97 protein-coding genes (2 of these 97 cut by a window edge) are annotated in these 115,343 nt (G+C 65.3%); 39 read left to right on the top strand and 58 right to left on the bottom strand.

Features of this window, described 5'->3' with window-relative positions:
- A protein-coding gene (gene murA, locus ATE70_RS04255) for a UDP-N-acetylglucosamine 1-carboxyvinyltransferase (protein ID WP_058536705.1) crosses the window boundary here: on the bottom strand, window positions 1-876 show its 5' portion. It extends 411 nt beyond the left edge of the window; only the first 876 of its 1,287 coding nucleotides appear in the window; the start codon lies at window positions 874-876; its stop codon lies off the left edge, out of view.
- A gap of 284 nt (window positions 877-1,160) precedes the next feature.
- Here murA and ATE70_RS04250 point away from each other — a divergent pair, with 284 nt between their 5' ends.
- Window positions 1,161-2,222, top strand: coding sequence for a DUF3011 domain-containing protein (locus ATE70_RS04250; protein ID WP_058536704.1), 1,062 nt, complete (start codon window positions 1,161-1,163; stop codon window positions 2,220-2,222).
- A gap of 140 nt (window positions 2,223-2,362) precedes the next feature.
- Window positions 2,363-3,232 (top strand): DMT family transporter, encoded by an 870-nt coding sequence (locus tag ATE70_RS04245; protein WP_197411385.1) that lies wholly within the window; start codon window positions 2,363-2,365, stop codon window positions 3,230-3,232.
- On the opposite strand, the gene ATE70_RS04240 is transcribed toward ATE70_RS04245, so the two are convergent.
- Together ATE70_RS04240 and ATE70_RS04235 are read right to left on the bottom strand one after the other, a co-directional pair.
- Entirely contained in the window at window positions 3,229-3,831 is a 603-nt protein-coding gene (locus ATE70_RS04240; RefSeq protein ID WP_058536702.1) for a 2-hydroxychromene-2-carboxylate isomerase, read from the bottom strand. The two genes, ATE70_RS04245 and ATE70_RS04240, sit on opposite strands and share 4 nt — an antisense overlap.
- Window positions 3,825-4,556, bottom strand: coding sequence for an SDR family oxidoreductase (locus ATE70_RS04235; RefSeq protein ID WP_058536701.1), 732 nt, complete (start codon window positions 4,554-4,556; stop codon window positions 3,825-3,827). The genes ATE70_RS04240 and ATE70_RS04235 overlap by 7 nt, the downstream gene beginning before the upstream one ends.
- Window positions 4,557-4,739: 183 nt before the next feature.
- Here ATE70_RS04235 and ATE70_RS04230 point away from each other — a divergent pair, with 183 nt between their 5' ends.
- Complete coding sequence (locus ATE70_RS04230; RefSeq protein ID WP_231732736.1) at window positions 4,740-5,231, top strand: winged helix-turn-helix transcriptional regulator; 492 nt, start codon at window positions 4,740-4,742, stop codon at window positions 5,229-5,231.
- A gap of 1 nt (window position 5,232) precedes the next feature.
- Here ATE70_RS04230 and clpS read toward each other — a convergent pair whose 3' ends face one another.
- The 3 genes from clpS to ATE70_RS04215 form a co-directional block, all read right to left on the bottom strand.
- Window positions 5,233-5,595: an ATP-dependent Clp protease adapter ClpS gene (clpS, locus tag ATE70_RS04225; protein WP_405053443.1), complete on the bottom strand. Its 363-nt coding sequence runs from the start codon at window positions 5,593-5,595 to the stop codon at window positions 5,233-5,235.
- A gap of 201 nt (window positions 5,596-5,796) precedes the next feature.
- The gene (locus ATE70_RS04220) at window positions 5,797-6,549 is read right to left on the bottom strand and encodes a phasin family protein (protein WP_058536698.1); all 753 of its coding nucleotides are present in this window, start codon (window positions 6,547-6,549) and stop codon (window positions 5,797-5,799) included.
- Between the two features lie 123 nt (window positions 6,550-6,672).
- Window positions 6,673-8,451, bottom strand: coding sequence for a PHA/PHB synthase family protein (locus tag ATE70_RS04215; RefSeq protein WP_058536697.1), 1,779 nt, complete (start codon window positions 8,449-8,451; stop codon window positions 6,673-6,675).
- A gap of 114 nt (window positions 8,452-8,565) precedes the next feature.
- Here ATE70_RS04215 and ATE70_RS04210 point away from each other — a divergent pair, with 114 nt between their 5' ends.
- Complete coding sequence (locus ATE70_RS04210; RefSeq protein WP_058536696.1) at window positions 8,566-9,780, top strand: LL-diaminopimelate aminotransferase; 1,215 nt, start codon at window positions 8,566-8,568, stop codon at window positions 9,778-9,780.
- Window positions 9,777-10,262, top strand: coding sequence for a DUF2721 domain-containing protein (locus tag ATE70_RS04205; RefSeq protein WP_058536695.1), 486 nt, complete (start codon window positions 9,777-9,779; stop codon window positions 10,260-10,262). The genes ATE70_RS04210 and ATE70_RS04205 overlap by 4 nt, the downstream gene beginning before the upstream one ends.
- A gap of 17 nt (window positions 10,263-10,279) precedes the next feature.
- Here ATE70_RS04205 and ATE70_RS04200 read toward each other — a convergent pair whose 3' ends face one another.
- Window positions 10,280-11,872: an amidase gene (locus tag ATE70_RS04200; RefSeq protein ID WP_058536694.1), complete on the bottom strand. Its 1,593-nt coding sequence runs from the start codon at window positions 11,870-11,872 to the stop codon at window positions 10,280-10,282.
- Between the two features lie 111 nt (window positions 11,873-11,983).
- On the opposite strand from ATE70_RS04200, the gene ATE70_RS04195 reads away from it, so the two are divergent.
- Window positions 11,984-13,297 carry a spinster family MFS transporter gene (locus ATE70_RS04195; protein WP_082639634.1) on the top strand — a complete coding sequence of 438 codons (1,314 nt, stop codon included), beginning with the start codon at window positions 11,984-11,986 and terminating at the stop codon, window positions 13,295-13,297.
- On the opposite strand, the gene ATE70_RS04190 is transcribed toward ATE70_RS04195, so the two are convergent.
- On the bottom strand, window positions 13,294-13,884 hold the full coding sequence (locus ATE70_RS04190; protein ID WP_058536693.1) for an NADPH-dependent FMN reductase: 591 nt from the start codon (window positions 13,882-13,884) through the stop codon (window positions 13,294-13,296). The genes ATE70_RS04195 and ATE70_RS04190 overlap by 4 nt on opposite strands.
- A 9-nt stretch (window positions 13,885-13,893) precedes the next feature.
- Window positions 13,894-14,394, bottom strand: a complete 501-nt coding sequence (locus ATE70_RS04185) for a L,D-transpeptidase family protein (RefSeq protein WP_058536692.1) — start codon at window positions 14,392-14,394, stop codon at window positions 13,894-13,896.
- An 89-nt stretch (window positions 14,395-14,483) separates the two neighbouring features.
- On the opposite strand from ATE70_RS04185, the gene ATE70_RS04180 reads away from it, so the two are divergent.
- The gene (locus ATE70_RS04180) at window positions 14,484-15,377 is read left to right on the top strand and encodes a haloalkane dehalogenase (protein ID WP_058536691.1); all 894 of its coding nucleotides are present in this window, start codon (window positions 14,484-14,486) and stop codon (window positions 15,375-15,377) included.
- Here ATE70_RS04180 and ATE70_RS04175 read toward each other — a convergent pair.
- Window positions 15,367-16,656 (bottom strand): adenylosuccinate synthase, encoded by a 1,290-nt coding sequence (locus ATE70_RS04175; protein ID WP_058536690.1) that lies wholly within the window; start codon window positions 16,654-16,656, stop codon window positions 15,367-15,369. The two genes, ATE70_RS04180 and ATE70_RS04175, sit on opposite strands and share 11 nt — an antisense overlap.
- A gap of 133 nt (window positions 16,657-16,789) precedes the next feature.
- Between ATE70_RS04175 and ATE70_RS04170 the strand changes: the two genes are divergently transcribed.
- Window positions 16,790-17,167, top strand: a complete 378-nt coding sequence (locus tag ATE70_RS04170; protein WP_058536985.1) for a DOPA 4,5-dioxygenase family protein — start codon at window positions 16,790-16,792, stop codon at window positions 17,165-17,167.
- Here the strand turns inward: ATE70_RS04170 and ATE70_RS04165 are convergent.
- From ATE70_RS04165 to ATE70_RS04155, 3 genes are all read right to left on the bottom strand, one after another.
- Window positions 17,164-18,276: an ATP phosphoribosyltransferase regulatory subunit gene (locus ATE70_RS04165; protein ID WP_058536689.1), complete on the bottom strand. Its 1,113-nt coding sequence runs from the start codon at window positions 18,274-18,276 to the stop codon at window positions 17,164-17,166. The two genes, ATE70_RS04170 and ATE70_RS04165, sit on opposite strands and share 4 nt — an antisense overlap.
- Window positions 18,277-18,418: 142 nt before the next feature.
- Complete coding sequence (gene serA / locus ATE70_RS04160) at window positions 18,419-20,005, bottom strand: phosphoglycerate dehydrogenase (RefSeq protein WP_058536688.1); 1,587 nt, start codon at window positions 20,003-20,005, stop codon at window positions 18,419-18,421.
- Between the two features lie 86 nt (window positions 20,006-20,091).
- On the bottom strand, window positions 20,092-21,219 hold the full coding sequence (locus ATE70_RS04155) for a phosphoserine transaminase (protein ID WP_058536687.1): 1,128 nt from the start codon (window positions 21,217-21,219) through the stop codon (window positions 20,092-20,094).
- A gap of 171 nt (window positions 21,220-21,390) precedes the next feature.
- Between ATE70_RS04155 and ATE70_RS04150 the strand changes: the two genes are divergently transcribed.
- Both ATE70_RS04150 and ATE70_RS04145 read left to right on the top strand, forming a co-directional pair.
- The gene (locus ATE70_RS04150) at window positions 21,391-22,092 is read left to right on the top strand and encodes an extensin family protein (RefSeq protein ID WP_058536686.1); all 702 of its coding nucleotides are present in this window, start codon (window positions 21,391-21,393) and stop codon (window positions 22,090-22,092) included.
- 38 nt (window positions 22,093-22,130) lie between these two features.
- Window positions 22,131-23,006 carry an LOG family protein gene (locus ATE70_RS04145; RefSeq protein ID WP_058536685.1) on the top strand — a complete coding sequence of 292 codons (876 nt, stop codon included), beginning with the start codon at window positions 22,131-22,133 and terminating at the stop codon, window positions 23,004-23,006.
- A 184-nt stretch (window positions 23,007-23,190) separates the two neighbouring features.
- Here ATE70_RS04145 and ATE70_RS04140 read toward each other — a convergent pair whose 3' ends face one another.
- Together ATE70_RS04140 and ATE70_RS04135 are read right to left on the bottom strand one after the other, a co-directional pair.
- Window positions 23,191-23,625, bottom strand: coding sequence for a c-type cytochrome (locus ATE70_RS04140; RefSeq protein ID WP_058536684.1), 435 nt, complete (start codon window positions 23,623-23,625; stop codon window positions 23,191-23,193).
- Complete coding sequence (locus ATE70_RS04135) at window positions 23,625-24,278, bottom strand: c-type cytochrome (RefSeq protein WP_058536683.1); 654 nt, start codon at window positions 24,276-24,278, stop codon at window positions 23,625-23,627. The genes ATE70_RS04140 and ATE70_RS04135 overlap by 1 nt, the downstream gene beginning before the upstream one ends.
- A gap of 272 nt (window positions 24,279-24,550) precedes the next feature.
- On the opposite strand from ATE70_RS04135, the gene ATE70_RS04130 reads away from it, so the two are divergent.
- Window positions 24,551-25,444, top strand: a complete 894-nt coding sequence (locus ATE70_RS04130) for a prephenate dehydratase (RefSeq protein ID WP_058536682.1) — start codon at window positions 24,551-24,553, stop codon at window positions 25,442-25,444.
- Between the two features lie 6 nt (window positions 25,445-25,450).
- Here ATE70_RS04130 and ATE70_RS04125 read toward each other — a convergent pair whose 3' ends face one another.
- The 5 genes from ATE70_RS04125 to purT all read right to left on the bottom strand — a co-directional run bounded on the left by ATE70_RS04125 (window position 25,451) and on the right by purT (window position 31,466).
- Window positions 25,451-26,125 (bottom strand): CDP-alcohol phosphatidyltransferase family protein, encoded by a 675-nt coding sequence (locus tag ATE70_RS04125; protein ID WP_056371728.1) that lies wholly within the window; start codon window positions 26,123-26,125, stop codon window positions 25,451-25,453.
- A gap of 119 nt (window positions 26,126-26,244) precedes the next feature.
- The gene (locus ATE70_RS04120; protein WP_058536681.1) at window positions 26,245-26,748 is read right to left on the bottom strand and encodes a hypothetical protein; all 504 of its coding nucleotides are present in this window, start codon (window positions 26,746-26,748) and stop codon (window positions 26,245-26,247) included.
- On the bottom strand, window positions 26,745-29,555 hold the full coding sequence (gene polA, locus ATE70_RS04115; protein WP_058536680.1) for a DNA polymerase I: 2,811 nt from the start codon (window positions 29,553-29,555) through the stop codon (window positions 26,745-26,747). Before polA ends, ATE70_RS04120 begins: the two co-directional genes overlap by 4 nt.
- A gap of 32 nt (window positions 29,556-29,587) precedes the next feature.
- Complete coding sequence (locus ATE70_RS04110; protein WP_058536679.1) at window positions 29,588-30,268, bottom strand: TVP38/TMEM64 family protein; 681 nt, start codon at window positions 30,266-30,268, stop codon at window positions 29,588-29,590.
- A 16-nt stretch (window positions 30,269-30,284) separates the two neighbouring features.
- A complete protein-coding gene (gene purT / locus ATE70_RS04105) occupies window positions 30,285-31,466 on the bottom strand; it encodes a formate-dependent phosphoribosylglycinamide formyltransferase (RefSeq protein ID WP_058536678.1) in 1,182 nt (393 codons plus the stop codon).
- A 116-nt stretch (window positions 31,467-31,582) separates the two neighbouring features.
- On the opposite strand from purT, the gene ATE70_RS04100 reads away from it, so the two are divergent.
- Window positions 31,583-32,065, top strand: coding sequence for a methylated-DNA--[protein]-cysteine S-methyltransferase (locus ATE70_RS04100; RefSeq protein ID WP_058536677.1), 483 nt, complete (start codon window positions 31,583-31,585; stop codon window positions 32,063-32,065).
- On the opposite strand, the gene ATE70_RS04095 is transcribed toward ATE70_RS04100, so the two are convergent.
- A complete protein-coding gene (locus ATE70_RS04095; protein WP_058536676.1) occupies window positions 32,062-33,297 on the bottom strand; it encodes an MFS transporter in 1,236 nt (411 codons plus the stop codon). The genes ATE70_RS04100 and ATE70_RS04095 overlap by 4 nt on opposite strands.
- Window positions 33,298-33,431: 134 nt before the next feature.
- Between ATE70_RS04095 and ATE70_RS04090 the strand changes: the two genes are divergently transcribed.
- Entirely contained in the window at window positions 33,432-33,863 is a 432-nt protein-coding gene (locus tag ATE70_RS04090) for a nuclear transport factor 2 family protein (RefSeq protein WP_058536675.1), read from the top strand.
- Window positions 33,864-33,908: 45 nt separating this feature from the next.
- Window positions 33,909-34,589 (top strand): helix-turn-helix transcriptional regulator, encoded by a 681-nt coding sequence (locus ATE70_RS04085; protein WP_058536674.1) that lies wholly within the window; start codon window positions 33,909-33,911, stop codon window positions 34,587-34,589.
- 5 nt (window positions 34,590-34,594) lie between these two features.
- Here ATE70_RS04085 and ATE70_RS04080 read toward each other — a convergent pair whose 3' ends face one another.
- Both ATE70_RS04080 and ATE70_RS04075 read right to left on the bottom strand, forming a co-directional pair.
- Complete coding sequence (locus tag ATE70_RS04080; protein WP_058536673.1) at window positions 34,595-35,077, bottom strand: GFA family protein; 483 nt, start codon at window positions 35,075-35,077, stop codon at window positions 34,595-34,597.
- An 88-nt stretch (window positions 35,078-35,165) separates the two neighbouring features.
- Window positions 35,166-35,870: a glutathione S-transferase family protein gene (locus tag ATE70_RS04075; protein ID WP_058536672.1), complete on the bottom strand. Its 705-nt coding sequence runs from the start codon at window positions 35,868-35,870 to the stop codon at window positions 35,166-35,168.
- 103 nt (window positions 35,871-35,973) lie between these two features.
- Between ATE70_RS04075 and ATE70_RS04070 the strand changes: the two genes are divergently transcribed.
- Window positions 35,974-36,327 (top strand): winged helix-turn-helix transcriptional regulator, encoded by a 354-nt coding sequence (locus ATE70_RS04070; RefSeq protein ID WP_058536671.1) that lies wholly within the window; start codon window positions 35,974-35,976, stop codon window positions 36,325-36,327.
- A gap of 18 nt (window positions 36,328-36,345) precedes the next feature.
- Here the strand turns inward: ATE70_RS04070 and ATE70_RS25355 are convergent, their stop codons facing one another.
- From ATE70_RS25355 to ATE70_RS04045, 5 genes are all read right to left on the bottom strand, one after another.
- Window positions 36,346-36,942 (bottom strand): YdeI/OmpD-associated family protein, encoded by a 597-nt coding sequence (locus tag ATE70_RS25355; RefSeq protein WP_058536670.1) that lies wholly within the window; start codon window positions 36,940-36,942, stop codon window positions 36,346-36,348.
- A gap of 192 nt (window positions 36,943-37,134) precedes the next feature.
- A complete protein-coding gene (locus ATE70_RS04060; RefSeq protein WP_058536984.1) occupies window positions 37,135-37,515 on the bottom strand; it encodes a RidA family protein in 381 nt (126 codons plus the stop codon).
- A 34-nt stretch (window positions 37,516-37,549) separates the two neighbouring features.
- A complete protein-coding gene (locus tag ATE70_RS04055; RefSeq protein ID WP_058536669.1) occupies window positions 37,550-38,701 on the bottom strand; it encodes an alanine racemase in 1,152 nt (383 codons plus the stop codon).
- Window positions 38,698-39,330: an HAD family hydrolase gene (locus tag ATE70_RS04050; RefSeq protein ID WP_058536668.1), complete on the bottom strand. Its 633-nt coding sequence runs from the start codon at window positions 39,328-39,330 to the stop codon at window positions 38,698-38,700. The genes ATE70_RS04055 and ATE70_RS04050 overlap by 4 nt, the downstream gene beginning before the upstream one ends.
- A gap of 178 nt (window positions 39,331-39,508) precedes the next feature.
- Window positions 39,509-40,408: a LysR family transcriptional regulator gene (locus ATE70_RS04045; protein WP_058536667.1), complete on the bottom strand. Its 900-nt coding sequence runs from the start codon at window positions 40,406-40,408 to the stop codon at window positions 39,509-39,511.
- 160 nt (window positions 40,409-40,568) lie between these two features.
- Between ATE70_RS04045 and ATE70_RS04040 the strand changes: the two genes are divergently transcribed.
- Complete coding sequence (locus ATE70_RS04040; protein ID WP_058536666.1) at window positions 40,569-42,644, top strand: S9 family peptidase; 2,076 nt, start codon at window positions 40,569-40,571, stop codon at window positions 42,642-42,644.
- Window positions 42,645-42,650: 6 nt separating this feature from the next.
- Here ATE70_RS04040 and ATE70_RS04035 read toward each other — a convergent pair whose 3' ends face one another.
- From ATE70_RS04035 to ATE70_RS04010, 6 genes are all read right to left on the bottom strand, one after another.
- Complete coding sequence (locus ATE70_RS04035) at window positions 42,651-44,045, bottom strand: NAD(P)/FAD-dependent oxidoreductase (RefSeq protein WP_058536665.1); 1,395 nt, start codon at window positions 44,043-44,045, stop codon at window positions 42,651-42,653.
- An 18-nt stretch (window positions 44,046-44,063) separates the two neighbouring features.
- On the bottom strand, window positions 44,064-46,493 hold the full coding sequence (locus tag ATE70_RS04030; RefSeq protein WP_058536664.1) for a penicillin acylase family protein: 2,430 nt from the start codon (window positions 46,491-46,493) through the stop codon (window positions 44,064-44,066).
- A 21-nt stretch (window positions 46,494-46,514) separates the two neighbouring features.
- Window positions 46,515-47,711: a M20 aminoacylase family protein gene (locus ATE70_RS04025; protein WP_058536663.1), complete on the bottom strand. Its 1,197-nt coding sequence runs from the start codon at window positions 47,709-47,711 to the stop codon at window positions 46,515-46,517.
- A gap of 114 nt (window positions 47,712-47,825) precedes the next feature.
- Window positions 47,826-49,433, bottom strand: a complete 1,608-nt coding sequence (locus ATE70_RS04020) for an AbgT family transporter (RefSeq protein WP_058536662.1) — start codon at window positions 49,431-49,433, stop codon at window positions 47,826-47,828.
- Window positions 49,434-49,527: 94 nt separating this feature from the next.
- Window positions 49,528-52,542, bottom strand: a complete 3,015-nt coding sequence (locus ATE70_RS04015) for a TonB-dependent receptor domain-containing protein (RefSeq protein ID WP_058536661.1) — start codon at window positions 52,540-52,542, stop codon at window positions 49,528-49,530.
- Window positions 52,543-52,973: 431 nt separating this feature from the next.
- Entirely contained in the window at window positions 52,974-53,891 is a 918-nt protein-coding gene (locus ATE70_RS04010; protein ID WP_058536660.1) for a LysR family transcriptional regulator, read from the bottom strand.
- Between the two features lie 101 nt (window positions 53,892-53,992).
- Between ATE70_RS04010 and leuC the strand changes: the two genes are divergently transcribed.
- Genes leuC through ATE70_RS03995 form a run of 3 tightly spaced genes read left to right on the top strand, consistent with a single transcriptional unit; the run spans window position 53,993 to window position 56,936 of the window.
- Window positions 53,993-55,429 carry a 3-isopropylmalate dehydratase large subunit gene (leuC, locus tag ATE70_RS04005; RefSeq protein WP_058536659.1) on the top strand — a complete coding sequence of 479 codons (1,437 nt, stop codon included), beginning with the start codon at window positions 53,993-53,995 and terminating at the stop codon, window positions 55,427-55,429.
- Window positions 55,429-56,043, top strand: coding sequence for a 3-isopropylmalate dehydratase small subunit (gene leuD, locus ATE70_RS04000; protein ID WP_058536658.1), 615 nt, complete (start codon window positions 55,429-55,431; stop codon window positions 56,041-56,043). Before leuC ends, leuD begins: the two co-directional genes overlap by 1 nt.
- Window positions 56,040-56,936 (top strand): alpha/beta fold hydrolase, encoded by an 897-nt coding sequence (locus ATE70_RS03995; protein WP_058536657.1) that lies wholly within the window; start codon window positions 56,040-56,042, stop codon window positions 56,934-56,936. The genes leuD and ATE70_RS03995 overlap by 4 nt, the downstream gene beginning before the upstream one ends.
- Before the next feature lie 14 nt (window positions 56,937-56,950).
- Here the strand turns inward: ATE70_RS03995 and fahA are convergent, their stop codons facing one another.
- Together fahA and ATE70_RS03985 are read right to left on the bottom strand one after the other, a co-directional pair.
- On the bottom strand, window positions 56,951-58,252 hold the full coding sequence (gene fahA, locus ATE70_RS03990; protein ID WP_058536656.1) for a fumarylacetoacetase: 1,302 nt from the start codon (window positions 58,250-58,252) through the stop codon (window positions 56,951-56,953).
- The gene (locus ATE70_RS03985) at window positions 58,249-59,478 is read right to left on the bottom strand and encodes an amino acid aminotransferase (RefSeq protein WP_058536655.1); all 1,230 of its coding nucleotides are present in this window, start codon (window positions 59,476-59,478) and stop codon (window positions 58,249-58,251) included. Before ATE70_RS03985 ends, fahA begins: the two co-directional genes overlap by 4 nt.
- 94 nt (window positions 59,479-59,572) lie before the next feature.
- Between ATE70_RS03985 and ATE70_RS03980 the strand changes: the two genes are divergently transcribed.
- A complete protein-coding gene (locus tag ATE70_RS03980; protein ID WP_058536654.1) occupies window positions 59,573-60,052 on the top strand; it encodes an Lrp/AsnC family transcriptional regulator in 480 nt (159 codons plus the stop codon).
- A gap of 100 nt (window positions 60,053-60,152) precedes the next feature.
- On the opposite strand, the gene ATE70_RS03975 is transcribed toward ATE70_RS03980, so the two are convergent.
- Window positions 60,153-61,313, bottom strand: a complete 1,161-nt coding sequence (locus ATE70_RS03975) for an aminotransferase class I/II-fold pyridoxal phosphate-dependent enzyme (RefSeq protein ID WP_058536983.1) — start codon at window positions 61,311-61,313, stop codon at window positions 60,153-60,155.
- A gap of 473 nt (window positions 61,314-61,786) precedes the next feature.
- Here ATE70_RS03975 and ATE70_RS03970 point away from each other — a divergent pair, with 473 nt between their 5' ends.
- Window positions 61,787-63,331 carry a serine hydrolase gene (locus ATE70_RS03970; protein WP_197411384.1) on the top strand — a complete coding sequence of 515 codons (1,545 nt, stop codon included), beginning with the start codon at window positions 61,787-61,789 and terminating at the stop codon, window positions 63,329-63,331.
- 145 nt (window positions 63,332-63,476) lie between these two features.
- On the opposite strand, the gene ATE70_RS03965 is transcribed toward ATE70_RS03970, so the two are convergent.
- The 6 genes from ATE70_RS03965 to ATE70_RS03940 all read right to left on the bottom strand — a co-directional run bounded on the left by ATE70_RS03965 (window position 63,477) and on the right by ATE70_RS03940 (window position 75,323).
- Window positions 63,477-65,117, bottom strand: coding sequence for a hypothetical protein (locus tag ATE70_RS03965; protein ID WP_058536652.1), 1,641 nt, complete (start codon window positions 65,115-65,117; stop codon window positions 63,477-63,479).
- Between the two features lie 735 nt (window positions 65,118-65,852).
- A complete protein-coding gene (locus tag ATE70_RS03960; protein WP_058799876.1) occupies window positions 65,853-67,463 on the bottom strand; it encodes a carboxylesterase/lipase family protein in 1,611 nt (536 codons plus the stop codon).
- An 18-nt stretch (window positions 67,464-67,481) separates the two neighbouring features.
- On the bottom strand, window positions 67,482-69,035 hold the full coding sequence (locus tag ATE70_RS03955; protein WP_058536650.1) for a carboxylesterase/lipase family protein: 1,554 nt from the start codon (window positions 69,033-69,035) through the stop codon (window positions 67,482-67,484).
- A 16-nt stretch (window positions 69,036-69,051) separates the two neighbouring features.
- The gene (locus ATE70_RS03950; RefSeq protein WP_058536649.1) at window positions 69,052-70,761 is read right to left on the bottom strand and encodes an alkaline phosphatase family protein; all 1,710 of its coding nucleotides are present in this window, start codon (window positions 70,759-70,761) and stop codon (window positions 69,052-69,054) included.
- Between the two features lie 62 nt (window positions 70,762-70,823).
- Window positions 70,824-73,088, bottom strand: a complete 2,265-nt coding sequence (locus tag ATE70_RS03945; protein ID WP_058536648.1) for a TonB-dependent receptor — start codon at window positions 73,086-73,088, stop codon at window positions 70,824-70,826.
- Between the two features lie 24 nt (window positions 73,089-73,112).
- Window positions 73,113-75,323: a beta-glucosidase family protein gene (locus ATE70_RS03940; protein ID WP_058536647.1), complete on the bottom strand. Its 2,211-nt coding sequence runs from the start codon at window positions 75,321-75,323 to the stop codon at window positions 73,113-73,115.
- A gap of 147 nt (window positions 75,324-75,470) precedes the next feature.
- On the opposite strand from ATE70_RS03940, the gene ATE70_RS03935 reads away from it, so the two are divergent.
- Window positions 75,471-76,478, top strand: coding sequence for a LacI family DNA-binding transcriptional regulator (locus ATE70_RS03935; RefSeq protein ID WP_197411383.1), 1,008 nt, complete (start codon window positions 75,471-75,473; stop codon window positions 76,476-76,478).
- Window positions 76,479-76,545: 67 nt separating this feature from the next.
- Here the strand turns inward: ATE70_RS03935 and ATE70_RS03930 are convergent, their stop codons facing one another.
- Together ATE70_RS03930 and ATE70_RS03925 are read right to left on the bottom strand one after the other, a co-directional pair.
- Complete coding sequence (locus ATE70_RS03930; protein ID WP_058536645.1) at window positions 76,546-77,568, bottom strand: sugar phosphate isomerase/epimerase family protein; 1,023 nt, start codon at window positions 77,566-77,568, stop codon at window positions 76,546-76,548.
- Between the two features lie 40 nt (window positions 77,569-77,608).
- A complete protein-coding gene (locus tag ATE70_RS03925) occupies window positions 77,609-78,010 on the bottom strand; it encodes a c-type cytochrome (protein ID WP_058536644.1) in 402 nt (133 codons plus the stop codon).
- A gap of 158 nt (window positions 78,011-78,168) precedes the next feature.
- On the opposite strand from ATE70_RS03925, the gene ATE70_RS03920 reads away from it, so the two are divergent.
- Both ATE70_RS03920 and ATE70_RS03915 read left to right on the top strand, forming a co-directional pair.
- The gene (locus ATE70_RS03920) at window positions 78,169-78,786 is read left to right on the top strand and encodes a gluconate 2-dehydrogenase subunit 3 family protein (protein ID WP_058536643.1); all 618 of its coding nucleotides are present in this window, start codon (window positions 78,169-78,171) and stop codon (window positions 78,784-78,786) included.
- A gap of 14 nt (window positions 78,787-78,800) precedes the next feature.
- On the top strand, window positions 78,801-80,489 hold the full coding sequence (locus ATE70_RS03915; RefSeq protein ID WP_058536642.1) for a GMC oxidoreductase: 1,689 nt from the start codon (window positions 78,801-78,803) through the stop codon (window positions 80,487-80,489).
- Window positions 80,490-80,506: 17 nt separating this feature from the next.
- On the opposite strand, the gene ATE70_RS03910 is transcribed toward ATE70_RS03915, so the two are convergent.
- Window positions 80,507-81,517, bottom strand: coding sequence for a LacI family DNA-binding transcriptional regulator (locus ATE70_RS03910; protein WP_058536641.1), 1,011 nt, complete (start codon window positions 81,515-81,517; stop codon window positions 80,507-80,509).
- 115 nt (window positions 81,518-81,632) lie between these two features.
- Here ATE70_RS03910 and ATE70_RS03905 point away from each other — a divergent pair, with 115 nt between their 5' ends.
- The 6 genes from ATE70_RS03905 (at window position 81,633) to ATE70_RS03885 (ending at window position 89,310) form a co-directional block, all read left to right on the top strand.
- Window positions 81,633-83,150, top strand: coding sequence for an MFS transporter (locus tag ATE70_RS03905; protein ID WP_197411382.1), 1,518 nt, complete (start codon window positions 81,633-81,635; stop codon window positions 83,148-83,150).
- Window positions 83,147-84,307: a Gfo/Idh/MocA family protein gene (locus ATE70_RS03900; protein ID WP_058536640.1), complete on the top strand. Its 1,161-nt coding sequence runs from the start codon at window positions 83,147-83,149 to the stop codon at window positions 84,305-84,307. Before ATE70_RS03905 ends, ATE70_RS03900 begins: the two co-directional genes overlap by 4 nt.
- Before the next feature lie 23 nt (window positions 84,308-84,330).
- Complete coding sequence (locus tag ATE70_RS03895) at window positions 84,331-85,353, top strand: sugar phosphate isomerase/epimerase family protein (protein ID WP_058536639.1); 1,023 nt, start codon at window positions 84,331-84,333, stop codon at window positions 85,351-85,353.
- A gap of 179 nt (window positions 85,354-85,532) precedes the next feature.
- A complete protein-coding gene (locus ATE70_RS03890) occupies window positions 85,533-87,713 on the top strand; it encodes a TonB-dependent receptor (RefSeq protein ID WP_058536638.1) in 2,181 nt (726 codons plus the stop codon).
- A 38-nt stretch (window positions 87,714-87,751) separates the two neighbouring features.
- Window positions 87,752-88,051: a carboxylesterase family protein gene (locus ATE70_RS25735; protein WP_331458528.1), complete on the top strand. Its 300-nt coding sequence runs from the start codon at window positions 87,752-87,754 to the stop codon at window positions 88,049-88,051.
- On the top strand, window positions 87,946-89,310 hold the full coding sequence (locus ATE70_RS03885) for a carboxylesterase/lipase family protein (RefSeq protein ID WP_331458702.1): 1,365 nt from the start codon (window positions 87,946-87,948) through the stop codon (window positions 89,308-89,310). The genes ATE70_RS25735 and ATE70_RS03885 overlap by 106 nt, the downstream gene beginning before the upstream one ends.
- Window positions 89,311-89,335: 25 nt before the next feature.
- Here ATE70_RS03885 and ATE70_RS03880 read toward each other — a convergent pair whose 3' ends face one another.
- Both ATE70_RS03880 and ATE70_RS03875 read right to left on the bottom strand, forming a co-directional pair.
- On the bottom strand, window positions 89,336-90,289 hold the full coding sequence (locus ATE70_RS03880; RefSeq protein ID WP_058536637.1) for a winged helix-turn-helix transcriptional regulator: 954 nt from the start codon (window positions 90,287-90,289) through the stop codon (window positions 89,336-89,338).
- A 105-nt stretch (window positions 90,290-90,394) separates the two neighbouring features.
- A complete protein-coding gene (locus ATE70_RS03875) occupies window positions 90,395-92,695 on the bottom strand; it encodes a TonB-dependent receptor (protein WP_058536636.1) in 2,301 nt (766 codons plus the stop codon).
- A gap of 119 nt (window positions 92,696-92,814) precedes the next feature.
- Between ATE70_RS03875 and ATE70_RS03870 the strand changes: the two genes are divergently transcribed.
- From ATE70_RS03870 to ATE70_RS03850, 5 genes are read left to right on the top strand one after another with little or no spacing between them, the layout of a single operon-like run.
- Window positions 92,815-93,783: an NAD(P)H-dependent flavin oxidoreductase gene (locus tag ATE70_RS03870; protein WP_082639932.1), complete on the top strand. Its 969-nt coding sequence runs from the start codon at window positions 92,815-92,817 to the stop codon at window positions 93,781-93,783.
- On the top strand, window positions 93,780-95,276 hold the full coding sequence (locus ATE70_RS03865) for a carotenoid oxygenase family protein (RefSeq protein WP_058536635.1): 1,497 nt from the start codon (window positions 93,780-93,782) through the stop codon (window positions 95,274-95,276). Before ATE70_RS03870 ends, ATE70_RS03865 begins: the two co-directional genes overlap by 4 nt.
- Before the next feature lies 1 nt (window position 95,277).
- Window positions 95,278-96,969, top strand: a complete 1,692-nt coding sequence (locus ATE70_RS03860) for a class I adenylate-forming enzyme family protein (protein ID WP_058536634.1) — start codon at window positions 95,278-95,280, stop codon at window positions 96,967-96,969.
- Window position 96,970: 1 nt separating this feature from the next.
- Window positions 96,971-98,200, top strand: coding sequence for an acetyl-CoA acetyltransferase (locus ATE70_RS03855; RefSeq protein ID WP_058536633.1), 1,230 nt, complete (start codon window positions 96,971-96,973; stop codon window positions 98,198-98,200).
- Window positions 98,201-98,203: 3 nt separating this feature from the next.
- Window positions 98,204-99,382 (top strand): acetyl-CoA C-acyltransferase, encoded by a 1,179-nt coding sequence (locus tag ATE70_RS03850; protein WP_058536632.1) that lies wholly within the window; start codon window positions 98,204-98,206, stop codon window positions 99,380-99,382.
- A gap of 112 nt (window positions 99,383-99,494) precedes the next feature.
- Here the strand turns inward: ATE70_RS03850 and guaA are convergent, their stop codons facing one another.
- Window positions 99,495-101,081: a glutamine-hydrolyzing GMP synthase gene (gene guaA / locus ATE70_RS03845; RefSeq protein ID WP_058536631.1), complete on the bottom strand. Its 1,587-nt coding sequence runs from the start codon at window positions 101,079-101,081 to the stop codon at window positions 99,495-99,497.
- Between the two features lie 200 nt (window positions 101,082-101,281).
- Here guaA and ATE70_RS03840 point away from each other — a divergent pair, with 200 nt between their 5' ends.
- Entirely contained in the window at window positions 101,282-103,738 is a 2,457-nt protein-coding gene (locus tag ATE70_RS03840) for a TonB-dependent receptor plug domain-containing protein (RefSeq protein WP_058536630.1), read from the top strand.
- Here ATE70_RS03840 and ATE70_RS03835 read toward each other — a convergent pair.
- The 6 genes from ATE70_RS03835 to ATE70_RS03810 form a co-directional block, all read right to left on the bottom strand.
- Window positions 103,735-104,781 carry a glycosyltransferase family 4 protein gene (locus ATE70_RS03835; protein ID WP_058536629.1) on the bottom strand — a complete coding sequence of 349 codons (1,047 nt, stop codon included), beginning with the start codon at window positions 104,779-104,781 and terminating at the stop codon, window positions 103,735-103,737. The two genes, ATE70_RS03840 and ATE70_RS03835, sit on opposite strands and share 4 nt — an antisense overlap.
- Window positions 104,778-105,659 (bottom strand): UDP-2,3-diacylglucosamine diphosphatase, encoded by an 882-nt coding sequence (locus ATE70_RS03830; protein ID WP_056370961.1) that lies wholly within the window; start codon window positions 105,657-105,659, stop codon window positions 104,778-104,780. Before ATE70_RS03830 ends, ATE70_RS03835 begins: the two co-directional genes overlap by 4 nt.
- A gap of 151 nt (window positions 105,660-105,810) precedes the next feature.
- On the bottom strand, window positions 105,811-107,244 hold the full coding sequence (locus ATE70_RS03825) for an aldehyde dehydrogenase family protein (protein ID WP_058536628.1): 1,434 nt from the start codon (window positions 107,242-107,244) through the stop codon (window positions 105,811-105,813).
- Between the two features lie 136 nt (window positions 107,245-107,380).
- Complete coding sequence (locus ATE70_RS03820) at window positions 107,381-109,027, bottom strand: acetolactate synthase large subunit (protein ID WP_058536627.1); 1,647 nt, start codon at window positions 109,025-109,027, stop codon at window positions 107,381-107,383.
- Window positions 109,028-109,220: 193 nt separating this feature from the next.
- On the bottom strand, window positions 109,221-109,745 hold the full coding sequence (locus tag ATE70_RS03815; RefSeq protein WP_058536626.1) for a hypothetical protein: 525 nt from the start codon (window positions 109,743-109,745) through the stop codon (window positions 109,221-109,223).
- Window positions 109,742-110,302: a hypothetical protein gene (locus ATE70_RS03810; RefSeq protein ID WP_058799875.1), complete on the bottom strand. Its 561-nt coding sequence runs from the start codon at window positions 110,300-110,302 to the stop codon at window positions 109,742-109,744. The genes ATE70_RS03815 and ATE70_RS03810 overlap by 4 nt, the downstream gene beginning before the upstream one ends.
- Before the next feature lie 132 nt (window positions 110,303-110,434).
- On the opposite strand from ATE70_RS03810, the gene ATE70_RS03805 reads away from it, so the two are divergent.
- Window positions 110,435-110,878 (top strand): hypothetical protein, encoded by a 444-nt coding sequence (locus ATE70_RS03805; protein WP_231732734.1) that lies wholly within the window; start codon window positions 110,435-110,437, stop codon window positions 110,876-110,878.
- A gap of 101 nt (window positions 110,879-110,979) precedes the next feature.
- On the opposite strand, the gene ATE70_RS03800 is transcribed toward ATE70_RS03805, so the two are convergent.
- Window positions 110,980-111,477, bottom strand: a complete 498-nt coding sequence (locus ATE70_RS03800) for a cupin domain-containing protein (protein WP_058536624.1) — start codon at window positions 111,475-111,477, stop codon at window positions 110,980-110,982.
- A gap of 83 nt (window positions 111,478-111,560) precedes the next feature.
- Between ATE70_RS03800 and ATE70_RS03795 the strand changes: the two genes are divergently transcribed.
- Entirely contained in the window at window positions 111,561-112,469 is a 909-nt protein-coding gene (locus ATE70_RS03795; protein ID WP_058536623.1) for a LysR family transcriptional regulator, read from the top strand.
- Here ATE70_RS03795 and cobT read toward each other — a convergent pair.
- Together cobT and ATE70_RS03785 are read right to left on the bottom strand one after the other, a co-directional pair.
- Window positions 112,466-114,289: a cobaltochelatase subunit CobT gene (gene cobT / locus ATE70_RS03790; protein WP_058536622.1), complete on the bottom strand. Its 1,824-nt coding sequence runs from the start codon at window positions 114,287-114,289 to the stop codon at window positions 112,466-112,468. The genes ATE70_RS03795 and cobT overlap by 4 nt on opposite strands.
- Complete coding sequence (locus ATE70_RS03785) at window positions 114,286-114,690, bottom strand: endonuclease domain-containing protein (protein WP_058536621.1); 405 nt, start codon at window positions 114,688-114,690, stop codon at window positions 114,286-114,288. Before ATE70_RS03785 ends, cobT begins: the two co-directional genes overlap by 4 nt.
- 186 nt (window positions 114,691-114,876) lie before the next feature.
- Between ATE70_RS03785 and ATE70_RS03780 the strand changes: the two genes are divergently transcribed.
- A protein-coding gene (locus ATE70_RS03780) for an MFS transporter (protein ID WP_197411381.1) crosses the window boundary here: on the top strand, window positions 114,877-115,343 show its 5' end (the start). Its footprint extends 727 nt past the window's final position; 467 of the gene's 1,194 nt are visible here — the first part of the coding sequence; the start codon lies at window positions 114,877-114,879; its stop codon lies beyond the right edge, outside the window.

Raw genomic sequence — 115,343 nt, 5'->3', positions numbered from 1 at the left:
GACGCGGATGCCGCCCTTGGTTTCCTCGACTGTCGCGCCGGCCTGGCGAAGCGCGGCGAGCGTCGCTTCCATCTCGTCGGCCTTCGCGCCGACCAGTTCGACATCGCCCTCGGTAATCACCGCGGCGCAGGCATAGCTGCCCGCCTCGATGCGGTCGGCCATCACGCGATAGGTCGCGCCGTGCAGCCGGTCGACGCCTTCGATCACCAGCGTTTCGGTGCCGATGCCGTCGATATGCGCGCCCATTGCGACGAGGCAGTTGCAGAGGTCGACGATCTCGGGCTCGCGCGCCGCATTTTCGAGGACGCAAGTGCCCTTCGCGAGCACCGCGGCCATCAGCGCATTTTCGGTCGCGCCGACCGAGACGACGGGGAAGGTGAATTTGCCGCCGGGCAGGCGTCCGCGGCCCGGCGCGCTCGCCTTCACATAGCCCGAGGCGAGCTCGATCTCGGCGCCAAAGGCTTCCAATGCTTTCAGGTGGAGGTCGATCGGGCGATTGCCGATCGCGCAGCCGCCGGGCAGCGACACCGTCGCCTCGCCCGCGCGCGCTAGCAGCGGGCCGAGTACGAGGATCGACGCGCGCATCTTGCGCACGATGTCATAGGGCGCGACGGTCGAGGTCAGCGTCGTCGTGCGCGCGGTCATCACGCGGCCGAAATCCTCGGGGCGCGATCCCTCGATCGTCGTCGAGCAGCCGAGCTGGTTGAGCAGGTGCCCGAACCCGTCGACATCGGCGAGCCGCGGCAGGTTGCGCAGCGTCAGCGGCTCGTCGGTAAGCAGCGCGCAAGGCAGCAAAGTGAGCGCCGCATTCTTCGCGCCGGAGATGGGGATTCGGCCCTTGAGTCGCTGGCCGCCGCGAATGACGATTTGATCCATCGGCTGTCTTTAGCGCATGCGCGATGCCGCGCAAGCGGGCTGGGCAGGTGACTGTGGAAGATAAGCCGCTTTGCCCTTGGCTCTCCTGTTGCGGTGGCGCGATCCGGCGCGAAAGCCAATAGATCCGGCGGAACAATCGAAGTCGCACCATGGTTAAGTCGTCCCCGATGACAACGGGCTTTCGCCGTGGCTTTCCGGTCCGAAATATGAAACTATTCAGGTCAATATTTCGTCGAACCAGGGCAAGCGTAAGCGGAAACGACTTTTCACAGGGGAGTAAGGTCATGCGGAATAATGTCGTCACGATCATCACTACGGCCACGTTGATCGCCAGCCAGCTTGCCGTCCCGGCGATGCCGCAAGCGACGACGCTGCCCTATCCGCCGCCGGGCGGCCCCCAGATCCAGCCACCGCGTCCGGTGCCGCCTTATCCGGGCGGGCCGCAAATCCAGCCGCCGCGTCCCGGAAATGGTTATGGGTATCAGGGAACGATCCGCTGCGAATCGCGGAACAACCAGATGCAGCGCTGCAATGTCCGCACCGGCAATCGCGTCGACCTGCAGCGCGTGATCGGCGGGCGCTGTTCGAAGGGGCGCGACTGGGGCTTCACTGCCAACCAGATCTGGGTGTCGGGCGGCTGCCGCGCCGAATTCGCGTATGGCTATGCCAATGATGGCGGCTATCCGACTCCGCTGCCGCAGCCGGTCGACGATTATGCGGGGACGCTGCGCTGCGAGTCGCGTAGCAATCGCTACGAACAGTGCAACGTTCGGACCAACGACCGGGTCGAGTTGCTGAACAGGTTCGGCGGCAAGTGCAACGCCGGGCGCCAATGGGGTTACACCAGCGATTATATCTGGGTGGACAAGGGCTGCCGCGCCGAGTTCGGCTATGGCTACCGGAACGTCCGTCCGCCCGAAAAGGACAAGGACAAGGGGCCGAGCACCGGACTCATCATCGGCGGCATCGTCGTCGCGGGCGGCCTGATCGCCTTGCTGGCGAGCCAGAAGAAAAAGAAGGCGGCGACCGAGCAGACGACGACGCCCGTGGATACGGCAACGCCGACCTATCCAGCCGGTCCGCCGGCAACGCTGAGCGCCAACCTGTCGGCGCTACCGAGCGCTTCACGGCCGTCGGTGCAGAATTGCATGACCGATGCGGCGCGGCAGATCGGCGTTACGGGCGGCACCCGGCTGTCCTATGACAAGCTGATTTCGCTCGAACAGGGCAATGGCGGCTGGCGCATCCGCGCGACGATGACCGCGACCTATCCCGACGGCGCCAAGCAGATCGAAATGTATTGCCGCGCGACGCCGAGCGACATCATCCAGCTCGACTTCAGCTAGACAGGAAGCGGGCGTCCGATATCTTCTGCCGCCCCGGGTGAAAGCCGGGGCGGCTAATTTTTGACGAAGACAGGGTCGGAAACGCGATGCGAAGGGATGGTGGGCCGGCTGCGGCGCTTTGGTCGCGGGCCTATCCGCTGTTGACCGTAACCGCTCTGTTCTGGGCGGGGAATTCGATTGTCGGGCGCGCGGCGCGCGACCTGGTGCCGCCCGCCGCCTTGTCTTTCTGGCGCTGGACTTTTGCGCTTTTACTGTTGTTGCCGCTCGCCTGGCCGCATCTGAAACGCGACTGGCCGGTGCTGCGCGCGAACTGGTCGATCGTCGCGCTGCTCGGCGCATTGGCGATCGGGTCGTTCAACATCCTGCTCTACACCGGCCTGCAGAGCACCACCGCGCTCAATTCGATGCTGATCCAGTCGGCGCTGCCGGCGCTGGTTCTCATCGTGGGCGCGTTGGTGATGGGCGACCGCACCACCCTGCGCCAGATTGCGGGCGTGCTGATCTCGCTCACCGGCGTGCTGGCGATCATCGCGCGCGGCGACCCGGCGATGCTGTGGGGATTGCAGCTCAACATCGGCGACGCGATCATCGGCGGCGCGGTTCTGCTTTGGGCGCTTTACTCGGTGCTGCTCCGCCGCCGGCCCGCGGTGCATCCGCTGAGCTTCCTCGCGGCGTCGATGGTGGTCGGCATCGCGGTCATTGTGCCCTTTTACGCGCACGAGCTGTGGTCGGGGCGGCTGATCGTTCCTGCGACGGGTAGCGCGCTCGCCATCGCCTATGTCTCGATCTTTCCGTCGTTCCTCGCCTATCTCTTCTTCAATCGCGGGGTCGAACTGATCGGCTCGGCGGCGACGGGGCAATATATGAATGTGATGCCGCTGATGGGGGCGGGCCTCGCGATGCTGTTCCTCGGCGAAGTGCTGCACCTGTTCCACATCATCGGGCTGGCGCTGATCGTCGCCGGCATATTGGTCGCCGGGCGACCGTCACAGCCCGCAGCCCAGGCTTAAGCCAACGCCTCTTCGACCTGTGCGAGACGGTCCTTGCCGAAGAACATCTCGCCCCCGACGAAGAAAGTCGGAATGCCAAACACGCCGCGTGCGACCGCGGCCTCGGTGTTCTGGGCCAGCTTCGCCTTGATCTCGGGTTCCTGCGTGCGCGCGAGCAGCGTGGGGGCGTCGAAGCCGTTCGCCGACAGGAAGGTCGCGATGACCTCGGGATCGTCCATCTTCAGGCCATCCTCCCACATCGCGCGGTTCACCGCGTCGACATAATCGTCGAGCACGCCTTCGTCCTCGGCGACAACCGCGCCGCGCATGATCGTGAGTGTATTGACCGGGAAGTGCGGGTTAATACGAAATTTCGTGAGGCCGTGCCTTTCGATGAAGCGCCGCATTTCGAGGTTCTCGTAGGCGAGCTTTGCGGGGGCGTCGGCATATTGCACCATCGGCGCCTTGTTGCCCGTCGCCTTGAAGATGCCGCCCAAAAGACAGGGGGTTATGATCAGGTCGGCGCCGGTGCGGTCGAGCAGTTCGGGGAGCGCCTTCATGCACAGATAGGCGTTGGGGCTACCGAAATCGAAGATGAGTTCGAGGCTTTTCGTCACCATTTTTCTCCCCAAGGACGGAGGTCGAGTTCGTGGGTCCACGCGCTTTTGGGTTGCTTGTGGAGCATCACATAGTTGGCGGCGATGGCGGCCGGATTGAGGATCAGATCCTGCGCTTTCGCATTGTCGAAATCGGGGTGGCGGCCCTTGATGAAGTCGGTGTCGATCGCGCCATCGATGATCGTGTGCGCGACATGTACGCCCTGCGGCCCGAGCTCGCGTGCCATCGACTGCGCGAGCATGCGGAGTGCGCCCTTCGCACCCGAAAAGGCGGAAAAGCCCGATCCGCCGCGCAAGGATGCGGTTGCGCCGGTGAAGATGATCGTGCCGCGGCCGCGCGGGCTCATGTGTTTCGCCGCTTCGCGCCCCATCAGGAAACCGCCGAGGCACGCCATTTCCCAGACCTTGGTGTAGACGCGCACGGTCGTTTCGGCGATCGGGAAATTGACGTTCGCGCCGATGTTGAACACCGCGACTTCGACGGGGCCGACCTCGGCCTCGACCCGATCGAACAGCGCGATCATCGCCTCCTCTTCGCGGGCGTCACCGGCGAAGGCGCGCGCCTGATGCCCTTCGTCGCGGATCGACTGCGCGAGCGCTTCGAGCGCGTCGGCATTGCGTTCGCGGCGGTTGACGCAGGCGGTGAGCCCCTCGGCGGCAAAGGCACGGGCGATGGCGCCGCCGGTGGCGTCTCCGGCCCCGATGATGACGGCTGCGGGATTGGGCATGAGCGACTCTCCTCTTGTGTTCGATAGTAACTATGATAATCATAGTGACAAGCTGTTTCTTCTCTCGTCATTTCCGCGGGGCCGCAGGCGGCGCGAAGCGCCAACGCGGGAATCCCGCTTGGGCCGCGAGCGATAAATTAGCGGGACCCCCGCCTTCGCGGGGGTGACGAAATGGAGGATGGCTTGCCCAAACGCGCGGACCTGTCGGACACATTATGCCCCGTCGGCCGATCGGCCGAACTGCTCGGCGACCGCGCGGTGCTGTTGATCCTGCGCGAATTGCTCTTCGGTCGGCGGCGTTTCGAACTGATCGCGGCGAACACCGGGCTGGGGCCGCAACTGGTATCGGCACGGCTCAAGATGCTCGTGGCGGAGGGGGTCGCCGAGCGCCGCGCCTATAGCGAACGGCCGCTACGCCACGATTATTGGCTGACCGATAAGGGCAAGGCGCTGTTCGATGTGCTGTACGCGATGCGCAACTGGTCCGAACGCTGGGCTTACGAACCCGGTGAAACGGGCGACGGGCCCGCGATCCGTTATGTGCATCGGACGTGCGGGGCCGATGTCGGGACCGCGAAAATCTGTCCGGGGTGCGGCGCCGAACTCGGTTATGGGGATTTGAAAGGCGAACCGTCGCTGGCGCTCAAGGCCGAGCAGGTAGCGCGAACGGCCTGACTTACGCCTTCTCCAGCGTGCATTGCAGCGGGTGCTGATTCTGCCGCGCGGCATCCATCACCTGGTTCACCTTGGTCTCGGCGACCTCATAGCTGAACACGCCGCACACGCCGACGCCCTGCTGGTGGACGTGCAGCATCACCTGCGTCGCCTGTTCGATATCCATGTTGAAGAAACGCTGGAGCACCATCACGACGAATTCCATCGGCGTGTAATCGTCGTTGAGCAGCAGCACCTTGTACATCGAGGGCTTTTTCGCCTTCGCGCGCGTACGCGTCGCGATGCCGACGCCGGGGGTGCCGGGCGAGCCATCGTCCTTGTCCGCCATGGCGCGGGGCGGCTGGTTTGTTGCAACAGGAAACATCATGGGCAGGAATATCGCAAGCCGCGGGCGAAGCGCAAGAGGCGCGGTCGCGGATTTTAACCTCTCGTTCGCCAGCCGGGTCGGGTGGCCGCAAACAAGAACCGCCCGCTTCCCGGGGGAAGCGAGCGGCCTTGGGATGTCGGCGCAGGCGGGGAGGGGAGGGGGAGGGTGCCCGCGCCAACGGTGGAAGGTGAAAGCGCCTTAGGCGGCCTTCATCTTCGAAGTGATGACCGAAACGCGGTTCGAGATCGGCGCAAAGCTGTCGTTCGTCAGCTTGACGACGAGTTCGCTGGTCTTCGAGGTCTGCGCAACAGCGGCGTCGAACGCCTTCTTGCTGTTTTCGGCATAGAGCTTGAAGAAGTCGGCCGGGGTCTTGACGGCGGTGTAGCCCTTCAGCGCGGCGGTCGTGTCTTCAAAGCTCTTGCGAGCATAGGTCACGCCTTCCTGGCCGAGCGTTTCGATGCCCTTGGCAGCGATCTTGCCGGCTTCGACGAGCGCTTCGACGTTCGCCTTGTTGAATTCGACGGCATCTTCAGCCAGCTTGCTGGTCTTGCTCATCGCTTCCTTGGCCTTCTCGTTGAAGTCGGCGGTCAGGGCTTCGGCGCGGGTCTTCGCTTCGTCGGCGAACTTCTTGACGGTGTCGTTCATGGTCTTGAATCCTTTGGTGGCGGCTGCGACCGGCTTCGGCGCGGCGTTAAGGGGCTTGGATGCAATTTTCACGGTCGCCTTCTTGGGAGCGACCTTCTTGGCAACCGCCTTGGGGGCAGCGGCCTTCTTCGCGGCCGGCTTGGCTTTTGCCTTCACCGTCTTGATCTTTACGGGGGCCGGTTCGGCCTTCGCTACGGCCGGAGCAGCAGCGGGGGCCGGCGCGGCGGGGGTTGCCACCGGCTTGGCCGGGGTTTCCAGCGTCGCGGCTTCGAAAGCCTTTTCGGCACTATCCATCTTGGTAGCCATCGGTGGTACTCCTCTATGTTGCAGTGCACAATATAGGAGCGGCGCGGCGATTTCAAGGATATTTTTTGTGCACTGCACAAAATTCTTGTCGCTGCGCCCCGAAGACAGGATATTCGCTAGATATTACCGCTGTTTGACATAGCGGCCGGGGGCGTCCTCGATGGCCTTTTTGGCGCCTTTTCCGGGGATGCGCGCGCCCTTCGCCGGGATTTTTGCGCTATCCCGCTGCGAAATCCACCCGATCCAGTGCGGCCACCAGCTGCCCTTGGTCTCGCTCGCGCTCGCAACAAAATCGTCGAGCGTCGCGGCGCTGCTGTCACCGGTCCAATATTGATATTTGCCTGCGGCGGGCGGGTTGACCACCCCCGCGATATGGCCCGAGCCCGCGAGTAGGAAGGTCTTCGGCCCCGACAGATGATCCATCAGCCGCCAGACGCTGGCGAGCGGCGCGATATGATCCTCGCGCCCTGCCTGGATATAGGCCGGGGTCATGATCTTCTTGAGGTCGATCGGCGTCCCCATCACCGACAGGCTGTTCGGAATCACCATGCGATTGTCGCGGTACAGGTCGACCAGATATTGCCGGTGCCACTTCGCGGGCAGGTTCGTCGTATCGCCATTCCAATAGAGAAGGTCGAAGGGCGGATAGTCGTTGCCGAGCAGATAATTGCTGACGACATAATTCCAGATCAGGTCGCGCCCGCGCAAGCTGTTGAAGGTCGCTGCCATATAGCGTCCGTCGAGAAAGCCCGGCGCTGAGAGTTGCTGGAGCAGCGCGAGATAGCTGTCGTCGACGAACATCTTGAGGTCGCCGGCATGTTCGAAATCGACCTGCGCGGTGAAGAACGTCACCGACTTCACCTTGTCGGCCTCGCCGCGCGCCGACAGCATCGCGAGCGTCGCCGCAAGCGTGGTGCCCGCAACGCAATAGCCGATCGTGTGAACCGCGGGGACGTCGAGCGTCTCGCGCACCGTATCGATCGCATCGACCTGCGCCGCGATATAATCGTCCCACACAATCTCGCTCATCGACGCATCGGCCGATTTCCACGACACCATGAAGACGCTGAGCCCCTGTTCGACCGCCCACGCGACGAAGCTTTTCGCGGGGTTGAGGTCGAGGATATAGAAGCGGTTGATCCAAGGCGGGAAGATGAGGAGCGGGACGGCGAACACCTCCTTCGTCGTCGGCGTGTACTGGATCAGCTGGTAGAGATCGGTCTCGTGGATCACCTTGCCCGGCGTCGTCGCGATATTGACCCCGACCTCGAACGCATCGGGATCGACATGGCTCAATTGCCCGCGCGCCAGGTCGGTGAGCATATGCTTCAGACCCTTGAGCAGGCTTTCGCCGCGCGTTTCGACCGCGCGCTTGATCACTTCGGGATTGGTGAGCGCAAGATTGGTCGGCGCCATCGCGTCGGCCATCGCCTTTGCGGCGAATTCCATTTTGGCGCGCGCGGCAGGGTCGGGGCCGTCGAGCTGGCGCGTCGTCGCGAGCATCTGTTCGGCGAGCAGGCCATAGGTCTGGCGGATCATCGCGAACACCGGATTGGTCGTCCATTCGGCATCGGTGAAACGGCGGTCTTTTGCGCCCTCGACCGGCGCGTCGGGCGCGATCGGCTGGCCGATGCTGGCGAGCGAGGTCCAGAAGGCGACGCCCTGGTCCCACATCTTCGACGATTGCTCGGTCCACAGCTTCGTCGCGGGATTGTCGAGCCATTTGGCGGGGTCGAACAGCGCCGCGGCACTCGCATTGCCGTCGTTCGCCTGACCCAGCGCATATTCGAGCATCATCTGCTGCGCCCGGCCGATCACGCTCGCCCAATGTTGCATGTCGTCGGGGGATGGCATGAAGGGATTCGGCGTTTCGATCGTATCGTCCTTGCCCGTGTCGTTCATGCTCGTTCCTGCTGGTCAGTGCGGATAATATGCCTATAACAAGCCGCGATGCGGCTGGCGAGGCTGCCGCTCGCGTCAATCACACCTAATGCAAAGGAGTTGTTCTAGTTTCCCATGTCCGAAGATGAATTCTATCGCATCAAGCGCCTGCCGCCCTATGTCATCGCTGAAGTCAATGCGATGCGTGCGGCCGCCCGCGCCGCGGGAGAAGACATCATCGACCTGGGGATGGGCAACCCCGACCTGCCGCCGCCCGCGCATGTGATCGAAAAGCTCTGCGAAGTCGCGATGAAGCCCGACGCGCACGGCTATTCGCAGTCGAAGGGCATTCCGGGCCTCCGCCGCGCGCAGGCCAATTATTACGGCCGCCGCTTCAACGTAGATCTCGACCCCGAAACCGAAGTCGTGGTCACGATGGGGTCGAAGGAAGGGCTCGCGAGCCTCGCGACCGCGATCACCGGCCCCGGCGACGTCGTGCTCGCGCCGAACCCGAGCTATCCGATCCATACCTTCGGCTTCATCATCGCCGGCGCGACGATCCGCAGCGTGCCGACGACGCCCGACGAGAATTACTGGCGCGCGCTCGACCGCGCGATGGCGTTCACTGTGCCGCGTCCGTCGATCCTCGTCGTCAACTATCCGTCGAACCCGACTGCCGAAGCCGTCGATCTTGCCTTCTACGAACGGCTTGTCGCCTGGGCGAAGGAGAACAAGGTTTGGGTCCTGTCGGATCTCGCCTATTCGGAACTTTATTACGACGGCAACCCGACGCCCTCGATCCTGCAGGTGCCGGGCGCGAAAGATGTCGCGATCGAATTCACCTCGATGTCGAAAACCTATTCGATGGCGGGCTGGCGCATGGGCTTTGCGGTCGGCAACAAGCGGCTGATCGCGGCGATGACGCGCGTCAAATCCTACCTCGACTATGGCGCGTTCACGCCGATTCAGGCTGCGGCCTGCGCCGCGCTCAATGGCCCGCAGGATATCGTGCAGAAGAACCGCGACCTCTACCAGAAGCGCCGCGACGTGATGGTCGAAAGCTTCGGCCGCGCGGGCTGGGACATCCCGAGCCCAAAGGCGTCGATGTTCGCGTGGGCGCCGCTGCCCCCCGCGCTCAAGGAGATGGGCAGCCTCGAATTCTCGAAGCAATTGCTCACCCACGCCAAGGTCGCGGTCGCGCCGGGGGTCGGCTATGGCGAGGACGGCGAAGGCTATGTCCGCATCGCGATGGTCGAAAATGAACAGCGCATCCGTCAGGCCGCGCGCAACGTCCGCAAATTCCTCGCAATGCATGGCGTGAACACGCCCTCGGTTGCCGCCGGGGGATGACGGGACTCGACGCGGGCGCGATTGCGCAGACGATCCAGCTGTCGGTCACGCCGGTATTCCTGCTGGTGGCGACCGGCAGCCTGCTCAACGTCATCGCGGGCCGCCTCGCGCGCGTCGTTGACCGCTCGCGCAACCTGATGGAGCGCTGGTCCGAGACCGAGGGCGTCGAGCATGAGCGCATCGTCGCCGAACTGCGCATCGCCGACCGCAGGATGGGGATCATCAACAATTCGATCCTCTCCGCCGTGGCGTGCGGGATCGTCGTCTGCCTGCTCGTCGCGCTGCTCTTTGCGCAGGAGGTCGCGGGATTCAACCTCGGGCGCGCGTCGGCGTGGGCATTCACGGTCGCGATGCTGCTGCTGCTGATCTCGCTGATCCTGTTCCTCGTCGAGGTGCGGCTGGCCGTGCGCGCGATCCATGTGCCGATGGAATTGCTCGAGCTCGAGGAAATGGGCTGGAAGAAGCGGCGCGACCGGCGCTGACGGCGTGAGGACGATGGCTAGGGCGTCACGCTGGCCCGATAAGTCGGCGCCACGCGCTTCCGGCTCGCCTGCTCATAGGCATAGCCCGCAGCCAATATGTCGGCGTCGCTCCATTTGGCGCCGATGAACGAGAGGCCGATCGGCAGCCCTTCCACCGCGCCCATCGGCACCGTCAGATGCGGATAGCCGGCGACCGCGGGAAGCTGGCTGGTGCCGGGACTCGTGTAACTGTCACCGTTGACCAGGTCGCTGACCCACGCGGGGCCGTTGGTGACCCCGACGAGCAGATCGACGTCATGGGTTTTCAGCAACCGGTCGATACCCTCGGGCCCGGCAAGGCGAACCGCCTTTTCGCGCGCGGCGCGATAGGCTGGACTGTCGAGGCCGCCCTTCGTCTCGGCGAGTTCGAAAATGTCCTGGCCGAACCACTTCAACTCGTCGGGGTTCGCCTTGTTGAACGCGAGGACATCGGCGAGCGACCGCGGCGCATTCGCGTTCGGCAAGCTGCCTAGATAGGTCGCCATGTCGGCCTTAAGTTCGGTGAGCAATATTTCGAATTCGGCAGCGCCAAGCCCCTCATTGCCCTTCCGGCTGTCGGCGATCTCGACCAGCGTCGCGCCGAGCCCTTCCATCTGCTTCAGCGCCGCATCGAACAGCGCGGCGACGTCGGCGCGGTCGCCGACACGGTCGCGCATCACCCCGATGCGCTTGCCCTTCAGCGCGTCGGGCGACAGCGCGGCGACATAGTCGGCTTTCCGCGCGTCGGCTTCGGCGGTCGCGGGATCGGCGGGGTCGCTGCCCGCGATCACGCTCATCACCGCGGCGGCATCGCGCACCGTCAGCGTCATCGGTCCGGCGGTGTCCTGGCTATGGCTGATCGGGACGATATGCGTGCGGCTGACGAGGCCGACGCTCGGTTTGAAGCCGACGATGCCATTGACCCCGGCGGGGCAGGTGATCGATCCGTCGGTTTCGGTGCCGATCGCGAGCGGCGCGAGGCTCGCGGCGACCGCGGCGGCGCTGCCCGACGACGAGCCGCAGCTGTTGCGATCGAGCGCGTGCGGATTCTTCGTCAGGCCGCCGACCGCGCTCCACCCGCTCGTCGAATTGTCCGACCGGATGTTCGCCCATTCGCTGAGGTTCGTCTTGCCGAGGATGATCGCCCCCGCATCGCGCAGCCGCGCGACGAGCGGCGCATCGCGGTTCGTCACATTGTCCTTGAGTGCGAGCGAGCCCGCCGTTGTGGGCAGCGGCCCCGCCGCCTCGATATTGTCCTTGAGCAGGATGGGGATGCCGTGCAGCGGGCCGCGCGCCTTGCCCGCGATGCGCTCGTCATGGAGCCGCTTCCCCTCGGCATTGAGGTCGGCTTGCGGCATCGTCGCGATCACGGCATCGAGCTTGGGTCCATGATCGTCGATCCGTCCGATCCGGTCGAGATAGACGAGCGCGGTCAGCCCTTCGTAAATCCGCCCGCTCTCCATTTCGGCGCGCAGCGTCGCGGCGTCCTTGCCTTCGACCTCGGGAAGCGGCGGCGGCATGGCGGAGACCGGTGAGGTGGCAGGAGCGATCGCGAGAAGGGCGGCGGCGCCGAGCAGCGAAATTTTTTGCATGGGCTGCAGGCTGGCAGCCGTAGCGGCAATTGCAAGCGGGCAATTTCGGTTCGCCCCAACGGCGTTGACACCACTCCCCCCGGTCTGCTCCCTTGGCGGCGGGAGATCATAATGACGGATAAAGCTGCCTCGTCGCAGGGCATCGCCTCACCGGCCACCGGCGTTTCCGCAGAGACGCGGACGATGCTGTGGATCCTGCTGATCGTCTATATCTTCAACTTCCTCGACCGGCAGATCGTCAACATCCTCGCCGAACCGATCAAGGCCGACCTCGGCTTGTCCGACACGCAGCTCGGCTTGCTTGCCGGCCCCGCCTTCGCGGTCTTTTACGCGCTGCTCGGCATCCCGATCGCGCGCTATGCCGACAAGGACGGCACCAACCGGGTGCGGCTGATCGCGCTGTCGCTCGCGATCTGGTCGGCGATGACCGCGGTATGCGGACTTGCGCAGAATTTCGTGCAATTGCTTTTCGCGCGTATCGGCGTCGGCGTCGGCGAGGCGGGGTGTACGCCCGCCGCGCACTCGCTGATTTCGGACAGCGTCGCGCCCGAGAAACGCTCGTCGGCGATCGCTTTCTATGGCCTGGGTGTGCCGATCGGATCGCTGCTCGGGCTGATCATCGGCGGGATCGTCAACGATCTCTACGGCTGGCGCATCGCGCTGATGCTCGTCGGCGCGCCGGGCCTGCTGCTCGCGCTCGTCGTGCTGTTCGTGATGCGCGAGCCGCGGCACAGCCGCACCGCCGAAGCCGCCGCGACCGCCGCCGCGGTGACCCGGCTTTCGACCAGCGAGGCGATGCGCGAAATCTTCGCCTCGCGCGCCTTCATCTACATATTGATCGCTTCGTCGGTCGTGGCCTTCCTCGGTTATGGCAAGGCACTGTGGACGATCAGCTTCTTCATCCGCAGCCATGGCCTGTCGACGACCGAAGCCGGGCTGTCGATGGCGGTCGTGCTGGGGCTGGCGGGTGTGTTCGGCACCTGGCTCGGCGGCAAGATGGCGGACAAGTTCGGCCCGCGCGACAAGAAGCATCTGTTGACCTTCCCTGCCTATGGTATGGCGGTTGCGGCGCCGATCCTGTTCCTCGGCTACTTCATGGAGGACTGGCGCATTGCCGTCGCGCTGCTCATCATTCCGACGATCCTGAACTCGGCCTATTACGGCCCCGCATACGGTTGTGTGCAGGGGCTAGTGCGCCCGCAGGCGCGCGCGGTCGCGGCATCGATCATGTTGTTCGGGCAGAACCTCATCGGGCTCGGGCTCGGGCCTTTCCTGTTCGGCGTGCTGTCCGACGCGCTGCAGCCGCTTGCGGGGCAGGAAAGCGTACGCTGGGTGCTCTACGGCGCAGCATGGTTGGGCCTGATCCCGGCCTTCTTCTTCTGGCGCGCAAGCCTGCGGCTGAAGGCCGAGCTGAAATCGGGTTAGTAAGGTGGATCCTGCCGCGCGCGCTGCGCCTTGGCGGCATCGATCCACCAATTGAGGTCGTCGGCAAAGCGCGGGAAGCCCTTGACCAGCCGCGCGCCGTCCTCGCCCGCGGGTTCGCCATTGGCGTCGAACGCGCCGCCGATCCGTCCGACGGGCAGGATCGAGGAGGTGACTGCCATTCCCATCTCGCCCAGCGTGTCGCGCCAGCCCATCATCGCGCGCACGCCCGACCACGGTCCCGCCGAGTAACAGGCGATCGCCGCGGGCCGCCAGAACCATTCCTCGAGATAATGGTCGGTCAGGTTCTTGAGCCCCGGCTGCGGCCCCCAATTATATTCGCCGGTCACGAACAGGAAACCGTCGGCGGCGCGGATCTTTTCCGCGAGCTCCTCCATCGCGGCTGGCGCCTCGCCCTTCGGATATTCCTTGTACATCCGGTCGAGCATTGGGAGACCCACCGCCTTGGCGTCGATCAGCTCGGCGCTGTCGCCGCGCGCCGCGATCGCATCGACGATCCACTGCGCGAGCTTGATGCCCTGCCGGTCGCGGCGATAGCTGCCATAAAGGACGAGGATTTGGCGGGGCATGGTGGGTTCCTAGGGTCGGATGGTGATCGGGATGCCGTCGGGCACGATATCCCACAGCTGTTTTATCTCGGCGTTCGACAGCGCGATACAGCCGTCGGTCCAGTCGCGCGCGATCAGTGGTCCCGGCCATGCGTTGGGCTGGCCGTGGATGAAGATATCGCCGCCGGGCGAGCGCCCCTTCGCCTCGGCAAAGGCGCGGTCGGCGGCGTTGGGGTAGGATATGCGCAGCGACAGATGGTAGGCGCTTTGCGGGTTGCGGCCGCTGATCGTGTAGCGCCCCTCGGGCGTGCGCTCGTCGCCCTCGAACTGCTTGTGCCCCGTCGGCGCGTCGCCGAAGCGGATGTTCGTATAGCGGACGATCTCGCGATTTCCGGCATAGGCGATCAGCACGCGATCGCTCTTGTCGACGAGCAGCCGGTCGGCCTTGGCGCCCGCGGGCAGTGACGGCTGCGAACTCGCGGCGCCGCACGCGGCGAGAAGCAGGCAGGCGAGGGACGAGGCGCGGCGCATCGTGCGACCCTACGCCTTTGGCGCGGCCCGGCAAGAGGTTGCCAGTGCGGCGCCGCGGGCTAAAGTGAGCATTTGGGGGGATCGACAACATGACCATTTATCGTACGCCCGACGCGCGCTTCGAGGGGCTGCCCGATTGGCCCTATGCGCCGAAATATCTCGAGATCGCGGGCGGCCTTCGCGTCCATTACGTCGACGAAGGCGTGGCCGACGCGCAGCCGGTGCTGATGCTGCATGGCGAGCCGACCTGGTCCTATCTCTGGCGCCATATGATCGGCCCCGCGACCGCGTCGGGTTTCCGCGTCGTCGCGCCCGACCTCATCGGTTTCGGCCGCTCGGACAAGCCGCTGGGCCGCGGCGCCTATAGCTATGCCGCGCAGGTCGTGTGGATGCGGCAATGGATCGAGGCGCTCGACCTCCAAAACATCGTCCTCGCCTGTCAGGACTGGGGTTCGCTGATCGGCCTGCGTCTCGTCGCCGAGACGCCCGAACGCTTCGCCGGGGTCGCCCTCTCGAACGGCGGCCTTCCCGAAGGCCAGCCGGCGCCGCGCGCCTTCGCGATCTGGCGCGCTTTTTCGCGCTACAGCCCGGTCTTCCCGATCGGCAAGATCGTCAAGGCGGGGGCGAAGCGCGAATTGAGTCCCGCCGAGATCGCCGCCTATGACGCACCCTTTCCGACCCGCGCGTCGAAGGTCGCGGCGCGCGTCTATCCCTCGTTCGTGCCGCTAGGCGACAATATTGCGGTCCCCGACCAGAAGCGCGCGTGGGCGGAGCTGGAGGCGTTCGACAAGCCGTTCCTCTGCTGCTTTTCCGACGGCGACCCGATCACGCGCGGCGGCGATGCGTTGTTCACGGCGCGCGTTCCGGGAACCCACGGCATGACGCACCGCACGCTGAAGGGCGGCCACTTCATTCAGGAGGACGATCCCGCCGGCTTCGTCGCGGCGATCCGCGACGTCGCCGCCGCCAGCGTCAATCGCTGAACGGATCGCGGATCAGGATCGTGTCCTCGCGCTCGGGGCTGGTCGACACCAATGCGATCGGGGTTTCGATCAATTCCTGCACGCGCTGGATATATTTGATCGCCTGCGCGGGCAGGTCGGCATAGCTGCGCGCGCCCGCGGTCGATTCGTGCCAGCCGTCCATTTCCTCGTAAATCGGCTCGACCTCGGCCTGGTCGGCCGAATGCGCGGGGAAATAGTCGAGGATCTTGCCGCGCAGCCGATAGCCGGTGCAGATGCGGATGGTGTCGAAGCCGTCGAGCACGTCGAGCTTGGTCAGCGCGATACCCGTGACGCCCGACACCGCGCAGCTCTGGCGCACAAGCACCGCGTCGAACCAGCCGCAGCGGCGCTTGCGCCCGGTGACGGTGCCGAATTCATGCCCGCGCTCGCCGAGCTTCTGGCCGATCTCGTCCTCGAGCTCGGTCGGGAAGGGGCCGCTACCCACGCGCGTCGTATAGGCCTTGGCGATCCCCAGCACGAAGCCGACCGCGCCGGGGCCGAGGCCCGAGCCGCTGGCTGCGGTGCCGCTGACGGTGTTCGAACTGGTAACGAAGGGATAGGTGCCGTGATCGACGTCGAGCAGCACGCCCTGCGCGCCCTCGAACAGGATGCGCGCGCCGGCCTTGCGGACCTTTTTCAGGCGCTTCCACACCGGCTGCGCATATTCGAGCACATAGTCGGCGATTTCGGTGAGGTCGGCGATCAGGCGTTCGCGGTCGATCGGCGGTTCACCGAAGCCGGCGCGCAGCGCGTCGTGGTGTGCGGTCAGGCGGTCGAGCTGCGGATCGAGCTTGTCGAGGTGCGCGAGGTCGCAGACGCGGATCGCGCGGCGGCCGACCTTGTCCTCATAGGCGGGGCCGATGCCGCGCCCGGTGGTGCCGATCTTGCCCGCGCCCGCGGCGGTCTCGCGCAGTGCGTCGAGGTCGCGGTGGAAGGGCAGGATCAGCGCGCAATTGTCGGCGATCGCGAAATTCTCGGGGTTGATCGCAACGCCCTGTTTGCGCAGCTTGGTGATCTCGTCGCGCAGCGCCCATGGGTCGAGCACGACGCCATTGCCGATGATCGACAACGTCCCGGTAACGATGCCCGAGGGAAGCAGTGACAGCTTGTAGACCTGCTCGCCGACGACGAGCGTATGGCCGGCATTATGACCGCCCTGGAAGCGGACCACGGCGTCGGCGCGGCTGGCGAGCCAGTCGACGATCTTGCCCTTGCCCTCGTCGCCCCATTGCGACCCGATGACGGTAACATTTGCCATGACAATGTCCTGCTGTGCGGGGCCATCCTGACCCGGCGCGGCCTTAGCGGATTTGGCCGCAGAGGCAAGGGCAGTGGCACGGTTGCGTCGCTCTTTTTGGCAGGGTAGCGAGGCGAAAAGAAGGATGCCCGCGATGATCGACCCCGACGCCCCTTATCACGCCCATATCTATTTCGACGATGCCGAGCGCGCCGCCGCCACCGAACTGCGCGACGGGTTCAGCCACGACGCAGCGATTCTATTCGTCGGCGATATGACTGACGGCGCCGCGGGGCCGCACCCGATTGCGCAATATGAGGTGCATTTTCTGGGTGCAGCGGTTCCGGCGGTGGTTGCGACGATCGAGGCGACAGGGCTGCGCGCGCTCGTGCACCCGCTGACCGACGACGACCTTGCCGATCATACGACGCTGGCGCACTGGATCGGCGAGCCCGTCGAGCTCGACGTCACCGTGCTCGATCCGCCGGGCGTGAATCAAGGCATTCCGCGCTTTGGGATTTCGGATTTTTAGGCCTCGACCGGCCCGTCGGGACCGAGAATAAACCCGCAGCCGAGCGCGCGCGCACTGTCGCTGTCGGACAGTGCCGCGACCGTCTGCCAATCGTCGGCGCGGAGACTCGCAGCCAGCACAGGATCGTGGCCGAGCGGCAGGAAGATGCGGCGGTCGGCATCGTCTTCGGCGCCGAGCCCGGCATCGATCAGCGGATCGGGATAGAGCGAAAAGCCCACGGCGGATTCTTCCTGTTCGCCGACGGGAATCGAATAGCCGCCGCCGCGGCCGACCGCATCTCCTTGTCCGGGAACGAAGATCTGGAAGCCGAACCAGCTTTGATAGGCGAAACCATGACGCTCGGTCGGGTCGAGGGTCAGTGTCACGCGGTCGCGGATCGGCGCGGCGATCGCTTCGAGCGCGTCGATGCGCGCGGTGAGGACGCCCGTGGTATCGAACGTGCGCAAATCGGCAATCGCCTGATCGAACGGGCCGGTCGCGCGCAGCAGCGGCAGATAGGCTTCGGCCCCGAGGCGGGTCAGCGCGCCCGCGTCCTTGGCGTCGAGTTCGTCGCGGAGCTGTTGGATGTCTACCGTGACGGGCAGCGGCCCGTTCGCGAGCAGGTCGACGACGTCGGGCAGGGTGAAATCGATCGTGACGGGGCCGATTCCCGCAGCTTCGAGCGCATCGATCGCGACGGTGACGATCTCGCGTGCCGCGGCGACACTGTCGCTGCCGATCAGCTCGGCGCCGACCTGCAGCATCTCGCGCGCCGGGCGTAGCTGGCTCGCACGCAATTTGACGACCTGCCCGGCGTAGCAGAGGCGCAGCGGGCGCGGTGCCTTGGCGAGCAGCGAGGTTGCGATACGGCCGACCTGCCGCGTGATGTCGGGGCGCAGCGCGAGCGTGCGCTGCGACACCGGATCGGTGAAGCGGAGCAGGTCGCGCGTCGAACGCTCATCCTCGCCGCCGAGCGTCTCGCGGAATTCGGCGAGCGGCGGCGCGACGCGTCCATAACCATGCGCGCGCATCGCATCGACGAGCGCGCGGGTGACGCGCGACGCGGCCTCCGCCTGTCGGGGGAGGCGGTCGCGCAAACCTTCGGGCAGCAGGGCAGGGGCCTTGGTCATGCGTGCGGCCTTAGAACGGCGGGGGCCGGAGTCAATGACTCCCCTCCCACTTGTGGGAGGGGTCGGGGGAGGGCCTGTTTGGTCAGGACTGTGCTGACATGCCCTCCCCTGACCCCTCCCGCAAGCGGGAGGGGGACTAAAGTCAGAACTTCAAACCCTTCACCGTCTTCACGCCGGGAAGCTGGCACAGCTGCCACAGCAAAGGCTCGGGCATCGGCGAGTCGAGGCTGAGCAGCAGCACCGCTTCGCCGCCCGCAGCGCGGCGGCCGAGGTGGAAGGTGCCGATGTTGAGCCCCGCCTCGCCAAGCGCGGTGCCGATGCGGCCAATGAAGCCCGGCGCGTCCTCGTTGACGATATAGAGCATATGGCCGTCGAGATCGGCCTCGACCTTGATGCCGAACATCTCGACGAGGCGCGGGTCGCCGTTGCTGAATAAGGTGCCCGCGACCGAACGATCGCCCTGCTCGGTCGCCACGGTGACGCGGACGAGCGTGTGGTAATCGCCGTCGCGGTCGTGGCGAACCTCACGAACGTCGAGCCCGCGCTCGCGTGCGAGGTGCGGGGCGTTGACCATGTTCACGCTGTCCGAATAGCGCCGCATCAGGCCGGTGAGCACCGCGGCGGTGATCGGCTTGAGGTTGAGTTCGGCGGCGGCGCCCTCGACCTCGACCGAGATCGTGGTGAGGTTATCGTGCGCGAGCTGGCCTACGAGGCTGCCGAGCTTTTCGGCGAGGCTCATATAGGGGCGCAGCTTCGGCGCTTCCTCGGCCGAGAGGCTGGGGACGTTGAGCGCGTTGGTGATCCCGCCGGTGAGCAGATAATCCGACAGCTGCTCGGCCACTTGAATGGCCACATTGACCTGCGCTTCGTCGGTCGACGCGCCGAGGTGCGGCGTGCAGATGAAGTTCGGCGCGCTGAACAGCGGGTGATCGGCCGCCGGCGGCTCCTGCGCGAACACATCGAGCGCGGCGCCCGCGACATGGCCGCTGTCGAGCGCGTCCTTGAGTGCGGCTTCGTCGATGAGCCCGCCGCGCGCGCAGTTGATGATCCGCACGCCCTTCTTCGCCTTCGCGATATTTTCGGCCGACAGGATGTTGCGCGTCTGGTCGGTCAGCGGCGTGTGCAGCGTGATGAAATCGGCTTTGGCGAGCAAGGTGTCGAGATCGGCCTTTTCGACGCCGAGCTCGATCGCGCGCTCAGGGGTCAGGAACGGATCGAAGGCGACGACCTTCATGCGGAGGCCCAGCGCGCGTTCGGCGACGATGCTGCCGATGTTGCCGCAGCCGATCAGGCCGAGCGTCTTCGAGGTCAGCTCGACGCCCATGAAGTCATTCTTCGGCCATTTGCCCGCTTGGGTTCCCGCGTTGGCTTCGGGGATCTGGCGCGCGAGCGCGAACATCATCGCGATCGCATGTTCGGCGGTGGTGATGCTGTTGCCGAAGGGGGTGTTCATCACGATGACGCCCTTCTTCGACGCCTCGGGAATGTCGACATTGTCGACACCGATCCCCGCGCGGCCGACGACCTTCAGGTTCGTCGCGGCGGCGAGGACGTCGGCGGTGACTTTGGTCGCCGAACGGATCGCGAGGCCGTCATAGTCGCCGATCATCGCGATCAGCTCGTCCTTGGTCTTGCCGGTGATGACATCGACATCGATGCCGCGTTCTTTGAAGATCGCGGCGGCTTTGGGGTCCATTTTATCGGAAATGAGAACTTTGGGAGCGGTCATGTCATTTTTCTCCGTCATCCCAGCGAAAGCTGGGATCGTTGGGAATGGGAATGATCGATAGCGGCCCAGCTTTCGCTGGGACGACGTCAAGCGTTGAGCGAGGCGTAAGCCCAGTCGAGCCACGGGCCGAGCGCTTCGACATCGGCGGTGTCGACGGTCGCGCCGCACCAGATGCGAAGGCCCGGGGGCGCGTCGCGATAGCCCGCGATATCATAGGCCGCGCCTTCGGCTTCGAGCAGCCCCGCGAACTTCTTGATGAAGCCTTCGTCGGCACCCGCGACCGACAGGCAGACCGAGGTCTTCGAGCGGCTGGCGGGATCGGCGGCGAGATGGCTCAGCCACGCGCGTTCCTCGACGATCTTGTCGAGCGCCGCGGCATTCGCGTCGCTGCGCGCCTTCAGGCCGTCGAGACCGCCGAGCGATTTCGCCCATTCGAGCGCGAAGATTGCATCTTCGACCGCGAGCATCGACGGGGTGTTGATCGTCTCGCCCTTGAACACGCCTTCGGCGAGCGCGCCCTTCGAGACGAGGCGGAACACCTTCGGCAGCGGCCAGGCGGGGGTGTAATTTTCAAGCCGTTCGACCGCACGCGGGCCGAGGATCAGCACGCCGTGGCCGCCTTCGCCGCCGAGCACTTTCTGCCAGCTGAAGGTCGCGACGTCGATCTTGTCCCACGGCAGGTCGTAAGCGAACACCGCGCTGGTCGCGTCGGCGAAGCTCAGGCCCCCGCGGTCGGCGGCGATCCAGTCGCCGTTCGGAACGCGGACGCCGCTCGTCGTGCCGTTCCAGGTGAAAAGCACATCGTTCGACCAGTCGACTTGGCCGAGGTCGGGAAGCTGGCCGTAATCGGCGCGGATGACGGTCGGATCGAGCTTGAGCTGCTTCGCGGCGTCGGTGACCCAGCCCTCACCGAAGCTCTCCCAAGCGAGCGTCGTCACGGGGCGGGCGCCGAGCATCGTCCACATCGCCATTTCAAAGGCGCCGGTGTCGGAGCCCGGGACGATGCCGATGCGGTGCGTGTCGGGAAGCTGCAGCATCTCGCGCATCAGGTCGATGCAGTATTGCAGACGCGTCTTGCCGATCTTCGCACGATGCGAGCGGCCGAGCGATTCGGTGTTCAGTTTTTCAGGGGACCAGACCGGCGGCTTGGCGCAGGGTCCGGAAGAAAAATAGGGGCGCGCAGGGCGCAATACAGGCGTCGGCACTTCAGTCATTTTAGTCTCTCCTTGCAGAGAGCTCGCGCGGCGTTGGGACCGCGTGGCCCGGCGCCGCGTTTAGGGTGGAGCGCGCAACTGTCAAACAAATTGCACGGACCGGGCGAAATTTTCGACGAGTGGAGAAAAAGGTATACAGCTTGTTAACCATTTCGGCGGTATTTTGGCGTCATGGGGGTCCCTGCGTTCTTGAAGCTCCGGATATTGGTTGCCGCTAGTGCGGCGCTGGCACTGTCCGCCTGTTTCGGCGCCCCCGAGGCGATGAAGAACGGCGGCGGGAAACGCCCGACCGCGAGCAAGCCGAACCGCCCGCAAGCCGTCGGCACCCCCTCCTTCACCAGCGCCGAAGCACAGCAATGCGCGTTCGATCTCAAGCAGGCGGGCGTGCGCTTCACCCCGCTACCGAACGAGGATCATGGCGGCGGCTGCACCTCGATCGATTCGGTGAAGCTGCTCGACATCGGCACCCCGGTGTCGGGGCTCGGCGCGATGACCTGTCCGCTTGCGAAGAATTTCGCCGCATGGGTGCAATATGCGGTGAAACCCGCGGCGCGGAAATATCTGGGGCAGGAGGTCGTTAAGATCGAGACCTTCGGAACCTACAGCTGCCGCAACATTTATGGCGGCCGGTCGGGGCGGATGTCGCAGCACGCCTTTTCCAATGCGATCGACGTCTCGGGCTTCCTGCTCGCCGACGGCCGCCGCGTCATGCTCGACGGCGGATGGACCGGCGACAAATCGTCGCAGGAATTCCTCCGCGCGCTCCACAAATCGGGCTGCCGCCGCTTCGGGACCGTGCTCGGCCCCGATTACAACGCGGCGCATTATAATCATTTCCACTTTGACATGAGCGGCAACGGCTACTGCCGCTAAGCTTGGCAAAGTCGCGCGGAACGGCTAGCCGTCCGCCAATGGCAGAAGACAAACAACCCCATCGCTCGCGTTTCCACAAAGCCAAGGACGACGCGCAATTCGCCAAACAGGCGGTATCGACCCCGCAGACGCAAAGCCCGGCCTATCGGCTGGCGTTCCAGGACACCGAGTTCCTGCTGCGCGAAGATTTGCGTCCGGTGCGCTTCCAGCTCGAACTGCTCAAACCCGAACTGATGCTCGACGAAGCGAAGATCGAATCGATGCTCGTCATCTATGGCTCGGCGCGCATTCCGTCGCCCGACGGCGCGCAGGCCGTGCTCGACGCGGCGCGTACGCCCGAGGAGCAGCGGATCGCCGAGCGGCTCGCGGCTAAGGCCAAATATTATGAGGAGGCGCGGGGACTCGCCCGGATCGCGAGCCAGGTGCCGCCCGACGAAAATGGCTGCCGCAACTTCGTCGTCTGTTCGGGCGGCGGGCCGTCGATCATGGAAGCCGCGAATCGCGGCGCCGACGACGTGGGCAAAGAATCGGTCGGGCTCAACATCGTGCTGCCGCACGAGCAGGCGCCGAACCGCTATGTTACCCCCGACCTCAGCTTCCAGTTCCACTATTTCGCGCTGCGCAAGATGCACTTCCTGCTCCGCGCGCGCGCCGTCTGTGTGTTCCCGGGCGGGTTCGGGACGTTCGACGAGACGTTCGAACTGCTCACGCTGATCCAGACCGGCAAGATCAAACCGATCCCGATCGTGCTGTTCAGCGAGGAATTCTGGACCCGCGTCGTCAATTTCGACGCGCTGGTGGAGGAGGGCGTGATCAGCCAGCGCGACCTGTCGCTGTTCCACTTCGTCGAAACCGCCGAAGAGGCGTGGAAGATCATCCAGGATTTCTACGGCAACGTGCAGAACCCGAATTAAGCTGTTCCTCCCCCTTTATGGGGGAGGCAGCGAGACTTACGAACTTGTTCGTTAGTCGTAGCGGTGGGGGTGCGCCCTCGGCCTGAAACGACGGCGCAAAGACGCGCCATCACCCTCATCCAACTTCGCCTAGTCGCGTTGCGACAAGGCTCCATATCCTTCTCCCATCAAGGGAGAAGGAGGCTCACTTCGACTGTTCTTCCAAGTACAGGATCAGCGCCTTGCGGTCCGCGGCGTCAATCACGCCGGCGAACGCCATGCGCGTGCCCGGAACATCCTTCATCGGGGCCGTGAGATAGGCGTCGAGCGCGGCCTCGTCCCAGACGCCGCCCTTCGCCTTCATCGCGCCCGAATAGGAAAAACCGGGCTTCGACGCGACCGCGGCGCCGACGACGCCGTGCAGGTTGGGGCCAATGCCGTTGTTGCCGCCCTTGTCGACCGTATGGCACGCGACGCAGCGGCGGAAGACCTGTTCGCCCATGGCGGCGGTCGGGGCGACCGCGGGTGCCGGCGCTTCGACGCCGGGCTCGCCCGTCGCCGGCGCCTCGGACGGCGTCTCGCTCTTGCCGCAACCGGCGAGCGCCAGCGCGCCCGCCAGCAGGACGGGCGCGAACCGCATTATTTCTTGGCTTCGGCCGGCGCGGGCGCAGCCGCGGCGTCAGCGGCCGGAGTGGCCGCGGCGCCTTCGGCTGCCGGTGCAGCGGCAGCGGTCTCGGCCGGAGCGGCGCCTTCCGCGGCTGCGGGCGCCGCTTCGGCGGCGGGCAGCGGCAGGTTCGAACCCTGGCTGTTCAGATAGACGATCAGGTTCGCGCGATCTTCGGCGCTGCCGAGGCCGGCGAACGACATCTTCGTGCCGGGGGCATATTTACGCGGGCTGGTCAGCCATGCGTTCATGCCCTCGAAATCCCAATTGCCCGCAACGCCCTTCAGCGCCGCCGAATAGGCGAAGCCCGGGACATGGCCGTGCGCCTTGCCAAGCGCACCAAACAGATTCGGGCCGATGCCGTTGGCGCCGCCCGAGTTGATCGTGTGGCATGCGGCGCATTTCGCGAACACCGCTTCGCCCTTCGCCGGATCGGCGGCGGCGAGCAGGTTGGCGAGCGGCACGGCCGATTCGCCGCCACCCGCGCCGGCTTCGGCGTCTTCGATCGGATAACCGGGCTTTTCGGGATTGTGGCTGGCGAACAACATGCTCGACCCGATGGTCAGGCCCAGCGCGCAAATGCCGGCAAACAGCACCCAGCCGGCAATAGTATTGTTGCGATTGTCCATGCGTAGCAGCCCCGTTAGCTGACGCCCGCTTGCCGGGCGCATATTTGATTTGGACGCTCCCTTACTGGTGCGGCGACGGCGGCGCAAGGGGATGAAATCGGGGAATGGCAACGGCGTGCGCGCCGGTTGCGCGGTCGCGGCGGGGCGGCTATGCGCCGCGGCTCCGGAGCACTTCCCGAAAAGTGGGAACCGGTTTTCGGACGAGAAGTGCTCCCCGACAAGGAATCGAGCAGCTTTCTCGCCGAGAAAGGTGCGAGCTTGGGAAGGCAATCATGGGCAGTTATTCGGCTTCGGCACAGCATCTGGTCGACGAAATGCGCAACGCGGCACTCGCCGAACCCGCGCGCGGGCTGGCATTCCAGGGCGCGCCGGGCGCGAACAGTGATCTTGCCGCGCGCGAATATGACCCGAATTCGCTGCCGATGCCCTGCTATGCGTTTCAGGACGCGATCGACGCGGTGCGCGACGGCCGCGTCGACCGCGCGATCATCCCGATCGAAAACAGCCTGCACGGCCGCGTCGCCGACATCCACTTCCTGCTCCCCGAATCCGGCTTGTCGATCGTCGGCGAGCATTTCCTGCCCATCCGCTACGGCCTGATGAGCCGCGACCTCGGCCCCGTGACGCGCGCGATGAGCCATGAGCAGGCGCTCGGCCAGTGCCGCCACTGGCTGCGCGCCAACAATATCGCGCCGGTCGCGCACAGCGATACCGCAGGCGCCGCGGCGTGGGTCGCCGACAGCGATGAGGTCGGGCTTGCCGCCCTCGCGCCGCCGCACGCCGCCGAACTTTACGGGCTGACGCTCCACGGCACGGGGATGGAGGACGCCGATCACAACACGACGCGCTTCGTCATCCTCGCGCGCGAACCGCTGGCCGACGTTGCCGCGATCACCGGCCCGGTGATGACGACCTTCATGTTCGAGGTGAAGAATATTCCCGCCGCGCTCTACAAGGCGCTCGGCGGCTTTGCGACCAATGGCGTCAACATGACCAAGCTCGAAAGCTATCAGACCGGCGACAGCTTCGCGGCGACGCAATTCTACTGCGACATCGTCGGTGCGCCGGGCGACGAGCGGATCGACCGCGCGCTCGAGGAACTCGATTTCCAGACCAAGTCGCTGCGGTTGCTCGGCACCTACCCGCAGGCGCGGGCGCGCCGCTGATTCTGGCTATCCGCCGCGGCGGCGCAGCATCCGCGCGGTGGCCGACGTCTGGACGATGAACAGCGTCACAAGGATGCTCGAGACGACCAGCGCGAACAGGTCGAAGGCCGAGAAATTGGTGCCGTGGATGTCGCCGCCGCCGATGATCGGCATCGAAATCGTCATCGCCATCAGCATCAGGCGCAGCTCGGTCGGGCCGCCCGCCATATAGGACAGGCGGAATTCGCCGACGACCTTGGCGGCGATGAAGGTGTGGATCGACAGCAGGAAATAGCCGATCACCGCCATCAGCGCGACGTCGAGCCGCATATAGGGGCTCATCCCGATCGCGCTGATCATCAGCAATGTCGCGAGCGCATCGACGCTATGGTCGACGAAATAACCGTAATTGGGCCGCTCGATACCGCGCCAGCGCGCAAGGCTGCCGTCGAGCGAATCGCCGAACCAGTTGACGATATAGCCGACGAGCGACAGGCCGAGCCATTCGCTGTCGAACCAGCTGAGCACATAGCCCGCGGCAACCAGCACCGCGCCGGCGAAACCGAGCGTGGTGAGCTGGTCGGGCGTCACCCAGCCCGGAAGGCGCGCGCATAACCAGTTGAGAAGACGGCGTTCGCTGCGCGCGAGGATATTCTGCTGGATGCGGACCGGCGCCTTGGCGACGGGTTCGAACTTGCTCATGAGAACCCTTTGTTGCCGGCTGTCACAAAAGTGCCGGCCGGATGTCATCGCGGCGTCATAGAGGCAAAGTCGGGTTTGCGAAAGGGCAGGGCGGTCAGTGCGCCGCGTGCGTGCGACGATCAGTCCCGCCAGGGACCGATTTCGCCGACATCGCCGACTGCGCGATAGCGTACCGCGTCGTCGACCCACGCAACCTCCCACATCGGCGCTGGGCGCGCCCATTCGCCGATCACGAACAGCGGCAGCTTGTTTGCGGCGACGAAAGCAAGATCATCGGGAGTGGGGCCTGGGATGGTCGTTTCGTACCGCTGGTGAATGCGGATGACCGCGAGCGTCGTCGCGGGCGGCGCCGGAAGCGACTGGCGCACCGGAAAGCCCATGCTCGCGGCGACGGCGGGATAGCCTTTGTCGTCGCGGGCGATCAACAGCACCTTGTCGGCGTTCGCATAGGGCCCGCCGACCGCGCGGCCGACAACCTTGCGACCCGCAATCGCGGCAAATTCGCGCAAGTCGGTGTCGGCGACCGGCGACGGGCGCGCGGGCGCCGAAGCGGCCGCGGCTTCGGGAGGCGCGGGGGCGGGATCGGCGGCGAGCGCCGCGACGAACAGCAACGCGGCGATCAATGCGCTTCGCCCCAGCTCTTGCCGATGCCGACCTCGACCTCGAGCGGAACCGAGAGCTGGAGCGCCGGTTCGGCGGCGCCCGACATTACCGCGCGGATCACCGTGCCCGCGGCTTCGGCCTTGTCCTCGGGCGCTTCGAACACGAGTTCGTCATGGACCTGGAGCAGCATGCGGACGTCGGAGAGCCCCGCGTCGGCAAGCGCCTTCGGCATCCGCGCCATCGCGCGCTTGATCAGGTCGGCGCTCGTGCCCTGGATCGGCGCGTTGATCGCGGCGCGTTCGCTTCCCGCGCGCTCATTCTGGTTCGCCGCCTTGATGCGCGGGAACCAGGTCTTCCGGCCGAATAAAGTCTCGGTGTAACCCTTGGCGCGCACGCCTTCGAGCGTGTCGGTGATATAGTCCGAGATACCCGGGAAGCGCTCGAAATAGCGCGCGATCAGCGCCTGCGCCTCGTCGGGCGTGACTTCGAGCCGGCCCGCAAGGCCCCAACGCGATATACCATAGAGGATCGAGAAGTTGACCGTCTTGGCCTTGCCGCGCGTGTCGCGGTTGACCTCGCCGAACAATTCGATCGCGGTCGCGCTGTGGATGTCGTCGCCGCGCGCAAAGGCTTCCTTGAGTTCGGGGACGTCGGCCATATGCGCCGCGAGCCTGAGTTCGATCTGGCTATAGTCGGCGGCGATCAGCACATGGCCGGGCGCGGCGATAAATGCGTCGCGGATCTGGCGGCCGGTCTCGGTGCGGATCGGGATGTTCTGCAAGTTCGGGTCGGTCGACGACAAGCGCCCGGTCTGCGCGCCGACGAGGCTGTAGCTCGTGTGGACGCGCCCGGTCGTGGTGTTGATCTGCTGCTGCAGCGCGTCGGTATAGGTCGACTTCAGCTTCGCAAGCTGGCGCCATTCCAAAATCTTGCGCGCGATCGGCACCCCGTCGCGTTCCAATCGTTCGAGTTCGCTCTGGTCGGTCGACCAGTCGCCCGACTTGCCCTTGCGCCCGCCTTTGAGGCCGAGCTTGTCGAACAGGATTTCGCCGAGCTGCTTCGGGCTGCCGATCGCGAAGGGCTGGCCGGCGAGCCCGTGGATCTCGCCCTCGATGCGCAGCATCTCGTTGGCGAACTCGCCCGACAGGCGCGCGAGATATTCGCGGTCGACCCTGATCCCCGCGCGCTCCATCCCCTCGACGATCGAGGCGAGCGGGCGGTCGACCATCTCGTAGACGCGCGTCCCGCCCTCGATGGGCAGGCGCAGCTTGAGCAGCTTCCAGAGGCGAAGTGCGACGTCGGCATCCTCGGCGGCATATTCGGTCGCGCGGTCGAGTTGCACTTCGGCAAAGCTGATCTGCGATTTGCCCGTCCCGCACATTTCCTTGAAGGTCAGGCAGGTGTGATCGAGGTGGAGCTTCGCCAGCTCGTCGAGCCCATGCTGATGCTTGCCCGCGTCGAGCGCGAAGCTCATCACCAGCGTGTCGTCATAGGGCGCGACGGTGACGCCGTGTTGCGCCAGCACGCCGATGTCGTATTTCAGATTATGCCCGACCTTCAGCACCGCATCGTCGGCGAACAGCGCGTGCAGGCGCCCGATCGCGACGTCCATCGCGATCTGCTCGGGCTTTTCGGCGAACATGTCGGTGCCGCCATGGCCGAGCGGGATATAGCAGGCACGGCCGGGGGCGGTCGCCATGCTGACGCCAACGAGGCGGCCGGTGACGCTGTCGAGGCTCGCGGTTTCGGTGTCGACCCCGACGACATGCGCGGCGCGCGCTTCGGCTATCCAGCGGTCGAGCGCCTCGACCGTCGTCACGCACTCATAAGCCGACCGGTCGATGGGCGGCATCGCGGGCAGCGTCGGTGTCGAAGGCCCGGTGGGCGCGGCAACCGGCGCGGCACTCGCGCGCGGGAAGGTCGGCGGGCCGCCCGGCGTGGCGCCGAGGTCGAGCTTCGCCGACAGCGAGCGGAAGCCATGCTCATCGAGGAAGGTCTTGAGCGGCAGCGGCGGGATCGCCCCGAGCTTCAGCGTGTCGAGCGCGTCGGGCAGCGCGACATCGCGCTTGAGGTCGACGAGGATGCGCGACAGTTCGGCCATGCCGCGATGCTCGATCAGATTGTCGCGCAGCTTCGACGCCTTCATGCCCGCGGCGCCGTCGAGCGCAGCGGTGAGGTTGCCATATTCCTGGATCAGCTTGGTCGCGGTCTTCGGCCCAACGCCGCGTACGCCGGGCACATTGTCGACGCTGTCGCCCATCAGCGCGAGCACGTCGCCGACGAGATCGGGCGTGACGCCGAACTTCTCGTTCACGGCTTCGAGTCCGAGGCGCACATTCTTCATCGTGTCGAGCATGTCGACCTGCGGGCCTTCGCTGGGCTCGCGGATCAGCTGCATCAGATCCTTGTCCGACGACACGATCGTGACGTCCCAGCCTTCGCGCACCGCGGCCTCGGCATAGGAGGCGATCAGATCGTCGGCCTCGAAGCCCTCCATTTCGATGCACGGCAGCGAGAAGGCGCGCGTCGCGTCGCGGATCAGCGGGAATTGCGGACGCAGATCCTCGGGCGGCTCGGGCCGGTTCGCCTTATATTGATCGTAAATCGCGTTGCGGAACGACTGGCTCGAATGATCGAGGATCACCGCAAGGTGCGTCGGCCCGTCGGCGTCGTGCAGATCCTTCGCGAGCTTCCACAACATCGTCGTGTAGCCATAGACCGCGCCGACGGGCACCCCCTTGGGGTTCGTCAGCGGCGGCAGGCGGTGATAGGCGCGGAAGATGTAGCTGGAGCCATCGACCAGATAGAGGTGATTCTTCTCGGACATGGCGGGGATGTAGCAGCCGAGTTGCGAGCGGCCTAGGGCGCTGTTCCCGCTTTCGTCCTCTTCGCGTTGCGCCACCGCTCGACGCCCTGCCAGCCGAGCCACGCGGCAAGCGGCAGTCCCACCGCGCCGAGCATCAGCAGCTCCGACGACGCCTGCTCGACCGCCGCCGCCCCGATCGCGGCGAACAGCATCGCGACACCCAGATTGGCAATCGCCATGACGAGCGCAAAGCGCCCGAATGCCATCGCCGCGATCCCTCCAGCCATCGCGGTCAGTTCGCAAAGAAACGGCACGGGGCGCGAAAGGATGAGTGCGACCGGGCCGATGCGTTCGGCGAGTTCGTGCGCGCGGTCCAGATCGCCGGCGCTGAGGAAGCGCTTGGCGAGCGGCCGCGCTGCCCAGCGCCCGACCGCATAGCCCGCAAGGCTGCCACCCATCAGCCCGAGCCAGATGACGAGCGTGCCGACCGCGAATCCGAAAGCCGCCCCCGCCAGCGTATTGGTCACGCCATTGGGCACCGGCAGGAACACATCGAGCGTCAGCGCGCCAACGATCAACGCCGCGGCGGCGAGGGGACGCTCATCGGCCGCAGCGAGGACGCGGTCGCTCACCGCGACAAATTCCTCGCGGAAGATCAGCGGCATGCCGACGATCGACAACAGCAACGCCGCGATAACCAGCCAGCGGATCAGTGGGGAAGGGCGCTCGGCCATGCCCCTGCTTAGCGCGTCAGCCCCGATAGTCGATATGCAGCTTTGCCGCCGCCGCAACCGCCGCCGCGCGTGCGTCGTCGGTGCTGCCGCCCGCGACCTTGGCGAGCGCGACGCCCATGCGGCGATACGGCCGCGTCACCGGTTTGCCAAAGATGCGCGCATCGACGGCGGTTTCGGCGTTCGGCGGGGTCAGCGCCTCGGCGAGACCGGTGATCGCGAAATCGCTCGCATCGCGGTCGGCGAGCAGCACCGCGCTCGCGCTCGCGTCGGGCACCGCGATCGCCGGGATCGGCAGGCCGAGGATCGCGCGCGCGTGCAGGTCGAATTCGGACAGCGATTGCGAGATCAGCGTAACCATGCCGGTGTCGTGCGGGCGCGGCGAGAGTTCGGAGAAGATCACCTCGTCGCCCTTCACGAAATATTCGACCCCGAAAATGCCGTGGCCGCCGAGCGCATCGACGACCTTCGTCGCCATGTCCTGCGCCGCGGCGAGCGCGGCATCGGACATCGCGGCGGGCTGCCAGCTTTCGCGATAGTCGCCGCGTTCCTGCCGGTGGCCGATCGGCGGGCAGAAACTGACGCCGTCCTTGTGGCGAACGGTGAGCAGCGTGATCTCGTAATCGAAATCGATAAAGGCTTCCGCGATGACGCGCAGCCGGTCGCCGCGCATGCCCGCGGCGGCATAATCCCACGCCGCGTCGATGCCGCCCGCGTCCTTGACTGTGCTCTGGCCCTTGCCCGACGACGACATCACGGGTTTGACGACAAGCGGGAAGCCGATGCGTTCGGCGGCCGCGACCAGTTCCTCGCGCGACGTCGCATATTCGAAGGTCGAGGTCTTGAGGCCCAGTTCGCTCGCGGCGAGGTCGCGGATCGCGTCGCGGTTCATCGTCAGCTGCGCCGCGCGCGCCGAGGGAACGACGTGAAAGCCCTCGGCCTCGACTTCGGCGAGGATTTCGGTGCGGATCGCCTCGACCTCGGGCACGATATGATCGGGGCGATGCTTTTCGATAGTGGCGCGCAGCGCGTCGCCGTCGAGCATCGAAAACACCTCGTAGCCATCGGCAACCTGCATCGCGGGCGCGCCTTCATAGCTGTCGCACGCGATGACGCGGCATCCGAGCCGCTTCGCCGAAATCACGAACTCGCGGCCGAGTTCGCCCGAACCGAGGAGGAGGATGGTGGCGGTGGGGGTCATGCAAAAACTTTCCATCGACGTTGGGCGCAAGATTCGGGACGCATCGCTGCGCGGCCTCCGCCATATGGATTTCAGCATCAAAGTGCGACAGCGAATGACATCCAAAGGAACAACCCGTGACCCATTATTCCAAAACCATCTGGTCGCCGGTCGGCGAATTGACCCTCGTCGCCGATGACCGCGGACTCGCCGCCATCTTGTGGGAAAATGACAAGCCCGACCGTGTCCGGCTCGGCGCATTGACCGAAAAGGCCGACCATCCGGTCTTGCTCGAAACCGAGCGGCAGCTCGCGCAATATTTCGCCGGGACACGCCGCACCTTCGACGTGCCGCTATCGTTCGCCGGCACCGATTTCCAGAAGCGCGTCTGGGCCGCGCTGCTCGCTATCCCGTTCGGCGAGACGCGCAGCTATGGCGAGATCGCGGACCAGCTCGGCGCCCCCGGCGCATCGCGCGCGGTCGGCGCCGCCAATGGCCGCAACCCCATCTCGATCATCGCGCCATGCCACCGCGTCGTCGGATCGACCGGCAAGCTGACCGGTTTCGCCGGCGGGCTTGAGGCAAAGGCGTTCCTGCTCGATCTCGAACGAGCGGCCTAAAGATCGAGCGTGCGGATTTCGGGGATGAGCTTCCACCACAGCAATGCCCCCAGCAGCGACAGCACGGCGGCGGCCGCAAAGGCATAGCCATAGCCGCCAAGATAATCGACGATCAGCCCGGTGACGATCGGGCCGACGATGCCCGAAATATTGCCGAGCGCATTCTGCACCCCCATCCAGCTGCCCGCCGCGCGCGGCCCCGCGAAAATCTGCCCGACGGCGAAGATATTCGTGGCGATCAGCCCGGCACCGAAGCCTGCGACCGCCAGCCACAGCGCGAGCATCGCATAGCCATCCGCGACCGCGATGCCGGCGGTCGCCGTGCCGATGGCGAGCTGCCCCGCGATCATCAGCCAGCGGCGTACTTCGCCCTCATTGGCGCCTTTCGCGACCATGCGGTCGGACAGCCAGCCGCCCGCGAGCGCGACGACACCTTGCGTCGTGAAGCTCAGCGTCGTCAGCGCGGTCATCTCGCCGATCGAATAACCGCGCGTGTTGACGAGGTAGAGCGGCAGCCACGCGAGCAGGAAATAAAAGCCGTAGTTCGACAGGAAATGGACGGCGCTCATCTTCCACAGCGCCGGCACGCGAAGCAGACGGCGGATCGATACCCGCTCGCTCGCGGGCACTGTGCCCGCGCGTGCCCGCATCGACGCCGCGGCGAATTGCCAGGGGATGAGCCACAGCAAAGTCACCGCGCCGAAAATCCAGAAGACCGGCCGCCAGCCCCATTCGCCAAGGATCGCGCCGCCTGCGAGCACGCCGATGGCAGGGCCGAATGCGATCGCTGCGGACACCGACGCGTTCGCGATGCCGCGCCGCTCGACCGGCACTTCGGCAGCGAAAATCTTGCTGCTGCCCGGAAAGGCGATACTCTCGCCCAACCCGAGGAACAGCCGCAGGATGATCAGAGATATCAGTCCGCCCGCGAAACCGGTGAGCGCGGTGCTGATCGCCCAGATCGCCACGCCGAGTGCAAAGACGCGGTAGACGCAAAAGCGGTCGCAGAGCCAGCCGACGAACAGGCAGGCGGGGGCATAGACCCAGAAAAAGGCCGAGACCGCGAGGCCGAAGCCCGTAGCCGACAGCCCCAGCTCTTCCTTCATCAGCGGCGCGGCGACGCCGATCGCGCCGCGATCGACATAGTTGAGCAGGACCGAAAGCGCGATCAGGACGACGATCCACGTCACCCGTTTTCCGCCAGCCCGGCCTTCGATCGATTGTGTCGCCATATTCAAGCGCTCCCCTGCCCGGGGGCAGGGCTATCAGATGGGCGGTCGCGCGCCAGCGAAAATTGGCGCACGTTTGTTCAACGCATTCGCCAGCCGACCCGCTATTCTTTCCGCAACATCATGGGAGAAAGCAGATGGCCGCCACCGCACAAATCGAACGCCCCCTTTCCGTTGCCGCCCTGTTCGACCGCTATCATGTCGGCTGGGAAACGAAGGATCCCGACCTGATCGCTTCGCTCCATTCGGACGACACGGTCTTCGCGCTCCACGACGGCACCGAGCCTGTGACGGGACGCGAGCGGCTGCGCGAGCATTGCCGGCAATTGTTCGCGACCTTCGATTTCACGCAGGAAATGGGGCGGCGGCTCTACGGCGACGACCATTGGGTGTTCGAATGGACGATGCTGCTTGCGCTGACCGAACCGGGCGGCGCGCCTTTTGTTGCGCGCGTCGGGATGCTCGACGTCGTCACGCTGAACGATGCGGGCGAGGTGGTGCGCAAGGATGTCTATCCGAACGGGCGCGAGATGCACGGCGCGTTCGTGCGTGCCGGGATCGACCGTTAGCGGCGGCGCTTGCGCCCGGCGCTCGACCGGCAGATAGTCCCAGCGATGCCCGATCCCGTCTCCCCTTTCCGGAATTCGCTGCTGCCGGTCGACGCTCTGCTTGCGCCGCACGCCAATCCGGTCACCGGGATTTTGATGGGGCGCGGCGGCCCGCTGCGGTTGACGCTGGATGGTATGGTGGTCGAGGGCGACATGCTGCTGATCCGCCCCGGCGTCGTGCATGCCATCGCCTTGCCCGCGCGCGGCGCCGACATCCTCTATCTCGATGGTCTCGCCTTTCCGTTCGACGTTCCGCTGGCGCGCGCGCTCGACGGGAAGCTGGCTGAATTAGCGGGCACAGTGCTGGACGGTGCGGGCGATGCCGCCGACGAGCTGCGCGCGCGGTTGACCGTCGCTGCCGCTCCGCCATTGCCGCGCGTCGCCGACGCCGTGCGCGCGATCTACGCCGACCCGATGCGGCGGATGCCGCAGGACGAGCTGGCGCAGCGGCTCGGCATGGAACGCACGCGGGCGTTGCGCCTTTTCCGGGCGGCAACCGGGCAGGGCTTTCGCGAATTCAAGCGCTGGTCGGCGATGCAATTTGCCGCACAGCAGATGAAGCAGGGCGCGCTCGTTCGCACCGCGGCGATGGACGCGGGCTTTGCCGACACCGCGCATCTGTCGCGCGCCTTTCGCGAAACCTTTGGCCTGACGCCCAGCGCGGCGATAAATGCGCTCCCCTCATAGGAGGGTCAGGCGGGCCAGCGGTCGGTGTCGTGGTCCGGATGCTGGTGGTTGCTCGCCTTGATCGCGCCGACAAGGTCGCTCATCACTTCCTCGGTGGTGCCCTCGGCCTTGATCGGCAGGTCCTCGAATAGCGACAGCTGGCCTTCGGTCCCGAACTGGACTTGCGGCGGGAACGCCGACGGATCGTCGAACGACCCGGTCGTCAGATTGATATGCTTGCTCCCGGCATAATCATAGGTCAGCGGCGTCCCGCAATCGCGGCAGAAACCGCGCGCCGCCTTGTCCGAACTGTTGAAGGTCGCAGGCTCCCCGCGCGTCCATGTAATCGCGTCGCGCGGCACGCCGATCAGCGCGATAAAGAAATTGCCCGCCGCCTTCTGGCACATCCGGCAATGACAGATATGCGAGCTGTCGAGCACCGCGGTGACATGATAACGCACCGCGCCGCACTGGCAGCCGCCCGATGCTTCGGTTTCGATCCTGTCCATGACGCCTTGCTATCAAAGCTGGCGGGCACTCACAATCGCGCACGCGGGGAAGCGGTGCGCGGCGACGACGCGCCGCGCACCCACCCCGTCAGGCACCGTAGAGCTCGATGACTTCGGCGAGCGGGACATGGCCGAGGGAAAGGCCGCTACCCGGCGCCGTCGCGCCGCTTTCGAGCGCGGTGGCATAGGCGACGGCCGGGTCGGCCTCCAGCCTTGCGCGCAGCGCCGCGAGCTTCGGCCAGCGAATGGGCTCGGCGACCTCGTGAAACTCCAGCCAGCGCGCGACCCCGATGAACAGCGCATCGGCCAGCGTCGGCCGGTCGCCGACCAGATAGCGGCCTTCGCCGACCATTTCCTCCAGCCGGTCGTAGCGTTCGATCACCGCTTCCTTGCCCCATTCGCGGAGCGACGCTTGCAGCGCGGGGCGCGGCGGGTCCATTTCGAGCGCGACCCACAGCGGGGTGAAAGACCCAGTAAATCCGGTGTTGATGAACGCCATCAGCTGGGTCATCCGGTCGGCCTCGGGCGACAGCGGGTCGAAGCTGATGCGCCGTTCGCTGTCGCGCGCCGCGAACCAGCGCGCGATCGCCATCGTTTCGGTCAGGACATTGCCCTGATGGGTAATCAGCGCCGGGGTCTCGTGCCGGGCGTTGATGCGGGCATAGGCGGGCTCGCGCATTTCGCCGAGCATGTCGACGCGGCACAGGCGATAAGGTTTGCCCAGCCATTCGAGCGCCGCGACGAGGCCCATGGAACTTCCCAGCGGGAAGCCATAGATAAGGATCGGTTCCAATGTATTGCTCCATCTTCTTGAGGGGGAGCTGCGCAGCGAAACCAGATATAGGACGCGCCGTCGCCACGTAAATTACGCACCTTTTTGTAACCATGAGGCTCTGATGAAAGATCTGGTTTCGCGCTGTCCGATAGAGGAAGTGATGCAGGTGCTGAGCGGCCGCTGGCCGACCTTGCTCCTCTATTATCTCAGCGACGGAACCAAAAGGTTCAGCGACTTGCGCCGCGACAATCCGACGATCTCGCACAAGATGCTGATGCTCGAACTGCGCAAGCTCGAGGATGCGGGGATCGTCCAGCGCACCGAATTCGAAGGCTATCCCCGGCGGGTCGAATATGACCTGACCACCGACGGCGAACGGCTCGTGCCGCTGATCGACGCGCTCGGCGATTGGTGGGATGCCGTGGCGGGCGGTGCTGATGCCGACGCAGCTATCGTTGCTGCGACCAACGGTTGAAACCGCTCCGCAGCGGGGTCACTTCGCTTTTTGCGGGTGAAAAGTCTCGCCGCGCTTCAGCATCGCGACCATGTCGGCGATCTTCTTTTTCCGCCCGGTCTCGGTCTTGATTGTACCGAGGCGAAAGATCAGCGCGAAGCGGTTCTGCGCGGTCAGCTTTTCTAACATGGCCTTGGCCCGGGGTTCGGCGTCGATCGCCGCCTGCAAATCGTCCGGAATTTCCGATCCCTTGACGCGGTAGGCGCGATCCCAGCGGCCATCGGCCTTCGCGGCCTCGACCTGTTTCAGCCCATGCCCGGTCATCCGGCCCTCGGCGGTCAGGCGCGCGACATTGTCGATATTGATCTGGCTCCAGACGCTCTTCGGCCCACGCGGCGTATAGCGTTGCAGGAAGCTTTTTTCGTCGAAGGATTTGCGGATCGCGTCGATCCATCCCCAGCACAGCGCCGCGTGGATCGCCTGTTCGGGCGTGATCGACGCGAGGCCCGATTTGACCTTGTGGACCTTGATCCACACCTCGCGCTCGGTGGTGTGATGCGCGGCCAGCCAGTCATAGAAACCGTCCATGTCGACGAATTCGTGAACCTTGTTGGGATCTACCTCGACGGCGGCCATGACCCTGTCCCATTCATAAATTCACTCCGCCATAAGATATTGAAAATTAAAGAATAGTCAAAACCATTCGATTGCGTTCGAGTCTCGCGCTATGATCGGGGCTCTAGCCCCAGACCGCTCGCCGATAAATACCGCCAGTCGATTAAAGCGCGCGCCCACTATTACCTTGCTATGTCCGCTTCGCGCCCGGTCTCAGACACTCACCGCGACGACGGCTTCGATCTCCACCAGCGCATTGAAGTGCAGCGGACCGGAGGGAACGATCGATCGGGCGGGGCGGTGCGCGCCAAAAAACGCCGCATAGGCCCGGTTGACTTCGCCCCAATGCGCGACGTCGGTCACATAGACGGTGCAGCGGACAATGTCGTCCGGCGAAGCGCCAACCACACCGACAATCGCCGCAATGTTCCCGAGCGCAAAGTTGACCTGCTCGCCGACCGAACGGCTTTCGGGATCGGGTGTTTCGCCGGTCACGCCGAGCTGGCCCGAAACATAAAGCGTGTCGCGGTGCAACATGGCCTGGGCATAATGCCCGCCGGGGGGCGGCGCCGCCGCGCAGCGTATCTCTGTCATTTTCTGAACCTTCATCTCGATCTCCGAAAGTCCCTCACCATCCGCCGGTCCGCGGCCATTCTTCGGTCAGCACCCCGCCGCGCATCACGTCGTAGGAGGTGTAGGCGGCACAGGTCAGGCAGGCGTGATTGGGCAGGATGCGGACGACGCTGCCGATCGGCAGGCGTTTGAACCAGCTTTCGTCGGGCACGGGCACGCCGCCATGTTCCTGATGCACGGTCACGACCGTCAGCGATTCCAGCGGCTCGAGCGTGGCGGCGTCGCAGACCAGCCCATATCCGGCGTTCGGCATGAAGCGGTTGGCCCCGACATCCTTCGACAGCGCGAGCGCGCCGGCATCGAGGATCAGGCTGGGGCCGGCGCCGCGGCGCTGGTGGCCGATCACCGTCGCCAGCACCGAGACGGCAATATCCTCTTGCGCGCAGACGCCCCGCGACAATTGGGCAAGGTCGCAGAACAGGTAGATGCCCGCCCGCACTTCGGTCACGCCGCGCAATTGTTCGGCGAAAACCACCGTCGGGGTCGAGCCGACGCTGACGATGGGGCAGGTGTAACCGCGCGCGCGGAGCAATTCCGCCGATGCGACCGCCGCATGCCGCTCGACTTCGGCGAGCGCCCGGATCGGCGCGGGATCGTCGAACGCGTAGCTATGCCCCGCGTGGGTCATCACGCCCATCAATTCGAGTTGCGGCGAACAGGCCGCAATTACCCCCGCGATCGCGACAAGCTCTTCTGACGCCGGTTCGGTGCCGCTGCGGTGTTCGCCGCAATCGACCTCGATCAGGACGCCAAAGCGCGCGCCGAGCACCGCCGCGGCTTCGCCCATCGCAGTGGCGGCCTGCCCGTCGTCGACGACAAGCAGCAGCCGTGCGCCATGCTCGCGCTGGATATGATGGACGCGCGCCAGTTTTGCGGGCGCGATCGCGGTCGTGTAGAGGATGTCGCGCCAGCCCGCCGCGGCGAAATATTCGGCTTCAGCCAGCGTCGAGACCGTGATCGGCCCTTGCTCGCCGTTCGCCGCGATACGCGCGACGTCGGCCGACTTGGCCGTCTTCAGATGCGGGCGCAGCGTGACGCCCAGCGCGTCGCAGCGGGCGCGCATGCGCGCGGCGTTGCGCTCCAGCCGGTCCGCGTCGAGAATCAGGCGCGGGGTGTTCAATCCCGCGAACATCGTGGCCGCGCTCATCGGACCAACTCGCGCAGCGGATCGAGCGTATCGGCAATCAGGAACGGCCGCGCCGCGTCGGCGACAAAGGGCAGGCGGGCGCGGTTGTGCCAGAAAACCGGCATGCCGACGCCCGCCGCGCCGGGAATGTCCGCGGGCGAGCCCGCCACGAAAAGCGTCCGCGCCGGATCGGTGCCGAGCCGGTCCAGCACGGCGCGGTAGGATTCGGGTCGCGGTTTGTAATAGCCCGTTTCTTCGGATGTCAGGACAACGGAAAAAGTCACGCCGACCCGTTCCGCAGCCTGCCGCCCCAAAGCTGTCGAACAGTTCGTGATGACGCCGAGCGCGATGCCGCGCGCGCTGAGATCGGCAAGCAGCGGCGGCGCCTCCGGCCAGGGCTGGAGCGTGTTCCAGCCCGCAGTCAGCGCATCGGGTGCCGAGACCGCCACGCCCGCCTTGGCGGCCGCCTCGCGGACGAGATCCTCATAGGGGCGGTAAGCGCCGCAACCATAGGTCAGCTCGAGATAGGCGCGGCGCCAGCGCAGCCCGTCGCTCGCCGACCCGGCCGCCCGGTTCCAGACCGACCAGGAATCGAGAAGTGCGGTCAGAAGGTCGAAGACCACCGCTTCGACGGGAGCGAGCTGTTTCATAGATCGGGATCCAAATTCAATAATGATGCCCGGAGTCTGCGGCTCCACAGGCTTCGGGTCGGGGATTCCGCCGGATGGCGCCGAGCGATTAGCAACGCGGCCGCCCGGCCGGCAAATGCCCGTTGCTGATGGTTTCATGCCGCCGCGTATGGACGTCGTTCGCATGCGCCATTCCCGTCTATGCCGTCGCCAGCTTCCAGAATGCTTCGGCCGACGGCGATTGCCGGCCGCGCGGCCGATACAGCCGGACGTCGACCGGAATGTCCCAGCGCGCATCGCCCGCCCGCACCAACGCGCCGCGCTTCAGATCATCCGCGACGATGCTCAGCGGAAGCCAGGCCAGCCCCTTTCCATCCCTTGCCATCCGCGCGAGGATCAGCGTGTGCGACGTGAACACGGTCGTGAAATTCGCGCGCGTCGCACTGGCATCGAGCGTCGCCGACACGATACGGTCCATCCCTGAATCCGCGCCATAGGCCAGAAGATGGACCGGATGATCGGCGTCATCGGCGAGCGCGTGCAGCGGCGCTCCATCACTTTCGCGCGGCGCGCTGACCGGCACGAGCGCATCGGATTCGAGCGATATCGACTGGAAACCCGCCCCATCGAGAACCGACGGCGCGCCGGGATGGAAATAGCACAGGCAGAAATGCGCCTTGCCGCTGAGCATCATCTGTTCGGACGTGCCCATATTGTCGGCGGTCAGCTGGATCGGGATCGCGATATCGGTCATCGCCTGCAGCGTCGCGAGCCACTGCGGGAAGAAGTTCAGCGCCAGAGCGTGCGTGACCAGGATCTTGACCATCGACGCCGAGGTGCCGGCAATCTCCTGCACCTCGCGCCGGCCATGTTCGATATCGCGCAGAACGGTTTCGGCGATGACGGCGAAGCGCTTGCCGGCGGGGGTCAGCACCATCTGGTGCGTGCTGCGGTCGACAAGCTCCACGCCGAGCCATTCTTCGAGCGCGCGAATGCGGCGGCTGAAAGCCGGCTGCGTCACGCAGCGCGTCGATGCCGCGCGCGAGAAGTTGCCCGCGTGTATCAAGGCACCGAAATCCTCAAGCCATGCCAGTTCCATCACTCATGCCCCTTCGGCCTCTTGGGAAGTTGTAGTGCGGGGAGGGCGCCTGGCTACCCCTCCTGATGTGCATGGATTGATCCATTTTGCGCATTGGAGCTTGCGCCCGCCGGTCGGCAGATTGTGTGCGCAGACAGGCTTGATTCAGGGGGCTTTGGGGATGGGTTTCGACATGTTGCGGCGCGAACCGCGCCTTCGGGGCGGTCGCGCAACGCTGTGGACCGCCGCGATGCTGGGCGCAGCGATCATGGTCGGTGCCCTGCCGGCGGTCGGCGCGGAGCCGGCGCCACGGGCATCGCTGGTGCCGCGCGACGCGCTTTTTGCTTCGCCCACTTACTCCGAATTGCAGATCAGCCCCGACGGCAAGCAGCTGGCCTTTCTCCACCCGCTGAACGGCGTCCTCAACGTCTGGGTCGCGCCGCTCGACGATCTGAAGGCCGCGACGCCGGTCACCCGTTTCGATACACGGCCGCCCGACAGTTTCCAGTGGAGCCCCGACGGGCGGTACATATTGGTGCTGAAGGATGTCGGCGGCGAGGAGCATAGCCAGCTCTGGGTCGCGAACCTCGAAAAGCGCACGGTCGTCAATATGACCGCCGATCCCGCGGTGCAGACAAAGATCGTGAAGCTTTCGAAGCGCCGTCCCGGCGAAATCCTGGTCGGCATGAACATTCGCGACCGCCTCTATCGCGACATTTACCGGATCGACCTCGCGACGGGGCAGCGTACCGAGGTGCTCCGCAACGAGCGAAATTACATCGATGTCGTCGCCGATCCGGATTTCAACATCCGGCTGGGCGTCCGCGGCAATATCGACGGCTCGTCGACTTACTTCCGCCTGGACCCCGCCGGACCGAGCGAGTTCATGACGATCCCGCTGGCCTCGCTGCGCAATTCGAAAATCCTCGGGCTCGACGGTGCGGGCAAGCTGTTGATGTTCGACAGCCGGACCAGCGACAAGGCGAACCTCGTCGCGGTCGATCTCGCCACGGGCAAGCAGACCCCGCTCGCCGCGTCGGGCCGCGCCGATATTGTCGATACGCTGTTCGACGAAGCCAGCGGCGCGCTGCTCGCGACGCGTGAGGACCCGCTCGTCAGCGAATGGACGGTGCGATCGGACGAGGTGCGCGCCGAGTTCGCGGCGCTTCAAGCGGCGGCCGCGGGGCCGTTCAAGATTGTCGACCAGACCCCCGACAATGCGCGCTGGCTGCTCCTCGAAACGGTTCCGAACCGCCCCGACCGCTATAGCTGGTGGAACCGCAAGGACCGGACGCTAGTGCCGCTGCTCTCGACGCGGCCCGATCTTGAGAAACAGGCGCTCGCGCGCCGGAATCCCGTGAAGATTGCGTCGCGCGACGGCCTGACCTTGCCAAGCTATCTGACGCTTCCGACCAACGCCAAGCTCGGCGCCGATGGGATGCCCGTCACCCCTGTTCCGATGGTGCTCCTCGTCCATGGCGGCCCCTGGCTCCGCGACGATCTGGCTTTCGATCCGCAACACGCCTGGCTCGCCGATCGCGGCTATGCGGTGCTGTCGGTGAATTTTCGCGCGTCGGGGGGCTTCGGCAGCGATTTCATGGCGAAGGGCGACCGGAAATGGTCGGAAACGATGCACGACGACCTGCTCGACGGGGTGCAGTGGGCGATCGACAAGGGCGTGACCGCGAAGGACCGCGTCGCGGTGATGGGGCTGTCCTATGGCGGCTATTCGACGCTCGTGTCGCTGAGCTTCACGCCCGACACCTTCCAGTGCGGCGTCGACCTTGCGGGGCCCAGCAATCTGGTAAAGCAAGTCGCCTTGATGCCCGACTGGTGGACCTGGCAACGCCCGCAGTTCGTTAATCGCGTCGGCGATCCGGCGACAAGGGAGGGCGCGGCGGACCTCATGCGGCGCTCGCCGATCGCGCGCGTCGATGCAATTTCAAAACCTTTGCTCGTCACCAACGGCGCCAACGACCCGCGCATCTTTCCCAGCCAGTCGGAAGAGATTGTCGATGCGTTGAAGGCGCGCGGCAAGCCCGTGACCTATGCCTTTTACCCCGATGAGGGTCATGTCTACGCGAAGGACGCGACGAACATCTCCTTCGCGGCAATCGCCGAGCATTTCCTGTCGAAATGCCTCGGCGGGCCCGCGGAGCCCTATGGCGACGACCTTGCCGGGTCGCAGGTAGATCTGAAGACCGGCGCCGGGTTTGTCCCCGGCCTCGAACGGGCGCTTGCGGATGGGACGAAATAAGGGGCGCTAGGGCTCGCCCAGATGTTTCGCCAAGCCTGCGTCGGGTGGCGGCCGCCGCCCGGCCGCTTCGGCCACGTCCATCCGCTGAAAGGCGTTCTGGACATAGCGGATGCCCGCCCAGCGTAGCGGCTCGACCTCCCAGTTCGGGGCGCGCTCGCGGACATAGGGCGCGTGGAGATCGGCCGCGGCGCCGGTGACCAGCCCTGCGAGTGCGCGCGCGCAGATCGCGCTGGTGATCACGCCATGCCCCGTATAGCCATAGCTATACCCGATCCGGCGCACGGCATCGAAATGTACCGTCGGCAACCAGTCGCGCGGAATGCCGAGATAGCCGGCCCATTGATGCGTGAATTCGACGCCGTCCAGCGACGGCCACCATTCGGTCAGCCGGTCGCGGATCCAGCCGAAATTGGCGTTTTCGCGTAGCGCGGCCTCGCTCATGTCGGAACCATAGCGATAGGGCGCGCCGCGGCTGCCGAACAGGATGCGCCCGTCGGCGGTGCGGGTGAGGTAATTGGTCGTGTGAACATAGGAACTGAGGCATTCGCCTCCGGCCCAGCCGACCTTGTCCCACCGCTCGGCGCTGAGCGGCGCGGTGAGCATGATCGTCGAGGCCATCGGGATCAGCCGGCGGCGATAGGCGGGCTGCGCGGTCAAATATGCTTCGCCTGCGAGCAGAACCGCGCGGCGAGCGCGCAGCGTGCCGCCTGAGGTAACGAGCGCCGGTTGCATGCCCGCGGTGGTTTGCAGCACCTCGGTCCCCTCATAGATCCGCACCCCGCGCCGTTCGAGCGCGCGCGCGAGCCCGCGCACGAGGCGGCCGGGGTGGATTGTGCCGCCGGCGCGCAGGCGCAGGGCGCCATGGACCTCGGTCGCATGCACCGCCGCCCGCGCCGCATCGGCGTCGAGCAATTCGCAGCCATCCTCCATGCCGAGCTTTGCATAAGCGTCGAAGGACTGGCGCAGCGACGGCAATTGCTCCGCACTGCGTGCGAGGGTGAGGACGCCTGCCGGATTGAAATGCGCGTCGATGCCTTCCGCTTCGCAGATGCGGCCGACTTCACCCACCATCGCCTGCTGCGCGAGCAGCATCGCCCGAGCCGTCGCCGCGCCGAAACGACGGGTGAGGGCGGCGGGATTGATCGGAAAGCGCGGCGAGCACCAGCCGCCGTTGCGCCCCGACGCGCCGAAGCCGCAAAATTGCCGCTCGACGATTGCTATCGACAGGTCCGGATCATTTTGCAGCAGATACCAGGCGGTCCACAGACCCGTGAAGCCGCCCCCCATGATCGCGATATCGACCGTCGCGTCGCCCGGCAGAGCAGGGCGCGGCGTGAAATCATCTCCGCAACTCGCCAGCCAATAGCTGCCGATGTCGGCGGCTGAGACGACGGCGGTCAATCGAGGCTCCGCCGCGCGCTAACGGGCCGGCGGCCGATATTCGAGCGTCATCGTCGACGCGGCCGTCTTGCTTATCCTGTCGGGCGAAAGCTCGATCTTCTTGAGCTCGTTGGTCTCGTGCATCATCGTCTGGTCGGCGAGGTGCGGGTTCCCCTTGCCGTCGGGACCGATGAACAGATTCTGGCCGCCCGCATCGATCACCGAATAGAGCGCGCGCCGGTCGGCGCCGATTTCCATCAGCCCGACCCAGCTCTCGCCGCCATTGTGCGGCGCCATCGTCGGGCCGAGGCGCAGGACCGCCGACAGGCGATGTTCGGGATAATCCTCCGCCATTTGCGGACGGTCAGGCGTCTCGAGCGACGCGTCGAAATATTTCCAGAAGACCGGCTGCTTCCACTCGGCCATGTCCTTGCCGGGGAAGCGCGGTTTGACCTCGGCGATCGTCGCCTTGATCGTGTCGATCATCATCGCGGTGCGGTCGCGCCCGTTGAAATAGTCGACGCCCAGCGGCAATCCGGCCTTGTCGCCCTGAAAGGCGCGCAGCAGCAGGCTGGATTGATAGGTCAGGTAGCGGTCGGTATCGATCGTCTTCCACCAGTCGCCCATATCGTCGCCGAACAGCGTTTTCGGCGCCGTCTGGAGCCAGGTCCGGTAAAGCGTCAGTCCCGGATTGTCGTAGCGCTGATCGCCGTCGCGGTCCTGATACAGGCCGTTGAAGCTCAGCATCAATTCGCCCGCGCGCTTCACCTCGGGGTCGTCGCTCGCCGCGATCGCGGCCTGAATATAGGGCGCGAAAAAGTCGGGCGCCGCCTGATTGCGGTCGACCGCGCCGAGCGCGTTGAAGATCTTGCCGTTGAACTCGCGCATGTCGAGCAAGGTCAGCGACTGGCCCGCCTTCGCGAGCCGGTCGCCGAGCCAGGTGCGGAAGGTCGTGCCGATCCGGGCATTGTCGCCCTCCGGCGACCAGCCGGTCGCCTTGCTGTTCCACGAAAAGAGATAACCCTGCTTCGGGTTGATCGTGTGCGGCTTTTCCGCAGGGGTCAGGAAGCCCGTCCATTCATATTCGCCAGTGCCCGGCGTCGGCAGCCGTGGATCGACGCCCGCGGCCTTCTTGGGAAGCGCACCCGCCTCGAAATAGGCGATCGTGCCGTCTTCGCCGCCGTAGCAGGCACCGATATTCCAGCCGACGCGATCGACGCCCTTGGCCCTGAATTCGGCGAGGCTCTTGGCACGGCCCATTTCGGCAAAGGCGACCCATGTGTCGAGTTCGCGGCCGTGGACGCCCATCTGCTGCGAATAGGCGGTGCCGTTTTCGACATCCCACGCGATCACCGGGCCGTGGATCGTCCACGCGACTTCGTGCGTGAAGGGCGCGCCGTCCTTGACCTTGAAGGCTTCGGTGCGGTGCTCCATCGTCTTCCACGCGCCCTTATACCAATATTCGTATGGGTTCTTGGGATTGAGCTTTTCGGCGAAGGTCGTGCCGGCTTCGCTGCTGCCCGACACCAGCAGCCAGCCATGCTGCGCGCCGCGCCCCATCGTCGGGACACCCCAGCCGGTCGACCCGAACCCTGCATTGTCGAAACCGCCGCCCTTCAGATGGATTTCGGGGCCGTCGGCGGTGGCCTCCAGCATCAGCACCTTTCCGCTCGCCGATTTTTCGGGGCCGATCACCATGCAGCGGCTGGCGCCTTTCACCGGTTCGGTGGGCTTCGTCTGCGCCGCCGCTGACGCCACATTGCGATTGGGGGCCAGTTGCGCCGGAGCGAGGACCGGGGTGGGCATCGGCCGGGCTGGCGCGAGATCGTCGCCCGCGGGGATGGTGGTCGGAGAATGGGGGTCGGAAATCGGCACGACGTCGTTGAAAATCGCCCACGCCTTCTCCTGACCGTAGCGCGCCGTCATTGCCTTCAGAAATTCGAGGTTGCGGATTTCATAGGTGTCGCGCCCCAGCGGTGCGGCGGTGATGAGCGTCAGATATTCGGTGAGGCTCCAGCGCGTCGGCTTGATCCCCCAGCGGATGAATTCGAGCGGGGTCAGCCGCGCGGGGTCGGCATTCACTTCGTCGATGCGCTTGTTGATGCCATCGACCATCGCCTGGATCATCTTGCGATGTTCGGGCGCCAGCGCCTTGTAGCGCTGCATCAGCACCGCGTCGGAAAGCCTCCGGCCGCGCATCATCTTGTCGCCTTCGATCGCCGATTTCCCGACAAGCTCAGCGCGGCGGCCCTGCGTATTGTGCCGCGCGAGTTCCATAGCGGCGAGGCGGTCGTGCGCGATCGCATAGCCCGCGCCGAACATCACCGCGTCCGACGTCTCCGCCTGCACATGCGGCACGCCGAAATCGTCGCGGTAGATGGCCACCTTTTCCTGTGCCTGTGTCGGTGCCGTCGCCGCAAGCAACAGTGCGGCGGAACCATGGAGCAGGGTGGCAGTCGAACGGCGCATCAAAAAATCTCCCTGGATTATCTATTTTGGCAGGAATGTCTCGGCCAAGGCGACCCACAGCGCGGCGCCGGTCGGCGAAATGCTGTCGTCATAGGCATAGTGCGAATTGTGCAGCATCACCGACCCCGGCCCCTCGTCGCCGTTGCCGAGCAGCAGGAAACAGCCGGGAACGACGTCGAGATAGCGCGCGAAATCCTCGCCCCCCATGCCCGGCACCTCGAGATCGACGAAGCGGTCGGGGCCGACGATGCCAATCGCGATCTTGCGGACCTTCGCATAGAGGCCGGCCGGATTGTGCAGCGCAGGATAGCCGCGTTCGTAATGCAGCTCCGCCTTCGCGCCGAATGACGCGGCAACGCCGGTCACGATCTCGCGCAGCCGCTGTTCGGTCGCATCCTGGCTGGCACGCGACAGCGTGCGCACCGTGCCGCCCATGCGCGCCTCGTCCGCGATGATGTTGAACGCGGTGCCCGCCTCGACCTTGCAGATCGAGACGACCGCGGCGTCCATCGGGTCGGTGCTGCGCGCGACGATGCTCTGCACCGCGACGATGATCTGCGCGGCGACGAGTACGGGGTCGACCGTCAGGTGCGGGCGCGCCGCGTGGCCGCCCTTGCCGGTGACGACGATCTCGAATTTGTCCGCCGCTGCATAGAGTGCGCCCGCGCGCCCCGCGAGCTTGCCCGCAGCGATGCCCGGGCGGTTGTGGATGCCGAAGATGGCGTCCATCGGGAAACGGTCGAACAATCCGTCGCGGATCATCGCGCTCGCGCCGCCGTCGGGGTCACCGCCCGGCCCCTGATAGCCGAGCGATTCCTCGGCGGGCTGGAAGATCAAGTGGACCGCGCCGTCGAAATTGCGCGTCGCGGCGAGATGCTTCGCCGCGCCGAGCAGCATCGTCGTGTGCCCGTCGTGGCCGCAGGCGTGCATCACGCCCGGGGTGCAGGACTTGTGATCGGACTCGGTCAGTTCGGTCATCGGCAACGCGTCGATGTCGGCGCGGATGCCGATCGCGCGGTCCGACCCGCCGGCGCGGATCGTCGCGACGATGCCGGTGCCGCCGATGCCGGTGTGGACCTCGTCGACTCCGAAGCTTTCGAGCAGGTCGAGGATGAAGCGGACCGTGCCCTGTTCGTGAAAGCCGAGCTCGGGATGTTGGTGGATGTGCCGGCGCCAGGCGGTCATGTCGGTTTCGAGCGATTTGAGGTCAACGGACATGGGGACGGACCTCCTGGCGCAGCGGCGAAGGCAGGCTAGGGGCGGTGCGCGGCCGACCCCAATGCTGATTGGACATGGTTGCATGTTTGGCGGCGGATTTCATCATGGACTCCCTCACGGCACGGCGTGCGCCGCGACCTGATAAAAGACCTGCGCGTGCGGGCCGAGGGGCAGGTCGAAGACCACCCATGCGACGACCATCGTGATCCCCGTCGCCATAAAGCACAGCGCATAGGGCAGCATCAGCGCGAGCAGCGATCCGACCCCCATCGACTTGTCCCAGCGCTGACAGAAGACGAGGACGAGCGGGAAATAGCTCATCAGCGGGGTCATGATGTTGGTGTAACTGTCGCCCATGCGATAGGCGGCGGTCGTCATTTCGGGGCTGATGCCCAGCAGCATGAACATCGGCACGACGACCGACGACAGGACGCTCCATTTGGCGGTCGATGATCCGATGAACAGGTCCATCAAGGACGACAGCAACAGCACGCAGACGAGAAGCAGCGCCGGGGGCAGGTTCATGCCCTGCAGTTTCTCCGCCCCGCCGATCGCGAGGATCGGGCCGATACCCGACCAGTTGAACATCGCCACGAAATGCGCCGCGAAGAAAACGAAGACCAGATAGGGCGCGATCGTCTTTACGCCCTCGCGCATCATTGCGATCACGTCGTTCGAATTTTTGACCGTGCCGACGGCGCGCCCGAAAACGACGCCGGTCAGCAGGAACAGCAGGAACAGCGCCGCGATCATCGAGGCGTAGAGTGGCTGCAGGCGGATCGGGCCCTCGGCATCCTGATCGATGAAGGGCGTGTAGCCCGGCCACAGACAAAGCGCGGCGAACAGCGCTGTGACCAACAGCGCCGCAATGCCGGCGTGGCGAAGCCCCCGCCGCTCATCGCCGCTGAGGTCGCCTTTTTCGAGATCGGCGCGAAGCTCTTCGTCGACCTCCTCGCTCCAGGTTCCGAGCCGCGGTTCGACCACCTTGTCGGTGATGAACCAGATGATCGGCGTGAAAAAGACGACGATGCCGAGGATGAAATACCAGTTGCCGAGCGGGTTCATCGTCCAGCCGGGCTCGACGATACGCGCGGCTTCCTGTGTAAAGCCGAACAGCAGGACGTCGAGCTGGCCGGGCATGATGTTGCCGGCATAGCCCCCCGACACCGCGGCGAGCGCAGCGGCAATTCCCGCGAGCGGGTGACGCCCGACCGACGCGAAGAGCACCGCCGCCATAGGGATCAGCACGACATAAGCGGCGTCGGCGGCATGGTGCGACACCATGCCCACCACCGCGATGATCGGCGTCATATAGCGGCGCGGCGTACCCCGCAGCGAACCGCGGATCAGCGCGAAGAACAGCCCCGACCGCTCGGCGACCGCGGCGCCCATCATGATCGTCAGGATGATGCCGAGCGGGGTGAAGCTGGCATAGGTGCGCGGCATCTCGGTGAACAGCCGCGCGATATTCTCGGCCGAGAACAGGCTCGACGCGCGATAGGTCAGGACGCCGCCCGCGAGCTCGGCGCCGGCGGGCGCCTCCTTGCCCGAATAGGGCAGCGATGCGCTCCACCCGAACCCCGCGCCGACCGCCGATATGATCATCAATATGATGATCAGGTAGAGGAAGATGATCGTCGGGTCGGGCAGCAGATTGCCGACGCGCTCGACGACGCCGAGAAACCCCCTCTGACGGGCAGGGCGGATGGTTTCAGCACTCATAATTGCGCCTCCTGCCAGGCTGGATTCATATCGCTGTACAGAGACAATATGAGGCCCGCGCACGCGGCGCGAGCCCCACCTTGTCGGCCCGGAATCAGAAGTTCACTTCGAGTCCGAGACGGATAACCGGTCCGAACTGATCGAAGCCGCCCCCCGACGGATCGATGACCTGGACCGATTCCATCACCGGCAGCTTTTCGTTGAGAAGATTTGTAACACCGAATGAGAATTTGGCTTCCTGCTTCCCGTTCATCGGCAGCGTATAGGAGGCCGAAATATCGTTGTAGAAGCGCGAACCCGTCCGGTCGGGCGACAGCAGCTCGCGGCTAATCCCCGGCGAAATGTCGGTCAGCGCCTGGCTCGACTGATACCGCCCCTGCCAGCCGACCGTCAGGCCGCCGACCGAATAGTTCAGCCCGACGACGCCCTTATATTTGGGGTAGCCGTAAAAACCCTCGAGCACGGTGTAGAGGTCGGGCCGCGCCTGGAAGGTGAAGGTCCGCAGGCGATGCAGATAGGTGAAGGCGAGGTTGGCCGAGATGCGACCCTCGCCCAGCGGGCGGGCGTAAAATACCTGCGTGTCGAGGCCTGAGGTCTGCAGCTTCGATGTGTTGACATAGGTGCTTCTACCGCCGGTGATGCTGAAGAAGTTTGCGCCGGGGGTCGTGTCGCGGGTGATCAGCGCACACAGGTCCGGATCGGGGCCGCCGGCGCGGTCGACGCAATTTTCGGCGATCGCTTGCGGGCTGAGGAAGCTGATCGCGTCCTCGATCTTGATGTCGAACCAGTCGGCCGAAATCTGAAGGCCGGGCAGGAAATTCGGTGTCAGCACGAAGCCGGCCGTCCAGCTGTCCGAAACTTCGGGGCGAAGATCCTGATTGCCCGACACGATGAAGGGAACGCCGATCCCGCCGCTGACGGGCACGAAGCCCGCCGGACGGCCCAGCGCGGCGCAGTTGGCGGCACGATTGGGGTTTTGACCAAGGTTGTTTTGCGAACAGGGGTCGTTGACGTTGGTCGTCTGACCCTCGCTCGGCCGGAAGGCTTCGAAGATGTTCGGCGCGCGAATGGCGCGGCTCAGCGTCGCGCGCAGACGGAATCCGTCGACCGGCTCCCAGATCGCACCCGCTTTCCACGAGGTCGCCTGTCCCGCGTGGCTATAATCGGCGTGGCGCACCGCGCCTTCGACCGACAACAGCTTGGCAAAGGGCATGTCGGTCAAGAGGGGTATGCTGAGTTCGCCGAACAGTTCGGTAACATGATAGCCACCCTCATAATCCTGCGACGACGCCTGGTTGGTCACGCCGGCCTTGATCAGCGGATCGGTGGTCCGGCCGTTGCGTTCCTTCCGATACTCCGCGCCGAGGGCGATGCCGATCGACCCGCCGCCCGGCATGGTCAGGAACTTGCTCGAATCCCCGGAGAGCGAGAAGCCCGCCGTCGTCTGGCGGACGAAGGCGTTGGACACCGTTGTTGTGCTGACGAAGTCGCGTGCTTCCTGCGAGCTGGCGGTCGAACCGAACGGATTGAAGGGCACGCAGGGGCCGCTGCCGACGATGGCGGGCCGGACATAGCCGACGGGTTGAAGCGAGGGGACGTCCATGCGGCAGCGGATCTGCCCCGAACCGGGATCGACGACGGCGTCGAGCGCCGCGCGCAGATTGGGCAGGAGCATGCGGTTGTAGCCGATGAACTTCGCCTTGGTGCGGCCGTAGGTGCCATAGATGTCGTAGCGGAGATCGGAGAATCCGGTCTCGAACTCGCCCTTCAGCCCGCCGACGAACGACAGGCTGTTGCGATCGACCTGGCTGAAGCGCAGCCCGACATCGGTGTAGAGGCGATCGAGAGCCAGTGTCGTCGCGCCGGCCGCCAGCAATTGCTGGCGGAAGGGCTCATTGAGGAACGCGTTCTGCGCGATGTTGATCGGCTGTGCCGCGCGGAGCACGGGCTGCCCGCGTCCATAGCTCGACGTGTTGTTATAGTCGGCGCCGAAATAGGCCCGCACATTGTCGCTGAAGTCGAAATGGGTGCTGAGGTTGAGGTTGTAGCGCTCGATGTCGGGAACGATCGAAATCGAATCGTCGAAGCGGAAGCAGGCCGGTCCGCAATTGTCGAATTTCCCGAACAGGCTGCCGTCGGTGAAAAGCGGCGTCGGCGCACGGCGCGGTGTGCCGTCATCGTTGAAGACGAACGCACCGAGGCCGCCCGTGTCGCCGCGCAGGCCCACCGCGCCATAGCCCGAATATTGAAAGGCTTCGCCGCCGGGAACGATGATCAGATCGGGAATGCCGTCGTTCGGCCCGGTATCGGCCGGATTGATCATCGCGACATTGTTTCGCATGTCGGCCTGACGCGGGGTGATTTCCTTCACCTTCGTATAGTCGGCTGCGACGGTGATGTTGCCGCGACCCTGGGCGAAATTCTTCCCCGCTACGATGCTTCCGCCATAGGTGAAGCCTTCGGGGTCGCGCGCCGGCTGCGATCCGCTGAACGACAGGCGAACGCCGTCGAAATCATCCTTGGTGATGATGTTCACGACGCCCGAGACCGCGTCCGAGCCATAGATGGCCGACGCGCCGCCGGTGATGATTTCGACGCGTTCGATCAGATTGGGATTGATCGAATTGAGGTCGAGCGCCGCGCTGTCGGTGGCGCCGGCGACGCGGCGCTTGCCGTTGACGAGGACGAGCGTGCGGTTTGACCCGAGGCTGCGCAGATCGACGACGGCGAGGCCGCCGCTATTCTCGCCGCGCGAGCCCGAGGCACCGCTCTGCTGGCTCTGCTGCATGCTGCCCGAAAAGCCGATCGCGGGTTGCTGGGCAAGGGCGCGGCCGATGTCGAACTGTGCGTTGTTCGCGCCGAGCGTTTCGGAACTCACCACGCCGACCGGGGTCGGCAAGTCGAGGACCGGGCGACCGATGCGCGACCCGGTCACGACGATGTCGCTGGCGCCCTCCGTCGCCGCACTGTCGTCCGGCGCGGGTGCCGGTGTGTCCTGTGCGTGTGCGGTGCCCGCCACGCCTGTCAGCCCCGCAAAAAGGGAAATCGCGAGAAGCGATGTGGAAATCTTGAACTTGTTGCTCTCCGCCGTTGCCGGTCCCTGGATCATTTTTTTTCTCCGCCCTGAACCCTGCCAAAGCCGTCCGTTCGTCGGTTAGTGCATGGGCCCATTCTGTCTATGGACATGCGGCCATCGATCCCAATGCCGGTTCGACATAGAATCATTCGTGCGGTGCGAGGGGCGTCTGCGCAGTTTTATTACGCCGTCGGCGATTTAGGGTCCAGACCCGCTACTTACGGGTCCGAGGCGTCGAAATGGCGAAGATATCGGGTTCGGGTGGGTGCAGCGGGTAGCATCGCTACCCGCAAGGCCGCGCGGGCCCGAGATCGAAGCCATTTCGACGTCCCTTCGGGATTTGACCGATTTTGCCCATGGCCGCGTCAGCAAGTCTTGGAATATTCCAATATGCCTGCGCCTTGCTTCCTCGCCCTGAGCAAAATCGCTTCAAACCTCGGACCCGTAAGTAGCGGGTCTGGACCCTAATTGGCCTCGGCCTTCAACCGGTTCTTCAGCATCGTCCAGAAGGCCTCGACGCTCGGGCTGCGCCGCGCGATCGGTTTGTAGATGCGGATCTCGATCGGAACGTGCCAGCGCGCATCGCCCGCGGCGACAAGGCGACCGCTCTCAAGGTCGGCGGCGGCGACGCTGAGCGGCGCCCAGCACACGCCGCGCCCGTCGCGCGCCATCGACAGCAGCGCGGTCGCCATATGCGAACGAAACACGGTGCGGAGCGATGCCGAACCCGCCGAAATCACCTGCGCGGCCTGCAGAATGCGGCCCATGCCCGATTTTTCCTCGAACTCCAGATAGGGGAGCGGCTGGTCGCCGCTGCCCGGCAGGACGTGCGTGGGTGCCCCGTTGCCGAGCGGCGCGGTCACCGGCATCAGCACATCCTCGCCGAGCGCGAGCGAGGTGAAGCCCGCCGGGTCGAGGCGATGCTGCGCCGCCGTATGATGGTGGCACAGGAGGAAATCGGCCTTGCCTTCGAGCATGAAGCGTTCGCACGCGGCCATATTGTCGGCGATCAGCGTGATCGTCCCGGCCTCCTGTCCGCCGTGGAGGCTGCGGAGCCATGCGGGGAAAAAGGTTGTCGACAGCGCGTGCGTCGAGGCGAAACGGATTTCATTGCTCAGCGTGCCGCCGATTTCGCGGACATGGTCGCGGCCCAGCGTCAGGCGCCGCATGATCTCTTCGGCGAGGACGCGAAACGCCTGTCCCGCTTCGGTCAGCGCGATCCGGTGCGTGTCGCGATCGACCAGCGTCGCGCCGACCCAGTCCTCGAGCGCACGGATGCGGCGGCTGAACGCCGGCTGGGTCAGGTTGCGCGCTTCGGCTGCGCGGGAAAAATTGCCTTCATCAGCGAGCTTGATGAAGTCCTCGAGCCACATGATATCCATTTGAATCCACTCGTCGCATCAATTGATACTGTCCCGGCATTGGCTTCGTCCGAACCGCTGACGGTAATCCCGGCCTGCGAAACCGCAGGAAGGGTAGAAGAATGTCGGCGCCAAAAACGCTTTATGACAAGATCGTCGACGAACACCGCATATTGTCTTTCGACGAATCCGGCGAAGCTGGCGAACGATTATTGCTCTATATCGATAGAACGGTGCTCAATGAATATACAAGCCCCCAGGCGTTCAGCGGCCTCCGCGCCGCCGGGCGGGCGCCCTGGCGGCCCGCGGCATCGCTGGGCGTCGTCGATCATGTCAATTCGACCAACCCCGACAGCGAGGCGGGCGAACTCGACGACGGCGCGCGGCGGCAGATCGAATATCTGGGTGAGAATGGCCGCGATTTCGGCATCGAAATCTTCGACCTCTTCGATCCGCGGCAGGGGATCGAGCATGTCGTGATGCCCGAGCTCGGTCTGGTGCTGCCGGGCATGGTCATCGCGGCGGGCGACAGCCATTCGACGACCTATGGCGCGTTCGGCGTCGTCGGCTTCGGTATCGGTACGTCGGACATCGAACATCTGCTGGCGACGCAGACGCTCGTCTATCGCCGCCTCCGGACGATGCGCATCACGATCGACGGGACGCTGGCGCCCGGGGTGACCGCGAAGGACCTGATCATGGAGGTGATCCGCCGGATCGGCGCCGATGGCGCGGCGGGGCATGCCGTCGAATTTGCGGGCGAAGCGATCGGTGCGCTCGGGGTCGAGGCGCGCATGACGATCTGCAACATGGCGGTCGAATGCGGCGCGCGCGTCGCGCTGATGGCGCCCGACGACAAGGTCGTCGAATATATCGCGGGGTGCCCGCGCGCGCCGTCGGCAGGTCTGCTTGCCCAGGCGCGCGCCGAATGGCAGGTCCTGCGCAGCGACCCGGGCGCGCGGTTCGACAAGGAGATCGCGCTCGATGCCGGCGACATTCCGCCGATGGTGAGCTGGGGGACCAGTCCCGACCAGTCGCTCGCGATCACCGGCATCGTCCCCGATCCTGATGACCTCCCCGCTGAGCGTCGCGCCGATGCGATCCGCGCGATGGCCTATATGGGCCTCGCGCCGCACACCCCGCTGCAGGATATCGCGATCGATCGTGCCTTCATCGGTTCGTGCACCAACGCGCGCCTCACCGATCTGCGCGATGCGGCACGGATATTGAAGGGACGCAAGGTTGCACCCGGCGTTCGCGCGATGATTTCGCCGGGCAGCAGTGGCGTCCGCCGCGCCGCCGAAGAAGAGGGGATCGACCGCATCTTCATCGAAGCCGGGTTCGAGTGGCGCCGTTCGGGCTGCTCGCTCTGCCTCGCGATGAACGACGACAGCCTCGCGCCGGGCGAACGCTGCGCGTCGAGCACCAACCGGAATTTCGAGGGCCGGCAGGGGATCGGCGGCCGTACGCATCTGATGAGTCCGGCGATGGTGGCGGCGGCCGCGGTCACCGGAAGGCTTGCCGATGTGCGAGAGCTTGCGGCGGAGGAGTTTGACTGATGGAGCGTTTCATCCGCCTGTCGGGCCGCGCCGCCGCGATGCCCGCCGCCAATATCGACACCGACGTCATCATGCCCAAGGCGTTTCTGAAAGGCATCGACCGCTCGGGGCTCGCCGCGGGTCTTTTTCACGACCTCCGCTTCGATGAAAACGGCGCGGTGCGGGACGATTTCATCCTCAACCGCGCGGACATGGCGGAGACGCGCTTCCTGCTCGTCGGGCCCAATTTCGGCTGTGGTTCGTCGCGCGAACATGCTGTGTGGGGGATGCTCCAATATGGCATCCGCGGCATCATCGGCTCCTCCTATGGCGCGATCTTCGCCGACAATGCCGCGAACAACGGCCTGCTGCTTCTGTCGCTGCCGCTCGAACAGGTCGCGGCGCTGATGGCGGAACTGGGCGACGGGGCAGGCGAGATGACGGTCGACCTCGATGCGCAGCGTATCGCGATGGGCGCCTATGCGGCCGGCTTCGATATCGATCCCGCCACGCGGCGCGCGCTGATGCTCGGGCTCGACCGGATCGGCGAGACGCTGACGCACGCCGACCGCATCCGCGCGTTCGAGAAAGCCTATCTCGGCCGCAAGCCCTGGCTTATGGGTGCCGAGCGATGAGCAATAGTCCCGAATATCCCGAACTCATGCCGGGGTTCCATTGGCAGGACGTCGATGCGGACGGCGTGCGCATCCGTGCCGCGGTCGGCGGTTCGGGGCCGCCGCTGCTGCTGCTCCACGGCCACCCGCAGACGCATCTGACCTGGCACAAGGTCGTGCCCGCGCTGGCGAAGCGCTTCACGGTCGTCGCGACCGACCTGCGCGGTTATGGCGACAGCGAAAAACTGCCGGGCGATCCGGCGCATGCGAATTATTCCAAACGCGCGATGACGGCCGATCAGGTCGCGGTGATGACGACGCTCGGTTTCGACCGTTTCGATGTCGTCGCGCATGATCGCGGTGCGCGCGTCGCGCATCGCATGGCGCTCGACCACCCGGACCGCGTCGCGCGGCTCGTGCTGCTCGACATCGCGCCGACCGCGACGATGTATGCGCAGACGACCAGAGAATTCGCGACGCGCTATTTCTGGTGGTTCTTCCTCATCCAGCCGTTCGACCTGCCCGAGCGGATGATCGCGGCCGATCCCGACCATTTTCTCGACCGCCACCTTGCCGGCCAGATCAAGGTCGACGGCTCGCTCGATCCGCGCGTCGTCGCCGAATATCGCCGCTGCTACCGTGACCCCTCGACGCGCCACGCGATCTGCGAGGACTATCGCGCTGCGGCGAGCATCGATCTCGAACATGATGCAGCCGATGATGACCGGCGGATCGAGGCGCCCTTGCTGCTGCTTTGGGGCGAATATGGCACGGTGGGCACGCTCTTCGACGTCATGGAAAGCTGGCGTTCGAAGGCGCGCGATGTGCGCGGGTGCGCGCTGCCGTGCGGGCACAGCCCGCAGGAAGAGGTGCCCGAATTATTGCTTGCCGAACTGGGCGCGTTTTTGACCTGAACGCGGGACGGCGATCAGCGTGCGGGAAGGATGACCGCGCGGCATTCGCCGAAACCGATCGGTACGAAACCGTCCGCTGCGGCGCTCGCGCGCATGATGATCTCGTCGCCGTCCTCGAGGAAACCGCGTCGTTCGCCATTGGGCAGCTGGATGGGCTCCGACCCGCCGGTCGTCAGTTCGAGCAGGCTGCCGAACCCCTCGCGGCCCTGGGCCGAGATCGTCCCCGTGCCGAGCAGGTCGCCGGGGTTCAGGTTGCAGCCGTTCGACGCGTGATGCGCGACGATCTGCGCGATCGTCCAGTACATGCTCGTCGCCGGGCCGCGGCTCAGGCGAAAGGGCTCGGCGCCTGCCGCACGCATGCCGGCGGTGAGAAGAAGAACCTCGAGCGTGACGCCGAGCGCGCCATGCGCCTGATCGTCGGCATCCCAAAGATAGGGCAGCGGCGCGGGGTCACCCTCGGGCCGCGGTGGCTGCGCGATACGAAAGGGCGCTAGCGCCTCGGTCGTGATCACCCACGGCGCGATGGTCGAATGGAAATTCTTGGCGAGGAAGGGGCCGAGCGGCTGATACTCCCACGCCTGGAAATCGCGCGCCGACCAGTCGTTGAACAGCGACAACCCCGCGATATGCCGCGCCGCTTCGCCGATCGGGATCGGTGCGCCCAGCGCATTGCCTTCGCCGATCCACACGCCAAGCTCGAGTTCATAGTCGAGCCGCTGCGTCGGCTCGAAAATCGGGGCGTCGGCCTCGGGCGGTTTGCGCTGGCCGCGCGGGCGCACGACGGGTTCGCCCGAGGGGCGCACAGACGACGCGCGCCCATGATAGCCGATCGGCACATATTTATAATTGGGGAGCAGCGGATTGTCGGGCCGGAACTGCCGCCCGACATTGTTCGCATGATGGATGCCGACATAAAAGTCGGTGTAGTCGCCGATCCGGGCGGGAAGGTGCATCGCGCAGCTTGCTGCCTCATGCAGCATCGGCGCCAGCTCGGCCTCCCGCATGGGATCCGACAGCATTGCGCTCAGCCGTTCGCGCAGCGTGCGGCGATCGGCCGGCGCGAGCGCCATCATCGCGTTGAGCGTGTCGCCGTCGCAAGCGAACGCGGCGCGCGCGGGCAGCAAGCCGGCGGCCGCTGCGGCGCGAAGGTCCAGTATCTTGTCGCCGATGGCGACGCCGGGGCGCGGGTCGCGGTCCGCGGGCGCAAAAATCCCGTAAGGCAGGTTCTGGACCGGAAAGTCGCGATGGCCGTTCGCCGATTCGACCCAGCTCGTCCGCGCCGGATCGTGCGTCGCGTCGATGTGCGGGCGGGTCACGCGTGGCCGTTCAGGGCTTCGAGGTGCGGCCGGAGCGCCTGCGCAAAAACCGGCACCGTGTCGGCGCGCAGGCCCGCGATGTTGATGCGCCCGTTCCCGGCCATGTATATGCCATGCTCTTCGCGCAGCGCCGCGACGGCTTCGGGCGATAGCGGCAGCATCGCGAACATGCCGCGCTGGTCCGCGATCGCCGCCAGACGCGGATGCGTTGCGGCGAGCGCCGCGCGGAGGCCGTTCAGGCGCGCGCGCATTGTGTCGAGATCGTCCCGCCAGTCGGCGCGCAGCGCGTCATTCTCAAGGATCGTCCGGACGATCGCGGCGCCATGATCGGGCGGCATCGACCAGAGGCTGCGCGCGAGCGAGAGCATATTGGTGCGGACGCGGTCGGCGATCGCGTTGGTCGCCGACAGGACCCACAGCGCGCCGACGCGTTCGCGATAGAGGCCGAAATTCTTGTCGCAGCTATAGGCGACGAGCGCGGTGGGCAGCGCTTCGAAGATCATCCGCGTCGCCGCCGCATCCTCGTCCAGCCCGTCACCCAGCCCCTGATAGGCGAGGTCGACGAAGGGAATCAGCCCGCGCGCCGCGCACAGATCGGCTACGGCGCGCCATTGCTCTGAGGTAAAGGCGCTTCCGGTCGGGTTGTGACAACAGCCATGCAGCAACAGGATGTCGCCGGGATGCGCATCGGCTAGGTCGTCCAGCATCGCCTCAAAATCGATGCAGCCCGACGCCGCGTCCTGGAAACGGTGGCTCCGCGTCGACAGTCCCGCTTCGGCAAAGATGGGGGCATGGTTGGGCCATGTCGGGGTGCCGATCCAGACCTGCGCTTCGCGGCCCGCACGCGCGAGAAGCTCGGCGCCCAGGCGAAGCGCGCCGGTGCCGCCGGGCGTCTGAACGCCGTTCAATCGTTCGCCCGCCGTCCGGTCGCCGAAGACGATCTCCGCGAGCAGCGCGGTGTAGGCGGTGTCGCCTTCGGCCCCGAGATAGGATTTGGTGACCTGCGTCTCGAGCAGCACCGCCTCGGCCGCCTTCACCGCGCGCATCACGGGTGTGTCACCCGCATCGTTGCGAAACACGCCGACACCGAGGTCGATTTTCTGCGGCCGATCATCCGCGCGGTACAGCGCGATGAGGCTCAGCAACGCGTCGGCGGGCTGCGCAGCCAGCGTATCGAACGGCAGGCTGGTCGAGATGGCGCGGGCGGGCAGGGTGTCGAGTTTCATGCGCGAGATATCGCAATAAATCGGCGAAAAATCTTCTCAAACTGGAGGAAATAGCATGTTTGAAAGTGAATCTATTTCAGATAATGTCAGAATTATGAAAGAAATTGTCAAACTCGACTCGCTCGACCGTCGCATCCTCGGCGAATTGCAGCGCGATGGCGCGCAGAGCAACGGCGAGCTTGCCGAGCGGGTGGGAAGCACGGGCCCGTCGTGCTGGCGCCGCGTCAGAGCGCTTGAGGCCGCCGGCGTGCTGACGAAAAATGTGTGGCTCGTCGACGCGGCACGGGTCGGACAGAGCGTCAACGTCCTCTGCAATATCCGGCTCAAGAGCCATTCGGCCGAACATACCGCGATGTTCGAAAATTTTGTCCGGGACCAGGATCGCATCATGGAATGCCTGTCGATGTCGGGCGAGTGGGATTATCAGGTGCGCGTCGTCGCAACCGATGTCGCCGACTACGAAGCGTTTCTGATGCAAAGGCTGCTCAGAAATGAAGCGGTCGCCGGGGCTGCGTCGCACTTCGCACTCAGGGCGGTCAAATATCAGACAGCCGTTCCGCTTCCGGGCGAATGATTGTCTGTCCATACCCAACCATCCTCGGGAAATGGCTATTTCTATGGGCTCCGACGGTCATCTGCGGCGCTCTCGTTCCCGGCTTCGATTGGTATGAGCCTCATTCGACGAGAGGAGCGGCTGCACCGCTGATCGCTCTGGCGGTCAACCATGGTTCGATGCGCCGGATCGCTTCTTCGACGAGGTCGGTCGAGACGGCGAAGCTGAGGCGTATGAAACTGTTGCCATCGACCGGATCGAAATCGAGTCCCGGAGCCACGGCGACACCCGTATCGCGCAACAAGGCTTCGCAGAAGGAGAGGCTGTCATTCGTGAGATGGCCGACATCCGCATAGATATAGAAAGCCCCGTCGGGGGGCGCGATGCGCCGAAGACCCATGTTCGGAAGGGCCTGGAGCAGGAGTTCGCGATTGCGCGCATAGGTATGGATATGGCCTTCGAGTTCGTCGCGGCAGTCAAACGCTATCAGGCCGGCGTGCTGGGCGAGCGAGGGCGGCGTCAGGAACAGATTGCCCATTCGCGCGCGCGCGGCGTCGATCAGGCTTTCGGGAACGATGAGCCATCCAAGGCGCCAGCCCGCCATGCTGAAATATTTGGAGAAGCTGTTGACGACCAGCGCGCCCGGCGCGTGCTGCAGCATGGATTCGGCGGGCAGCGTATAGCTCAGCCCGTGATAGATTTCGTCCGACACGAGAGCGATGCCACGGCGCTCGCAGACGGCCGCCAGCGCCCGAAGCTCCTCGGGCGGGATGATCGTGCCGGTGGGGTTGGCAGGGCTCGCGACGATCAGTCCATCCGGCGCCGGCTCCATTCGTTCGACTGCGTCGGCCGTGATCTGGAACCGCTCGGCTTCGCCGCAGGCGAGTTCGACCGGCTCGAGATGCAGCGCCTTCAGGGTGTTTCTGTAGGCAACATAACCGGGCCGAGCCAAGGCGACCCTCGCGCCAGGCGAAAACAGGCAGGAGAGTGCGAGGACGAAGGCGGGCGAAGCGCCGCACGTGAGGATGACCTGTTCCGGATTGACGGACACCCCGTAGGCTTCGCCATAATGTGCCGCGATACGCGCCTTGAGCCCCGGACTTTCCCAATAGCCCATGCCATCCTTGTCGAGGATGTGGTGCGCGGTCTCGATCGCTGCTGCCGGAGCACCGGTCGAGGGTTGGCCGAACTCCATATGAATCACGGACCGCCCCTCGGCTCGCAGCTGATGCGCGAGACGGCTTATGGCGATGGCGTGAAAGGGATCGATCTCGACCGGCATGAAAAACTTGCTCCACTTGACTATCGACGAATGCTTCACGCCGGGCTGATAGGGACACCGGCATAATTATCCAACGCTGCTTCTTTTGCCGACCGGATGCGCGGGTGCCTGCGTAGCGTGATCAGACGGTGCCGACGAGCGCACCGACTGTCCATACTGGTTCCTTGATAGGTCATAGCGAGATAGCGAAGCTTCAAGGGAGCAACTATCATATCGGGTGTGGATTCTCCGATGTCCGCTCGTCCCGATTTCACCAAATGGCCTGAACGCAGACGGGCACGCCCATCGCAAGGGGCTCGCAAGCGTAAGTTCTTGCCAATTTCCCGGAAAACCAAATCTCTCAGGCCGCGCTGGTTCGAATTCCTGAAGGCGCTGGCGGGAAGTCGTTGACAATTTTTTCTCGGGGCAATTATGTCCAAATGCGAAAATATTCTCCGTTTAGAAACTTCTGTTTGGCGAAAAGGGAATGCATCATGATCTCGTGTAAGCGATTGAAATATGTCGTCCTGCCCGCCCTGAGTCTGGTCCTGCTCGCCAGTCCCGCATTCGCACAGACCGTTGCGGAGACGCCTGTTCCAGCGCCCGAGGTATCACCCACGACGGCAGAAGCGCTCGGCGGCCTCGACGCTTATATCGAGAGCGCCCGGAAAGCGTGGCACGTACCCGGCCTGTCCATCGCCATCGTCAGGGATGACCGGATTGTGTATTCCAGAGGTTTCGGTGTCCGCGAAGCAGGCAAGCCCGGCAAGGTCGACGCCGATACGGTCTTCGCGATCGGATCGGCGACCAAGGCTTTCACCGCCGCGGCGCTCGGCATGCTGGTCGATGATAAGAAGATCGAATGGGACGGCGCGGTGCACGATTATATGCCGTCGTTCGAACTTCACGACCCCTATGTCACCCGCCACGTGACGGTACGCGATCTGCTGTCGCATCGTACCGGCGTCGTTACCAACGGCGGGCTCTGGTATGGATCGGGGTTCGACCGCCGGGAAATCATGCGGCGGTTACGCTTCCAGACCGAGACGCTCGGCTTCCGTAACCAGTATCAGTATCAGAACGAGATGTTCATCGTGGCGGGCGAGATAGTCTCCGCGGTGACCGGCACCAGCTATGACCAGTTCATCGCCGGCCGCATCTTCGAGCCGCTGGGCATGCGCCGCACCAACACCAGTGTCACTGCCCTCAAGGGGCTGGCCAACGTTGCCACCCCGCATGCGCTGCTGGACGGCAAGGCGACGCCGGTCGAATATCGCATGATCGACAATGTCGGCGGCGCCGGCGTGATCAACTCCAGTGCGCGCGACATGGCGCAGTGGGTGCGCCTGCAACTAGGCGGCGGCACGTTCGAGGGTAAGCGGCTGATCGCCTCCACGACGCTGACGGAAATGCATAGCGGTCAGATCGTCCCGCGCGGAGGAACCGACGCACTCTTCAAGTTCAGTGAATACGGCCTTGGCTGGGGCATGCAGGAATATCGCGGTCAAAAGATTGTCCAGCATTCCGGCGCGATCGATGGGATGCAGAGCATGGTCGCGATGATACCGGAAAGAAAGCTCGGCGTGGTTGTGCTGACCAACGGCCTGCGCACAAAGCTGGCTACGGCCGTGGAACTGCGAGTGCTGGATGCCTTCCTTGGCGGTCCTGCGACCGATCACAGCGCTGTCATGAAGCAGGAGAGCGATGACGCGGTCCGGATTGCGCGTGAAAAGGCAGCGGCGACGTCGGGTTCAGTGACGATTGCGCCCGCGCGACTGCCGCTCGATCGCTATGTCGGAACCTACTCGAGCGACCTGCTCGGTGAGATTGCAATCACGCTGGCCGACGGCAAGCTCAAGCTCGCACGTCCGCAGGCGACAGCGGTGCTCAACCATGATCGCAACGATATGTTCAAGGCGCAGTGGGATAGCCCTGGCCAGAGGAGTATAACCGGTCAGACCTCCGTCGGGTTCACCTTCGCTCCGGATGGAGAGATTGCCACTCTGGAACTCGGCGGCGACATATTTGCACGCGAATAGGCGTTCTTGAAGGGCTGCCCATCTTCCACCTTTGATGACAGCTTATGATCTCCTAAGCCAATAAGCAGGCTGGCCGCTACCGGCCAGTTCTGGAGCCCTTGTGCTGCTCTTGCCTGCGCGGTTGAGCCCGGTCCTGCACCCACGCTCAGCTTTCGTAATAGACCGGCCCCAGCGCATCGATTACAGCGACGGCGTCGAGCGCGTCGGCTTCGCCTTCGCCCAGCAGGCGGATGGTCAGTTCGGTCTTATAGCCAGTCAGCGTCCGGTTCATCGGCACGCCGTTCATCGTCTGAGTAAGATAACGCTGGTAATCGTTCCGCCCGACGACGTGAAAATGCGACTTGCCCGCCTCGCGCGCGAGTTCGGCCGCCCGTAGTAGAGTCATTTCCTGAACCACCGGTCCGGAGGTGGTATTACCGGTATATTCGACCTTGATCGAACCGTCATCGTTCGGGGTCGAACGGAATCCCGCCGTGCGGTCGATCCCCCCGAGCAACGTTGTGCCCATCGAAAACGCCGCGCCGACCAGCGCGCCGAGAATATTCGGGCGCGATTTTTCGTAGTCGATCAGCTTGCGTTGCGATTCGGGGCGGATCAGAAGATCGTCCGCCATTCCGGAGAGACGCGCCGGACCGCGTTTGGCAGCGGGCCCCAGCGGAGGCAAATCGGGTGCGCTCAGGGCGCTGGCGCTACGCGCGGCGGCATAGGCGGCGTGGAATTCTTCCGTCACCGGGGTCGCGCGCAATTGCTTGCCCTGAAGCGCGGCGGCGGCATCGGCGAGCCGGCCCTCGGCGATGGCAATGCGGGCGTCGACCAGATCGGCCAACGGTTTGAAATGTTCGGCACGCGCCATTTCGACTAACAGGGTAACGATATCCTTGGGAGCCTGCTTGCCCGCCTCGCCCTGTGAATTCCCTGCCGGACGGGCGGCGTCGAGCGCCGCGCGGGTCGCCTCTACCCAGGCACGGGCGGCTGCAGGCTGGCCATGGGCGGCAAGCGCATAGGCCTTGGTCATTGCCCCTCTGACGGGGGCCGACCACTCGGACAGTAGCGGCGCGATATTCCCGCCATTGGTCATAATCGCCTTGAGCGAAGGCGCTTCGGGCATGGCTACAGAGGGCGTCCCAGCCGAGGCCGCCAGTTCGGCGAGATCGCCGGACTGGGACGCGAGCTGCGAGAAAATGCCCCGAGTAGCTGGATCGATGCGGGCGAGGCCCTGCCAGATCGTCGGATCGGCCGGCTTGTCACCATTGGCGGCGCGGAGCATGCCTGCGACACGCTGCACCTCGAGCGCATAGGTGCGCTTGGCCGCCGCCGCTTCAGCCAGCGCCAGCGCAGCTTTGCGCTCGCCCGTCTCGTTCAGGGCAAGAGCGCGCAGCAGATCGAGCGAGACGCCCATGCTGCGATCGTAAAAGAAATCGCCGGCGTAGGCCTTACCAGCCTCTTGAGCGGCATCGATATCGGCGAGCGCACCGGCGGCATCCCCGAGCTCCAGCTTCGCGGCAGCGCGGGCGCGCATCACATGGGCGCGGCGCAGTGTCTGCTCGGGCAGGAGTTTCCCGCTCTCTAGCACGCGGTCGCACGCGGCCAGCGTCTGGCTGGGCGCATCGCGACCGCTGAAGCGGTAGGAGGGGAAAGTCGCCTCGCCCCGCATCCCGTCGTCGCTGCTCTTGGGTTTCTTAAGCCCGTCGCATTCGGAGAAATCCTCCGACACGCCCGCATGGGCGGACACGGTGATCCCAAGCGCAAGCGCAACTAGCCCCGCTCGGGCGAAGATCGCGTTCATTCGGTGCAGCCCCCAACCCCTGTTCCGCAAGTGCTTGGCGCCCAGCGGTGAAGCGATGTCTAATTTGGATTGTGGAGGGCGGCAATCGGGAAAAAGTCGAGCGCGAGGCATTTAAGTGAACCGAAACGACAACGGCACGGGAAGTTAGTCGCTGTCCAATCAGGATCAATGAAACTGCCGGGAAGAGGGACGATTCCGGTCCGCGTCGATTCAATCTCACGCCGCGATGTGTGGGATTTGGAGGAGATCGAAGCTTGGATCGCAGAGCGTCGCCAAAGCAGCTTGGAAGGTCGCGCGAAGGTGGCGCCCGCACCCAAAATCCGCCAACGCAGAACTGCGCCCGTCGAACCGACAGAGTGAAGCGGGTTTCGTCGGATTGTTAGTTATTACCGATGCTTAAGGCGGCTGAGGTGGGATAGTGGAGCAATCGAAGTGCTCCCACCGATTGTAGTCGATTGATATCGATTGATACGGCCACTCCCACTCAATTGTTCAATTAGACATAACAAACTGAAAAATAATGGACAAAAAATATTTGGTCCGGAATGACCGAGCAGCGGTCCGCAAAAAAATAAGCTTTTGAAATTCAAAGAAAAAATTCCCGATTCGACCAAATCTCAAATTCGAAGACATTCGGCTACATTCGAGCCTCGGCGCTTTCACGATCGGCACCTTAGCCTCAGGCCTTTCGCGGACAAATGCCGTAAGTCGATTTGAACGCGCACCTTTGTCGAATCATCGGTCCCGTGACGTTTCCACGAAGCTTTCGATGCCGAAGATTGACCGTCCCGGGCCAATGGCGAATCTGCCAAGCACAAGGTGCAGCTTCTGCTCCTCGGTTCGGTATGGCGCAAAATGTGCGCCCAGTTCCATCACGCCGCCTGACCTGTTCGCGAACTCCGGCCATTGTGGCAAACCCGGGCCGTTGGGGTCGCCGCGCTTCACGAAAGTTGCCCATAGTTGCGACATGGTAGCAGCAACCGAGCGGTCGTATTCCGTGAAGGGGCGGTCGGGCGAGGTTCTCAACGAATTGAAAGTGTAGGGCATTTCGGCCGAGTGGAACGCGCCGAACATCTCCTGTCCCGGGCCCGGTTCGGGATGGGTGTAATAATAGGCAAAGGCGGGGGCGTGGTGCATGCGCGCCCAGTCGACAAGCGATGCAAGGCCGTACAGGCGGGTCAGTTGCCGGCGCGCGGCGAGCGCCGTCATCTCGCTATCGAGCGGGATGTCCGCCAGTAGTGCATCGGCGCCGGCGTCGCCCGCGATCCGGGCGGCGAGCGCACGCACATCCGCAGGCGCCGCGCGGAAATAACCGGGGCTCAACACGCCTTCGTCGGCGTTCAGCCCGACCATCACCGGCACGGCGCGCCGCCGGCCCTCCGCTTCCATCGCGGCAACCTGTCCGGGCAGGATCGATCCGTCGACGACCGGGCCGAGCAGCGGCATGCCGCCGACATCTCCAGCGCCGGCGAGCGGGCCGGTTTCGAGCAGCGCCATCACCCGATCCGCCGGCAGGTGCCGCAGCGCTGCGATACCGGGGAGCCTCGCGCGGGCGAGCAGGTCGGCGCCGCGGCGGTCGGCTTCGATGCGATCAGGGAGCGGGGTTTCGACAATGCCGCTTTGTGCGATCGCGCGCGCGAACAGGCCGTCCGCTTTCGGCGAGAGGAGCAGCATATGGACGGCTATGGCACCTGCCGACTGACCGGCGATCGTCACCTGTCCGGGATCGCCCCCAAAGCCGGCGATATTGCGCTGCGTCCAGCGCAGCGCCGCCAATATGTCCTGCAACCCGAAATTGGCGCCGCCGCCGGGATCGCCCGCGAGGTCGCGAAAGGCGGCAAAGCCGAAGACGCCCAGGCGATAGTTGATCGACACGACAATGATGCCCTGCCGCGCCAGCGCCGCGCCGTCATAGATCGGAACCGCATTCGACCCCGACATGAAGGCGCCGCCGTGAATCCATATCATCACCGGCAGCGGCCGGCCGTCATGCTCCGCCGGCGCCCAGATGTTGAGGGTGAGGCAATCCTCCGAAACCGGGGCCGGCGCGACATATTCGCGGGTCCACGGACCGAAGCCGCCGGGGGTGATTGTCTGGACGCAGCCGGGGCCATGCGCCTTCGCATCGCGCCGCCCGGACCACGGCGGCGGCGCTTCGGGGGCGGCCCAGCGCCGTTCGCCGACGGGCGGCGCGGCATAGGGGACGCCGAGGAAGCGAACGACGCCGTTGTCGACGGTTCCGCCGATCTCGCCGCTTTCAACCTTCGCCACCACCTCTTGCGCCGCCACGGGCGGCGCGAACAAGAGAGCGCCGGTCAGGGCGGCGAGACGCGACAGAAAGCGCATCGGAATCGGGCGCACCGGTCAGGGCGCTCTGGCGGCCACGACGCGCTCGACGAAGTCGAGCCGCGAGCGGATCGGGTCGGGACCTTCGCGGGCGCCGGCCGCGTCGAAGGTCATGATGGTGTCGGCAGCCACGCCGCCGGGCGACCAGTGCCCGCCGTCCGTTGCCGAGGGCACGCCGGTCTTTGCGAAATTGACCCAATAATCCTGTACCAGCCGCGCCGCCGCGCGATCGGCGGGCGATGTCGCGGCGCCGTGCCGGGCGTCGACGGTGCCGAAGAAAAAGGGCAATTCGCTGGCATGAAAGGCGCCCGGCATCTTGGCGCGCAGATATTCGGGCACATAGCCGAAGCGGTAGGTGAAGACGGGCTGCCCGCGCCCCGCGATGATCCGGGCGACGTGCCGCGCGGGTTCGAGGAACATCGTGTCGGCCGAAACCGCGATGCCGATGCGCATCGCGTCCTTGCGCGCTTCGGGGTCATAGACCGGCTCGGCCTCTGCCCGCACCGCTGCCAGCGGGGCATAGGCCTGATCGACACCCCCGCCGAAGAAGAAGCCGTCGGCATCGTTCGCGCCGATGACCATCGGAATCTTTGCGCCGTCGCCGGCGGCATAGGCCGCATCGATCGACCGGCGCACGATCTGTCCGTCGGCATAGAGCGGGGTGAAATCCTTCGCGCCGAACAGGCTCATCAGGTTGAGCCCGCTCATCACGCTGTCGGCCGGCAGGGCGCGAAGCGCTGCGAGTGCGCCGGCCTCATCGCCCTCTATCCCCTTTGCCCGCGCAAAGCCGGCGCCGATCGCTTCGGCCTCGGTCGCGGTGCGCAGCGGGCCCATCAGATCGCGCCCGCCGCCCGACATGGAGATCGCCTTGTGAAACAGTCCCTTCGCAAGCGGGGTCGTCGTCAGCGCGTGTACCGACATGCCGCCGGCCGATTCACCGAAAATGGTGACGTTGCCGGGATCGCCGCCGAAGGCCGCGATATTTTCCTGCACCCATTTCAGCGCCGCGATCTGGTCGAGGATCGCATAATTGCCCGTCGGCGCGCCAGCGGCTTCGCGCTTGAGGGCCGGGTGGGCGAAAAAGCCGAAACGGCCGAGCCGGTAGTTGAAGCTGACGAAAACCACATCCGATTCGGCAAAAGACCGGCCCGTATAGACCGGCGGCGAGCTGCCGCCGTTGACGAAACCGCCGCCATAGATCCAGACCATCACCGGGCGTTTCTTGCGCGACCGTTCGGCCGGGGTCCAGACGTTGAGATAGAGGCAGTCCTCGGACGGCTTCACCCCCAGCGGCGCGGCATCGGCCTTGAAGGGAATCTGCATGCAATCGGGGCCGTACTGGTCGGCGACGCGAACCTGGGTCCAGCGATCGGCGGGCTGCGGCGCGCGCCAGCGCAGATCGCCGACGGGGGGCAGGGCATAGGGAATCCCCCGATAGGCGATGCTCTGGCCTTCGGCGACGCCCTGCACGGCACCGCTACGCGTGTCGACGACCGGCTGCGGCGCGGTGTCGGCCGCCATCGCGGGAGAAACGAGCGCCAGCGCGAGCGCGACGGTGGGGAATATCCGCATTGTCTGTCCTTTCACATTATCGCCGCGATGCTGCCGGAAGGGGACAGCCTGTCCCCGTTCCGCCGAGTGCGAGGCATTCTCCATCGACCGGACCGTCCGGCGCGACCCGTATGGCGGCGGCAAGTGTTGGCGCCACATCGGCCACCTGTACCGGCAGGGCGCGTTCCTGATGCGCCACACCGGGCCACCAGAAGAGGATGGGGACGCGCCGGTTGAAGTCGCTGGGGCCCGAATGGCCCATCATGAACAGGCCGGGGAGCGGCGGCGCGGCGATCTTCAGCGGGTCGGTCGCGAGCAATATGTCGCCGCTACGCCCGGGATAGAAGGACAGCGCCATGCGGTCGGCGACCGGCAGCAGGTCGGGGGACAGGCGCGGGTCGGGTTTCCGCCCCTGCAATTGCGCCGCCGTCCAGGCACCAGCGATGCCCGGCCGGGTGAGCGCGCGCGCCGCGGTCGCTTCGGCGATGCGGTTCTTGAGCGCGGTATCGGCGAGCGACTGCCCGCCGGCGTCGACGACGACAAGCTGCGTCGGGTCGAAGAACGCCGGACGCAGCGGGTTCCAGTCGACGCCTGTCGCGGCGCGCGCCGCGGCGTTGAGATCGGCGAGCAGCGCGGCGGCATCGATCCGCCCGGCATCGCGATAGCCGCGCTCCGCCAGCCGTTCGGGGATGTCGCCGCCGCCATGGTCGGCGGTGAGCGCGACGAGTACGGGAATCTTCAGTTCCGCGATCCGTTTGAGGAGGCGACCGACCGCCTCGTCGACCCGGGCCATCTGGTCGCACATCTCGGGTCCCTGCGTGCCATAGGCATGGCCGACCATATCGGTCGCCGACAGGCCGACCGCGAGCAGGTCGGTTCCGGGCGATTGGCCAAGCTTTTGTCCGTCGAGCAGGTCGATCGCCGCGTCGATTGTGATCTGGTCATAAAACCAGGGCGGCAGCGCCGCGCCGCTCGCGGGCGGCTGGCCCGGGATCGCGGCCGGCGGATCGGGCGGCAGGTGCGCGTGGAAACTCTTGCCGCCGGGGAGGGGAATCACCGCCTCGCGTACGCGGCAGCTTTCGCGCCGGTAGGTCCAGGCGGGTGCGGCCTTCAGCCGCCGCGCAAACCCGGCATTGAGCTTTGCAAGCGGCGCGAGGCGGCGCTGCGCGTCCTCAGCATCGGTGCCCCAGGTGTCGAATCCCTGCTTGCCATCGAACCAGAACGCCCCGTCGGGATGGCGGCCGCCCATCATGATCGCCGACCGATCCTTGCCCGCGACCGAAAAGACGCGATTGGCGGGCGAGGCGGCCTTGAGCCAGTCGCCGAGCGTCGACACCTCGAGCATCGCCGGTCCGGTGCCGAGTTTGCGGCTGGCGCGTGCCGCGACATGGACGCCGTCGTCGGTGCAATAGCGATCGGCTCCGGCGCGCTGGTCGTACCATTGGTTCGCGATAATCCCCGTCGCAGCAGGATGCCGGCCGCTCGCAATCACCGCATGGCCCGCGCAGGTTTCGGTCACGCCCTGCGCATGAAAACCGTTCGAATAGACGATGCCCTGCGCCAGCCTGGCGAGCCCGTCATGAAATTCGCTCCGGCTCGCGTTGAACAGATCGGCCGAGAACTGGTCGATCGAAATCAGGACGACCAGCTTTGGTTTGCCGGGCGTTTCCTCGGCGGCGGCGGGTGTCGCCGAAAATGCGGCCATGGCGATGGCGCTGACCGCAGCCGCGATCCATTTCTTGGTCATCCGAACCCTCCCGGGCGTGACGCCGGGCCGTCCCAATCGACGGCCCGGCGCCTCCCCTCTTTTTAGAAACGACCTTCCAGCGACACGCCCAGCGTCCGGAACGAGTTGAGCCCGAACATGTGGTAATAGTCGCCGCGCGACTGCGAGTTGGAGTTGATGAAGGTCGGCTGGCGCTTGTCGAAGCAGTTGCGGCAGAAGAGCGTCAGCTTGAACTTGTCGTCGATCTGTTTGAGTCCGATGCTGGCGTCGAACAGCGAATAGCCGGGCAATTTCGTGTTCGGATCCTCGGTCGAGCTGAAGTTCGAACCGGTGCGAGCGTAGAGCGCACCCTGCAGAAATACCGCGAGGCTTTCGCTGACCGGCGTTTCATAGCGGCCCGTCAGGCTGACCGTCCATTTGGGCACGTTCGGCAAGCGGTTGCCCGACGAATCGATCGTCCCGTTGGCGCGGCAGTTCGGCTGGAAGGGATAGCAGCGGTCACCCTGGAAGTCCGAGAAGAAGGCGTCGACATAGCTGACCCCCAGATTGAAGACGAGGCCTTCGGCGGGCAGCGCCGACGCCTCGATCTCGAACCCGCGCGACTTGAGTTCGCCCGCGTTCAGCAGGACATAGCCGTTGCTCGCCGTGTCGAACGCCTGCGCCTGGAAGTTCTTGAAGGTCGAGGTGTAGCCCGAGATGTTGAAGATCAGGTGGCGATCGAGCAGCGTGGACTTGATTCCGGCTTCATAGGAGGTCGGGATTTCGGGCATGATCAGCGGCGCGCGCGGATCGATCGTCAGGTTGAAACCCGGTCCCTTGTAGCCGCGCGCCACCGAGGCATAGGCCATGACGTCGTCGGTCACGTCATATTGCGCGCCGACGCGCCACGAGAAATTTTCCTCGCTGATCCGCTGGTTGCGCGACCCCACCGCGCCGAACGGGACGACGAACCCGGCCGCATCGCTGACCGAGCGAAGCTTGAGCTTGTCATAGGTATAGCGACCGCCGAAGGTGAACCGGAAGCGGTCGCTGATATTGAGCGTGCCCTGACCGAAGCCTGCGTAGCTTTTCGACGTCATCGAGCCGGTCGAGTGAATGCCGAGCCATGCATTGAAGCCGGCCGGCGGCGATGCTGTCGCGCCGTTGGCGCCCGCCGCGGTGATGTCGGAATCGCTCTTGGAATCGTAATAATAGAGACCGAACTGATATTCGAAAAACTGGCCGACCGGCGACGCCAGCCGCAGCTCTTCGGTGAACTGGCTGATCGTCGAAAGCTGGTGGTTCGTATCGAGCAGGTTGATGCGGTGCTTGTCCGAATCGAAGAGGTTGTCGGCGTCGAACTTTCGCCAGGCAGTGATGCTGGTCAGCGTGTGACCGCTTTCGAACTCATAATCTATATTGGCCTGAAGCCCGCCGACATCGAAATTGGCCCGCGTCGGCGCGCCATAGCTCGAGAAGAAATTGTCGGGGTTGGCGACGATGCCGAGTGCGGCGTTTTCGGCGGCGAAGCGGCTCGTGGGCCGGACGATCCGGTCGGCGCTGCCGCCCGATCCGACGCCCGAGGAATGGGCATAGTCGCCGGCGATATAGATGCTGAGCTCGGCGGTCGGTTCCCACAACAATTTGGCGCGCAGGCTGGTCTGGTTCTGGCCATATTGGCTGCCCGGAACGTCGACCAGATTCGTGATGACGGGATCGGTATGCGTCTGCGACGCGCTGACGCGCAGCGCGGCCTTATCGCCCAGCGGAACGTTGACGATGCCTTGCAGACGATAGAGCAATCCGTCGCCGGGCACCTTCATCTGTGCGATCTCGCCCATCACCTGCCCGTCGAAACGGCCGATTTCCGGGCGGCGCGTCGTGATGTTGACGAGGCCGGCAGAGGCGTTCTTGCCGAACAACATGCCCTGCGGCCCGTTGAGCACTTCGATCTGCGCGAGGTCGAGATAGTTCATGAAGCCGAGCGACGGGTTGCCCATGACCACGCCGTCGATCACCGAGGTCACGCTCGCTTCGATCGAGTTCGAGAAGCTCAATGTGCCGACGCCGCGGATCGAGAAATTGGATGCGCCGAGCGCCGCGTTGAAGCTTTTGACCTGCAGGCTGGGCGCGACGAGCTGGAGCTGCGACGGGTCGAAAATCTGGCGCGAAGCAAGTGCATCCGCGCTGACGACGGTTGCCGAGATCGGCACGTCCTGGAGGTTTTCGGCGCGTTTCTGCGCAGTAACGATGATTTCGCCGAAGCCGCCGGTCTGTTCGTCGGTCGCCGCGCTATCCTGCGCGAAGGCCGGCGTCGTGGCCGCGAGCACAGCGCCGAGCGCGGTGGCGGAAGTCCAAATCCTCTTCATGTCGTCCCCCTGTTCTGTGATGGTCTATTTGCGGTAGTTCCAGGTCCTTCCGGCGAGCGTGACGCCCGTTTCCTCGATCAGGTCTTCGGCCGACGCGCCGAGCGCGAAGCGATAGGTGCCGGGCGCGATCGCCCAGCCCTTGGGGCCCCAGTCGGCGAGCAGGCGCGGGTCGATGGGCACGTCGACCCGGCGCGTCTCGCCGGGTTTCAGGTCGACGCGCGCAAAGGCGACCAGCCGGCGCGTTTTTCCGCGCGGCGTTTCGACCAGATAGACTTGTCCGACATCGGCGCCGTCGCGCGCACCGCTATTGCGCAGCGTGAAGGCAGCCGTGGGGCTCGCCCCGTCCGTTACGGCAAGGCCCGAGCGTTCGAAGCGGGTGTAGCTGAGCCCGAAACCGAACGGATAGAGCGGCTTCGCCTGCTGGCGCGCGAACCAGCGGTAACCGACGTCGGCGCCTTCGATATTATAGTCGATGTCGAGCGTCTGGCCCGGCTTGCCATGTCCGGCGAAGCTGGGCTCGACGGTCTCGGCGCCGGGAAGGGCGGGGCGCGGAAGCTGCGCGATCGAAGCGGGAAAGGTTACGGGCAGGCGGCCCGACGGATTGACGTCGCCGAACAGCACCCTGGCGATCGCCTCGCCGCCGCGCGCGCCGGGATACCAAGCCGCGAGGATCGCGCCGACATCGTCCTTCCACGGCATCGCGACGGGGCCGCCGGTTTCGAGGACGACGACCGTCTTCGGATTGGCCTTCGCCACCGCTGCGATCACCGCATCCTGCCCCTGCGGCAGCGAGAGGTCGGGGACGTCGAGCCCTTCGGTCATCCACTGCGTACCGAAGACGATGACGAGGTCGGCGTTCTTCGCCGCGATCGCCGCTTCGGCCGGGTAGCGACCATCGCGAAAGACGACCTCCGCCTGCGGCGCGCGGGCGCGAATGGCGTCGAGCGGCGAAGAGCGGTGATAATTTTGCGCCATCAGCGCGGTGAACGGCCCGTCCTTCACGGTCGGAAGCGACACCGCCGGGCCGCCCTGACCCTGCACCTGCGACGATCCCGCCCCCGAAAGCACGCCCGCGTCGGCATAGCCGCCGACTACCAGTATGCGCTTTGCCGAGACGGCGAGTGGCAGGATATTGCCGCGGTTCTGAAGCAGGACCATGCCCTTTTCGGCGATCTCCTGCGCGACCGCGGCCCCGGCGGCGACATCGATCGGCGCCTTGCGCGGCGGGTTGCGATCGACCCCGACGGCGTAGATGGAGCGCAGCACGCGCCGGCTCATGTCGGCGATGCGACGCTGGTAGCGCTTGTCGCGATTGGCTGCGTCGAGCAGCGGCTGGCCAAAGAACACCGCCGCGTCGAGCTGCGAGCCCGATTGCTGGTCGAGGCCATGGAGCGCGAAATCGGTCGCCCGGACCGATCCCCAGTCGGACATCACCCAGCCCTTGTAGCCCCAGTCGCCTTTGAGGATGCCGTTCAGCATGCGATCGTTGCCGCACGCCTGCGCGCCATTGACCTTGTTATAGGCGCACATGACCGATCCGGGCTGGCCCTTTTCGATCGCGATCTCGAACGCGAGGAGATCGCTCATGCGCAGCGCGCCTTCGTCGATCATGCCATTGTGGAACTGCCGCCCGATCTCGGTCGGATTGAGTATGAAATGCTTGATCGTCGAAATCACGCCCCGCGACTGGATGCCTGCAACCGCCGCCCCGCCGAGCAGTCCCGAATGCAGCGGGTCTTCGCCCAGATATTCGAAGGCGCGGCCGCCGCGCGGATCGCGGATCAGGTTGATGCCGCCCGCGAGCAGGACATTGAAACCCTTGGCATGAGCTTCGCCGCCGATCAGCGCGCCGCCCTTTCGCATGAGGTCCGGGCTCCATGTCGATCCCATCGCCATTCCCGACGGAAGCGCGGTCGCGCCGTCGCCGCGCAGGCCGCCGACATAGGAAACGCCAAGGCTGGCATCGGTTTCGGTGAGCGCAGGAACGTCAAGGCGAGGAATGCCGGGAATATAGCCGGCGCCGAACGGAACGCCTTCGGGGATTTTTACGTCGCCAAGGGGCATAGCCATGATGCCGTTCAGCAGGGTCACCCGCTCGGCATTGGTCATCGCGGCTTCGGTGGTGGCGGCGCGGCGATCGGCGTCGTCGGCCGCATCCTGCGCATGGACTCCCGGTGCGATAGCCGATGTCGAACAGGCGGCCAGCAACGCCGCGCGGCAAAGCCACGACCCCATCAAACTCTCCCATTTCTTCTGTTTTCGAATCGCTAGCTATCTAATTATGTCAGCGCTGACAATGAAAAATGTCAGCGCTGACATAAAGGGTGGACTGGATACGTATTCCGCGTCTAACAAGGCGCGATGAATCCTATTGGTCCCGCCGTGAAAAGGCCTGCCACCCTGGACGATGTCGCCGCGATCGCCGGCGTATCGGCAAAGACCGTGTCGCGCGTCGTCAACCGCGACGTCAATGTCAGCGCCGCGACGCGCGAACGCATCGAGGCGGCAATCCGCGAAACCGGCTATCGCGTGAATCAGGCGGCGCGGTCGCTGGCGGCGTCACGCTCCTTCCTGATCGGCGCGTTCATGCCGCACCTTTCGTCCTTCTATTTCGCTGAGATATTCCGGGGGGCGGCGAAGGCCTGCCGGCAATATGGCTATCACCTCGTCCTCGAGGAGTTCGACCATGGCGCGGACAGCGTCGTCGACCGCTACGAGCAGGGGCTGCGCGGCGCCCATTGCGACGCATTGATCCTGACGCCGCCGGTCTGCGACGATGAAAAGCTGCTCGACGCCCTCGATCGCGACGGCCTGCCCTATGTGCGCATCGCCCCCGGCAAGCAGCTTGGCCGCTCGGTCGCGGTCGGCGCCGACGAGCGTCGAGCGGTGGAGCAGTTGGTGAGGCATTTGTGGGACGCCGGACGCCGCCGTTTCGCGATCATTGCCGGCCCCGCCGATCATGCAGCCGCGATGGTCCGCGAGCGGGCCTTCTGCGACGCGCTGGGCGCCTTGGGCGGCGATCCCGCGGGTGTCGCGCTGACTCGCATCGAACTGAATGAATCGATTGCGGAAGCCGGGCGCATTGCAACGCTAGATCTTCTGCGCGGCTCGAACCCGCTGCCCGACGCGATCTTCGCCTTCAACGACGAGGTTGCGATCGGCGCCATGGCAGCCATTCGCGAGCTTGGCCGCTCGGTCCCCGAAGACATAGCGGTCGCGGGGTTCGACGACAGCTATATTGCCCAGCTCGTCTGGCCGCCGCTTACGACCATTCATCAGCCGATAGCGGACCTGGCCTTTCAGGCGGTGCGTCTCGTCGCGGATCCCGAGGGTTTCAGCACGGGAAATATTCTGTTGCCGACGAGGCTTGTTGTGCGAGGCACCACTTAGGGTCCGGAAGAGGGAGGTATCGGCTCGGCAGTCAGGCGTGCGCCCTTCTCGCCCGACACGCTCCCGATTACGTGCCAGCCGGCTTCTTTTCGCCGCAAGTCAGATAGTTGAAGCCGGTCTTCGCTGATTTCACCGGATCGGCCGGAAAGTCGAACTCATAGACATAATAGGCGATCTGCGGTCCCGCGGCCTCGATAACACGGCGCCAGTCGGTCGTGCCGGCCCCCAGGTCGGTGACGGCGCCGTTGGGCGCGAGATCTTTCATGTGCAGGAGCGCGATGCGGCTGCGATATTTTTCGAGGAAGGCGAGCAGGTCGTCGAGGCGATCGGGCTTGAACGCCAGACGTGCCCAGAAGATGTCGACCTCGAACTGGACGAAGCGCGGGTCGGTATTCGCGGCGACGATCTCCCACGCGCTCGTCATCACCGGCTTGCCGTCGCCATGATCATAGGGGAAGCGGCTGTCGAACTCGCCGGTATGATTGTGGACATAGAGGGTGAGCCCCTCGGCGCTGGCGGCTTCGCCGAGCGCGTTGAGGTTGCGCGCGGTTTCGAGGACATGGTCGAGCGTGTCGAGCCCGGGCTGGCCGAACCCGCCCGAACCGATGAAGCGTTGCCCGCGCGCCTTTGCGGCGGCGAGAGTCGCGGGCCATTTGGCGTTGTCGAGCGATGCGTGGCTCGCCACCGCCTGCAGGCCGTTGTCCTTGAGCAATTTTGCATAGGCGGCCGGGTCGCTGCCGCCGATCAGGTCCATCCCCTCGATATTGCGATAGCCGATCGCCGAAATCTGCTCGAGCACCGACTCGAGCCGTGCCGGGTCGGGCTTCGCGCCGGCGAGCTTGGCGAAGGATGGCTTGAGCCGCTCGAACTTCTCGCCGACGGGCATCGTGTCCCATTCGGCGGGGATAGGGATGTTCGCGACCGTGCTGGCGAAGACATAGGTCTGGATCGCGACCTTCTCGACCGGCAGGCCAAGGCACCGGGCGGCGGCGGGCGCCTTCTTGTGCGCGCTATGGTCGTGGGCAGAGGCCCCCCCGGCGGCGAGGGCCGACGAAATCATCAGGAGCGGTGCGATGTGGCGACCCTTCATAATCCTGTCCCTTTCATTCTCGTTGTCGGTTTGGCCGGTGTCAGCGCAGGCCTTGCATATAGTCGATGATCGCGGCGCGCTTGGCCGGGTCCGAAACGCCGGGGTAGCTCATGCGATTGCCCGGAACGACCGCCTTGGGGTTCGCGATAAAGGCGTCGAGCGTCTTGCGGTCCCAGCGCAGCTTCGCCTTGGCGAGCGCGGGGGAATAGCGAAAGCCTTTCGCCTGCGCGGCGGGCTTGCCGAAGATGCCGGCGAGGCTGGGCCCGAGCCGGGTCACGCCGGCCTTGTCCGAATGGCAGGCGGCGCAGGCCTGAAACGCGACGCGCGCTTTCGGGTTGGGGGCGTCGGCGCCGGTTGCGCCGGGTGCCGCGAACAGCAGGGCGCCGGTCGCAATCGCCGATGCGATGGCGAACCGCCGCACGGGCATAGCCTTCTTGTTCATCCTCGATCCCTCTTTTTCCCCGGTCGTGCCATATGTAAATGATTACATATAGCGTCGCAGTAGGGGCTTTCATTTGTATATTTATGCCGATTTACCCTCTTGCATAGGTATTTGCAATCGATTACTCAATCATCATAACATAAGCAAGGGAGAGGTCAATGCCATCCGCCCAGACTGCCGGCGACGCCCTTACCGGTCGCCGCGATTTGCTCAAGCTTGCCGCCTTGCTCGGTGTCGGGTTGGTGACCCCCGCCGCGCGCGCCACCATGGCGGCGCCGGAGCCATGGTCTCCGGACCGGCGGGCGCTGATTGCCGACATTGCCGAAACGATCATTCCCGCGACCGATACCGGCGGGGCGAAGGCAGCGGGTGTGCCGGCCTTCATTGAAATGATGGTGGCCGACTGGTTCAACCCGGCCGAGCGGACGCACTTCATGGACGGGATGGCCGCCTTTGGCGACGGCGCACGCGCAGCGCATGGGAAGCCGTTCGCCGAACTCGCGCAGGCCGCGAAGGACGATTATTATGGCAAGCAGCTCGCTGCCGCCGGCGCGGCGATGGCGGCGCCCGGCGCCGGCGTGCGGCCGCGCACGCCCTTTGCGGTGCTGATGAAGCGGCTCACCGTCTATGGCTATTATACGAGCGAGCTCGGCGCATCGGTCGAACTGCGGCTCGACATGGTCCCGAACGAATATCGGCCCGACGCGCCGTTCAAGCCGGGTGACCGCGCCGATTCCTTCATCCTCTATTCGCTGTCGCCTTTCAGCGCCTACTAAGCGGGAGCATCACCATGTCGAATCAGGATTTCGATGCGATCGTCGTCGGCTCGGGCATCTCGGGCGGCTGGGCCGCGAAGGAGTTGACCGAAAAGGGATTGAAGGTTCTGCTCATCGAGCGTGGGCGGTCGATCACGCCCGAAGATTATGTCGGCGAGCACAAGGCGGCGTGGGAGTTCCCCTTCCGCGACCTCGGCGACCGGCATCGCTACGAGCGCGACTATCCGATCCAGCGCACCTGCTACGCCTTTGGCGAGTCGACCGACCATTTCTTCGTGAGCGACAGCGCACATCCCTATGGGCAGGATGCCGAGCATCCGTTCAGCTGGATCCGCGGCTATCATCTCGGCGGCCGCTCGCTCACCTGGGGGCGCGTCACGCCGCGGCTGGGGCCGATCAACTTCACCGAAAATGCCGAGGACGGCCACGGCGTCGACTGGCCGATCCGCTATGAGGACATCCGCCCCTGGTACGACCATGTCGAACGCTTCATCGGCGTCTCGGGGCAGTCGGACTATGACGCGCCGACGGCCCCGGTCGGCCGTTTCCAGCCGGGGATGCCGCTCAATCGCTGCGAGGCGCATGTCGCCGAGGGGATCGCGAAAACCTATCCCGACCGGCGGTTGATGATCGCGCCGTCGGCGATCCTGACACAGGATCTGGGCGACCGCGCGGCGTGCCATTATTGCGGGCCGTGCCAGCGCGGCTGTTCGACCGGATCCTATTTCAGCTCGATCAGCTCGACGCTCCCCGCCGCCGAAGCGACGGGCAATCTGACGATCGTCACCGACGCGATCGTCGAGGGGCTCGATCACGATCCCGCTACGCGCAAGGTGTCGGGGGTGCGGGTCATCGACTCCGCCAAGGGAACGCGCACGACCTATCGCGGGCGGATCGTCTTCCTGAACGCGTCGACGCTCGGCTCCACGCAGATCCTGCTCAACTCGACGAGCGAGCAATATCCGGACGGTATCGGCAACAGAAGCGGGGTGCTCGGTCATTATCTGATGGACCATCTGATGACCGGCGGCGCCTTTGGCATCGTGCCCGGGATGCTCGACAGCCAGCCGATCGGCAATCGTCCCGCGGGCCTTTACATGCCGCGTTTCCGCAATGTCGGAAAGAAGGATGCGCCCTTCCTGCGCGGCTATGGCCTGCAGGGCGCCGCCGCGCGCTCCAACTGGACGCGCGGCGCGATGACGCCGGGTTTCGGCGCGCCGCTGAAACAATCGCTGCGCGAGCCGGGGCCGTGGTTCATCTATATCGCCGGCTTCGGCGAGTGCCTGCCCAATTACGACAACCGGCTGAGCCTTGATGCGCAGAAGAAGGACAAATGGGGCATTCCTATCCTCAACACGCGGTTCGAATGGGGCGCGAACGAAAAGCTGATGGCCGAGGATATATCGAAAGAGGCGGTGGCGATGCTGACCGCGGCGGGCGCCGTGGGCGTGAGCGCGATCCGGACGGCGCTACCGCCCGGTGGCCTCGCGATCCACGAAATGGGCACGGCGCGCATGGGGCGCGATCCGACGACATCCTATCTGAACGGCTTCAACCAGTCGCACGAGGTGTCCAACCTGTTCGTCACCGACGGCGCGTGCATGACGTCGACCGCGGCGCAGAATCCGTCGCTGACCTATATGGCGTTGACGGCACGCGCCGCCAATCATGCGGTCGAACGGCTCAAGGCCGGCCAGCTCTGAAGGGGCTGGCCGCTGCCTCAGCGCGCGGGCGGCGGCGCCGTGCTTTCGCGCACCACCAGTTCGTGGGGGAGGGTGATCGACGCGAGACCCTCCGCCTTCTTGGAGAGGATCGCGAGCAGCATCTCGACCGCCTTGCGCCCGATCGTTTCCTTGGGCTGACTGATCGTGGTGAGCGCGGGATGGAAGGCGCGGGCGTAGCGTATGTCGTCGAAACCGACGACCGAAACGTCGCGTGGGCAATCGAGGCCGCGTTCGCGAAGCGCCGCGATCGCGCCGATCGCCATTTCGTCGCTAAAGCAGAAGATCGCGGTCGGCGGCGCCGCCTCGGCCATCAGTTCGTGCGTCAGCGCCTCGCCCGAATCGACCGAGAAATCGCCCGTCCGCACCAGTACCTCGTCCCACAGGCGCTGCCCCGCCGCGGCGCCCTGAACGCCGCTCAACCGGTCGCGGCTGATCGGGCTCAGCAGCGGGCCGGTGATGACGCCGATCCGCTGGTGCCCGAGGTCATAGAGATGCTGCATCGCCTCCGCCGCCGCGACGGCATTGGCGATATGGACGCTCGAGACGTTGAGGCCGGGTTCGAACTCGCAGCCGTTGACGATCGGCGCCTTCTCGCCCTGCTTGGCCACCAGCGCGACCATCGTCGGCGCGAGCCGGTGGCCGAGGAAGATCATGCCGTCGGCCTCGCGGCGCGTCAGCATCGCGGCATAATATTCCTCGCGCTCGCTGTCGTGATGCGTGTCGCCGATCAGCAGCGAGTAACGCGCGGCGAGCGCGGCCTCCTCGGCGCCGCGGATCACGGCGGAGAAAAAGGGGTTGGAGATGTCGGGAACGGTCAGGATGATCCGCTGCGACCGGGTGGTGCGCAGGCTCTGCGCGGCATAGTTGGGCGTATAGCCGAGCGCCTTCGCCGCCTGCAGCACCTGGCTGCGCCGCGGTTCGCTGACCGCATCGGGGTTGCTTAGTGCGCGCGACACTGTGGCGGTCGAAACACCTGCCGCGCGTGCCACATCTGCAATTGTCGTCATTTGGAAACGTTCTCTCATCGTGAAAAGCGTTGGGAAGCTTAGTATTATTGGCCTTGCGATTCAACGCCACTGTGCATAATGTAATCCATTACATAGATAAATTGGGGAGGGGTTGGTGATCGGACCTTTTGATACGCGGCGGCGGCTTTTCGGCATATCTTTCGCCGCCATCACGGCGACATCCTTCTGCTTCGTGCTGCGTGCGATGGTCGTCGACGAATGGGGTGTGGCCTTTGGCCTGTCGGAAACCCAGAAGGGCGAATTGCTGGGTGTCGGCCTGTGGCCCTTCGCGATTACCATCGTGCTGCTCAGTCTCGTGATCGACCGGATCGGATTTCGCCGCGCCTTCGGTTTCGCGGCCGTCTGCCACATCGTCGGGCTCGGCATATTGGTGACCGCGGGCGGCTATTGGTCGCTCTATGCCGGCACCTTCATCATGGCGCTGGGGAACGGCGCGGTCGAGGCCGCCGCCAATCCGCTCGTCGCGACGCTCTACAGCGAGGACAAGCCGCGCTGGCTCAACCGGCTCCACGCCGCCTGGCCGCTGGGGCTGATGCTGGGCGGGGTGATCGCCATCGCCTTTGGCGCGCATGTCGACTGGCGCGCGAAGACCGCGATCATGGCGGTCCCCGTCCTTATCTATGCGATCGCGCTCTGGGGGCAGCGTTTCCCCGTCAGCGAGCGCGTCGCGGCGGGCGTTTCCTATCGCGAGATGCTGAAGGAAGCGGGCTTCGTCAGCGCCTTCGTGATCCTGTCGCTGATGTGCGTCGAGATCGGGCGGGTCGCCGACCTGCCCGGGACGCTCGTCGTCTTCGCCGTCGCGGCGCTGACCGCGCTCTATGCCCTCTACGCCCGCTCGGCGGGGCATCCGCTCTATATTGTCCTCGTGCTCGTGATGATCCCGCTCGCGATCACCGAGCTCAGCACCGACAGCTGGATCGTCTCGCTGATGGAGCCCGAACTGGCACGCTGGGGGATCGAGGCGGGCTGGGTGCTCGTCTACACCGCCGCGATCGTTTTCGTGATCCGCCTGTTCGCGGGATCGATCGTGCGCGTCGCCACCCCGCTCGGAACGCTGGCAATCGCGTCGGCGCTCGCCGCGATCGGCCTGTTCTGGATGGCGGGATCGAGCGGCGCTGCGCTGCTCGCGGCGGCCACGCTCTATGGCATCGGCAAGAGCTTCTTCTGGGGCACCAGCCTTGCCGTCGCGTCGGAGCGTTTTCCCAAGGGCGGCGCGGTGACGGTGAACGTCATGGCGGGCGCGGGGATGCTCGCGGCCGGAATCGTCGGGGCGAGCCTGCTCGGCACGATCCAGGACCGTTCGACCGCGGCGGGGCTCGCCGCCTATGACCGGGCGCACGAAACGCGGCTCGCCGACACCCATTTGTCGGCGCCGAAGCAGGGTGTGTTCGGCTCGTACCGCGCGCTCGACGCGGCATCGGTCGCACGAGCACCCGAAACCGAACGGCAGGCGATCGAGACGGTGGTCGTTGAGGGCAAGAAGGGGGCGCTGCGCGAAGTCGCGCTGCTGCCGATAATGATGCTCGCAATCTATCTCGCGCTGATCCTCTTCTTCCGGTCGCGCGGGGGCTATGCTCCCGTCACTCTGGCGGCGGCGCGGAGCGAGGCATGACCTTGCCCGCGCAGCCCCTCGCCATGGGGATGGTCGGGGGCGGCCCCGGCTCGTTTATCGGGCCGGTGCACCGCATGGCGGCCGAACTCGACGGCGCGATACGCCTGCGCGCGGGGGTGTTCAGCCGCGATCATGCGCGTTCGCTGACGGCGGCGGCGGGATATGGCATCGATTCCGATCGCGCCTATCCCGACGTCGCGGCCATGCTTGCCGCGGAGGCGCAGCGCCCCGACGGCATCGCCTTCGTTGCCATCACGACCCCCAATGACACGCATCTTCCGATCGCCGCCGCCGCGCTCGCGGCGGGCGTGCATGTGATGAGCGACAAGCCCGCGACCGCGACACTGGGCGAGGCGCTGGCGTTGCAGCGCCATGTCGCCGCGTCAAACGCGCTCTATGCTATGACCTACACCTACACCGGCTATCCGCTGGTTCGCGAGGCGCGCGAGCGCGCCGCGCGTGGCGACCTTGGGCGCATTCGCCGGGTCCATGTCGAATATCCGCAAGGCTGGCTGGCCGATCCGGTCGAGCATGGCGACAACAAACAGGCGGGCTGGCGCACCGATCCCGCCCGCACGGGCGTCGGCGGCTGCATTTCGGACATCGGTGTCCATGCCCTCAACCTTGCCGAATATGTATCGGGCGAGCGGATCGACCATCTGCTCGCCGATCTCGTCGCGGTTGTGCCGGGCCGCCGGATCGACGACGATGCGACGCTGCTGCTTCGCTTTGCCGGCGGCGCGCGGGGCTTTGTCGCGGCGACGCAGATCGCTGCGGGCGCGCGCAACGACCTGCGCCTCAGCATCTGGGGTGATCGCGGCGGGTTGCAATGGTCGCACGCCGACAGCCAGAATCTCTATCTGCGCTGGCCCGACCGTCCCGACGAGATCGTCAGCGCCGGCGGGCCCTGGCTGGGTCCGCTTGCCACTGGCGCGACGCGGTTGCCGGCGGGTCATCCCGAAGGCTTCATCGAGGCGTTCGCGAACATCTACCGCGATTTCGCCGGCGCGATCCGCACCGCGACGCCGATCGCGCAAACGCCGCTTTGCGGGATCGAAGACGGTGTGCGCGGGCTGCGCTTCGTCGACGCCGCGCTCCGGTCTTCGGCACAAGGCGGCACATGGCAACCGGTCGAAGAAACCGGGCCGCATAACTGACCCTCCCCTCCGAAAGGATTTCCATGCGAACGATAAAAGGCCCCGCGATCTTTCTGGCACAGTTCGAGAGCGACGAGGCACCCTTTGACTGCCTCGCCGGAATGGCGGGCTGGGCGGCGGGGTTCGGCTACAAGGGGCTCCAGCTTCCTACCGGCGGACGGCTGGTGAACCTCGCGCTTGCAGCGGAGAGCCGCGACTATTGCGACGAGCTGGCCGGCACGCTCGCCGAACATGGCCTCGCGATCACTGAGCTGTCGACACACCTGCAAGGGCAGCTGATCGCGGTCGATCCGGCGCAGGACCGGCTGTTCGATGCCTTCGCGCCCGCGCATCTGCACGGCAAGCCCGAGGCGCGCCGGCAATGGGCGACCGAACAGCTGCTGCTCGCCGCGAAGGCGAGCCGCAATCTCGGGCTCGATACGCATGTCACCTTCTCGGGCGCGCTCGCGTGGGCGAATTTCTATCCCTGGCCGCAGCGTCCGGCGGGGATGATTGACGAGGCCTTCGCCGAACTCGCGCGCCGCTGGCGTCCGATCCTCGACGCCTTCGACGATGTCGGGGTCGATGTCGCCTATGAGATCCATCCGGGCGAGGATCTCCACGACGGCGCGACTTTCGAACGCTTCCTTGCCGCCGTCGACGATCACCCGCGTGCGAACATCCTCTATGACCCGAGCCACTTCCTGCTCCAGCAGCTCGACTATCTCGCCTTCATCGATCTCTATCACGAACGCATCAAGGCGTTCCATGTGAAGGACGCCGAGTTCCGGCCGAGCGGCCGGTCGGGGGTCTATGGCGGGTATCAGGACTGGATCGACCGCCCCGGACGCTTCCGCTCGCTGGGCGATGGTCAGATCGATTTCCGCACGATCTTCTCCAAGCTCGCGCAATATGATTTCCCGGGCTGGGCAGTGCTCGAATGGGAATGCTGCCTGAAGCATCCCGAGGACGGCGCGCGCGAGGGCGCCGGGTTCATCGCCGACCGCATCATCCGCGTGACCGATCGGGCGTTCGACGACTTTGCCGGAGGCGCTGACAGGGGCTGAGCCGCCGCTGGGGATGCTTCATACGTGAGGTCTAAATGATAACGTTATCAAGCATGAAAATGTTACGATTCGAGATAGATTTGTAATCGATTACTTGACTCTGCCAAAGACATCGGTTTTACCCTTAGAAAACGTGAACTGTAATCGAGTTCATAGATAAAACAGGAGGGAGAGAGCCAATGGCACATCGTCTGCGAATTCATCTTTGCGTCACCGTCGCACTCATCGCGTCACCCGCGCTCGCGCAAGGGCGGGGAGCGCCGCAGGACGGCGACATCGTCGTGACGGCGACGCGCACCGAAACACTGGCCTCGAAAACGCCGATCGCTTTGACGGCGATCGGCGCGGAAGGGCTGCGCGATGCGGGCATTTCCAACCCGACGCAGCTCGCCGACGTGGTTCCCAACCTGTCGATCGACCGCGCCAACGGGCTTCAGATCACGATCCGCGGCGTGACCAGCACCGACGGTACGGAGAAGGGCGACCCCTCGGCCGCCTTCCTGCTCGACGGCGTCTATATCGCGCGGCCGCAGGCGCAGGAGGTCAGCTTCTTCGACATCGAGCGGGTCGAGGTGCTGCGCGGGCCGCAGGGAACGCTGTTCGGGCGCAACACGACCGCGGGGGCGGTGCAGGTGATTTCGGCGCGTCCTCTCGATCATTTTGCGGCGTCGTTCGACGCCGCCTATGGCAATTTCGACGCCATCCAGGCGACGGCGATGGTCAATGTGCCGGTCACCAGCGGTTTCGCGCTGCGCGGAGCGGTCAATTACGACCGCCGCGACAGTTTCGTGATCCAGTCGCCGACGTCGCCCTTCAAGCTCGACCCCGCCAAGAACAATTTGTCGGCCCGCCTGTCGGCGCTGCTCGAGCTCGGCCCCGACGTCAGCCTTCTCGTCAAGGGCGACTATAGCCGGATCAAGGGGCGTCCGGCGCACAGCGTCCGCCTGACCAATTTCTTCACGCGGCCTTTCACGCCGGGTGGGCAGCCGCAATATATCGACCTCGGATCGACGCGTCAGCGGATGCGTCTGCACAATGACGGCACGCCGTCGTTTACCGACAATGATACGTGGGGCGTTTCGGCCGAGCTCAACTGGGCGTTCGGACCGGTGACGATGACCTATCTTGGCAGCTACCGCGAGCTGGAGCGTCACGAAGGCGGGCCGCAGGATTTCGGTTTGCCCACCGCCTTTGTCGGCGTGTTCGATGGCGAATATTGGCAGAATTCGCAGGAACTGCGCTTCGCCTTCGACAATGACGGCCCGCTCACCGGCCAGGTCGGCGGCTATTATTTCAAGGAAAAGTCAGGGATCGGGGCCTTCATCCTCAACCCGCCCTTCGTTCCCGGCGCGCTCGCCTATGGCTTTCCGCAGGATCCGACGATCGCCGAGTCCAAGGCGGTGTTCGGGCAGCTCAGCTATGAACTGGTTCCCGGGCTCAAGCTGACCGGTGGCGTCCGCTATTCGCACGACCTCAAGTCGCGCGTCGGGCAGACCGTGATTATCTTCCCGGCGCCGGTGGGGCAGATCCCGACGCAGCAGAACAATGCGCGCCGCACCTTCAGCAAGGTGACCTGGCGTGCCGGCGTCGACTATGATTTCGGCGATACATTGCTCTATGCGACCGTCTCGACCGGCTACAAGGCCGGCGGGTTCAACGATGGCTGCGAAGCGGGCACGGCCACGGGATGCGCGCTGCCGGCCGACATTCTCTATTACGACCCCGAAACGCTCACTGCCTATGAAGGCGGGATCAAAACGCGCTTTGCCGACGGTGCGGTGCGCCTCAACGCCTCGGTGTTTCACTATGACTATAAGGGGCTGCAGCTGAGCTTCCAGTCGAACAGCTGCGGCGGGCCATGCCAGATCACGACCAACGCCGGCGCGGCGAAGGTCGACGGGATCGAGGTCGAGGCCAGCCTGCACCCGCACCCGAACCATCGTTTCGATTTCGGCGTCAACTATCTCGACGCGCGCTACGATCGCTTCATCCCCCGGCCGGGGATCGATTTTGCCGGCCGCGATCTCGATCGCTCGCCGGCGCTCACCGCCTCGGCGGGCTATAATTTCACGCTCGAGCTGGGCAATGGCGGCCGCATCGAGGCGAATGCGCGCATCCGGCTCAGCGATTCCTATGTCCTGACCGACTATGCCGTTCCGGTGCAGTTCCGCCAGCCGAGCTTCCACAAGACCGATCTGGCGTTGACCTATACGGCGGCTGAGGATCGCTATTATGTCCAGCTCTATGCGAAAAATCTGGAGAATGTGATCACGCTGTCGAACCTGTCGGCGCAGAACGGCACCAGCGCGACCTTCGCCGATCCGCGAACCTATGGCGTTCGCGCCGGCTTCAAATTCTAGCGGCCGGAGCGGGCGTCAAACGACAGGGAGAACGGGCCATGAGGATATTCGCCGCCATTGCCTTGCTGGGAGCCGCCCTGCCGGCTGCTGCCCAGCAGGCGCCTGTCGTGCCGGTGACCGGCGGAAATGTCGCAGGCTCGGTCGAAGGGGATGTCGCGACCTTTCGCGGCATTCCTTTCGCGGCTCCGCCGGTCGGCGCACTCCGCTGGCGCGCGCCGCAGCCGGTCATTCCCTGGGCAGGCGTTCGCGATGCGACCGCCTTCGGGCACGACTGCATGCAGCTGCCGTTCCCGAGCGATGCCGCCCCCTCGGCACGCCGCCCTCGGAAGACTGCCTGACCGTCAATGTCTGGGCGCCGGCCGACGCGAAGGGCAGGAAGCTGCCGGTCCTTTTCTGGATCTATGGCGGCGGGTTCGTGAATGGCGGATCTTCGCCAGCGGTTTATGACGGCGCCGCCCTCGCGCGCGCCGGAGTGATCTTCGTCAGCTTCAATTACCGGGTCGGCCGCTTCGGCTTCTTTGCGCATCCGGCGCTGCCGGCGGCCGGCGAAGGCCCGGCCGGCAATTGGGGGCTGATGGATCAACAGGCCGCGCTTCGCTGGACCCGCGACAATATCACAGCGTTCGGCGGCGATCCTGGCCGCGTCACGATCATGGGCGAATCGGCGGGCGGCATGTCGGTCCTGAACCTGCTGGGTTCGCCATCGGTCCGCGACCTGTTTCATGGCGCCATCATCATGTCGGGTGGCGGGCGGACCGCCGGCCTCCAGCGCGATGCGACGCGTGACCTGCCGGGCGCCCCGTCGGCCGAGGCGATCGGCCTGAATTTCGCGAAGAGCATCGGCATCGACGGCACCGACGCGGCGGCGCTCGCGCGGCTCCGCGCCCTGCCGGCGGAAAAAATCGTGTCGGGTCTCAATCTCGCGAGCCTCTTCGCGCCGCCCTCCGGCGCCCCGACCTGGTCGGGACCGTTCACCGACGGGCGGACGAAGACGGCAAGCGTCGAGGCGATGTTCGACCGCGGCCTTCAGGCGAAGGTGCCGGTGATGATCGGCGCAACAAGCGCCGATATCGGTTTCGTGGCCGCAAAGTCGAAAGAGGAGATATTTGCCGGTTTCGGCGCGAATGCCGCGAAGGCGCGGGCGATATATGATCCTGCGGGCGACGGCAGCTTTTTCGACGTGGCGCTCAAGGTCGGCGGCGACAGGTTCATGATCGAGCCGGCGCGCTATGTCGCCGGACGCGCCGCCGAGGCCGCGCAGCCCGCCTATCACTATCGCTTTTCCTATGTCGCCGAGTCGGCGCGCGCGGGGTCGAAGGGCGCGGCGCACGCGAGCGAGATCCCCTATTTTCTCGATACGGTCGCCACCAAATATGGCCCGGCGACCATCGCCGGGGACAGGGCGATCGCCCGGACCATCAGCGCTTATGTCGTCAACTTCGTGAAAACCGGAGATCCGAACGGGCCTGGCCTCGCCGCCTGGCCCCGCTTTCGTGGCGGCGAGGTGATGGACTTCGCCTCCGATGGCGCGGCGCGGTCTGGAAACGACCCGTGGTCGGACAGGCTCGATCTTGTCGGTCCCGATGGACCCGGCTGACAAATGATGAGGCTCTATCCTTGGCCTAACATTCTCCGCTTGCGCGATGCCCGGTCGCCTGAATTTCGAATGAGCTGTTGCCCAGGGCAAGCTCGTCGCCGCAATGGCTGCACGCAACGACCATCTTGAGATCATTGCCGCACGGGGTGTGGGTCAAAAGGACCGGCGGCCCGCGCTCGTCGGAAAACCAGTGGTCGCCCCATTGCAGGAGCGCGAGGATCACGGGGTAGAGGTCGCGGCCCTTTTCGGTGAGACGGTAGTCAAAGCGATCCGCGTGCGCCGAATAGGGCGCGGCGTACAAGATGCCCTGCTTGACGAGGCGGTCCAGGCGGCCGGTCAGGATGTTTGTGGCCATCAGCGTATCGCGCTGAATCTCGTCGAAGCGATTGATGCGGGTGAACATCGCGCGGACGACCAAGGTCGCCCAGCGGTCGCCGAACAATTCGATCATCGTGTCGACCAGGGGCCGGCCGCCCGGTCGGCGACTGCCGACATCGCCGCAAAAGCGGCGGCGTTCATAGGCGGGGGTGACCTGGACCAGGCCCGGCCCCTCGCGCCATGCGACGTCGCGCGGGTCGATTTCGGCGCGGCAGCAATGACAGACCGGGACCGGTTCGGTCGCACTGCCACAGGTGGCATGATAGAGCCGAACCTGTAAATCGCGGCTCGCCGCTTCCCATTTATGCTGCCAACGCAGCATCATCAGTGCGTTGGGAAACTGGTCGCGCCCCTTTGGCGTGAGCATATAATGGTAACCGCGTCCGCCCTTTTTGGGCTGCTTGGCCAGGCAATCTTCCTCGACCAGCTTTTTGAGGCGGCCGTTGACGACCGAGCGGGCAAGCCCCGTGCGCGCGACGAATTCGTCAAAGCCATGCACACCCAGAAACGCCTGTTCCATGATAAGCAGGACGGGAACGTCGCCGACCACCTCCAGCGCGCGCCAGATCGAACAGGCCCTGATCGTGCGGTCGTGTTTCAAGCCAAAGCCATCCCTTGCGTCGCCATGCCCCTAAACCAGGACGGGTGCATCGACAAGGCGTGCGCCGGGAGGGGGAGGGCGGAGCCTCCGCCCTCCCGCCCGCCATCAGAAGCGCCCGGTCAGCTGCACCGCGATCGTGCGCGGCCGGTCGACGATGCCATTATAGGCGTTGCCAGCGCCGCGCGTGATCGTCGTCGCCAGCGGCATCGCGCTTCCGGTCTGCAGGATGCGCTGGTTGGTAAGGTTGCGCCCGATCAGCGCCACTTCCCAGCGATCGTCGACCTGCGCCAGCGCGAGCCGTGCACCGAGCTTCACATACCCATCCTGATGGGTGCGCGGATCGAGGTTCGCCGCGGCAATATAGGAGGAGGAGAAGTCGGCGTTGACGTTGAATGCGACCTTGATGTCGCTCGTCACCGGCGTCGTATAGTCGACGTTCAAATTGCCCGACCATTTGGGGCTGAGCGCGTTGCGCTTGCCCGAATAGTCGCAGAAGCCGTTCGGCCCCGGCGCCTGCAAATAGAAGCACTGACCGTCGGTGAAGTTGGTGAATTTGAAGTCGAGGTAGGCGACCGCGCCGCTGATCGTCAGCCCGTCGGCGATCGCGGCGCGAAAATCGGCCTCGACCCCCTGTGTCGTCGCGGCGGCGGCGTTGCGGACGTTGAAATTGAGCGTGCCGTCGAAGATGTTGACCTGCAGATCCTTGTATTTGGTGCGATAGAGCGACAGGTTGAAGGCGATATTGCGCCCCTTGTATTTCAGCCCCGCCTCGAAATTGTCGGCGCTCTCATCCTCGAACATGAAGGCACCAGGTTTCGCCACCGTCGTCGAAGTCGGCAGCGAGTTCGAACGAATGTCGAAGCCGCCCGCTTTCGTGCCGCGGGCAAAGGACGCATAGAGCATCAAATCATCGGTGGCGTCATACTGGACGTTGACCATCGGGTTGAAGCTGTCCTCGCTCAATTTGCCCGAGACGCTGTGCGCCTCGATATTGAGCGCGCGGAACACCGCGGTGACGACCGGCAACGGCGCGGTGCTGAGCGGCCCCTTGACGATGGCGAGCGTGCGGCGGCCGCTCTTCTTCTCATGGTTGAAGCGTGCGCCGGCGGTGATGCGAAGCTGGTCGGTCACCGATAGTTCGCCCTGCGCAAAGGCAGAGATCAGGTCCGATTTCTGCGCATAGTCGCGGTCGTTGCGCGTGTCGCCGAGCGCGCTGAACGGCGCGCCGAGCGCGAGGAAGGTCGGGTTGAACCGCGTGAAGTCCTGCACGTCGAGCTTCGCATGCTGGTAATAGACGCCGCCGATATAGTTGAACGTCTCGCCGCCGGGGGAGGCCAGGCGGAGTTCCTGCGAATATTGGCGATAATCCTCGCGCAGGTTCGTGCCGTCGAGGAAGCTGATCCCCGAAAAATCGACGTCGACGATCTCGCGCGTCTTGTAGTCGAGCAGCGAACTGATCGAGGTCAGCGTATGTTCGCCGATTTCGAGGTCGGCGTTCAGTGTCGCGCCGAACACCTTGTTGCGGCTTTCATAGCCATTGTCCTCGCGGACATAATCGGGGTTCGTGCTGACAAAAAACGGCCCCTGGAAGACGGTATTGTAGTTGCCGACCGCGCCGAACACGTCGCGCGGCTGTCCCTTCGCCTCGAAGTCGGCATATTCGAGCTTGAGTTCGGCGGCGAACGGCCCGCCCTTGTCGAACTCGATCTTGCCGCGGACATATTTCTCGTCAACGCTCGGCTCGTCGCGGTCCAGCTTCTGGTTATAGAAATAGCCGTCCATGGTCCGATAATAACCGACGACGCGCGCCTCGACGCCGTCGCTCAGCGGACCGGAGAGTACGCCGTTGAGCTGGAATTCCTTGTGGTTGAATTCATAGAGGCCGGTCACCGAGCCTTCGAATTCGTCGGTCGGGCTGCGCGTCGTGATGTTCACCGCGCCGGCGATCGCATTCTTGCCGAACAGGGTCGGCTGCGGCCCGCGCAGCACCTCGACGCGCTCCATGTCGATCAGCGGCAGGCGCGAGAGCTGGTCGCGGCCGTAATAGACGCCGTCGACGAACATCGCGACCGACTGTTCGAAGCCCTTGTTGTCGCCCGAGGCGATGCCGCGAATCGCGATGCGGTTGGCGATCGCGGTCTGGGTGATCTTCAGATTCGGGACCGATGACGAAATCTGTTCGAGGTTGGTCTGGCCATAGCTTTCGACCTGCTTTCCGCTGACCGCCGAGATCGAGATCGGCACGTCGGACAGGCCTTCGGCGCGCTTTTGCGCGGTAACGATGATTTCCTCGAGCCCGCCCTGATCCTCGGTGGATTCGGAGGCAGGCGCTGCGTCCTGAGCGAAAGCGATGCCAGGGCTGGCGAGTGCCGATGCGGTAAGCAGCGCGACAAAATAGCTCTTCATAGGGTCCTCCCACGCACCATCGTCTTGGCGACCACCGCCGCGATGTTTTTCTTGCCTTGCGACTCATAAGGGCTTTAAGTATCACTATGCAAGTCAGATAATTTGAGAGAGGATTGACCTTGCCGGGACACGGCCTTCCACCAGCGCTAACGCGCAATTTGCGCCTGCCCGCGATCGCGGCGCCGATGTTCCTCGTGTCGAGCCCCGAGATGGTGATCGCGGCCTCGCGCGCGGGCGTGATCGGCAGTTTCCCCGCGCCCAATGCGCGCACTTCCGCCGACCTTGAGGATTGGGTGAGCCGGATCGATGCGGCGCTGTCGAACGATCCCGAGGCGGCGGCGTGGGCGGTGAACCTGGTCGTCCATCCGTCGAACAGCCGGTTGCCCGACGATATCGCCTGCGTCGTGCGGCACAAGGTGCCGCTCGTCATCACCGCGCTGGGCAGCCCGGCGCGGGTGGTCGAGGAAATCCATTCCTATGGCGGGCTCGTCTTCGCTGACGTCAATTCGGTGGGCTTTGCGCGCAAGGCGGCGGCCGCGGGTGTCGACGGGCTGGTGCTCGTCGCCGCGGGCGCGGGCGGGCACACCGGCGCGACCGCCGGCTTCGCCTTCGTCGAGGAGGTTCGGCAATTCTGGGACGGACCGCTCGTGCTTGGCGGAGCGATCTCGACGGGGCATGCGGTCCGTGCCGCCGAAATATTGGGCGCCGATTTCGCCTATCTCGGCACCTCGCTGATCGCCTGTGCCGAGAGCATGGCGGTGCCGGGGTATAAGGATATGGTCGTCGCCGCCGGCGCCGAGGACATTATTCCTTCAAAGGGTATCACCGGTGTGACCGCCAACTGGCTGAAATCGAGCCTGATCGCCGCGGGTTATGACCCCGCGAACATGCCCGAGGACAAGCGTCCCAACTTCTCCGACGCGCAGGACGATGCCAAGGCGTGGAAGAATGTCTGGTCCGCCGGGCAAGGTGTCGGCGCGGTGCGCGGTGTCGAACCCGTCGCGACTATCGTCGATCGCCTCGTTTCCGAATATGATGCCGCCGCCGCAAGGCCGCGATTTGCCCCCGCCGAAGGAGTCATCGCATGACCGCCCAGCTTGTCGAGACGATCGCATCGACGATCCAGCCGAACGACCACCCTTATATGAAGGGCGCGTGGCGGCCGACCTATAATGAATGGAACGCGATCTTCGCCAATGGCGATGCCGAGGTGATCGGCAATATCCCGACCGACATCGACGGCGTTTACGTGCGCACCGGCGAAAACCAGATTCACGAGCCGATCGGCCGCTATCACCCCTTCGACGGCGACGGCTTCATCCATTCGATCTCGTTCAAGGACGGGCGCGCAAGCTATCGCAGCCGCTTCGTGCGCACCAAGGGGTTCGAGGCGGAGAAGGAAGCCGGCCGCTCGCTGTGGGCGGGGCTGATGGAGCCGCCGCACAAATCGACGCGCCACGGCTGGGGCGCGCAGGAGTGGCTCAAGGATTCATCGTCGACCGACGTCGCGATCCACGCGGGCCGGATCATCTCGACCTTCTACCAGTGCGGCGAAGCCTATCGGCTCGACCCCTTCACGCTCGAACAGTTCGGCACCGAAAGCTGGGTGCCGCTCGACGGCATTTCGGCGCATTGCAAGGTCGACCTCGCGACCGGGGAGCTGATGTTCTTCAACTATTCGAAGCACGCGCCCTTCATGCATTATGGCGTCGTCGGCGCGGACAACAGGCTCAAACATTATATCCCGATCCCGCTCGCCGGGCCGCGCCTGCCGCACGACATGGCGTTCACCAAGAATTACACGATCCTCAACGACATGCCGCTCTACTGGAACGAGGAACTGCTCGAGCGGAATCTGCACGTCGTCCAGTTCCACCCCGACGAAAAGACGCGCTTTGCGATCATCCCGCGGCACGGGCAGCCCGAGGATATTCGCTGGTTTACGGCCGAGCCGACCTACACCCTCCACTGGCTCAACGCATGGGAGGAAGGGGACGAGATCATCCTCGACGGCTATTATCAAGAAGAGCCGATGCCCAAATCCTATCCGAACGCGCCCGAGGGGCTCGAGCGGATGATGGCGTATCTCGACCAGGGGCTGCTCAAGCCGCGCCTCCACCGCTGGCGCTTCAATTTGAAGACCGGCGAGACAGTCGAGGAGCGGCTCGACGACCGCGACCTCGAATTCGGGATGTTCAACCACCGCTATGCGGGCAAGCCCTATCGCTACGCCTATAGCGCGATCCCCGAGCCGGGCTGGTTCCTGTTCCGCGGGCTGGTGAAGCACGACCTCAACGCCCGCACGAGCGAATCCTATGAATTCGGCCCCGGCCGCTTCGGCAGCGAGGCCCCCTTCGCGCCGCGGATCGATGCGAAGGACGAGGACGACGGCTATCTCGTCTCCTTCATCGCCGACCTTGAGACCGACACATCCGAATGCGTGCTGATCGACGCCAAGAATGTCGCGGCGGGGCCGGTGTGCCGGATCATCCTGCCCGAGCGCATCTGTTCGGGAACGCACACCGTCTGGGCGTCCGGCGACGATATCGGCATGGGCGACAACAGCGTGCTGGCCGCCTGACATGATCGCCGCGGGAGAGGATAAACGGCGACAGCATCGCGAAAGCGGCTGGTGGGGCGACAAGAGTTTCGCCGACCTGTTTTTCGCCAACGCGGTGGCGCATCCCGATCGGCTGGCGCTGGTCGATGCACCCAATCGCGGCGACTTTGCCTTCGGCGAACCGCAACGTCTGACCTATGCTGAACTCGAGGCCGAAATTGACCGGCTGGCTGGCGCTCTGGTCGTCGCAGGGATCGGCAAGGATGACGTGCTGCTCGTCCAATTGCCCAACATCAGCGAGTTCGTTGCGCTCTATTTCGCCGCCGCACAGATCGGCGCGATCGTCAGCCCGGCGGCGGTGCAGTATCGCAGCCACGAGCTGAAAGCCATGATCGGCGTCGTCGAACCCAAGGCGTTCGTCTGTGCGACGCAGGTCAAGGGCTGCGACCATGTCGGCGTCGCGGCACCGCTACTCGACGGCATCCGGCTGATGACTTTCGGCCCGAACCCGCCGGTGGATGCCCTCGACCTCTCGGTCGCCAGGGGAGACGAAGCGAGCCTCGCGGCGCATGTCGCGGCGAACCCGGTCGACGCCGACGACATCTTCACCATCTGCTGGACGTCGGGCACCACCGGCATCCCGAAGGGCGTGCCGCGCAGTCACAATCACTGGATCGCGGTCGCGGGGGCGGGCTATGAGGCGATGAGGGTCGGGCCGGGCGACGTGCTGCTCAACCCCTTCCCGCTGATCAATATGGCGAGCATCGGCGGCATCACCATGTGCTGGCTGACGAGCGCGGGGACGATGGTGCTCCATCATCCCTTCGACCCCGGCGTCTACCTCAAGCAGATCGCGACCGAGCGGCCGAGCCTGACGATCGCGCCGCCCGCGGTGCTCAACATGCTGCTGCAGAATGAGGCCTTGCTTGCGTCGGTCGACTTGTCGAGCCTGCGCGTCATCGCCTCGGGCTCGGCGCCGCTCGCGCCCGCGATGGTGCGCGGCTTTCAGGAAAAGCTCGGGATCATCATCGTCAACGTCTTCGGGTCGAACGAGGGGATGAGCTTCATCACCGGCGAGGGCGACATGCCCGATCCCGACAAGCGCGCGAGCCTGTTCCCGCGCCGCGGCCGATACGCCCCGCCCTATGGCGAGGGGCGGGCGTATAATATCGAGAGCCGGCTGGTGCCGCCAAATGGGGGCGATCCGATCGAGGAAGATGGCGTATCTGGCGAACTCCAGATCCGCGGCCCGACCTTGTTCGAGGGCTATCACAACGCCCCCGAACGCACCGCCGAAGCTTTCACCGGCGACGGCTGGTTCCGCACCGGCGACCTGTTCGAGATTGCCGAAGGCGGCGATTTCTATCGCTTCGTCGGGCGCTGCAAGGATCTCATCATCCGTGGCGGGGTCAACATCTCGCCCGAGGAAATCGACCAGTTGCTCGGCGGCCATCCTTTGCTCGCCGAAGCCTGCACCTTCTCGCTCCCCGACCCGGTGATGGGCGAGCGCATCGGCCTCGCCTATGTTCCGCGTGGGCCGGGCGATGTCGGGATCGGCGAGGTCGCCGACTATCTCCGCGAAAAGGATCTCGCGGTCTTCAAGCTGCCCGAGCGACTGTTCCGCTTCGACGCGCTGCCGCGCAACGTCACCAACAAGGTGATGCGTAGCGACGTGCGCGAAATGGCGCTCGCCACTCTCGAAAAGGAGGCCTGACATGGCCAAGGACGTCTTCATCCTGGGCGGCGCCCAGACCGACTTTGCGCGCAACCTCGAACGCGAAGGCGGCGGATTGTTCGAGCTGTTCCGCGAGGTCGCCGAGGCCGCCTTCGTCGCGACGGGCATCGAGCCGAAAGAGGTCGAAACCGCGCATGTCGGCAATTTCGTCGGCGAGCTGTTCGCGGGGCAAGGCCAGCTCGGCGGCTTCTTCGGCCATGTCCATCCCGATCTGGCGGGCGTTCCGGCGTCGCGGCATGAGGCCGCCTGCGCGTCGGGCAGCATCGCGATCCTCGCCGCCGCGGCGGAGATCGAGGCCGAGCGCTACGGCCTCGCGCTCGTGCTCGGCATCGAGCTGATGCGCAACGTCCCCGGCCAGCGCGCCGCCGAATATCTTGGTGCCGCGGCCTGGGCAGGGCGTGAAGCGCAGGAGGCGCGCTACGTCTGGCCGTATATGTTCGCGCGCGTCGCCGAGGAATATGACGAACGCTTCGGGCTCGACCACGCCCATCTGCGTGGCATTTCGGCGAATAATTTCGCCAATGCGAAGAAGAACCCGAACTCGCAGACGCGCGGCTGGGCGGTCACTGACGATCATCTCGGCGAGAATGACGAGGTCAATCCGCTAATCGAGGGAAGCCTGCGCAAATCCGACTGCGGCCAGGTCACCGACGGCGCCGCGGCGATCTTCCTCGCCTCGCGCGCGGTTGCCGAAGCCTATGCGAAGCGGCGGGGCATTTCTGTCGACGCGATCCCGCGCATCAAGGGCTGGGGCCATTCGACCGCGCCTTTGCTTTACTCGACCAAGGTCGCGGGAAGCCGCGGTGCGCCCTATGTCTTCCCGAGCGTGCGCAAGGCGATGATGGATGCGCTGCGCCGCGCCGAAATGCCCGACGTCTATGCGTGCGACGGGGTCGAGGTGCACGACTGTTTCTCGATCACCGAATATATGGCGATCGACCATTTCGGCATCACGCCGCCGGGCGAAAGCTGGCGCGCGGTCGAGGATGGGACGATTGGGCTCGGCGGGAAGCTGCCGGTCAATCCGTCGGGCGGGCTGATTGGCCTTGGCCATCCGGTCGGTGCAACGGGGGTTCGGATGCTGCTCGACAGCTGGCGCCAGGTCACCGGCAACGCCGGCGATTATCAGGTCGAGGGTGCGCGCAATTTCGCGACCTTCAACGTCGGCGGCAGCGCAACGACCGCGGTCAGCTTCGTCGTCGGCGTCTGATTCTTGACCAACGTCTATCTCTATGACGCGGTGCGGACACCGCGCGGCAAGGCGCGGCCCGATGGCGGTCTCGCCGCGCTGACCCCGCAGGAACTCGTGCGCCAGCAGGCGGCGGCGCTCGCGGCGCGCTGCGGCAATGTCGCGGCCAATCCCGATGCGCTGCTCCTCGGCTGCGTCACGCAAAGCGGCGCGCAGGGCGGGCATATCGCGCTGGTGTCAAAGCTCCATGCGGGCCTGCCCGACACGACGGCGGCGCACAGCATCAACAATTATTGCGCATCGGGGCTGTCGGCGATCGGTCAAGCGGTCGCAAAGGTCGCGAGCGGCGAAGCCACGTGCATCCTCGCGGGCGGGATCGAATTGATGAGCCGGAGCCCGTTTCTGGGCGACCGCGCGGCCTATTATGACGACGATAGCCTGCCGGCCCGCGCGCGCTTTGTCCCGCCGGTGCTCGCCGCCGACCGGCTCGCGAACGCCGAAGGCATCACCCGCGCCGAGCTCGACGCGGTTGCTCTCGCCTCGCAGCAAAAGGCCGCGGCAGCGGATGCCGACCCGCGCTTGCAGCATTCGCGCATCGCGACCGGCGCGCTGACCGGCGAGGAATGCATCCGGCCGCAGACGACGGCCGAATCGCTCGCCGCCGCGCCGCCTGCCTTCGGCGACTTGCAGCCGCAATATGCCGGCGCGCTCGACGGCGCGACCTTCGAGCCGCTCCACAGCATCGCCCACGCCCCGCCGATCTGCGACGGCGCGGGCCTCGCGCTCGTTGGCGCCGAAGGGCTCGGCCCCGCCCCGCGCGCGCGCGCGATCGCCTTTGCCGAAAGCGGCGGCGATCCGGCCGCCTCGCTGACCGCTGGCTTCGCCGCGATGGACAAGGTGCTCGCGCGCGCCGGCCTTGGTCTCGCGGATCTCGACCGGATCGAATTCATGGAGGCCTTTGCCGTCACCATCGCCAAATTCCTCCGCGACCGCGACGCCGATCCGTCGTGCGTCAATGTCGGCGGCGGGCACTTGGCGAAGGGTCATCCGATGGGCGCCAGCGGCGCGATTCTGACGTCGACGCTGCTCGACGCCCTTGATGCCTGCAACGGGCGTTATGGAATGGTCGTCTTGACTGGGGCTATGGGCGTGGGGGCCGCCATGATCGTGCAACGGCTCGGTGGCGCCCAATTGCGTCAGTGAGGCTGTCGGAAGTGCAGGGCATATCAATGGCCTCCGCGAAGGAAACTATGGCAAAAAAATCCTAATCGAAGTGCTTCTGCCGATTGTAGTCGATTGATATCGATTGATACCGTCACTCCCACTCGATCGTGCCCGGCGGTTTCGACGTATAGTCATACACCACGCGGTTGATGCCCTGTACCTCGTTGATGATGCGCGTCGCGCAGCGACTGAGGAAGCTTGCGTCGAATGGATAGATGTCGGCCGTCATGCCGTCGGTCGAGGTTACGGCGCGCAGCGCGCAGACATGATCGTAGGTGCGGCCGTCGCCCATCACGCCGACGGTCTTGACGGGCAGCAGCACCGCGAACGCCTGCCAGATCGCATCATAGAGCCCCGCGTTGCGGATTTCCTCGAGATAGACCGCGTCGGCCTTGCGCAATATGTCGCAGCGTTCCTTCGATACTTCGCCAGGGATGCGGATCGCGAGGCCGGGGCCGGGGAAGGGGTGGCGGCCGACGAAAATGTCGGGGAGGCCAAGCTCCTTGCCGAGCAGGCGGACCTCGTCCTTGAACAGTTCGCGCAAGGGTTCGACGAGCTTCATGTTCATGCGGTCGGGAAGGCCGCCGACATTGTGGTGGCTCTTGATCGTCACGCTCGGACCGCCGGTGAACGAGACGCTTTCGATGACGTCGGGATAGAGCGTGCCCTGCGCGAGGAAGTCGGCGCCGCCGATCTTCTTCGCCTCTTCCTCGAACACGTTGATGAACTCGCCGCCGATGAACTTGCGCTTCTTCTCGGGATCGGTGACGCCCGCAAGGCCGCTCATGAAGCGTTCCTCGGCGTCGACGACGACGAGGGGGATGTTGTAATGGTCACGGAACAGGCGCTCAACCTGTTCGCGCTCGTTCATGCGGAGCAAGCCGTGGTCGACGAAGACGCAAGTCAGCTGCTCGCCGATCGCTTCGTGGATCAGCACCGCGGCGACCGCGCTGTCGACGCCGCCCGACAGGCCGCACAGCACGCGCTGATCGCCGACCTGCGCGCGGATTTCGGCAATTTTCGTGGCGCGGAATTCGGCCATCGTCCATTCGCCGCTGCAGCCGCAGACGTGGCGGACGAAATTGGCGATCAGTTTGGCGCCGTCGGGGGTGTGGACGACTTCGGGGTGGAACTGCGTGCCGTAATAGCGGCGCTCGTCGTCGGCGATCAGCGCGAAGGGGGCGCCGTCGCTGATCGCGACGATGCGGAAGCCGGGCGCGAATTTGGTCACGCGGTCGCCGTGGCTCATCCACACCTGATGGCGCTCGCCGACCTCCCACAGGCCGTCGAACAGCACGCAGGGTTCGGTAACGGTCAGGAAGGCGCGGCCGAATTCGCCGTCGCGTTCGCCGTCGGCGCCGCCGGGTTCGACCTGTCCGCCGAGCTGCTGGCTCATCACCTGCTGGCCGTAACAAATGCCGAGGATCGGCAGGCCGCTGTCGAAGATCAATTGCGGCGCGCGCGGGCTGCCCTTCGCGGGGACCGAGGCGGGCGAGCCTGAGAGGATCACGCCCTTCGGCTTCATCCGTTCGAGCGCGGCCTCGGCGGCGCTGAACGGGACGATCTCGCTATACACGCCGGCTTCGCGGACGCGGCGGGCGATGAGCTGGGTCACCTGACTGCCGAAATCGACGATCAGGATGGATTCGGGCGGTGCGGAGGAGTCTGGAGTCGGCATGGGTGGCCGATAAGGGCGAAGGCCCATGCTGTCCAGCGGTCGATATGGACGGCCTATCGAACAGGCATGGGCATCGACACATTGTTGCGACAATTGCGCGACATAAATGAACCGCGAACAAAGCGCGGCGTCATCGAGGGTTAAGCGCTCTCGTGCGAAGAAAAAAACGAAGACAGAAAAGAAACAAAGGCTCTCCCCCAATGAATAACATCCGCCTGACCATTTCCGCACGCGCCGCCCTGCTCGCCGCAGGCGCCTCGTTCGCGCTGCCCGCGGTGGCCCAGGCGCCGATCGGCCCGCCGGCCGCCACCGCGGTTGCCGAACAGCCGGCCGAGGCCGCGCCCGCCGCGCCCGAAACGGTCGAGGATGCCTATGACGACTACAGCGAGGACGAGATCGTCGTCACCGCGCCGCGCCTCGCGGGCCAGCTCGACACCGACATCAAGGCCGAGGCCGAACTCGATGAGGCGGCGATCGCGAGCTATGGTGTGTCGAACGTCTCCGAACTGCTCGACGCGCTCGCGCCGCAGACGCGCTCGGGCCGCGGGCGCGGCGGCGGGCGGCCGATCATCCTCGTCAACGGCCGCCGCATCGGCGGTTTCGGCGAAGTGCGCAACCTGCCCCCCGAAGCGATCGCGAAGGTCGAGGTGTTCCCCGAGGAAGTTGCGCTGCAATATGGCTATTCGGCCGACGAGCGCGTCGTCAATATGGTGCTCAAGCCCAATTTCCGCCAGATTGCGGTCGAGGGCGAAGGCGGCATCCCGACGCAGGGCGGCCGTTTCCAGAGCGAGATCCAGCCGAGCTTCCTCGCGATCGGCGAAAACGGACGCCTCAACGTCAACGCCGGCTGGGAACATAAATCGATGCTGCTCGAAAGTGAGCGGGATCTCGATTATGACGACCCGGCGCAGGCCGCCGAGGCACCCGCGCGCAGCCTGCTCGGTGCCTCGGACGAATATTCGATCGACGCGACGATCCAGCGCAGCCTGAACAAGACGACCGACGCGTCGATCAACGTGCGTTTCGACCAGACCGATACCCTGTCGCTGCTCGGCCCCGGCGTCGGCGGCGTCGGCGACCCGCTCGAACGCGACGGCCGCAGCCGCAACCTCACCACCACCGCCAGCGTCAACGGCATGCTCGGCGACTGGCGCTGGTCGCTGTCGAGCAATTATGCCGATGCCGATCAGCTGACCTTCACCGACCGCATCAGCGGAACGCGCGACCGGTTCGAAAGCAGCCAGCAGACGTTCGGCGGCAACGCCAATCTGTCGGGTACGGTGACCGACGGCTGGGCCGGCCCGATCCGCCTGTCGATGACGGGCAGCTATTCGGGGCTGCGCTTCGACAGCCGGTCGGACAATGCCAATGGCATCACGACGACCGATCTCGCGCGCGACCTGCCGGGCGTGTTCGGCTCGCTGACCGTGCCGCTGCTCGACCCTGAATATGAGGTCGGCAATATCGGCCGCGTCTCGCTGACTTTGAGCGGACAGGTCCAGAACCCGAGCGATTTCGAGGCGCTCAAGAGCTGGGGCGCGAACGTCAACTGGGGCGTGACCGACAATCTCTCGCTGATCGCAAGCTTTAATCAGGACGAGGCGGCGCCCGGCATCCAGCAGCTCGGCGCCGCGCCGCTGGTGACGCCCGCGGTCACCTATTACGACTTTGCGACCGGCCAGACGGTGCAGATCACGACGACGACGGGCGGCAACCCGTTCCTGCTCGCCGAACAGCGCCGCGATTTGAAGTTCGGGCTCAACTGGTCGCCGCCGATGCTCGAGGGGCTGAATGTCTCGGTCAATTACAACAGCAACAAAAGCTATGACACCGCGAACAGCTTTCCGTTGCTGACCCCCGAGATCGAAGCGGCCTTCCCCGATCGCGTGACGCGCGACGCGAACGGCGTTTTGCTCGCGCTCGACCAGCGGCCGGTCAATTTCGACCGGGTCGAAAATTCGCAGATCCGCTGGGGCCTCAATTTCGGCAAGAGTTTCGGCCAGCAGGAACAGCGCGGCCGCGGCGCGGGTGGTCCCGGTGGCGCACGTCCCGAAGGCGCGGGCACGCGCGAAGGCGGCGGACCGGGCGCCGGTGAGGGGCGTCGGCGTGGCGGCGGCGGCCCGCGCATGGGTGGTCGCGGCGGCCGCGGCGGTCCCGGCGGCATGTTCGGCGGGCCGCAGGGCGGGCGCTGGCAGGTCTCGCTTTACCACACGATCAAGCTGACCGACAAAGTGCTGATCCGCCCGGGCGTGCCCGAACTCGATCTTTTGAACGGGTCGGCGACGGGCAGCGGCGGCGGCAGCAACCGCCATCTGTTCGAACTCGACGGCGGTTTGTTTAACAAGGGCATGGGCGTGCGGCTCAGCGCCAAATATGACAGCGGCAGCACGGTGACGGGCGGCACCGCGGGCGACCTGAAATTCGGCGACCTCGCGACCTTCAACCTGCGCTTCTTCGTGGATCTGGGTCAGAAGCCGAAGCTCACCGAGAAGCTGCCGTTCCTGAAAGGATCGCGCCTGCGTCTTGCGGTCGACAATATCTTCGATGCGCAGCGCAAGATCACCGACGCGAACGGCCGCGTGCCGCTCAACTACCAGCCGGGCTATATCGACGCCTTGGGCCGCTATATCGAGCTGGAGTGGCGCAAGACTTTCTAGACAGCGACCCGCGCACCGGCGATGGCTTCGCGCGGCTCCGATGGAACAAAGGTCAGCGCCTTTGCGAACTGCGCGGTGCAGCTCGCCCAGCTGTACCGCGCGCCGAGCGCTTCGGCGTCGGCGCGGTCGCACGCGAGCGCCGTGTCGATCGCCCGGCCGAGGTCTTCATCGAGCGCGCCCGCGCCGCCCGTCACGATGTCGCCCGGGCCCGGCACCGGATAGGCGGCGACCGGCGTTCCGCAGCTCATCGCCTCGATGATGACGAGCCCGAAGGTGTCGGTGCGGCTGGGAAAGACGAAGACGTCGGCGCCCGAATAGGCCGAGGCCAGTGCCTCGCCGCCGAGCTTGCCGAGGAACAGGGCTTTGGCGTGCTGCGCCTTCAACTCGGCGAGCGCCGGGCCTTCGCCGACGATGACTTTCGTGCCCGGCCGGTCGGTCGTGAGGAAGGCGCCGATATTCTTCTCGACCGCGACGCGCCCGACATACAGTTGGATCGGCCGCGCCAGCCCGGCATAGGCCGGGTGCGGCGCGCGATCGGGGCGGAACAGCTCGTGGTCGACCCCGCGCTCCCACATCATCGTCTGCGTGAGGCCCTGCTCGGACAGCTCGCGGGCAAGACTGCGCGTGGCGACCATGATGTGCCTTGCCGGGCGGTGGAACCAGCGGATGAAGCGCCACACGAACGCCGGCGAAACCGGCAACCGCGCCGCGACATATTCGGGAAAGCGCGTGTGATAGGCGGTGGTGAAGGGGAATTTGTTGCGGATGCACCAGCGCCGCGCGGCGAGGCCCAGCGGGCCTTCAGTCGAGATATGGATCGCCTGCGGTCCAAAGGCGCGGATGTGCCGCCCCACCTTGCGCCAGCCGGCAAAGGCGAGCCGGATTTCGGGATAGGAGGGGCAGGGGAAGGAGCGGAACAGGTCGGGCGAAATGACCCCGACCTCATGCCCGGCGGCGCGCAGTTCGCCGACCGTCGCCTGCAATGTGCGGACGACGCCGTTGACTTGCGGCTCCCACGCGTCGGTGACGATCAGGATTCTCATGCAGCGCGCGCCGGGGCGGGCAGTTTCAGCGGCGTCGGCGCGGTGCGGCTCGCGACCTCTTCGGCCCAATGGAGGATTTCCATCGTGCCGTCGTGATGTTCGACGAGCGCGGTACAGCCTTCGACCCAGTCGCCGTCGTTATAATATTCGGTGCCCTCGATCTCGCGCATCTCGGCGCTGTGGATATGCCCGCACACGACGCCATCGACCCCGCGCGAGCGCGCGGCGTGCGCGACGACTTCCTCATAGCGGCCGATGAACTGGACGGCGTTCTTGACCTTGTGCTTGGCGACCATCGACAGCGACCAATAGGGCAGGCCGAACGCGCTGCGGATGCGGTTCACGACCACATTGCACTTCATCAGCGCGGTGTAGGCGGCGTCGCCGACGAAGGCGAGCCAGCGGTGCGCGAGCATCACCGCGTCGAACTCGTCGCCATGTACGACGAGCAGTTTCCGCCCGTCGGCGGTTTCGTGGATCGCCTCGCGGCGGATCTCGACCCCGCCGAAATCGAAGCCGTCGAACGGCTTGCACATTTCGTCATGGTTGCCGGGGACATAGACGACGCGGGTGCCGCGCTTGGCGCGCTTGAGCACGCGCCACACGACGTCATTATGCTCGGGCGGCCAGAAATGGCGTTTCTTGAGCCGCCAGCCGTCGATGATGTCGCCGACGAGGTACAGCGTCTCGCAATCGACATGGTCGAAGAAATCGATCAGCATCGCGGCGTTGCACCCGCGCGTGCCGAGGTGGATGTCGCTGACCCACACGGTGCGATAACTCCGCCGCTCGCCGATCACGCGTTCGGGAATATGCGGGTCGCTGGTGAACGGGTCGGGAAAACGCGCGGGGATGGGCAGGGTCGAAATCGTGGCCATGTCACACTCCGTAAGCAGCCTCGGGCTGCCCACGGCCTAGACAGGAGTTTTGTTACACCCTGCGACTCAAAGTCGCGACAATATGGCGACGGTTTGGCGTCACTTCGATGACGTTGCCTATTTGACACATATCGGGTTAACCATGATCCAATCAGGTTCGCCGGATCACCAGGTTCCTGATTTCGCTCATATCCTCGATTGCGAAGCGTACGCCCTCGCGGCCCAGCCCGCTGTCTTTCACCCCGCCATAGGGCATATTGTCGACGCGGTACGAGGACACGTCATTGACGACGATGCCGCCGACGTCGAGATGATCCCACGCGTCGAGCACTTTATGGATGTCGCGCGTGAACAGCCCGGCCTGCAGCCCGAATTTGCTGTCGTTGACCTCGGCGAGCGCGGCTTCCCAGTCGGTGAATTTCGACAGAATGACGACGGGACCAAAGGCTTCCTCGCGCACGACGTCGGTATCGGTCGGCACATTTTCGAGCAGCGCAGCCTCGAGCATATTGCCTTCGCACCCGCCGCCCGCGAGCAGCGTCGCGCCCGCGGCGACCGCATCGTCGATCCAGCCCTTCAACCGCTGCGCTTCCTTGACCGAAATCATCGGGCCGATGAAGGTGTCGCGCAGCTTCGGGTCGCCCGATTTCAGCGTCCTGACCTTCGCGGTCAGCATGTCGCGGAATCTGTCGTAAATATCCTCGTGGATGATCACGCGCTGCACATGGATGCAGCTTTGCCCCGACTGGTAATAGCCGCCGAAGATGATCCGCGCGAGCGCATGGTCGAGATCGGCGTCCTTGTCGACGACGACCGCGGCATTGCCGCCGAGTTCGAGCACGACCTTCTTCTTCCCCGCCTTGGCCTTCAAATCCCAGCCAACGCCGGGCGAGCCGGTGAAGGACAGAAGCTTCAGCCGTTCGTCGGTGGTGAACAGGTCGGCGCCGGCGCGCGTCGCGGGGAGGATGCTGAACGCGCCCTCGGGCAAGATGTCGCATTCGGCGAGCACCTCGCCCATGATGATCGCGCCCAAGGGCGTGAGCGACGCGGGCTTCATCACGAACGGGCAGCCGATCGCGATCGCCGGCGCGATCTTGTGCGCGGCGAGATTGAGCGGGAAGTTGAACGGCGAGATGAAGCTGCACGGCCCGATCGGCACGCGCTTCCACATCCCCATATAGCCCTTGGCGCGCGCCGAAATGTCGAGCGGCTGGACCTCGCCATAATTGCGCGTCGCTTCCTCGGCGGCGATGCGGAAAGTATCGATCAGGCGCGTGACCTCGCCCTCGCTGTCGGCGATCGGCTTGCCCGCCTCGACGCACAGCGCATAAGCGAGTTCGTCGAACCGCTCCTGGAACCGCCCGACGCAATGCGTGAGCACATCGCGCTTCTCGAAACTCGCGAGCCGCGCCATCGGCTCGGCTGCGCGGACGGCGCCCGCGATCGCCTCATCGATCACATCGGGGGTTGCCAGCGCGGTGCGGAACGCGACCTCGCCGGTGAACTTGTCGATCACCTCAAGGTCGGTGTTCGGCTGCACCGCCTTGTTGTTGAGATAGAGCGGATAGACGTCCTTGAGTTTCATCGGGTCTCTCCCCCCTCCCGCTTGCGGGAGGGGTCGGGGGTGGGCCAGCAACGGCGCGGACTGCCCACCCCGCTGCGACTAGCGAGCAAGCTCGCAAGTCTCGCTGCCCCTCCCGCAAGCGGGAGGGGATCGCTAATTACAATTCCTTCGACAACCTTTTGATGTCGTTGTTCAAAATCTGGTCATTCTCCGAATAGTCAACCGGACAATCGATCAGATGCACACCCGGCGTGCTCAGCGTATGCGCGAGCAATTCCTTCAGATGCGCCGCGCTCTCGACGCGGTGACCGTGCGCACCATAAGCCTCGGCATATTTGACGAAATCGGGGTTGCCATAGGTCAGCCCCCAATCCTTGAAGCCCATGTTCGCCTGTTTCCACCGGATCATGCCATAGCTGTTGTCGTTGAGGATCAGCACGGTGATGTTGAGCCCAAGCCGCACCGCGGTCTCCATCTCCTGGCTATTCATCATGAAACCGCCGTCGCCGCAGATCGCCATGACCTTGCGCCCCGGATAGACCATCGCCGACATCATCGCCGACGGCAGCCCCGCGCCCATCGTCGCGAGCGCATTGTCGAGCAGCACGGTGTTCGGCTTGCACGCGGTATAGCCGCGCGCGAACCAGATCTTGTACACGCCATTGTCGAGGCAGATGATCCCGTCGTCGGGCATCGCGTCGCGGATCGACTGCACCAGATGCGGCGGAAAGATCGGAAAGCGCTCGTCCTTCGCCAGCGGCGCGGTGTGCTCGACCTCGGCCTGGCGATAGGCGAGCAGATGATCGAATTTCCACCCGCCGTTGGGGACGATGTCCTCCTTTATCTGCCACACGGCATTGGCGATATCGCCGATCACCTCGATGTTCGGGAAATAGACCGGATCGACCTCGGCGGTCTTGCTCGACACATGGATGACGGTCGGGCCGCCGCGCTGCATGAAGAAGGGCGGCTTCTCGATCACGTCGTGGCCGAGGTTGACGATGCAATCCGACGCTTCGACCGCGCGGTGGACAAAATCGCCCGATGACAGCGCCGCGCAGCCCAAAAATTTCGGATGCCGCTCGTCGATCACGCCCTTGCCGAGCTGCGTCGTCAGGAACGGGATGCCGGTCTTTTCGATGAATTGCAGCAGCATGCGGCCGGTCATTGTGCGGTTGGCGCCGGCGCCGATGACGAGCACCGGCGACTTCGCATTTTCGAGTGCCTTCACCGCCTCGCGGATCGATTTCACATCGGCGTTCGGGCGCCGCGAGTGGCTGCGCTTCAGCGGCAGGCTGTCGGTATGTTCGTCGGCAATATCCTCGGGCAGTTCGATATGCACCGCGCCGGGCTTTTCCTCCTCGGCGAGGCGGAAGGCTTCGCGCACGCGGCTCGGGATATTGTCCGACGACGCCATCTGGTGCGTATATTTGGTGATCGGCCCCATCATCGCGACGACGTCGAGGATCTGGAAGCGGCCCTGTTTCGATTTCTTGATCGGTTTCTGGCCCGTGATCATCATCATCGGCATGCCGCCGAGCTGCGCATAGGCGGCCGCGGTGACGAAGTTGGTCGCGCCGGGCCCCAATGTCGCAAGGCACACGCCGGTCTTGCCCGTGTGGCGCCCGTATGTCGCGGCCATGAAGCCCGCGCCCTGTTCGTGCCGCGTCAGGATCAGCTTGATCTTCTTCGAGCGCGACAGGCTGTCGAGAAAGTCGAGATTCTCTTCGCCCGGGACGCCGAAAATATATTCGACGCCTTCTTCCTCCAGACACTCGATGAACAGGTCGGATGCTTTTTTCATGTGTCAGTCGCCCCCTCAGCCACGCACCAAGACGATGCGGCCCCAAGTCATGCCGGCGACCCCTCAGCACATATGTTGATACAGTGGCTCTCGTCGTCAGGCCGCGAGTCCCTGCTGCACCGGGAAGAGGTTGTAACGAGGGCAAAAGCCGTTGTCACCCTGCGCGCGGCCAGCGCGTTCGGGCGGTGTCCGGTCAGCGCCGATCGACCCATATGTCGCGGTCGAGGCGCGCCGAAGCCGCCGAACCGGCGGGGATTTCGGCACTGCGGCCGGTGGAAAGAAAGGGCAGGAGCAGAAAGGCGGCGGCGGTCGCGGCGTCGTCGCCGCCATCCTTCTCGCCGCGCGCCTCCAGCGTACCGCTGACGCGGAGCGGGCCACCGGGCAATTCGGCGTAGAGCAGTTGCACGTCGAGCTTGCCCGACCGGCCGAACGCACCGCGCTTTTCGGCGCGCGTCAGCTGAGCGACGACGACGGTATCGGCGGGTATCGCGATCACCCCGTCGACGATCACGGGCACCGCGACTTTCAGGTAGAGAAGGTCGCCCTTTTCATTCTTCTTGGTCGAAACGGCATCGCGCGTGACAAGCTCGATCAAGGTGCCCGACGGCACGTGGAGGCGTGAAGCCGATGCGGCAGGGGCTGCTACGGGTTCTTCGCCGGCGGCCGGATATGCAAGGACCAGTCCGATCGCGGCAAGAAAGGCGCGATGTTGTTTCACCGTGCGGCCGGCTTCGGGCGTGGAATTTCGGTGTCCTGTTCGACAAAGCCGGTCATCAGCTCGCCGGCCTTGATCTTCGCATTATTGCCTCGGGCGAGCAGGCCGAGCGGCCCCAGCGCGATGACGCCCAGCGCGGTCTCGGCGCCGCCGCCCGCTCCCTTGGCGGTATTGTTGCCGCTGATCGGCACCCGGTATCCCTCGACGTCGACATAAAGCAGCCGCGCCTCCAGCGACCCCGATTTACCCGCACTGCCGCTCTTCTTCGCGGCGAGCACTTCGCCCCACGCCGTCGTGCCGACGGGCAGCGCGAGGGCGCCGTCGATGAGCACCGGCTTGTCGACGCGCAACCTGAACCGATGTCCTTGCGTGTGGGTCTTCGTCGTCACCTCCGACACCACCATGAAGTGAATCGGCGTATCGCGTTTCAGAACCAGCGGCGCGATGGCGGGCTGGGCGGCGATCGCCGGGGCCGGTTCTGCTGCATTGCTTGTTTCGACGGCGGCGGCGGACTGCGCCGATGCCGCAAGTAAAACGGCCACCGCCGCGCCGAATATCAATGCCATTATCTGCCCCCCCTGCAACCCCGCGTCAGATAGGCCATGAATAGGCGAAGTTGCCAAGCCAGAATCTTGTTGACCCGGTTGAAAAGGAGAGAGAATTGTTGCGGGTTAACCAGGGGGGAGCAGACGATGAAATATGCAAAGATTCTGGCGGTGGTGAGCATCGCCGCAATGGCGGTTTCGACACCCGCAATCGCGAAGAAAAAGGATGTCGCCTATGTGATGGTCAACGAGGAAATGGGTGTGCCCGTTTTCCCTTATGACATCACCGACAAGCCGTACAAGATCATCGGCGTGGTGACTGCGGGGGTCCGCAAGGCGACGATTTTCAGCAAGGAAGCATCGCAGCAGAAAATCTACAACGAGATTTGGGAACGCGGCGAAAAGCTGGGCGCCGATGCCGTGATCGGCGCCAAATATGGCGACAGCCGGATCACGGCGATGAGCTGGGGCAGCACCAAGGCCGGCGGCGTCGCGATCAAGTTCCTGACCGCGGAAGAGATTGCCGCCGGGGCAAAGGGCGACACGCTCGAAGGGTTCGATCCCGAGGCGTGGACCGGCAAGAAGAAATAGGGGGCTTTCGGCACAGGCCGGATGGCCTCACGAAGCAGGGAAGGGGAGCGGTGTTGCCGTTCCCCTTTTTTCGTTCGATCGACGGCCGGATAACCTCGCGACTATTCGCCGTCCCAATAGCCCGGCGTCGCGGCATCGCGGGCGACCAGCAGGTCGAAGCCCGTGCCGCCCGCAATCACCCTGGTCTTGCCGCTGTCGGGATATTCGATGACGTCGAGCTCGGGGCGGGTGCTTATCGCCAGATAGCGCAGCGGCTGCGTTCCGTCGTTGACGATCTGGTGCGCGCTGTCGGCCCCGCCAGCAGGGCAGGCCAGCATGTCCCCCGGCCCGACCGGGACGGAATCATTCCCCTGCCGGAACGATCCGGTGCCTTCCAGGATCACGAAAAGCTCTTCGGTCGCATGATGGTTGTGAAGGGGGAAGGCGCGTTTCCCGGGCGGCACAACGAAGATGTTACAACCGAGCCGCTCCATTCCGAGCAGCGCGCCCGCCATGGCGACGTCGACGGCATAGCGTTCGGCCGCGGGGCCGGTCGCGCGGATCGGTTCGGGAAGCGGCGCGCAAGCCTGGGTGAAGATGTTGAGCGATTGTGGGGGCATGATTTTCTCCTGATGGCTCGCCCTAGGCGGCCACAGGCGGCAACGATATTGCATAAATTGCCATATCTGCCATTCACATATGAATGATAAGAGATGTGGATTGGTCGCTTTACCGAAGCTTCCTAGCGGTGATGGAGGCGGGGTCGCTGTCCGCCGCCGGACGGCGGTTGCGGATCAGCCAGCCGACGATGGGCCGTCATATCAAAACGCTCGAAGCGGCGCTGGGCAAAAGCCTTTTTCTCCGCACGCCCGACGGGCTGTCCCCGACCGACGCCGCGCTCGCGCTGATGCCGCATGCGCGGGCGCTGGCCGATGCCGCCGGGGCGCTGACCCGTGCGGCGTCGGGTGGCCGCGATGCCATGGAAGGAAGCATCCGGATCGCCGCCAGCGAAGTGACCGCGGCCGAGATTCTGCCGCCGATCATACGCGACATGATGGACCGGTGGCCGGGGCTCGTGGTCGAGCTGGCGGTGTCGAACAGCGACGAAGATGTGATGCGGCGGGCGGCCGATATTGCGGTGCGCATGGCGCCCCCGCGACAGGACGCGCTGGTCGCGGCGCGGATCGGCGCCTTCGAGCTCGGCCTCTATGCCCACCCCGCCTATTTGCGCAGCCGGCCGGCGGTGGAGCGGACCGAGGATCTGCGAGAGCACCGGCTGATCGGGTTCGACCGCCCGTTCGCCTACACCGATATTTTTCGCGTGGCGGGGAAGCGCATCGCGCGCGACGACTTCGCGCTGCGGTCCGATAGCGACATGGCGCAGCTCGCGGCGATCCGGGCGGGGTGCGGTATCGGCGTGTGCCACGCGCCGCTGTCGGGTGGACTGGTGCGTCTGCTTCCCGCCGATTTCGCGCCCGAGGTCGAGATGTGGTTGCTCATGCACCCCGATCTGCGTTCGTTAAGCCGCTTCGACCGTGTCTTTGCCTATCTGGTCGATGCCTTGACGCGTCATATCGCCGGCCCCGGCGAGGTGACGGCTCCCGCGCGCTAGTCGATGTCGAACAGCCCCGCGAGCTGCTCGACCATCGTGCCGCCCAATTGCTCGGCGTCCATGATCGTCACCGCGCGGCTGTAATAGCGCGTCACGTCGTGGCCGATGCCGATCGCGCACAGCTCGACCGGCGAACGGTTTTCGATCCAGTCGATCACCTGGCGCAGATGCTGGTCGAGATAGGCGCCGTGGTTCACCGACAGCGTGCTGTCGTCGACCGGCGCGCCGTCCGAAATCACCATCAATATCTTGCGTTCTTCGGGACGGCCGATGATGCGGCTGTGCGCCCACGTCAGCGCCTCTCCGTCGATATTCTCTTTGAGCAGCCCTTCGCGCATCATCAGCCCGAGCGACTTGCGCGCGCGGCGATAGGGTTCGTCGGCGGGCTTGTAGATGATGTGACGGAGGTCGTTGAGGCGGCCGGGATGCGCGGGGCGCCCCGCGGCGAGCCAGTCCTCGCGGCTCTGCCCGCCCTTCCACGTCCGCGTCGTGAAGCCGAGGATTTCGGTCTTCACGCCGCAGCGTTCGAGCGTGCGCGCGAGAATGTCGGCGCTGATCGCGGCGATGCTGATCGGCCGCCCGCGCATCGATCCCGAATTGTCGATCAGCAAGGTGACGACGGTGTCGCGGAAATCGGTATCGCGCTCGATCTTGTATGACAGCGACTGGCCCGGCGAGACGATGACGCGCGCGAGCCGCGCGGCGTCGAGCTGGCCTTCCTCCTGATCGAAATCCCACGCGCGGTTCTGCTGCGCCATCAACCGGCGCTGCAGCCGGTTGGCGAGCTTGGTCACCGCGCCTTGCAGATGCTGCATTTGCGTGTCGAGATAGGCGCGCAGCCGCGTCAGCTCGTCGGCGTCGCACAGCTCGGTCGCGGCGATGATCTCGTCGTGCTTTTCGGTGAAGCGCAGATAGTTGAAATCGGGAATGTCGCTCGGCAGGCGGTTGGGGCGCACGGGCAGCATGCCCTCGTCGCCTTCGCCGCCCATTTCGGGCTCGCCGTCGGCCTCCATTTCCTGCGCGTCGGGGTCGCTGTCGCCGTCGTCGGCCTGATCGCCCGCCATTTCGGCGCGCGCGTCGACCTGGCTTTCACCGGCGCCGCCGTCTTCGCTTTCCTGCTCTTCCTGGCTTTCCTCGGCTTCGCTCTCGTCCTGCTCGCCGCCGTCCTCGCTGCCTTCCTCCAGCGGCTCGTCGCCCTGGATCAGGTCGAGATGGCGCAGCGCGAGCTTCGCGGTTTCGGCAAAGGCGGCTTGGTCGTCGAGGAGCATCGACAGCGCGGTGAGGTCACCGCCCGCCTCGTTAGTGATCCATTCGCGCACCAGCGACAGGCCGGTCTCGGTCCCCTGCGGCGCCTGCTCGCCGGTCAGCGCCTCGCGCAGCATCAATTCGAGCGCGCTCGACATCGGCACGTCCTCGCGGCCCTGCGCGCGGCTGATCGGATCGCTGCGCATCCGCATCGCGAGGCTGGCGGCAAGGTTGCCGCGCATGCCGTTCATATGGCGCGCGCCCAATGCTTCGACCCGCGCGCGCTCCATCGCGTCGAACGCGGCGGCGGCGACCGGATCGGCGGGGCGCGCCGCAGCGTGCAGTTTCTCGCTGTGATGCTTCATGCGCAAAGCATAGGAGTCGGCAAAGCCGCGCGCCTCGGCGACCTGATCGGCGGGCAGCGTGCGCGACGGCGTCGGCACCTTGATCGCCTTGCCGATCTGCGCGGGCGCGTCGGCGGTAAAGCCGACCTCGACCTCGGCATCGCGGGTGACCGCGCGCGCGACGCTCGACAGGGCGGCCTTGAAATCGTCGAGGGGAGATTGGGCAGTCATCGTGCGGGGCGGTCTTCTAAAGCCCTCCCCCTTGATGGGGGAGGGTTGGGTGGGGGTGACGTCTCGTCCAAAGCCTTTGTCAGAAGGGTAGCGACACCGTCAATATTGGCGAGCACATCATTGTTCCAGAAACGAACCACGCGATAGCCGTCATTTTCGATGATCGCCGTGCGCGGGCCATCAATTTTTTCATTGTGCTGGCCACCGTCGATTTCGATTACGAGCCGGGCACGGTGGCTGGCAAAGTCGGCGATATATTGGCGGATAGGGACTTGGCGGCGGAAGCGCCAATCCGGAAAGGCCGTGCGCAGCAGCGTCCAGATTTTGCGTTCGGCGTCCGTCATGTCCGTCCGCAATCGCCTTGCCCGCTGGGTGGAGCCATCCGGTGGCGTTCTTTTCATGGCGCAACCACACCCCTACCGCTGCGACTAGCCAGCAAGCTGGCAAGTCTCGCTGCCTCCCCCATCAAGGGGGAGGGTTTGCTTTGCTACCCAGCTTTTGGCTTGGTGGGAATATAGCTAAGCTCGCTTGACGCAAACGGAAGGGAGGCGCATCCGCGGCCTATGTCCTCCCCCGCACTCTCCCCCATGAAAAAGCCCTGGGTCGTCATCGCCTGCGCGGCGTTCATCGTCACGCTCGCGATGGGCGTGCGCCAGTCGTTCGGCCTGTTCCTGCCGCAGATGAGCGTCGATATCGGCATCAGCCGCTCCGACTTCGGGCTTGCGATGGCGCTTCAGAACCTGCTCTTCGGCCTCGTTCAGCCCTTCGTCGGCGCGCTCGCCGACAAGCATGGCGCGGGGCGCGTCGTGCTCGGCGGGGCGCTGCTCTATGCGCTCGGGCTGATCGGCGCGGCGTTCGCGACCAACGCGATCGGGCTGCATATCAGTTTCGGACTGCTGATCGGTATGGCGCAGTCCGCGACGACCTTCGTCGTCGTGCTCGGTGCGGTCGGGCGCGTCGTCAGCCCCGAAAAGCGCAGCAGCGCGTTCGGTATCGTCACCGCGGGCGGCTCGCTCGGCCAGTTCCTCGTCGTGCCGCTCGCGTCGATGTTGCT

This window comes from Sphingopyxis sp. H053 (assembly GCF_001468225.1).
Lineage (GTDB): Bacteria > Pseudomonadota > Alphaproteobacteria > Sphingomonadales > Sphingomonadaceae > Sphingopyxis.
Note: the sequence above shows the minus strand (reverse complement) of the source record. Positions and strands in the feature narration are given on the sequence as shown.

Coding starts and splice junctions, on each gene's coding strand:
- ATE70_RS04250 (WP_058536704.1), top strand. CDS start 1,161: ATGCGGAATAATGTCGTCACGATCATCACTACGGCCACGTTGATCGCC.
- ATE70_RS04240 (WP_058536702.1), bottom strand. CDS start 3,831: ATGGTGACGAAAAGCCTCGAACTCATCTTCGATTTCGGTAGCCCCAAC.
- ATE70_RS04235 (WP_058536701.1), bottom strand. CDS start 4,556: ATGCCCAATCCCGCAGCCGTCATCATCGGGGCCGGAGACGCCACCGGC.
- clpS (WP_405053443.1), bottom strand. CDS start 5,595: ATGTTTCCTGTTGCAACAAACCAGCCGCCCCGCGCCATGGCGGACAAG.
- ATE70_RS04220 (WP_058536698.1), bottom strand. CDS start 6,549: ATGGCTACCAAGATGGATAGTGCCGAAAAGGCTTTCGAAGCCGCGACG.
- ATE70_RS04215 (WP_058536697.1), bottom strand. CDS start 8,451: ATGAACGACACGGGCAAGGACGATACGATCGAAACGCCGAATCCCTTC.
- ATE70_RS04210 (WP_058536696.1), top strand. CDS start 8,566: ATGTCCGAAGATGAATTCTATCGCATCAAGCGCCTGCCGCCCTATGTC.
- ATE70_RS04205 (WP_058536695.1), top strand. CDS start 9,777: ATGACGGGACTCGACGCGGGCGCGATTGCGCAGACGATCCAGCTGTCG.
- ATE70_RS04200 (WP_058536694.1), bottom strand. CDS start 11,872: ATGCAAAAAATTTCGCTGCTCGGCGCCGCCGCCCTTCTCGCGATCGCT.
- ATE70_RS04195 (WP_082639634.1), top strand. CDS start 11,984: ATGACGGATAAAGCTGCCTCGTCGCAGGGCATCGCCTCACCGGCCACC.
- ATE70_RS04190 (WP_058536693.1), bottom strand. CDS start 13,884: ATGCCCCGCCAAATCCTCGTCCTTTATGGCAGCTATCGCCGCGACCGG.
- ATE70_RS04185 (WP_058536692.1), bottom strand. CDS start 14,394: ATGCGCCGCGCCTCGTCCCTCGCCTGCCTGCTTCTCGCCGCGTGCGGC.
- ATE70_RS04180 (WP_058536691.1), top strand. CDS start 14,484: ATGACCATTTATCGTACGCCCGACGCGCGCTTCGAGGGGCTGCCCGAT.
- ATE70_RS04175 (WP_058536690.1), bottom strand. CDS start 16,656: ATGGCAAATGTTACCGTCATCGGGTCGCAATGGGGCGACGAGGGCAAG.
- ATE70_RS04170 (WP_058536985.1), top strand. CDS start 16,790: ATGATCGACCCCGACGCCCCTTATCACGCCCATATCTATTTCGACGAT.
- ATE70_RS04165 (WP_058536689.1), bottom strand. CDS start 18,276: ATGACCAAGGCCCCTGCCCTGCTGCCCGAAGGTTTGCGCGACCGCCTC.
- serA (WP_058536688.1), bottom strand. CDS start 20,005: ATGACCGCTCCCAAAGTTCTCATTTCCGATAAAATGGACCCCAAAGCC.
- ATE70_RS04155 (WP_058536687.1), bottom strand. CDS start 21,219: ATGACTGAAGTGCCGACGCCTGTATTGCGCCCTGCGCGCCCCTATTTT.
- ATE70_RS04150 (WP_058536686.1), top strand. CDS start 21,391: ATGGGGGTCCCTGCGTTCTTGAAGCTCCGGATATTGGTTGCCGCTAGT.
- ATE70_RS04145 (WP_058536685.1), top strand. CDS start 22,131: ATGGCAGAAGACAAACAACCCCATCGCTCGCGTTTCCACAAAGCCAAG.
- ATE70_RS04140 (WP_058536684.1), bottom strand. CDS start 23,625: ATGCGGTTCGCGCCCGTCCTGCTGGCGGGCGCGCTGGCGCTCGCCGGT.
- ATE70_RS04135 (WP_058536683.1), bottom strand. CDS start 24,278: ATGGACAATCGCAACAATACTATTGCCGGCTGGGTGCTGTTTGCCGGC.
- ATE70_RS04130 (WP_058536682.1), top strand. CDS start 24,551: ATGGGCAGTTATTCGGCTTCGGCACAGCATCTGGTCGACGAAATGCGC.
- ATE70_RS04125 (WP_056371728.1), bottom strand. CDS start 26,125: ATGAGCAAGTTCGAACCCGTCGCCAAGGCGCCGGTCCGCATCCAGCAG.
- polA (WP_058536680.1), bottom strand. CDS start 29,555: ATGTCCGAGAAGAATCACCTCTATCTGGTCGATGGCTCCAGCTACATC.
- ATE70_RS04110 (WP_058536679.1), bottom strand. CDS start 30,268: ATGGCCGAGCGCCCTTCCCCACTGATCCGCTGGCTGGTTATCGCGGCG.
- purT (WP_058536678.1), bottom strand. CDS start 31,466: ATGACCCCCACCGCCACCATCCTCCTCCTCGGTTCGGGCGAACTCGGC.
- ATE70_RS04095 (WP_058536676.1), bottom strand. CDS start 33,297: ATGGCGACACAATCGATCGAAGGCCGGGCTGGCGGAAAACGGGTGACG.
- ATE70_RS04090 (WP_058536675.1), top strand. CDS start 33,432: ATGGCCGCCACCGCACAAATCGAACGCCCCCTTTCCGTTGCCGCCCTG.
- ATE70_RS04085 (WP_058536674.1), top strand. CDS start 33,909: ATGCCCGATCCCGTCTCCCCTTTCCGGAATTCGCTGCTGCCGGTCGAC.
- ATE70_RS04080 (WP_058536673.1), bottom strand. CDS start 35,077: ATGGACAGGATCGAAACCGAAGCATCGGGCGGCTGCCAGTGCGGCGCG.
- ATE70_RS04070 (WP_058536671.1), top strand. CDS start 35,974: ATGAAAGATCTGGTTTCGCGCTGTCCGATAGAGGAAGTGATGCAGGTG.
- ATE70_RS25355 (WP_058536670.1), bottom strand. CDS start 36,942: ATGGCCGCCGTCGAGGTAGATCCCAACAAGGTTCACGAATTCGTCGAC.
- ATE70_RS04060 (WP_058536984.1), bottom strand. CDS start 37,515: ATGACAGAGATACGCTGCGCGGCGGCGCCGCCCCCCGGCGGGCATTAT.
- ATE70_RS04055 (WP_058536669.1), bottom strand. CDS start 38,701: ATGAGCGCGGCCACGATGTTCGCGGGATTGAACACCCCGCGCCTGATT.
- ATE70_RS04050 (WP_058536668.1), bottom strand. CDS start 39,330: ATGAAACAGCTCGCTCCCGTCGAAGCGGTGGTCTTCGACCTTCTGACC.
- ATE70_RS04045 (WP_058536667.1), bottom strand. CDS start 40,408: ATGGAACTGGCATGGCTTGAGGATTTCGGTGCCTTGATACACGCGGGC.
- ATE70_RS04040 (WP_058536666.1), top strand. CDS start 40,569: ATGGGTTTCGACATGTTGCGGCGCGAACCGCGCCTTCGGGGCGGTCGC.
- ATE70_RS04030 (WP_058536664.1), bottom strand. CDS start 46,493: ATGCGCCGTTCGACTGCCACCCTGCTCCATGGTTCCGCCGCACTGTTG.
- ATE70_RS04025 (WP_058536663.1), bottom strand. CDS start 47,711: ATGTCCGTTGACCTCAAATCGCTCGAAACCGACATGACCGCCTGGCGC.
- ATE70_RS04020 (WP_058536662.1), bottom strand. CDS start 49,433: ATGAGTGCTGAAACCATCCGCCCTGCCCGTCAGAGGGGGTTTCTCGGC.
- ATE70_RS04015 (WP_058536661.1), bottom strand. CDS start 52,542: ATGATCCAGGGACCGGCAACGGCGGAGAGCAACAAGTTCAAGATTTCC.
- ATE70_RS04010 (WP_058536660.1), bottom strand. CDS start 53,891: ATGGATATCATGTGGCTCGAGGACTTCATCAAGCTCGCTGATGAAGGC.
- leuC (WP_058536659.1), top strand. CDS start 53,993: ATGTCGGCGCCAAAAACGCTTTATGACAAGATCGTCGACGAACACCGC.
- leuD (WP_058536658.1), top strand. CDS start 55,429: ATGGAGCGTTTCATCCGCCTGTCGGGCCGCGCCGCCGCGATGCCCGCC.
- ATE70_RS03995 (WP_058536657.1), top strand. CDS start 56,040: ATGAGCAATAGTCCCGAATATCCCGAACTCATGCCGGGGTTCCATTGG.
- ATE70_RS03985 (WP_058536655.1), bottom strand. CDS start 59,478: ATGAAACTCGACACCCTGCCCGCCCGCGCCATCTCGACCAGCCTGCCG.
- ATE70_RS03980 (WP_058536654.1), top strand. CDS start 59,573: ATGAAAGAAATTGTCAAACTCGACTCGCTCGACCGTCGCATCCTCGGC.
- ATE70_RS03975 (WP_058536983.1), bottom strand. CDS start 61,313: ATGCCGGTCGAGATCGATCCCTTTCACGCCATCGCCATAAGCCGTCTC.
- ATE70_RS03970 (WP_197411384.1), top strand. CDS start 61,787: ATGATCTCGTGTAAGCGATTGAAATATGTCGTCCTGCCCGCCCTGAGT.
- ATE70_RS03965 (WP_058536652.1), bottom strand. CDS start 65,117: ATGAACGCGATCTTCGCCCGAGCGGGGCTAGTTGCGCTTGCGCTTGGG.
- ATE70_RS03960 (WP_058799876.1), bottom strand. CDS start 67,463: ATGCGCTTTCTGTCGCGTCTCGCCGCCCTGACCGGCGCTCTCTTGTTC.
- ATE70_RS03955 (WP_058536650.1), bottom strand. CDS start 69,035: ATGCGGATATTCCCCACCGTCGCGCTCGCGCTGGCGCTCGTTTCTCCC.
- ATE70_RS03950 (WP_058536649.1), bottom strand. CDS start 70,761: ATGACCAAGAAATGGATCGCGGCTGCGGTCAGCGCCATCGCCATGGCC.
- ATE70_RS03945 (WP_058536648.1), bottom strand. CDS start 73,088: ATGAAGAGGATTTGGACTTCCGCCACCGCGCTCGGCGCTGTGCTCGCG.
- ATE70_RS03940 (WP_058536647.1), bottom strand. CDS start 75,323: ATGGGGTCGTGGCTTTGCCGCGCGGCGTTGCTGGCCGCCTGTTCGACA.
- ATE70_RS03930 (WP_058536645.1), bottom strand. CDS start 77,568: ATGAAGGGTCGCCACATCGCACCGCTCCTGATGATTTCGTCGGCCCTC.
- ATE70_RS03925 (WP_058536644.1), bottom strand. CDS start 78,010: ATGAACAAGAAGGCTATGCCCGTGCGGCGGTTCGCCATCGCATCGGCG.
- ATE70_RS03920 (WP_058536643.1), top strand. CDS start 78,169: ATGCCATCCGCCCAGACTGCCGGCGACGCCCTTACCGGTCGCCGCGAT.
- ATE70_RS03915 (WP_058536642.1), top strand. CDS start 78,801: ATGTCGAATCAGGATTTCGATGCGATCGTCGTCGGCTCGGGCATCTCG.
- ATE70_RS03910 (WP_058536641.1), bottom strand. CDS start 81,517: ATGACGACAATTGCAGATGTGGCACGCGCGGCAGGTGTTTCGACCGCC.
- ATE70_RS03900 (WP_058536640.1), top strand. CDS start 83,147: ATGACCTTGCCCGCGCAGCCCCTCGCCATGGGGATGGTCGGGGGCGGC.
- ATE70_RS03895 (WP_058536639.1), top strand. CDS start 84,331: ATGCGAACGATAAAAGGCCCCGCGATCTTTCTGGCACAGTTCGAGAGC.
- ATE70_RS03890 (WP_058536638.1), top strand. CDS start 85,533: ATGGCACATCGTCTGCGAATTCATCTTTGCGTCACCGTCGCACTCATC.
- ATE70_RS25735 (WP_331458528.1), top strand. CDS start 87,752: ATGAGGATATTCGCCGCCATTGCCTTGCTGGGAGCCGCCCTGCCGGCT.
- ATE70_RS03875 (WP_058536636.1), bottom strand. CDS start 92,695: ATGAAGAGCTATTTTGTCGCGCTGCTTACCGCATCGGCACTCGCCAGC.
- ATE70_RS03865 (WP_058536635.1), top strand. CDS start 93,780: ATGACCGCCCAGCTTGTCGAGACGATCGCATCGACGATCCAGCCGAAC.
- ATE70_RS03860 (WP_058536634.1), top strand. CDS start 95,278: ATGATCGCCGCGGGAGAGGATAAACGGCGACAGCATCGCGAAAGCGGC.
- ATE70_RS03855 (WP_058536633.1), top strand. CDS start 96,971: ATGGCCAAGGACGTCTTCATCCTGGGCGGCGCCCAGACCGACTTTGCG.
- guaA (WP_058536631.1), bottom strand. CDS start 101,081: ATGCCGACTCCAGACTCCTCCGCACCGCCCGAATCCATCCTGATCGTC.
- ATE70_RS03840 (WP_058536630.1), top strand. CDS start 101,282: ATGAATAACATCCGCCTGACCATTTCCGCACGCGCCGCCCTGCTCGCC.
- ATE70_RS03835 (WP_058536629.1), bottom strand. CDS start 104,781: ATGAGAATCCTGATCGTCACCGACGCGTGGGAGCCGCAAGTCAACGGC.
- ATE70_RS03830 (WP_056370961.1), bottom strand. CDS start 105,659: ATGGCCACGATTTCGACCCTGCCCATCCCCGCGCGTTTTCCCGACCCG.
- ATE70_RS03825 (WP_058536628.1), bottom strand. CDS start 107,244: ATGAAACTCAAGGACGTCTATCCGCTCTATCTCAACAACAAGGCGGTG.
- ATE70_RS03820 (WP_058536627.1), bottom strand. CDS start 109,027: ATGAAAAAAGCATCCGACCTGTTCATCGAGTGTCTGGAGGAAGAAGGC.
- ATE70_RS03805 (WP_231732734.1), top strand. CDS start 110,435: ATGAAATATGCAAAGATTCTGGCGGTGGTGAGCATCGCCGCAATGGCG.
- ATE70_RS03800 (WP_058536624.1), bottom strand. CDS start 111,477: ATGCCCCCACAATCGCTCAACATCTTCACCCAGGCTTGCGCGCCGCTT.
- ATE70_RS03795 (WP_058536623.1), top strand. CDS start 111,561: ATGATAAGAGATGTGGATTGGTCGCTTTACCGAAGCTTCCTAGCGGTG.
- cobT (WP_058536622.1), bottom strand. CDS start 114,289: ATGACTGCCCAATCTCCCCTCGACGATTTCAAGGCCGCCCTGTCGAGC.
- ATE70_RS03785 (WP_058536621.1), bottom strand. CDS start 114,690: ATGAAAAGAACGCCACCGGATGGCTCCACCCAGCGGGCAAGGCGATTG.